94 protein-coding genes (2 of these 94 running past the window's edge) are annotated in these 115,343 nt (G+C 56.1%); 69 read left to right on the plus strand and 25 right to left on the minus strand.

The genetic code is table 11. From position 1 onward, the window contains the following. Positions 1-562: the 5' portion of a DapH/DapD/GlmU-related protein gene (locus ACTRW9_RS10685; protein WP_442429324.1), read on the minus strand. Its footprint begins 44 nt before the window's first position; 562 of the gene's 606 nt are visible here — the first part of the coding sequence; its start codon is at positions 560-562; the stop codon falls past the left edge of the window. Positions 563-748: 186 nt separating this feature from the next. On the opposite strand from ACTRW9_RS10685, the gene ACTRW9_RS10690 reads away from it, so the two are divergent. From ACTRW9_RS10690 to ACTRW9_RS10715, 6 genes are all read left to right on the plus strand, one after another. Beyond that, positions 749-1,597 carry a glycosyltransferase family 2 protein gene (locus ACTRW9_RS10690; RefSeq protein WP_442429325.1) on the plus strand — a complete coding sequence of 283 codons (849 nt, stop codon included), beginning with the start codon at positions 749-751 and terminating at the stop codon, positions 1,595-1,597. Further along, positions 1,597-2,763: a glycosyltransferase family 4 protein gene (locus tag ACTRW9_RS10695; protein WP_442429326.1), complete on the plus strand. Its 1,167-nt coding sequence runs from the start codon at positions 1,597-1,599 to the stop codon at positions 2,761-2,763. Before ACTRW9_RS10690 ends, ACTRW9_RS10695 begins: the two co-directional genes overlap by 1 nt. Before the next feature lie 240 nt (positions 2,764-3,003). Further along, positions 3,004-3,471, plus strand: a complete 468-nt coding sequence (locus ACTRW9_RS10700; protein ID WP_442429327.1) for a terminase small subunit — start codon at positions 3,004-3,006, stop codon at positions 3,469-3,471. A gap of 202 nt (positions 3,472-3,673) precedes the next feature. Next, positions 3,674-4,198 carry a glycine cleavage system protein R gene (locus ACTRW9_RS10705; protein ID WP_442429328.1) on the plus strand — a complete coding sequence of 175 codons (525 nt, stop codon included), beginning with the start codon at positions 3,674-3,676 and terminating at the stop codon, positions 4,196-4,198. 2 nt (positions 4,199-4,200) lie between these two features. Further along, on the plus strand, positions 4,201-4,695 hold the full coding sequence (def, locus tag ACTRW9_RS10710; RefSeq protein WP_442429329.1) for a peptide deformylase: 495 nt from the start codon (positions 4,201-4,203) through the stop codon (positions 4,693-4,695). Positions 4,696-4,989: 294 nt separating this feature from the next. Next, positions 4,990-6,699: a glycosyltransferase gene (locus tag ACTRW9_RS10715; RefSeq protein WP_442429330.1), complete on the plus strand. Its 1,710-nt coding sequence runs from the start codon at positions 4,990-4,992 to the stop codon at positions 6,697-6,699. A 54-nt stretch (positions 6,700-6,753) separates the two neighbouring features. Here the strand turns inward: ACTRW9_RS10715 and ACTRW9_RS10720 are convergent, their stop codons facing one another. After that, on the minus strand, positions 6,754-8,811 hold the full coding sequence (locus ACTRW9_RS10720; RefSeq protein ID WP_442429331.1) for a radical SAM protein: 2,058 nt from the start codon (positions 8,809-8,811) through the stop codon (positions 6,754-6,756). A 413-nt stretch (positions 8,812-9,224) separates the two neighbouring features. Here ACTRW9_RS10720 and ACTRW9_RS10725 point away from each other — a divergent pair, with 413 nt between their 5' ends. The 24 genes from ACTRW9_RS10725 (at position 9,225) to ACTRW9_RS10840 (ending at position 37,636) form a co-directional block, all read left to right on the plus strand. Continuing rightward, positions 9,225-10,046, plus strand: a complete 822-nt coding sequence (locus tag ACTRW9_RS10725) for an ABC transporter permease (RefSeq protein ID WP_442429332.1) — start codon at positions 9,225-9,227, stop codon at positions 10,044-10,046. A 4-nt stretch (positions 10,047-10,050) separates the two neighbouring features. Continuing rightward, positions 10,051-11,451, plus strand: coding sequence for an ABC transporter ATP-binding protein (locus ACTRW9_RS10730; RefSeq protein ID WP_442429333.1), 1,401 nt, complete (start codon positions 10,051-10,053; stop codon positions 11,449-11,451). Further along, positions 11,411-13,402, plus strand: a complete 1,992-nt coding sequence (locus tag ACTRW9_RS10735; protein ID WP_442429334.1) for a hypothetical protein — start codon at positions 11,411-11,413, stop codon at positions 13,400-13,402. The genes ACTRW9_RS10730 and ACTRW9_RS10735 overlap by 41 nt, the downstream gene beginning before the upstream one ends. 293 nt (positions 13,403-13,695) lie before the next feature. Continuing rightward, on the plus strand, positions 13,696-14,460 hold the full coding sequence (locus ACTRW9_RS10740) for a hypothetical protein (RefSeq protein ID WP_442429335.1): 765 nt from the start codon (positions 13,696-13,698) through the stop codon (positions 14,458-14,460). Between the two features lie 60 nt (positions 14,461-14,520). Further along, entirely contained in the window at positions 14,521-15,036 is a 516-nt protein-coding gene (locus tag ACTRW9_RS10745; protein ID WP_442429336.1) for an adenylyl-sulfate kinase, read from the plus strand. Then, positions 15,033-16,103 (plus strand): sulfate adenylyltransferase, encoded by a 1,071-nt coding sequence (gene sat, locus ACTRW9_RS10750; RefSeq protein WP_442429337.1) that lies wholly within the window; start codon positions 15,033-15,035, stop codon positions 16,101-16,103. The genes ACTRW9_RS10745 and sat overlap by 4 nt, the downstream gene beginning before the upstream one ends. 1 nt (position 16,104) lies before the next feature. Beyond that, positions 16,105-17,058, plus strand: coding sequence for a pyruvate kinase (locus ACTRW9_RS10755; protein WP_442429338.1), 954 nt, complete (start codon positions 16,105-16,107; stop codon positions 17,056-17,058). Between the two features lie 73 nt (positions 17,059-17,131). Further along, on the plus strand, positions 17,132-18,268 hold the full coding sequence (locus tag ACTRW9_RS10760; RefSeq protein WP_442429339.1) for a radical SAM/SPASM domain-containing protein: 1,137 nt from the start codon (positions 17,132-17,134) through the stop codon (positions 18,266-18,268). A 226-nt stretch (positions 18,269-18,494) separates the two neighbouring features. Beyond that, positions 18,495-21,197 carry a discoidin domain-containing protein gene (locus ACTRW9_RS10765; RefSeq protein ID WP_442429340.1) on the plus strand — a complete coding sequence of 901 codons (2,703 nt, stop codon included), beginning with the start codon at positions 18,495-18,497 and terminating at the stop codon, positions 21,195-21,197. Positions 21,198-21,457: 260 nt separating this feature from the next. Then, positions 21,458-22,042, plus strand: a complete 585-nt coding sequence (locus ACTRW9_RS10770; protein ID WP_442429341.1) for a TVP38/TMEM64 family protein — start codon at positions 21,458-21,460, stop codon at positions 22,040-22,042. A 9-nt stretch (positions 22,043-22,051) separates the two neighbouring features. Further along, positions 22,052-22,759 carry a glycosyltransferase gene (locus ACTRW9_RS10775; RefSeq protein ID WP_442429342.1) on the plus strand — a complete coding sequence of 236 codons (708 nt, stop codon included), beginning with the start codon at positions 22,052-22,054 and terminating at the stop codon, positions 22,757-22,759. A gap of 161 nt (positions 22,760-22,920) precedes the next feature. Continuing rightward, positions 22,921-24,498: a hypothetical protein gene (locus ACTRW9_RS10780; protein ID WP_442429343.1), complete on the plus strand. Its 1,578-nt coding sequence runs from the start codon at positions 22,921-22,923 to the stop codon at positions 24,496-24,498. A gap of 318 nt (positions 24,499-24,816) precedes the next feature. Continuing rightward, positions 24,817-26,277, plus strand: coding sequence for a glycosyltransferase (locus tag ACTRW9_RS10785; RefSeq protein WP_442429344.1), 1,461 nt, complete (start codon positions 24,817-24,819; stop codon positions 26,275-26,277). Positions 26,278-26,486: 209 nt separating this feature from the next. Next, complete coding sequence (locus tag ACTRW9_RS10790) at positions 26,487-27,980, plus strand: B12-binding domain-containing radical SAM protein (RefSeq protein WP_442429345.1); 1,494 nt, start codon at positions 26,487-26,489, stop codon at positions 27,978-27,980. Between the two features lie 52 nt (positions 27,981-28,032). Next, on the plus strand, positions 28,033-29,058 hold the full coding sequence (locus tag ACTRW9_RS10795) for a thiamine pyrophosphate-dependent dehydrogenase E1 component subunit alpha (RefSeq protein ID WP_442429346.1): 1,026 nt from the start codon (positions 28,033-28,035) through the stop codon (positions 29,056-29,058). Between the two features lie 15 nt (positions 29,059-29,073). Next, positions 29,074-30,114, plus strand: a complete 1,041-nt coding sequence (locus ACTRW9_RS10800) for an alpha-ketoacid dehydrogenase subunit beta (RefSeq protein ID WP_442429347.1) — start codon at positions 29,074-29,076, stop codon at positions 30,112-30,114. Between the two features lie 42 nt (positions 30,115-30,156). After that, positions 30,157-31,089, plus strand: a complete 933-nt coding sequence (locus ACTRW9_RS10805) for an NAD-dependent epimerase/dehydratase family protein (RefSeq protein WP_442429348.1) — start codon at positions 30,157-30,159, stop codon at positions 31,087-31,089. Between the two features lie 47 nt (positions 31,090-31,136). Further along, complete coding sequence (locus ACTRW9_RS10810; protein WP_442429349.1) at positions 31,137-32,153, plus strand: GHMP family kinase ATP-binding protein; 1,017 nt, start codon at positions 31,137-31,139, stop codon at positions 32,151-32,153. After that, positions 32,150-32,869 (plus strand): nucleotidyltransferase family protein, encoded by a 720-nt coding sequence (locus tag ACTRW9_RS10815; protein ID WP_442429350.1) that lies wholly within the window; start codon positions 32,150-32,152, stop codon positions 32,867-32,869. The genes ACTRW9_RS10810 and ACTRW9_RS10815 overlap by 4 nt, the downstream gene beginning before the upstream one ends. A gap of 14 nt (positions 32,870-32,883) precedes the next feature. Continuing rightward, complete coding sequence (locus tag ACTRW9_RS10820) at positions 32,884-34,056, plus strand: DegT/DnrJ/EryC1/StrS family aminotransferase (protein ID WP_442429351.1); 1,173 nt, start codon at positions 32,884-32,886, stop codon at positions 34,054-34,056. Next, the gene (locus ACTRW9_RS10825; RefSeq protein WP_442429352.1) at positions 34,053-34,982 is read left to right on the plus strand and encodes a GDP-L-fucose synthase family protein; all 930 of its coding nucleotides are present in this window, start codon (positions 34,053-34,055) and stop codon (positions 34,980-34,982) included. Before ACTRW9_RS10820 ends, ACTRW9_RS10825 begins: the two co-directional genes overlap by 4 nt. Positions 34,983-35,031: 49 nt before the next feature. After that, complete coding sequence (locus ACTRW9_RS10830) at positions 35,032-35,628, plus strand: NUDIX hydrolase (protein ID WP_442429353.1); 597 nt, start codon at positions 35,032-35,034, stop codon at positions 35,626-35,628. Positions 35,629-35,669: 41 nt separating this feature from the next. Then, positions 35,670-36,647, plus strand: coding sequence for a glycosyltransferase family 2 protein (locus ACTRW9_RS10835; protein WP_442429354.1), 978 nt, complete (start codon positions 35,670-35,672; stop codon positions 36,645-36,647). Next, a complete protein-coding gene (locus ACTRW9_RS10840; protein WP_442429355.1) occupies positions 36,644-37,636 on the plus strand; it encodes a glycosyltransferase family 2 protein in 993 nt (330 codons plus the stop codon). Before ACTRW9_RS10835 ends, ACTRW9_RS10840 begins: the two co-directional genes overlap by 4 nt. 7 nt (positions 37,637-37,643) lie before the next feature. Here ACTRW9_RS10840 and ACTRW9_RS10845 read toward each other — a convergent pair whose 3' ends face one another. Both ACTRW9_RS10845 and ACTRW9_RS10850 read right to left on the minus strand, forming a co-directional pair. Beyond that, complete coding sequence (locus ACTRW9_RS10845; RefSeq protein ID WP_442429356.1) at positions 37,644-40,319, minus strand: sigma 54-interacting transcriptional regulator; 2,676 nt, start codon at positions 40,317-40,319, stop codon at positions 37,644-37,646. 19 nt (positions 40,320-40,338) lie between these two features. Next, the gene (locus ACTRW9_RS10850) at positions 40,339-42,492 is read right to left on the minus strand and encodes a DUF4384 domain-containing protein (protein WP_442426249.1); all 2,154 of its coding nucleotides are present in this window, start codon (positions 42,490-42,492) and stop codon (positions 40,339-40,341) included. A gap of 617 nt (positions 42,493-43,109) precedes the next feature. On the opposite strand from ACTRW9_RS10850, the gene ACTRW9_RS10855 reads away from it, so the two are divergent. From ACTRW9_RS10855 to ACTRW9_RS10885, 7 genes are all read left to right on the plus strand, one after another. Further along, positions 43,110-43,700, plus strand: coding sequence for an LPP20 family lipoprotein (locus ACTRW9_RS10855; RefSeq protein WP_442426250.1), 591 nt, complete (start codon positions 43,110-43,112; stop codon positions 43,698-43,700). A 5-nt stretch (positions 43,701-43,705) separates the two neighbouring features. Beyond that, the gene (locus tag ACTRW9_RS10860) at positions 43,706-44,806 is read left to right on the plus strand and encodes a trypsin-like peptidase domain-containing protein (protein WP_442429357.1); all 1,101 of its coding nucleotides are present in this window, start codon (positions 43,706-43,708) and stop codon (positions 44,804-44,806) included. Between the two features lie 90 nt (positions 44,807-44,896). Further along, a complete protein-coding gene (locus ACTRW9_RS10865) occupies positions 44,897-45,457 on the plus strand; it encodes an MORN repeat-containing protein (RefSeq protein WP_442426252.1) in 561 nt (186 codons plus the stop codon). A 60-nt stretch (positions 45,458-45,517) separates the two neighbouring features. Beyond that, on the plus strand, positions 45,518-46,684 hold the full coding sequence (locus tag ACTRW9_RS10870; protein ID WP_442429358.1) for an MORN repeat-containing protein: 1,167 nt from the start codon (positions 45,518-45,520) through the stop codon (positions 46,682-46,684). A 19-nt stretch (positions 46,685-46,703) separates the two neighbouring features. Continuing rightward, on the plus strand, positions 46,704-48,317 hold the full coding sequence (locus tag ACTRW9_RS10875; protein WP_442429359.1) for a caspase family protein: 1,614 nt from the start codon (positions 46,704-46,706) through the stop codon (positions 48,315-48,317). 9 nt (positions 48,318-48,326) lie between these two features. Continuing rightward, positions 48,327-48,764, plus strand: coding sequence for an MORN repeat-containing protein (locus ACTRW9_RS10880; RefSeq protein WP_442426255.1), 438 nt, complete (start codon positions 48,327-48,329; stop codon positions 48,762-48,764). 84 nt (positions 48,765-48,848) lie between these two features. Next, positions 48,849-51,170 (plus strand): caspase family protein, encoded by a 2,322-nt coding sequence (locus ACTRW9_RS10885; protein WP_442429360.1) that lies wholly within the window; start codon positions 48,849-48,851, stop codon positions 51,168-51,170. A 36-nt stretch (positions 51,171-51,206) separates the two neighbouring features. Here the strand turns inward: ACTRW9_RS10885 and ACTRW9_RS10890 are convergent, their stop codons facing one another. Beyond that, entirely contained in the window at positions 51,207-53,081 is a 1,875-nt protein-coding gene (locus ACTRW9_RS10890; RefSeq protein WP_442429361.1) for a polysaccharide biosynthesis protein, read from the minus strand. Positions 53,082-53,389: 308 nt separating this feature from the next. On the opposite strand from ACTRW9_RS10890, the gene ACTRW9_RS10895 reads away from it, so the two are divergent. The 9 genes from ACTRW9_RS10895 to ACTRW9_RS10935 all read left to right on the plus strand — a co-directional run bounded on the left by ACTRW9_RS10895 (position 53,390) and on the right by ACTRW9_RS10935 (position 70,277). After that, complete coding sequence (locus tag ACTRW9_RS10895) at positions 53,390-54,205, plus strand: aldolase/citrate lyase family protein (protein WP_442426258.1); 816 nt, start codon at positions 53,390-53,392, stop codon at positions 54,203-54,205. 122 nt (positions 54,206-54,327) lie between these two features. Further along, complete coding sequence (gene gcvPA, locus ACTRW9_RS10900; protein WP_442429362.1) at positions 54,328-55,695, plus strand: aminomethyl-transferring glycine dehydrogenase subunit GcvPA; 1,368 nt, start codon at positions 54,328-54,330, stop codon at positions 55,693-55,695. After that, entirely contained in the window at positions 55,692-57,128 is a 1,437-nt protein-coding gene (gcvPB, locus tag ACTRW9_RS10905) for an aminomethyl-transferring glycine dehydrogenase subunit GcvPB (protein ID WP_442429363.1), read from the plus strand. Before gcvPA ends, gcvPB begins: the two co-directional genes overlap by 4 nt. Before the next feature lie 38 nt (positions 57,129-57,166). Then, complete coding sequence (gene asnB, locus ACTRW9_RS10910) at positions 57,167-58,906, plus strand: asparagine synthase (glutamine-hydrolyzing) (protein ID WP_442429364.1); 1,740 nt, start codon at positions 57,167-57,169, stop codon at positions 58,904-58,906. 24 nt (positions 58,907-58,930) lie between these two features. After that, positions 58,931-60,226: a type III glutamate--ammonia ligase gene (gene glnT / locus ACTRW9_RS10915; RefSeq protein ID WP_442429365.1), complete on the plus strand. Its 1,296-nt coding sequence runs from the start codon at positions 58,931-58,933 to the stop codon at positions 60,224-60,226. Between the two features lie 30 nt (positions 60,227-60,256). Then, the gene (locus tag ACTRW9_RS10920) at positions 60,257-60,886 is read left to right on the plus strand and encodes an acetyltransferase (protein WP_442429366.1); all 630 of its coding nucleotides are present in this window, start codon (positions 60,257-60,259) and stop codon (positions 60,884-60,886) included. Continuing rightward, complete coding sequence (locus ACTRW9_RS10925; protein ID WP_442429367.1) at positions 60,883-62,034, plus strand: DegT/DnrJ/EryC1/StrS family aminotransferase; 1,152 nt, start codon at positions 60,883-60,885, stop codon at positions 62,032-62,034. Before ACTRW9_RS10920 ends, ACTRW9_RS10925 begins: the two co-directional genes overlap by 4 nt. Before the next feature lie 130 nt (positions 62,035-62,164). Further along, a complete protein-coding gene (locus ACTRW9_RS10930) occupies positions 62,165-68,050 on the plus strand; it encodes an alpha-2-macroglobulin family protein (RefSeq protein WP_442429368.1) in 5,886 nt (1,961 codons plus the stop codon). A 4-nt stretch (positions 68,051-68,054) separates the two neighbouring features. Further along, complete coding sequence (locus ACTRW9_RS10935; RefSeq protein WP_442429369.1) at positions 68,055-70,277, plus strand: transglycosylase domain-containing protein; 2,223 nt, start codon at positions 68,055-68,057, stop codon at positions 70,275-70,277. 191 nt (positions 70,278-70,468) lie between these two features. Here the strand turns inward: ACTRW9_RS10935 and ACTRW9_RS10940 are convergent, their stop codons facing one another. The 3 genes from ACTRW9_RS10940 to lexA all read right to left on the minus strand — a co-directional run bounded on the left by ACTRW9_RS10940 (position 70,469) and on the right by lexA (position 73,793). After that, positions 70,469-71,602, minus strand: coding sequence for an aminotransferase class V-fold PLP-dependent enzyme (locus ACTRW9_RS10940; protein WP_442429370.1), 1,134 nt, complete (start codon positions 71,600-71,602; stop codon positions 70,469-70,471). A 314-nt stretch (positions 71,603-71,916) separates the two neighbouring features. Continuing rightward, positions 71,917-73,086, minus strand: a complete 1,170-nt coding sequence (gene dinB, locus ACTRW9_RS10945; RefSeq protein ID WP_442429371.1) for a DNA polymerase IV — start codon at positions 73,084-73,086, stop codon at positions 71,917-71,919. A 110-nt stretch (positions 73,087-73,196) separates the two neighbouring features. Continuing rightward, the gene (gene lexA / locus ACTRW9_RS10950; protein ID WP_442429372.1) at positions 73,197-73,793 is read right to left on the minus strand and encodes a transcriptional repressor LexA; all 597 of its coding nucleotides are present in this window, start codon (positions 73,791-73,793) and stop codon (positions 73,197-73,199) included. A 131-nt stretch (positions 73,794-73,924) separates the two neighbouring features. Here lexA and ACTRW9_RS10955 point away from each other — a divergent pair, with 131 nt between their 5' ends. Genes ACTRW9_RS10955 through ACTRW9_RS10965 form a run of 3 tightly spaced genes read left to right on the plus strand, consistent with a single transcriptional unit; the run spans position 73,925 to position 75,786 of the window. Continuing rightward, positions 73,925-74,362, plus strand: coding sequence for an arsenate reductase ArsC (locus tag ACTRW9_RS10955; protein WP_442429373.1), 438 nt, complete (start codon positions 73,925-73,927; stop codon positions 74,360-74,362). After that, positions 74,353-74,655, plus strand: coding sequence for a hypothetical protein (locus tag ACTRW9_RS10960; protein ID WP_442429374.1), 303 nt, complete (start codon positions 74,353-74,355; stop codon positions 74,653-74,655). Before ACTRW9_RS10955 ends, ACTRW9_RS10960 begins: the two co-directional genes overlap by 10 nt. 15 nt (positions 74,656-74,670) lie before the next feature. Beyond that, positions 74,671-75,786: a metallophosphoesterase gene (locus ACTRW9_RS10965; protein WP_442429375.1), complete on the plus strand. Its 1,116-nt coding sequence runs from the start codon at positions 74,671-74,673 to the stop codon at positions 75,784-75,786. Positions 75,787-75,796: 10 nt separating this feature from the next. On the opposite strand, the gene mdh is transcribed toward ACTRW9_RS10965, so the two are convergent. Then, positions 75,797-76,741 (minus strand): malate dehydrogenase, encoded by a 945-nt coding sequence (mdh, locus tag ACTRW9_RS10970; protein ID WP_442426273.1) that lies wholly within the window; start codon positions 76,739-76,741, stop codon positions 75,797-75,799. 609 nt (positions 76,742-77,350) lie between these two features. Between mdh and glnD the strand changes: the two genes are divergently transcribed. Both glnD and ACTRW9_RS10980 read left to right on the plus strand, forming a co-directional pair. Then, positions 77,351-80,128, plus strand: coding sequence for a [protein-PII] uridylyltransferase (gene glnD / locus ACTRW9_RS10975; RefSeq protein WP_442429376.1), 2,778 nt, complete (start codon positions 77,351-77,353; stop codon positions 80,126-80,128). A gap of 23 nt (positions 80,129-80,151) precedes the next feature. Beyond that, a complete protein-coding gene (locus tag ACTRW9_RS10980) occupies positions 80,152-81,000 on the plus strand; it encodes a GNAT family N-acetyltransferase (RefSeq protein ID WP_442429377.1) in 849 nt (282 codons plus the stop codon). A gap of 69 nt (positions 81,001-81,069) precedes the next feature. Here the strand turns inward: ACTRW9_RS10980 and ACTRW9_RS10985 are convergent, their stop codons facing one another. Next, complete coding sequence (locus tag ACTRW9_RS10985) at positions 81,070-81,378, minus strand: MTH1187 family thiamine-binding protein (protein WP_442426276.1); 309 nt, start codon at positions 81,376-81,378, stop codon at positions 81,070-81,072. Positions 81,379-81,501: 123 nt separating this feature from the next. On the opposite strand from ACTRW9_RS10985, the gene pheA reads away from it, so the two are divergent. From pheA to ACTRW9_RS11030, 9 genes are all read left to right on the plus strand, one after another. Then, a complete protein-coding gene (pheA, locus tag ACTRW9_RS10990) occupies positions 81,502-82,575 on the plus strand; it encodes a prephenate dehydratase (protein WP_442426277.1) in 1,074 nt (357 codons plus the stop codon). Positions 82,576-82,580: 5 nt separating this feature from the next. Next, on the plus strand, positions 82,581-83,456 hold the full coding sequence (locus tag ACTRW9_RS10995; RefSeq protein ID WP_442429378.1) for a prephenate dehydrogenase: 876 nt from the start codon (positions 82,581-82,583) through the stop codon (positions 83,454-83,456). Further along, positions 83,453-84,148 carry a (d)CMP kinase gene (gene cmk, locus ACTRW9_RS11000; RefSeq protein ID WP_442429379.1) on the plus strand — a complete coding sequence of 232 codons (696 nt, stop codon included), beginning with the start codon at positions 83,453-83,455 and terminating at the stop codon, positions 84,146-84,148. Before ACTRW9_RS10995 ends, cmk begins: the two co-directional genes overlap by 4 nt. Positions 84,149-84,202: 54 nt before the next feature. Next, positions 84,203-85,894 carry a 30S ribosomal protein S1 gene (locus ACTRW9_RS11005; protein WP_442426280.1) on the plus strand — a complete coding sequence of 564 codons (1,692 nt, stop codon included), beginning with the start codon at positions 84,203-84,205 and terminating at the stop codon, positions 85,892-85,894. Between the two features lie 38 nt (positions 85,895-85,932). Beyond that, positions 85,933-86,847: a signal peptide peptidase SppA gene (gene sppA / locus ACTRW9_RS11010; protein ID WP_442429380.1), complete on the plus strand. Its 915-nt coding sequence runs from the start codon at positions 85,933-85,935 to the stop codon at positions 86,845-86,847. Positions 86,848-87,078: 231 nt separating this feature from the next. Continuing rightward, entirely contained in the window at positions 87,079-87,393 is a 315-nt protein-coding gene (locus ACTRW9_RS11015; protein ID WP_442426282.1) for an integration host factor subunit beta, read from the plus strand. 168 nt (positions 87,394-87,561) lie between these two features. Then, positions 87,562-88,629, plus strand: coding sequence for a chorismate synthase (gene aroC, locus ACTRW9_RS11020; RefSeq protein ID WP_442429381.1), 1,068 nt, complete (start codon positions 87,562-87,564; stop codon positions 88,627-88,629). 62 nt (positions 88,630-88,691) lie between these two features. Next, a complete protein-coding gene (locus tag ACTRW9_RS11025; protein ID WP_442426284.1) occupies positions 88,692-89,498 on the plus strand; it encodes a nitrilase-related carbon-nitrogen hydrolase in 807 nt (268 codons plus the stop codon). An 89-nt stretch (positions 89,499-89,587) separates the two neighbouring features. After that, positions 89,588-90,013 carry a DUF1566 domain-containing protein gene (locus ACTRW9_RS11030; RefSeq protein ID WP_442426285.1) on the plus strand — a complete coding sequence of 142 codons (426 nt, stop codon included), beginning with the start codon at positions 89,588-89,590 and terminating at the stop codon, positions 90,011-90,013. A 21-nt stretch (positions 90,014-90,034) separates the two neighbouring features. Here the strand turns inward: ACTRW9_RS11030 and ACTRW9_RS11035 are convergent, their stop codons facing one another. The 3 genes from ACTRW9_RS11035 to ACTRW9_RS11045 form a co-directional block, all read right to left on the minus strand. Further along, entirely contained in the window at positions 90,035-90,661 is a 627-nt protein-coding gene (locus tag ACTRW9_RS11035) for a hypothetical protein (RefSeq protein ID WP_442426286.1), read from the minus strand. Between the two features lie 128 nt (positions 90,662-90,789). Next, positions 90,790-92,031 (minus strand): cation:proton antiporter, encoded by a 1,242-nt coding sequence (locus ACTRW9_RS11040; RefSeq protein WP_442429382.1) that lies wholly within the window; start codon positions 92,029-92,031, stop codon positions 90,790-90,792. A gap of 29 nt (positions 92,032-92,060) precedes the next feature. Then, positions 92,061-92,591 (minus strand): hypothetical protein, encoded by a 531-nt coding sequence (locus tag ACTRW9_RS11045; RefSeq protein WP_442429383.1) that lies wholly within the window; start codon positions 92,589-92,591, stop codon positions 92,061-92,063. 165 nt (positions 92,592-92,756) lie between these two features. On the opposite strand from ACTRW9_RS11045, the gene ACTRW9_RS11050 reads away from it, so the two are divergent. Next, positions 92,757-93,194: a hypothetical protein gene (locus ACTRW9_RS11050; RefSeq protein WP_442429384.1), complete on the plus strand. Its 438-nt coding sequence runs from the start codon at positions 92,757-92,759 to the stop codon at positions 93,192-93,194. A gap of 199 nt (positions 93,195-93,393) precedes the next feature. On the opposite strand, the gene ACTRW9_RS11055 is transcribed toward ACTRW9_RS11050, so the two are convergent. Continuing rightward, positions 93,394-93,942, minus strand: a complete 549-nt coding sequence (locus ACTRW9_RS11055; protein ID WP_442429385.1) for a hypothetical protein — start codon at positions 93,940-93,942, stop codon at positions 93,394-93,396. A 171-nt stretch (positions 93,943-94,113) separates the two neighbouring features. Continuing rightward, positions 94,114-94,359 (minus strand): YHS domain-containing protein, encoded by a 246-nt coding sequence (locus ACTRW9_RS11060; RefSeq protein ID WP_442429386.1) that lies wholly within the window; start codon positions 94,357-94,359, stop codon positions 94,114-94,116. Positions 94,360-94,563: 204 nt separating this feature from the next. On the opposite strand from ACTRW9_RS11060, the gene ACTRW9_RS11065 reads away from it, so the two are divergent. The 3 genes from ACTRW9_RS11065 (at position 94,564) to ACTRW9_RS11075 (ending at position 97,879) form a co-directional block, all read left to right on the plus strand. After that, the gene (locus ACTRW9_RS11065; protein WP_442429387.1) at positions 94,564-95,580 is read left to right on the plus strand and encodes an RNA polymerase factor sigma-32; all 1,017 of its coding nucleotides are present in this window, start codon (positions 94,564-94,566) and stop codon (positions 95,578-95,580) included. Between the two features lie 73 nt (positions 95,581-95,653). Further along, a complete protein-coding gene (gene fumC, locus ACTRW9_RS11070) occupies positions 95,654-97,042 on the plus strand; it encodes a class II fumarate hydratase (RefSeq protein ID WP_442429388.1) in 1,389 nt (462 codons plus the stop codon). 57 nt (positions 97,043-97,099) lie between these two features. Beyond that, positions 97,100-97,879, plus strand: coding sequence for a hypothetical protein (locus tag ACTRW9_RS11075; protein ID WP_442429389.1), 780 nt, complete (start codon positions 97,100-97,102; stop codon positions 97,877-97,879). Positions 97,880-97,924: 45 nt separating this feature from the next. Here the strand turns inward: ACTRW9_RS11075 and ACTRW9_RS11080 are convergent, their stop codons facing one another. After that, complete coding sequence (locus tag ACTRW9_RS11080) at positions 97,925-98,698, minus strand: ABC transporter permease (RefSeq protein WP_442429390.1); 774 nt, start codon at positions 98,696-98,698, stop codon at positions 97,925-97,927. Then, positions 98,688-99,440 carry an ABC transporter ATP-binding protein gene (locus tag ACTRW9_RS11085; protein WP_442429391.1) on the minus strand — a complete coding sequence of 251 codons (753 nt, stop codon included), beginning with the start codon at positions 99,438-99,440 and terminating at the stop codon, positions 98,688-98,690. The genes ACTRW9_RS11080 and ACTRW9_RS11085 overlap by 11 nt, the downstream gene beginning before the upstream one ends. A gap of 142 nt (positions 99,441-99,582) precedes the next feature. On the opposite strand from ACTRW9_RS11085, the gene ACTRW9_RS11090 reads away from it, so the two are divergent. From ACTRW9_RS11090 to ACTRW9_RS11105, 4 genes are all read left to right on the plus strand, one after another. Beyond that, positions 99,583-100,053, plus strand: a complete 471-nt coding sequence (locus ACTRW9_RS11090) for a hypothetical protein (protein ID WP_442429392.1) — start codon at positions 99,583-99,585, stop codon at positions 100,051-100,053. A 130-nt stretch (positions 100,054-100,183) separates the two neighbouring features. After that, the gene (locus tag ACTRW9_RS11095; protein ID WP_442429393.1) at positions 100,184-101,557 is read left to right on the plus strand and encodes a TolC family protein; all 1,374 of its coding nucleotides are present in this window, start codon (positions 100,184-100,186) and stop codon (positions 101,555-101,557) included. After that, entirely contained in the window at positions 101,554-103,365 is a 1,812-nt protein-coding gene (locus ACTRW9_RS11100; RefSeq protein ID WP_442429394.1) for an efflux RND transporter periplasmic adaptor subunit, read from the plus strand. Before ACTRW9_RS11095 ends, ACTRW9_RS11100 begins: the two co-directional genes overlap by 4 nt. A 16-nt stretch (positions 103,366-103,381) precedes the next feature. Then, positions 103,382-106,597, plus strand: coding sequence for an efflux RND transporter permease subunit (locus ACTRW9_RS11105; protein ID WP_442429395.1), 3,216 nt, complete (start codon positions 103,382-103,384; stop codon positions 106,595-106,597). 97 nt (positions 106,598-106,694) lie between these two features. On the opposite strand, the gene nadA is transcribed toward ACTRW9_RS11105, so the two are convergent. From nadA to ACTRW9_RS11145, 8 genes are all read right to left on the minus strand, one after another. Further along, entirely contained in the window at positions 106,695-107,723 is a 1,029-nt protein-coding gene (gene nadA, locus ACTRW9_RS11110) for a quinolinate synthase NadA (RefSeq protein ID WP_442429396.1), read from the minus strand. Positions 107,724-107,727: 4 nt separating this feature from the next. Beyond that, positions 107,728-108,072, minus strand: a complete 345-nt coding sequence (locus tag ACTRW9_RS11115) for a histidine triad nucleotide-binding protein (RefSeq protein WP_442429397.1) — start codon at positions 108,070-108,072, stop codon at positions 107,728-107,730. 139 nt (positions 108,073-108,211) lie between these two features. Then, the gene (locus tag ACTRW9_RS11120; protein ID WP_442426303.1) at positions 108,212-109,669 is read right to left on the minus strand and encodes a proteasome accessory factor PafA2 family protein; all 1,458 of its coding nucleotides are present in this window, start codon (positions 109,667-109,669) and stop codon (positions 108,212-108,214) included. 3 nt (positions 109,670-109,672) lie between these two features. Next, the gene (locus ACTRW9_RS11125) at positions 109,673-110,419 is read right to left on the minus strand and encodes a proteasome subunit alpha (protein WP_442429398.1); all 747 of its coding nucleotides are present in this window, start codon (positions 110,417-110,419) and stop codon (positions 109,673-109,675) included. Then, entirely contained in the window at positions 110,420-111,223 is an 804-nt protein-coding gene (locus ACTRW9_RS11130; protein WP_442426305.1) for a proteasome subunit alpha, read from the minus strand. After that, positions 111,220-111,399 carry a ubiquitin-like protein UBact gene (locus ACTRW9_RS11135; RefSeq protein WP_005006709.1) on the minus strand — a complete coding sequence of 60 codons (180 nt, stop codon included), beginning with the start codon at positions 111,397-111,399 and terminating at the stop codon, positions 111,220-111,222. The genes ACTRW9_RS11130 and ACTRW9_RS11135 overlap by 4 nt, the downstream gene beginning before the upstream one ends. Then, positions 111,390-112,883, minus strand: a complete 1,494-nt coding sequence (locus ACTRW9_RS11140; RefSeq protein WP_442429399.1) for a proteasome accessory factor PafA2 family protein — start codon at positions 112,881-112,883, stop codon at positions 111,390-111,392. The genes ACTRW9_RS11135 and ACTRW9_RS11140 overlap by 10 nt, the downstream gene beginning before the upstream one ends. Beyond that, positions 112,880-114,502, minus strand: coding sequence for an AAA family ATPase (locus ACTRW9_RS11145; protein ID WP_442429400.1), 1,623 nt, complete (start codon positions 114,500-114,502; stop codon positions 112,880-112,882). Before ACTRW9_RS11145 ends, ACTRW9_RS11140 begins: the two co-directional genes overlap by 4 nt. Positions 114,503-114,807: 305 nt before the next feature. Here ACTRW9_RS11145 and ACTRW9_RS11150 point away from each other — a divergent pair, with 305 nt between their 5' ends. Further along, positions 114,808-115,343, plus strand: partial view of a hypothetical protein gene (locus tag ACTRW9_RS11150; protein WP_442429401.1) — the 5' end (the start) only. The gene runs 751 nt beyond the window's last position; 536 of the gene's 1,287 nt are visible here — the first part of the coding sequence; its start codon is at positions 114,808-114,810; its stop codon lies off the right edge, out of view.

Genomic DNA, 115,343 nt, shown 5'->3' on the forward strand with positions numbered 1-115,343 from the left:
TGAGGGGAAATACCTTGGCCGGTATGCCGGAAGCCATGCATTGCGGAGGAATGTCCTGGGTCAAGGTTGTGTGTTCAAGAATGTAGCAATCGTCCCCGATATTGACTCCAGGATGGATCACCGAATGGGAGCCGATGATCACCCGGTTGCCGATGACCGTGCCGACGTCTCCCATGAACTTGCGGGGAACTTCCTCCGTCCGCCGCCCGAAGCTCAGCACCACCTCCTCGCCCAGCACCACCTGGTTGCCGATGATGACATCGTGGGGGACGTAGGACCGCGCGCCGATTTTCACGCGGTCGCCGATCTGCACGTGGCCTTCGATGATGACCCCATTGTCAAGTTTCACATCATTTCCCAACCGCGTGTTGCCCCGCACCACCACGCCCTTTCCGGCATGGAAGTTGTCGCCAATCACCACGTCCCCGTAAATCAGGCTCATGGAGCGGATCACCGCGTTGTCGCCGATGCGCGCTTTCAGACAATGATCCCGGTACTGGAAACCGAGGCGGACGCGATCCTCGATCAGGCAGTTGCTGCCCAGGGTGGCAAAATGTTCCATATTCGAAAATGAATGTATGGCGCTCTCCGCCGGTACCGGTCCTTCATTCCGGTACGATGCAGACCCTTGCCGGGTGGTTCCGGCAATCCAAATGTCTGTTTACTTGGTTGGGGTTTCCTTTTATGCTGACCGCATGCGGCCCCACGATTCCGCTCCGCCGGTGCGGATACAACTTGCGACGGAAACATGGACCTGACGTTCATCATTGTAACCTACAATCATGGTGACTGTCTGGACAAATGCCTGCAATCGATTCAGGATTCCGTAAAGGACGCGCATCATGAAGTCCTGGTGGTGAACAACGCGCGGCAGGATCGTTTGGACGACTTTGAAACCCGGTTTCCGAATGTCCGTGTGACCACCAACCGGAAAAACATCGGCTTCGCCCGCGCCTGCAACCAGGCCGCACGGGAAGCCCGGGGCGGACTGCTGGTTTTCCTGAACCCGGATGCCCGGCTGCACGAAGGGGCGGTGGACGCATTGCGGAATCAACTGGAATCGGATCCGGGTATCGGGATCGTCGGCCCGAAAGTGCTCAATCCGGATGGAACCGTGCAGGCATCCTGCAGGCGGTTTCCACGACTGTGGACGGGCCTGTTTCATCGACGTTCGTTGCTCAGCCTGTGGTTTCCCGGAAATCGTTTCACGCGCGAATACCTGATGCTGGACTTCGATCATGCGACCACGCGCGACGTCGACTGGGTGTCGGGATGCTGCATGATGATTGCCCGGGATCGATTCCGGGAACTGGGTGGATTTGACGAGCGGTATTTTCTGTTTCACGAAGATGTGGATTTGTGCCGCACGGCATGGCAGGCCGGGTACCGGGTGGTGTACCATCCGGAAGCGGTCGTCACCCACGACATCGGGGCCGGCAACCGCAACCTGCCTGCCCTGGTGATCGTCAGGCGCCACCGCGGCATGGCGCACTACTGGAAAAAACACATGCGGCCCAACCCGGTGGTTTACGGGCTGGTGAGCATGGCGATCGGTCTGCGCTGCCTTCTGCAGCTGATGGGTACAAGGTGGAAGTGATGTCCATCAACTCTCCCATTTCACTGGGAACACACCTGATGGCGTTTGCCGGAACGCTGGGCGCGTCCCTGTTTCTCACCTGGTGGGTGACGCGGTTCTTGAAAGGCACGCATCCCCTCGCAAAGTTCCTCCTCATCCATTCCCGCGCCCACAAAGACAAGGAAGAAGTCAGCCCCTTTGGCGGCCTGGCGGTGATCGCCTCTTTCCTTTTCGTTCTGTGGTCGTGTTTTTATCTCGGGGCCCTGCACAATCACTACATGACTTCGTTTCTCCTGCTGACCGTAGGAGTGCTGGCGATGATTCTCCTGGGGTTTGTGGACGACCTGGTGAACCTCAAAGCGCGGTTCAAACTCTGCGTTCAGGTTCTCATCGCCCTGTTCCTGGTGCTCAACGGGATGGCGGCCAACCAGGTCGGGGTTTTGGACTGGGCCTGGCTGGGTGCCGGGTGGACGCTGTTGTGGATCGCGGGCATCGCCAACGGCTTCAACCTGGTGGACGGACAGGACGGCCTGTCCGGCGGGCTGGCCTTTCTCACCTGCGTGTTTGCGGCGATGGTGTTCTGGGACCGGGGCATATTTGAAGCGTCATTTCTGGCCGCGACACTGGCAGGCAGCGTGCTCGGGTTCCTGTTCTTCAATTTCCCGCCCGCAAAAATTTACCTTGGCAACACCGGCAGCCTTCCCCTCGGCCTTCTGGTATCTCTCGTTTTCGTCAGTGTCTGGATGCGGGGTTTTCAGGACGAAGTGTATTTCATCCTGCCCATTTCCATGCTGGTGGTGCCGATCAGCGATACGGTGTTCGCGTTTTTCCGGCGTATTTTCAAAGGCGAGAGTCCCTTCGCACGCGACGCAGACCACCTGCACCATCGCCTTGTGAAACTGGGCTTCACCGACCGCCAGTCCATCTCCATCCTGTTCGGGGTGACGCTGTATTTCGATCTGATCACCCTGATTTATACCAGCAACATCGACCGCATCCCATTTTTCACGCTTCTTTTCCTGCTGTTTCTGGTATTGAACGTCAGCCTCCTTATCCTGACGCTGATCCATTTTGAATACACCCGGAACGGCGACCGCCTGTTCATGCGGTGGCTGGTGCCCAGTCCCTACCCGTTGATCGGGTGCCTGGTGGCGTTGAACGTCGGGTTCATTTTCGGGACCTGGTGAGGGTTTCTATAAACCGAGATTGACTTGAGGAGGCCATGGCAAACTGGTACATGCTCACCCTGGTGGGACGCGACGGGCCGGGCATCGTCGCCCCCGTAAGCCGGGTTTTGTATGAAATTTGAGGTTAGCCTGTGTCCAGTCCATGGTTACACATGCAAAAAGGATTTTTAAGGAACGTCGTTTCCTAAGCAGTTGACTCACTTCCTAATTTGGCACCTTTCGAATCTGACGGCATAACCAATGAAAACTAAAGGGCTTACACACAAACAAAAACGATTTATTGAAGAATACTTGATAGATTTGAATGCGACTCAGGCAGCCATCAGAGCCGGATATTCCCGGAAAACGGCCAATGTTCAAGGGTCACAAAACTTAACAAAACTTAGTATTCAGGCGGAAATTCAAAGGGGGCTGGATGAGCGCTCTAAACGATTGGAAACGCGCCGCGAACGACTTCTCAATGAGCTTGCCAGCATAGCTTTCACAAACATCTCGGATGTTTGCACTTGGGGACCAGAGGGCATTCACCTAAAACCTATGGAAGAACTGACTCCGGAACAAAAAGTGGGTATTTCTCAAATCACTTTTTCGTTCGATAAAAATGGCAAGGTGATTGGCGTTAAAATGCACAATAAACTTCGGGCTCTACATTTATTGGCAAAACATATGGGTATTTACCCCAAAACCCGAAAGCATCTTAGGCGTTAATTTTTCAATGCATTAACCTGACAACCATCCCGTTTTTCGTCTTTATGTTTTCAGTATCCAAAAGTTGCTTTAAATTCATATTAATTCTTAAATCAGTTATGAAATGGACGCACTCAAAAGGCGTTGATACATTCCGGTCAAGTAAATTTCGAAAACCGCGGGCTTTCTTCATTTACAAAACCCCGGTTGAAGGAGCCTGGCAATGAAAAACTGGTACATGCTCACCCTGGTGGGACGCGACGGACCGGGCATCGTCGCCGCCGTCAGCCGGGTTTTGTGCGAAAACGGCGGCAACATCGGCGAGGCCAGCATGGCGCGGCTCGGCGGCAACTTTTCCATGATGCTCATGGTGCGGTGCCCGCTGGAGCTGAACGAACTGGAAGCGCGCCTTCAACCCGCAGTCGAACCGTGGAACCTGATGGTGCACCTCGATGCCATCGACGCCGACCTGCACCATCACGTCGAGCCGGATGTGAAGATCAGCATATACGGGGCGGATCGTGTGGGGATCGTCGCCGCCGCGACGGGTGCCCTGGCGGAGGCGGGGCTCAACATCCTCAACCTCGAAACCGACGTCGGCGGCACCGAAGCGGAACCCATCTTCATCATGCACATCGAGGGGGTGGCGGAACGCGGCCTGCCGCCGCTGGAGGCCGCCTGCAAAACCTTGTCCCGCGACCAGCAGGTGGAAACGCACCTGTCACCGATCGACACATTGATGGGGTGACGATGGCGGTCCTGCAAGTCCTCACCTATCCCAACCCCCTGCTCAAGCAGATTTCCAATCCGGTGGCGGAAGTGAACGACGAGGTGCGCGCGTTCATCCGCGACCTGGAAGAGACCATGCGCGCCGGTCCTCCCTCGGTGGGCATCGCCGCGCCACAGGTGGGTCGCTTGGAACGCATCGTGCTCATCGACGTGTCGGTGAAACCCGGCATCCGGCACCACGGCCGGGTGGTTCTGATCAATCCGGAGGTCCTGCAGCAATCCGGAAAAACCAAGGGGCGCGAGGGGTGCCTATCGGTTCCCGATTTCATCGGCAACGTGGTGCGCGCCAGGAAGGTCACCATCCGCGCCCTGGACGAGGCGGGAGAAGAGCGGGTGTACGAGATGGAAGGCTACGAGGCCCGCGCAGCACAACACGAGATCGATCACCTTGATGGCAAACTGTTTCTCGACCGCCTCGTCAGCCGCCGCCACGACCTGGCGCAACGTAGATCTTAAAAAAGAAGAAAATTTATTAAAAAAGTGGATCAGCCTAAAATCTAAAAAGTTTGTGGTTGTTACTTTAAATTATCGAATTAACCACAATGACAATTGATTGAGGCTCAAATAATTAGGCTTACACGTTGTCAATCACAATAAAAACATTTAAAATCTCAATTAAATAATAGACTTCTCTTCTTGGGGAATTTAAAACCTTTAACGTTAGTACAACCGTTTGTCAATTTACATTGCGAATTCCCTTTAAATTTGCATTTTGTAAAATTGAGTTAATAAGAGTAGCAAAGGTCCGAAGTGGAAATTGTATTCCAAAATCCCACCATAAATAACCCTTTGGTCAGTTTCATTCTTCTTGATTGGACCTGTCGGGAAAGTTTTCATTTTCTTCATTACATTAACAACCAGACGGTTGCCCGGCCGAAATATGAAGTAATCTGGATCGAATATTACACCCGCCGCCCCCAAGAGCTTAAAAAGCAGTTGGAAAAATCATTGAACGCCAAAAACCATCCCCTGATGGATCAGTGGATTGTGTTGGATATACCTGAAGATGTTTATTATCACAAACACTTGATGTACAACATCGGTATTGCACTAGCTCATGGAGACATCGTCACAATTTGCGATTCCGATGCAATCGTCCAAAACGATTTTGTGGAAACCATCATTGGTGAGTTCGACAAAAATCCCAAAATTGCATTGCATATGGATGAAGTTCGTAATAACGACCGCAAGTTTTACCCATTCAATTATCCACCACTAAAAGAGGTGTTGGGGAAAGGAGCAATCAATTATAAAGACGGCACAACCACTGGCTTGCTCGACAAAAAGGATCCCCTGCACACCCGAAATTATGGCGCGTGCATGTCCGCAAAACGTGAAGATCTTATCGCTATCGGTGGCGCAGATGAACACATCGACTATTTAGGGCATGTATGCGGCCCTTACGAGCTCACCTTCCGACTACAAAATTTCAAACGGAAAGAAATCTGGCACCCCAGTCACCTGCTGTATCATGTCTGGCATCCGGGCCAGGCTGGGGATAATAATTATGTAGGGCCACATGACGGCAAGCATATGTCAACCACCGCTCTGGAAGCTCTGACCTCAGGACGTGTTTTTCCTTATCAAGAGAACCGGGCTATTAAATCAGCGCGGACAGGAGAAATCAAAACCCCAGAGGAATTTCGGAAACTGCTAATTGACCCGCATTATCTTAAAGTATGGTCTCAATCCAACCTGGCTCAATCCGAGAGCTTCACATTCTGGAAGCAAGCTGAATTGCTAGAATCCATTAAAGACTACAACCTAGTTTCTTACGACAATGAGTATTTTGGCATCCCGCAGCGGCTTGGCCCAGTCGATTTCAGTTGTGAGGATCAGAAAATTCAACCAGGTATCATAAAAGGAAAGTCTTTGGATGAGGTCAAAAAGGCCCTCAAGAAAGTGCACATCCAGCGAAGGAAAGAGCAGTTTTGTTTATTAGATTTGTCAAAACATCAACAAAAATTTTGGGAATTTCCGGAGTTGATTGGCCGGTTCCATAATTACAATATCTTCGGTTATCAAAGCGAATTATATGGTCTCCCCCAATATCTCAGGATTCCCCTAAAAGAATTTGTATCTTTTAAAAGTAATAAAGACGCGGTTTCTGCCAACGACTTGAATTCCCTAAAAACCAAAATTCAAAAAGCCAGGGCTTTTCGGGCCACCGTTCGGTATCCCTTCCTATTTAAGCTGCTCGGCCCTGATTTGTATATTCGTCTTTCAGATCTAAAAGCGAAATTGAGGCCCAAAGAATTTCTACCCTCTAGACAAAACCACTTGGTAGAGAGTCATGGTCATCTTAACATTCTAGAGCACGATGGTTTTTATTTCGCTGTCCCGCAATACCTCGGCGCCATTGATTTATGTGATCCCCGGCACCGCAACCATCCTGAAATTTTAATCGGACCTAGCGTTGATCAATTGAAATCGGAAATCAACCGATCCCAAGATAGCTAAAAGTCTCTTCACTAAATTTTAAAAATCCCTACAATTTGGTGGATACAAGAGTATTTAATATAGTCGCCCTGGTGTTAGAAAGGCTTTCCGGAAGAACCAAAAGAACGGATTTTTAATTAAAATTTGTTTGCGATCAATTTTCCGTTTCACTTCATGAACGTTGGGCGCCCATACCAAACCGAGCCAATTGAATCTTTCCCTGCATACCAAATGATAGGTGTTCATCGGACCCAAGCACAGCGGCAAACCGTAATACTGGCCTAACCAGCGAACAATGTTATAGCTTTTGTATTCCTCCAGAACAGCGTCATCCCTCAAATATTTGTGTTCATGTAAAACCATGTCGCTGTAAAAATTTTCATGCTGATCCAGATCCAGCTCTCCCGCTTTAATGCAGAATATAAAATATTCGCAGCCGTGACAAACCTCTGTCCGATGCTGAATGTGTTCTCGAATATTACGCGCCCTCTTGCCAAACCAGATATCCACCAACTGTTCTTCATAAATATTTCCGACAACAAACTGGCTGCATAATTGGACATCGCCGTTGTGCAAAATACGTAAAGCTTTGAAGGGCGACCGACATGCCACAGACATGCCTGGATAGGATCCACTCTGAAAATAATTTCGCACATCGAACGGCAAGCGGGCCCCGGGGTGGACTGAACGCACACAACCACCCTTGAACAATTCCGGATGGTCTCGGCGTAACGAAAAATCGTGATTAAGCGCAGCCCCACTTAATGTTATTCTGTATTTGTTTTTAATGATCATCGCCGCCGCCCTTTCCACCTTCTCGATCACCGTTTCCATATTTGGACTCAACGACTCCCCACGCAGTAACGAATTGTCGTCCCGTAACACCATTGCAATCAGGCCCAGATGATCCATACCCATCCCTTCCCAAAATGCCACTGCCTCTTCCAGCTCATCCAGATTGCTGCGCATCAGCGTGTAATTGACCGCGAAGTACGCGTCGGGATTGGTCACCGCCTGCTTGAACGCGCCAATACGCGCGAGGGTCGTCTCGTAATCCGCGCGGCGGCGAATGCGTTCGTACGTTTCTTTACGGATGCCATCGAAGGAGATCACCACGCTGCGCCAGTCCGCGTCGCAAAGGCGGTCGATCACCCGCGGCGTGAACAGCGTGCCATTGGTGATGAGGTCGAGTTTCATATTGAGCGCACACAGGCCTTCGATGATGTCCGCAAACTGCGGGTGCGCCATCGGTTCGTAATTGTAGCCAAACGACACCCATCGGCCTTCTAGTCCGCGGAGGTTTTTGATAAAATTGGGTTCCAGTCGCGCCTCCGATAACTGTTGGTAACTAACATGGCACTGAATGCAACGAAGATTACAAGTATAGGTCGGTTCGATCTCGATGAACTCCGGCAGGGCGAGCTCGGTAAGTGGGGCGTGAGCAAAAAGTTTGGGACTTTCTGGTGCATCGACAAAATCCATAGAGTTGCCGGAACCCGCCATCCTTGCCGCTAGTTCACGTCCGCGCAGCAATTCCGCTTCAATTTCATTGCGCGACGGACCAGCATCGACCAACTCCAACGCTTTTTCAAAATGCTCGATAGCTCGGGCAGCATTACCCATTTTTTGGTAACACCATCCCAGCAAACGATGGGCCTCCCGATAAGATCCCTCCCGGCTTGGTAAAGCCAGGTCAAAAATTCCCAGAGCTAATTCGATAGCTCGGCCCAATTCGTTAGGATCCTCATCCTGGCAGGCGAAATGGTAGGAACACCATGCAAGACCCCGCAAGATTTCTTGTTCAGAGTAGGGATCTTCTAGATCAGGGTGTTGCAGAGCAAGCTCCCAGTCTTTTTGTGCAGCTTTAAAATCTTGATTTTGAAAGTTTATCCAACCATGAACACGCAAGGATAATGGGTGGTGGGGGTTGCGACCCAAAACCTCTTCCAGTCGTTTATTTGCTTCCCATAGATTGCCAGATAGAAATAAAGCATGGCCTAAATGGCCCAGGACATCAAGGCTTTGAGGAGACTCTTCCGCCGCCAGTTCCAAATTGTTTACTGCTTCTATATAACGACCAAACTTTAAGGCATTTAAACCTAAAGCAAGCGGACTTTGGTCAAAACTGTTCACAACCCACCATCGAAAAATGAAACCACGCTCTACCTTTTTTGGACAAGAATAAAAGTGGACAAATTTAATTATATTTCAATAAGATACTGGAAACCCTTCACCTTTTTTCAAAATACGAATTAAGCCTCCTACTTCTCAATGTTTCTCCAAGATCCAGAGGGCCTAACAGAGCAAGTTATAAAAATAAAAACCCCGATTAAGATTTAAACCCAGAATAATCGAATTCCTATCCACTTTATTTTCCATATGGTTATAGGTTTTGCACCTTGCACTGATCCCTTATGTTTAATACTATTCATATCAAATTCATAAATATAGAGTTTACGAATTATCTAATGTTAACTTTTTTTGACAATTTTACTCCCTTCTAGAGCAAAAGGTCACCATGCCCCCAAATGGAACACTTCTTTAATATGAACGCCTTAATTTCCACATTAACTTCCTTTAGAAATTTATTTATCAAAATCTATACCCATAGGGAAGTTATTAAAAGCATGGTGGGTCAAGAGCTAAAAGATCGGTATATAAATACAATAGGAGGGTTGGTCTGGGCCTTGATTCATCCTTTTCTTGTTGTTTTTACTTACTGGTTTGTATTTTCCGTGGGATTTCGTGTGACGGTCCCAGGAGATGTACCATTTATTGTTGTTTTTTTATGTGGTTTCATCCCGTGGATGATTTTTAGCGAATCCCTCTCAGCAAATACAAATATTTTATTGACCCAGTCCCACCTTATTACAAAAACTGTTTTCCCAACCGAGATCCTTCCACTTATTCCCCTCTTATTATCATTAGTAAGTCATTTTGTCCTTCTACTGTTTTTTCTAATGATCATGATCATATCGGGTATTAATTTTTCCATATACAATTTTCAATTTATTTACTATCTATTTGCATTATCTATTTTTCTAATTGGATTAAGTTGGTTACTTTCGTCTATTAATATTTTTTTTAGAGATTTAGGGCAAATTGTAAAAGCAATTCTTCCATTATGGTTTTGGCTAACTCCAATTGTCTGGATGAAAAGCATGATTCCAGAGAAATACCATTTATTTATCGATCTCAATCCACTTTTTTACATTGTGGAGGGATATAGGCAATCTTTTATTTATCATGCACCCTTTTGGCAAGATTTAAGACTAGGGGCTTATTTTTGGAGCTGCACCTTATTTATTTTCCTCTTAGGGGGACTGATCTTCAAAAAATTAAAGCCTGAATTTCCAGAGGTCTTATAGACAAATGACAGATCAAATTGCCATTTCCGTTAAAAATGTCTCCAAAAAATACCGCCTGTTTAATTCACCTAAAGAAAGATTTTGGGAAGCCCTTCATCCATTTAGGAAAATATACCATCGAGAATTTTGGGCTTTAAAAGAAATCAGCCTAGAGATCCCCAAGGGAGCAACGGTGGGCATAATCGGGCGGAACGGTTCTGGCAAAACCACCCTCCTTCAAATTATTTGCTCAATTTTAAAACCCACAATTGGATCAGTGGAAATACAAGGCTCGATAGGAATGCTTTTATCCTTAGGGGCCGGCCTAAACCCAAATTTTACCGGTCGGGAAAATGTGCGTTTGAAGGGAATGTTATTGGGTCTGTCAATCAAACAGATCAATGAAAAAATCCCAGAAATTGAGGAGTTTGCTGATATCGGGCAATTTTTCGATCAACCACTCAAAACATATTCTGCAGGCATGATGTTACGTTTGGCTTTTTCAATAGTCACTACCATTCACCCTGACATTCTCATTATTGATGAAATCATCGCCGTAGGAGACGCCAAGTTTAAGCAAAAATGTTACCAGAAATTTCGCAATTACCAGGAAGCAGGAAAAACTATCCTTCTGACCACACATGACAACAACGCCATCCTAAAACATTGCAATCATGCATTACTTCTAGATAGCGGCAACCTAATTAGCACAGGTGAACCAAAGGACATTGTTAATCAGTACTTAAATATTCTTGAAGGGAAATCTTCAGGAGATATTTCTACTTCTGCAAAAAACAGTCATTTAAAAGATAGGTCTTATCGGAACACTTCAAGCCCAAACCAAGAAAAAAAGCTACCGGAAATACTTAATCAATTTTTTAGAGAAATTCCCGATCAGGATAATTGCCCAACTCGCAACTCCTACAACAAAAATGAAACACGGAAACCATTCTATAAAGCGGAAATCATAGACTATTTAATTGTCTGCGATAATAACTTCGATCCTCTTAGCATTGCCTCTGGAAAAAAGATAGAGGTATACATCAAAGCTAGGTTCCATGAACTTGTAGAATTCCCACTTATGGGTGTGGCCATTAGAACTGTTGATGGAATATTGATTTATGGATTTAATTCTTTTTACACAAAGGGTGATCTTTCCAAGGCAAACGCTGGTGACGTTAAACTTGGGAAAATTACCTTATCGTTGAAGCTAAATAGCGGCGACTATTTTTTAGATTTAGGAGTTGACCTTAAAGAAAATGAAGGTTCACCGGGCTATATAAATTTAGATCGAAGATCTTATGTGGCTCACTTAAACATCATAGAACGTAATAAATTTTTCGGATTGGCTGATTTGGGCGGCAATTTCCAAGAAATTTCCAAAAATGAGATTTACCCCATTTGCAAACAGGAAAACTCATTTTAAAGCTGTCTCTACATCAAATAAAGCTATTGGATTAGATAAACCAGACTTTAATTTTTTTGCCCCATTTTTTATGCACTTAAATAAAACGGATGCACAATTTATAATTGAAAGGCTGCTTGGGCAAGAACCCATAAATTTCATGCTTCGCTCTTTTTATCAGACAACTCTTAAAAACAGGGATATATCCCAAAAACTCCTTAATATTGCTTTCTCAAAAAACACAAAAGATCACAAGCATATATCCTCACTTTTACTTGAGACCGCCCGTCACCCACAAAACTTAAATTTAATTGAAGAGCCAAAAATTTTCAAAATCCTGGTGGAACTCCAAAAAGAGAAAATCAAGAAGTCTTTAAAACCAAGCCGCAAGATCATTGCGGTATACCATCCCGAATGCGCATACAGGGGACAAACGGGAGACATCATTAAAAAGGCAAAAAGGGCTCAATATAATTCAATTATTTTTGTTGGCACCATTTGCAATGATGCGATCGAAAATGAAAATAATGTTTATTATGGCGGCCACGGGATCATTAAATTTATGGATTTTGTCCATTTATTTATTTGTGCCACCTTCGCACACAATTTACCTAAAACTTCCAAAAGGGTTTATTTCGTACACGACATTCAAGATAGTCTGGTCTCTAAAGAAGAAAAGGTTCTGCAAAATATTTTAAATTATGATTATTATTTTTTACCCTCCCCCCTAGTTCTTAATAGAGTCAAAAATCAAATTGCCACCGCTCATGAAAGAGGCATCTTAAAAGAAGCCAAGACTATTTGCTTAATAAAAGGGGGATATATAAAATTAGATAAAAACCTAGAAAATTTTCAAAAATATAAATGCGAAGAAAAGGTAATTATTCACGCACCAACAGTCATCGACCCTGACATTGAAGACTTTGTTTCTCTCCCCTTGCACAGCCAAAAAATTATCCAAACCCTTCTAAATAAATTTCCAGATTTCAAAATAATTTTTCGACCACACCCTCACACCCTAAACTCCTCACAGGTAAAACAAATTTCAAAGGAATTTAAAAACAACCCTAATTTTATTTTTGACAACCATCCCAGTTCGTACATGATCAATTATTCAAAGTCCGCACTTATGGTTACGGATCTATCAGGGACCGCATTCACTTACGCCTTCACAACCTTAAGGCCCGTAGTATTTTTTTCCCATAACGAAGCAAAACTTTTAGAAAAATTTGGTGGCTTTGGCTACATCCAACATCGAGATGTTATAGGTCAAATCGCCAAGGATTTAGATGAACTTGTTTCAAGCACTAAATACCTTTTACTGAATCATAAAAAGTTACAAACCAAAATAAAAGATTATAGAGACAATCAAATCTATAACCTTGGAAAATCGGAAGACTATTTTATTAATAATTTAGGCTTTTTTTTAGACAACAAACATAATGAGGATTGGGAATATTTAAACCTTCGGCCCTCCCCCCCCTACTTGATTGAGGAAGGATACAAAGAATTCAATATAGTTTCATATCTAGGCAAATATTATGGTTTACCTCAAAGCCTGGGGGATATCGACCTTGAACAATTTGATTTTAACGACCCTAACACTAACAAAAATATTTTTATTGGTGAATCATGTGATGAAATTAAAGGATATATAAACATCCTTCATCAACTTGAATGCAAAAATCCCTCCAAAGAAATTCTTACAGCTATTACCAATGATCTCAAAACTATTTTCCATAAAATTAGTGAGATTACGGACCAGCAAGAAAATCTAAATATGCAACTTCACTCCATTAACCAGGTCCTGAAGGAAGAGGGGCGGGATTTAGTGACTTTGGTGCAACAAATATACCTTCAAAACCAGCAAACCACCCGTCTGGTTGAACAAAGCATAGACAGAGATAGAGCCATTTCCAATATATTGGATAAACTTAAAGAAATAAAAGAACAATTAAAAAACCAAGGCTAAAAATAGGACATAGCCTTAAATTTGTATTCAAACAAAAACGCTTGAATTGGGTTTCAAGAGCAGCTTTTAATCAAAGACTTTGCAAAAAGTAAAACCATAAGTGAGCGAACATCAAATTCTTCTCTATCAAGTTATTCTGTTTTTATCGCTCTTTGTTAAAGCCTTTTTAAAGAGTTGTTTTTTTATTAATTTTTAATAAATAACGCAGAATTTAGCTAGTACTTACCATAATGGAAGGAAGAATTTATCGTAAAACCATAAAACCCAATAATAAATCTTAATTGGTGAGGAAAATGGCTTCTAATCCACGATTAATTAAGGAATGGAGAGGGTTCAATATTGTTAAATTCCAAGATCATTATTGGGGGATACCACAATCGCTGGGAGATGTGGACTTAACCCAAAGTTCTTTCCAGCAGGTACCGTCTCTCCTAAAAGATAACTCCCCAGAAAAGGTGCGACATAAAATAGACGATCTTGTTGATGATCCCAATATTCCACTCTTGATAGAAGAGTGGAAAACTTACAATATCGTCAAATATCAAAAAAAATACTGGGGGATACCACAATCGCTGGGAGATGTGGACTTAACCCAAAGTTCTTTCCAGCAGGTACCGTCTCTCCTAAAAGATAACTCCCCAGAAAAGGTGCGGCATAAAATAGACGACCTTGTTGATGATCCCAATATTCCACTCTTGATAGAAGAGTGGAATACTTACAATATCGTCAAATATCAGAAAAAATACTGGGGGATACCACAATCGTTGGGAGATGTGGACTTAACCCAAAGTTCTTTCCAGCAGGTACCGTCTCTCCTAAAAGATAACTCCCCAGAAAAGGTGCGGCATAAAATAGACGATCTTGTTGATGATCCCAATATTCCACTCTTGATAGAAGAGTGGAATACTTACAATATCGTCAAATACCAGAAAATATACTGGGCGATACCACAATCGCTGGGAGATGTGGATTTAAATAACCTTGAAAATAATTCCCATTCATTAATTATTTCGGAAAAAAATCTGGAAAAACTAAAGGAGAGGATAACTCATACTTAGTTAGAAGCTTCTTAAAATAAAATACTGAAAACAATATTTATTATCGATGTGGGTCTTAAAATGGTCATTTGGCTTTTGGGTATTTCTGGTTCTGGCAAATCCACACTTGGCAAACGCCTAAAATTTTATTGCGATTCTATAGGAATTAATTCCTGGGTCATTGATGGAGATATCGTTAGGAATTTCTTCGACAACGACTTGGGTTTTGAAAAAGCCGACCGCGTTCAAAATATAAAACGGATTTTGTTGGCTGCACATGCACTCTCTGAAAATGGAATTGTGCCCATTGTTTGCAATATCTCCCCCTTTGAAGAATTAAGGTGCTTTGCTCGGAAAAAACTCAAAAATTATATACAGATTTATTTGAAAAAATCAGTAAATACCAGTCGCCAGGAGGATGTAAAAAAAATCTATCAACAACACATTGGTCGAACCCCCGTTGTTGGGGTTGACCTGGAGTTCGATGAACCCGGAAACAATGATTTGATTTTAGATATTGAGAATGAAACCGTTGATCAATCCTTTCAAAAAATTAAATCTTACTTGAAAATAAATCACCCGGGAATCTTCCAATGAAAGTCAGTCAAAATATCTCTACCGAAATTCTACAAGACCTTGTCAATCTTCAAGCCGGCCTGTATTTACCCTTAACGGGATTCATGACCTCGCTGGATTATCGCAATGTTGTGGACAATATGATGTTAAGCGACCATACGATCTGGACGCTCCCCATAACATTGGACGTTGATCACAAAACCTATAAAAAAGCCTTAGATGCCGATAAGGTGTATTTGGTTTACCATAAAGAAGAGGTCGGATATATTGAAGTTTCTGATTGCTTCAAAATTGATACCTACTCAGATGTTAAGAAGATCTTTAAAACTGATGAAACCCGGCATCCTGGCGTTCAGATGGAGTTCAACCGCTCCAAATACAGGGTGGGCGGCAGAATCGTCATCACAAACGAATCAGTTATGGAGGGGGCTCTTCATCCTGAACAAATTCGAAAAATTTTTGCTGAACGAGGGTGGCAAACCATCGTGGGTTTTCAAACCCGAAACCCAATACACAAAGCACACGAACACCTTCAAAGAGTCGGCTTGGAAATGTGCGACGGACTTTTTATAAATCCCCTGGTAGGTTGGAAAAAATCAGGTGATTTTAGTGAGCAAGCAGTTATGCAGGCGTACCAGCTTATGATTAAGAACTTTTATCCCGAAAGCCGTGTTTATCTGGCCGGACTTTATACCTATATGCGTTATGCTGGCCCTAGGGAAGCCATATTCCATGCGCTCATTCGAAAAAACCTAGGTTGCACTCATTTCATTATTGGCAGAGATCAGGCAGGGGTGGGGTCTTATTATGGGAAATATGAAGCCCAGGATTTGGCACGCCGCCTACAAAGCGAGGGGAAACTGGGCATAGATTTATTGTTACTCAAGGGCCCGTATTTTTGCCAAAAATGCAATCAGATCGTAACCGAAAAACATTGCGGTCATGGTGAAAAAAGTATTTTCCCAGTAAGTGGGACCCTTATACGTGAAGCCTTGAATAAAAATGAACGACCAGATGAGAGATTCATGCGACCAGAGATCGCCGATATTTTGATTTCAATGGGTAAAAACAAGTTTATAGGGGATTAGTATGAAAAAAATAATTGTAACCCTGGGTCCATCAATCACAAACAATAACAACTTTATAATTGAGGATGAAAGCAGTTACATTTTCCGAGTTAATGGAGCACATGGAAGTCTCGATGAAATTAGAGAAAATATTATTTATATAAGGGACGTTTTTAAAAATTCCGCTATTTTATTGGATTTACCAGGAAATAAAATTCGAACTTCTGGCCTCTCTAATCCTATACAAGTAAAAAAAAATGAGGCTTTTACCTTGAGAACAAACCAAACCACATACCCTGAATTTCATCGTTTGATTAAAAAAGGGGATGAAATACTTGCCGATGACAGCACCTTGCGGTTTTTGGTCGAGGAGACTAACGAAGAAGAGATAATACTTATCTCTTGCTCCAACGGCCTGTTAAAAAACAATAAGGGGTTGCATGTAAGAGGTATCAATAAAGGTCTCCCCTTTTTATTTGAACGGGATAAGAAATTAATTGAAATAGCAAACGAGCTTAGCATTGATTTTATAGGTTTGTCTTTTGTTCGCACTGCTAAGGATATTGCTGTATCAAAAATTTTGCTTGCAGATTCCATCGAAATAATCGCGAAGGTGGAAACGCGATCGGCCGTCGAAAACCTTAACGAAATTCTACGAAACGTAAATTATATTTTAATTGACCGCGGAGACCTTTCCACGGAAGTTGGCTTAGAAAAGGTACCTGCCTATCAAAAGTTTATTGTTGAACGGGGCTTATTCTATAATAGGAGAGTTTTTTTGGCGACTCAGTTTCTAAAAAATATGGAGGACAAACCCATACCCTCCATAGCTGAGGTTATTGATTTGACAAATACTTTTAAAATGGGGGCCTACGGCATCCAGCTTTCAGAAGAGACTGCGATTGGAAAGTACCCAATGGAATGCCTTGAAGTTATCAAAAGAATCATCCAAGAAATTGATTCAGAAATAAAGTAACTTTTTTAAATTTGGTCGCTAAGGTACTAATTATTTAACCATAAATTATTTGTTGGACACTTCGAGGGTTTAAATGAAAAACCTCACAAAATACGAAGACTTTGGTGGCACATTGGATTTGCCCAAAGTGGTTGAAATTGAACCATTCGGCTCCTGCAACTTACGATGCACCATGTGTCATGTAAGTTACGCCCCTCCAGGCCCTAAACCTCAAATTAATTTTGAGGCAGTAGAGAAATTAAAAAGTTTAGCTGGTAAATATGTGGTTTTTGGCTCTAATTTTGAACCTACAGCACACCCTCGCTTTGCTGACATGATTTCTATGTTCGTTGATTACGGCTTTAAAATGGACATTGTCACGAATGGAACCTTATTGACCGATCCTATAATTGAAACCATGACAAAAGGTGATTTTAACAAAATCACCTTTTCTTTTGATGGGATAAAAAAAGAAACTTATGAGAAGATCCGCCGTAACGCGAATTTTGAAGATGCTCTTGAAAAAATTACAAAACTAAGAAAAGCATTTTGGGAAAAAGATACTTCCTTTGCCGTCAATTATGTCATCATGCAAAGCAATCTTGACGAAATAAGAGAAGCCATTGACTTTTGGGAAGATTTACGAATCGACATGTTAGGGCTTATTTTTATGGTTATTCGTGATGACAATGAATATTTGCGAAACCAAAGCCTTCATCCTATTCTGGAAAAAGTCCATCAAACACTAGATGATGCCGCGGAGTACTTAATTAATAGTGATAAAAAAATTTGCATAAGCTCCCCTCCCTTTACCACTACGCAATTAAGAGAAAAATATCCTCTTAATTTTCCTACCGGAAATGTTGTTAAGTCAATGCATTCTGGAAAAAAGAATTTTCCCAAATTAAGCAAGAACGGATTGCAAACTGGAAAATTCCCAGGAATGCCATTTGAGGCATGCAAATCTGCTTTTACTTTTGCGAGAATTCTTCCAAGCGGCCAAGTTCGATTATGCGACCAAGCCAACATTGGTGATATCAATAATCAAGACTTTAAAGATATTTGGTTCGGCCCCGAAGCGACCGCATTCAGAAAAAGGTTGCTTTCGTCTGCCGACACTTGTCTAGAATGCAACTATTATTTGTTATGCCTTAACCAGCAAAACTTAAATACCAAAGACCCCAAAACTCACTTATCTAAAAATCTTAGAAATAAAAATAGGGAAAGTTAATTAACGCAACTTTGGCTTAATATTTAAAGACATCCCTTATAGTAGATTTAATCAATCAAATCACAATTAGTTCTAACGAAAAGCCTTCCAAGAAAAACCCACAATATGTACTTCAATATGGGGACTGCCTGTTTGATTTATTTTATTAGAAACGAATAACAAAACTTGGGGTCAATTTAACCAAATTTAGGCCCTAATTAATAATTGGCCTAGATAACGAATATACATGTCGTATTTAACCACTTTATTTAATTTATCCCGTACTTGTTATTATTTATTTATAAAAAATTACACATTAGCTTTACCTGTTTTAATTGGATTTTTTTATTTTACTTCAAATCTTTTTTTCAAATACGGACTTGATGACACAACCAATTATTTAAATGCTCTGCACCATATAGGGAGCAATGGCTTTTGGGATATCCTCCAAGGAAGGTTTAAAGCATTTTTTAACCCACCCTCCCCAGATTCTATCGGGTTATTTCGCCCTCTCCGAACCGCCCATACTTTTCTAGCTGTCTACCTTTCTCAATACATTTTCTTTCTGCCTGATTTTATTGCCGCCATAACAGCCAGCTTATTGGCTTATATTTTGATCAAGTTTTTTGAGGTTAATTTTATACCCCCAAACTTGACCATAATTATGACCCTCTGGTTTTTTGGATGTATTCCAGTGGTAGCCATGGGGCACATTGTGCTCGTTTCTCAGTTTTTCGTTATTTTTGGAATTTTTATAACAACTTGGCTTTTTCATATATACATTCAAACTGGAAAATATAAATTTCTAGCTCTTTCGTTAACAACCATTTTTGCCTTAAGTTTTTACGGGGAAGCCATAATCATCGCATCAATAAGTATTGGATTCTATGGTGCCATTGCTTTTTGGAAAAGAAATTTGAACGTTGGGCTTATATCTTTTGGCGTTTCTCTAACAGGGATATTTTTAGTTTTATCCAATGCGTTTTTATTAACATTTGATCCAGAACAAATTACTCGCACTATTACCAGCGTTATTAATAAAAGGGGGCATTCGATTTCCAACAATAATAACCCTGGTGAACTTTCAATAATTTGGGAGCAAATTGCTAATTATTTTCATATTTATCGGCCACAAATTTTTACTGGAATTATTTTTTCCATTTCTCCTTATTTATATTTTTTATCCATTTATGTTTTTTTCATTTTATTAATTTACAAACAAATTTACTTTATTCCATCAATTATTGGAGCTTTGGTAGCGATCAGCATAATAATCCCCAATACTATTCATTATGCTCTGGGAGGCAGCCTGATCATTATTACTCTATATTACGCACGCACCTACTCTCTTCCTGCAAGCGTTCTTTTAGGGTCCCTTACTGTGCTTGGCCCAATATTTGTTATTGATACCCATATATCTTACCTTTTACCTGCACTTTGCTTTTTTCTTTTCCATATCCTCTACGAAGCCTACAAAGAGGTGGCTTGGAAATATTTTCAATACTCGCTTAAGATTGCCATATTTTTATTGCCATTGATTCTTTTTGGTAATTATTTTAACGGCGCCTACTTGTCATATGCAGTCGCAAAGGACAATGAGGCTATAGCAGATGAATTAAAAATTAATCTTAAAAATTCTCCCATTTTGACTAATTCCAGACATGCTTTAGATTTTTATTTTTATGCTGACTTGGGTGGAGATTATAAGAAATTAAAAAATCAATTAATGTTTACAACTAATCCTCCAGGAATGCTTGCCACAAATGAACTTCCAACCAGAGCCGACTTTAAAAAATGGTTAGATTCAAAAATAAATGATTATGATTCCATTTATTCACTATTTGTTGACTGCAAAAGGTTACCTTGCAAAGGCTATTTCAGTGCCCCAAAATATTTGGACTATGAGGCATGCCCTAAAACTATAAAATGGACGCACACCTTTGATATTAAAGTCTTGAACTTTGACTTAGGCTTTTTAACCGTACCCTTTTTTTACCACAAAAATTTATCAACAGGGTTTCTGGCGTATCCTGTTTTTCCGGATATGATCTCTGCAATAGGTATTGAATATAGCCCCTTTCAAAAACGGCTTTTTGCTACCTATCGATTATTTGAATACAGATGCAACCTTAACCTAGCAAATTCAACAGAAATTGATAAAAACAAATGGCGGGTTGAATTAATTAGAGCTGCGGAACGGGGCTTTAATATATGGATGGTAAATGGGGTTTATTATGCAAAACCACAAAACAGGGTTTACTTTTCCTCTAATGATTTAAATAATTATTTTTCTTCATACGATTTTAATGCCGTTATGGGTTTTATTGATATTAATTCAAACAAGGGCAACTTCAAGGTTATCAATGGAAATCATGATAGCTTTACTCTTTTATCCCATAAGAATAAATTCTATGCAATTCCTCGACACCAGTGGGAAATTGAATCAATTCCAATTTCTCAGGTCATATACGGTTGCAGCCCCAATCAACTTAAGGTGCTGATTAACGAATACAATGAGAGCTATAGAATGACCGTAGCTGAAATTACAGCTTCAACACAATTTAATTCTTATGGACCCCAGTATCTATTAGAAAATCATAAAGGAAACCCAAAGCATATTTGGCATTCAGCCAAAAGGCCCCTATACCCTCAATGGATAAAAATTAAATTTAATAGGCCTCGGAAGCTTTCAAGAATCAACATAAGGGCTCAAGGACTCAACAAAAAATTTCCTGAACGCGCGCCAAAAGAATTTATCATTCAAGGGAGCCAGGATGGAAGTATATGGAAAGATCTTCTTGAGATTAAGGATGCAGGGTTCACCGCTCAAAATATGTGGCAAACTTTTCCTTTTAAGAATGCTAACGAGTATCTGCTTTATAGAATATTCATTAAAAAAAATGGTGGCGATCCCTCACTGTTAACAATCCAGCAAATTATATTGAACTAAGAGTACAACCTTATAGTCACGATTAGAAAATCATTTACCTCAGTCATTTTAGTTTTAATCAAATCAAAAAAAATTTTTAATTATGTTGCTTTATATTTAAAAGGTTTTTGGGTGCTTAATAATCATCTTTCTCAGGAGGAATTATTACTCCCCAAAATGAAAGTTTAGATTCTCAGAATAATTTCCAAATTAAACCAAAAATTTTTTTTGTTTATGTGGTTATTATTGCCATTGCATGGGGCCTACGGCAAACAGGAGGGTTGGACCTTAACTATTTTTTTTCCCAAATCGATGAATACCCTTTATTGGGGCCCATTATTTTCGTTCTCTGTTATGCAATTTTGGTGACTCTATTAATTCCAACCCTGCCAGTTAACTTAGCTGCAGGTGTACTTTGGGGTGGATTTTTTGGGGGCGTATTAGCTACTTTTGGGAGTGCAATTGGAGCTATTTTGGCTTTTCTTCTGGCTCGTAACTCATTAGGAAAACCATTAACCCGAAAACTTAATAACCATCTATTCGACTGGATACTTCGTCAAATGGATGAAAGCCCATGGAAAGTAGTTGCCTTTGTCCGCCTTAATCCAGCTTTTCCTTCGGGTCCGGTTAATTTTATTTTCGGCTTAACATCCATTAATTTTAAAACATACTCCTATGCCACGCTCTTTTTTTTATTTCCCCCTTCACTAGGCGTCGCCTTGATTGGAGCGGAGGCTGGAAAGATTATTTTAGATCAAAATTCTTTAAACCTTTTAAAAGTTCTTTCCATGATTCTTTCCGGAATATTGATTCTGTTAATTGGATATTGGGCTGGAAAATCCTTATTAAAGAAAAAAAATACCTAGAGATTTTATATGAAGATAACCCTAATTGTGCTTACTCTTAACGAGATTGATGGTATGCAAGTGGTTATGCCTCAAATTAACCCAAACTGGTATGACCAACTCATTATATTGGATGGAGGGTCCACAGACGGCACCATCGAATACGCTGAAAAGCAGGGTTACTTCGTCTACGTCCAAAAAGAGAGGGGAATTCGATTTGCCTACAGGGAAGTTCTTCCATTCATCAAAGGAGATATTGTTATTACCTTTAGCCCAGACGGGAATTCTATCGCCGAGCTTCTACCTGATTTGATTCAAAAAATGAAGGAAGATTACGACATGGTAATTGTTTCTCGTTATCTGGGGGACGCAAAAAGCGAAGACGATGACCTTATAACGGGTTTTGGAAATTGGCTTTTTACCAACACTGTTAATATACTTTATGGAGGGAATTATACTGATGTCATGGTCCTATATCGAGCGTACAAAACCCAGCTTATTTACGATTTAGATTTGGACAAAGATGAAAGTTTTGCCCTTCCAGAAAAACTTTTTTTCACACGTATCAGCTGGGAACCCTTACTATCAGTTAGGGCGTTAAAGAAAAATTTAAAAATCGGAGAAATTCCTGGTGACGAACCTCCTAGGATCGGTGGTGAAAGAAAACTTCAAGTGTTACGCTGGGGAGCTGCTTATTATTTTCAATTTTTCCGTGAACTATGGTTTTGGCGCAAATAAGATTTAAAATCTAATCTTAGTTTCTATGCACACATAAATTGCCAAATAATTTGCTCTCCCTTGCGATACATCTTATTAAAATCTTTTTTCTGACGCCTTCTTGGTTTATATAACTATCAATTAAAATTGAAATACCAACTTAATTTATACCATAAACTTTTATGAGAAAGTTAGTTCATCTTGGCATACCAGAGAGGCAATTTTTAAAATATGATTTTCTCCTCAAATCTCCATGGCTTCAAAAATTACTAGAAAAATTAACTTTCAATTGCCCCGAGACCTATACTGAGATTTTAAAAATATTAGAAAAAGTGGATAAGAATGAATCTGCTTTTCTTTTATTTCTTTCCGATTATCAAAAACAAAAAATAAAAAACCAAATTAACCTTAATTTAAAAACCTTAGCAATTTATTACCCTACCTCCGCTTATCGCTTAAACCTTGGAAGCGAAGATATGTATCAGGCTATTCGGGACCAGGGCTACAATGTAATTTACCTTTTCGGCGAATTAGCTAACGATGAATTTGAAAAAAGGCCGATGTCCTTTTATGCTGGGCATGACATCGTAGGACATTTAGATTTTGTTGATACATTCATTATTCCCACATTAACTCCTGGCCTACCAAAATGCTCCAAAAAAGTACTATTTGTTCATGATATTTATGACTCTCCACGCGGAATTGCCGAAGCCCCCAGTCCTGCCAAACCCGGTAAGGCACAAAGAGTATCCCCTTTAATCGATGAATTAGATTATACAGTTCTACCTTGTACCGCCTTAATGCCAAAATCCAACAAATCAGAATTAATAAGAAAAAAGCCTTTGTGCCGAATACCCGGGGGATACATAAAGCTAGATGAAAATATTAAACAATTTGAGAACCTCAATACTTCCATAGACTCTATTATCTATGCTCCCACAGTTCACAAAGACCATTTTTACGATTATGTCTCGGTTCCACACTTCGGGTCTCAAATTATCCAAGTGTTGCTTGAAAGTTTTCCTGAATACAAAATAATATTTCGTCCCCATCCGCACACAGTTGATTCTCCTGAAGTTCAAAAAGTCGCAAACAGCTTCGCAAACCAATCCCGATTTGAATTTGACACTACGCCGAGCTTTTATATGAATAATTATGCCCGATCCAAGCTTATGGTTACCGACATGTCTGGCACAGCATTTACATTTGCCTTCACCACCCTAAGACCGGTTATTTTCTTTTCTCATAATGATCATAACGTTGAAAATGTATTTGGCAAAATTTCTTACTTTAAGGATCGAAAAAAAATTGGGCATGTTGTTGCAAACATTTCTTCCTTACGAGAAAAGATTAATTATATTTTAGAAAATTACTCTAAATGGTCCGCAAAAATCCAGAGCTTCAGGGACGGTGTGATCTTTAACATTGGGAAAGCGGAAGACTACTTGGCTAAAAATATACCTTACATCATGGAGGACAAAAAGCATCCAGAATGGCAATACGTTAATTGCCCGATAATCCCACTTGACGATGAAGATGACCCTAATAATAAGGTTAAAACAATTAATCCAGTTTTAATGGAGGAAGGCTATAAAGGTTTTAATATTATTTTTTTTGGAAACAAGTTTTACGGATTGCCACAAGAGGAGGGAGAGTTCAAATTCGAAAAAGTTCGGAATCAAGAATATAGTTATTGTGTAGAAACCGACTCATATTTGGAAGTTAAACAAGTTATTGATGATTATTTACTGAAAAAATAAACGTTTTTAACGCATAAATGGTCCACAATTATTTTTTTAAGTTAATGTTTTGATGCTTTCCATGTTGGAGGCCTTAGTGCGACACTCAGTCCCACCTCGGCCAGTCCCGCCAGCACAGTTTTCCAGTTCATACCTCCGCCTTTCTGCAACGCCGTTGAATATCCGATTCTAATACAGAGATTGTCCGGAAGAAACGGCAATCGCTCAACCGATACAACCCTAATGATTTTGGAATTCCTTACAAGCCTCCGGTATAGTTGTCCCGTTCGCCCCGGGGACGTCTTTGCTTTTCCCCCTTGTTCCATTCACGGTTCGCGCATGGAAATTCTGTTCAAAAACGAACTGGCGGCACCGCCCAAGGTCAGCTTCATCCTGCTCGACTGGTCCTGCCGTGAAAGTTTCCACACGCTGGACTACCTGAACGACCAGGCCCTGCCGCGCAGCGATTACGAAATCCTCTGGATCGAGTTCTACAGCCGGCGTGCCCCGGAGATCGCCCGGTACCTGGAAGCCGACCTGAAGGCGGGCCGCCCGCCCCCGGTGGATCAATGGATCGTGCTCGATTTCCCGGAGGCCCTGTACTACCACAAGCACCTCATGTACAACGTCGGCCTCGCGGCCGCGCGCGGTGGCATCGTGACCTTCTGCGACTCCGATGCAATGGTGCGTCCCACGTTCGTCCAAAGCATCGTCGAAACCTTCGAGAAGGAAACCGCAGCCGCTGATTCCCCCGGCATCGTCCTGCACCACGACGAGGTGCGCACCGCCGACCGGCGTCACTACCCGTTCGATCATCCCGCCTTCGAGGACCTGTTGAGCGGACCCTGCCTCAACTGGAACCCCGGGGCGCAGGCCACCACGGGCCTGCTGGACAACGAAGACCCGCTTCACACGCTCAACTACGGTGCCTGCATGTCCGCACGGCGATCGGACCTCATCGCTCTCGGCGGCGCCGACGAGCACGCGGACTACCTCGGCCACGTTTGCGGTCCCTACGAGATGACGTGGCGCCTGGTCAATGCCGGACAGCGCGAGGTGTGGCATCCATCGGAATTCCTTTACCACACCTGGCACCCGGGAACCGACGGCAGCCACGACCACCGCGGCCCGCACGACGGGCGGAACGTTTCCACCACGGCGCTGGCCCACCGCATCACCGGAAGAACCCGACCCTTTCGCGAAAACGCCGCCATCCGCCTTCTGCGCGAAGGGGAAGAATCGCAGGATAACAGCGCACTCGTTCAACTGGCGGTCGATCAGGCGGACACCACCTGCATGCAGAAGCCGCCCGGTGCCGCCCTGCCCCGGTTGAAGGCGCTGGATGCTTCCTTTTTGCGGAACGCGGCAGGAAGCTTTTTCGAGCGCGCCCGCCGCGCGCTGGCCACCCACCGCACCCCGCGCGATCTCGCCCGCGCGATGTTCATCACCCCGTTTTATTTTTTACGCGAACAAGTGCACCAGAACAGCCAGTTCCACATCAACTGCGAAACTTTTCTCGACAACCTGGACGCAGAGAAAATCCCGTCCATCGCATTGTTCGGAAGTGGCGACGTGGCGGATAAGTTGTCGCGGCTGGCGCCCGGTCACCATGTACGGATCGAGGCGGTGTACGGACCCAACCCGGGAACCGCCGCTCACGGCCTGCACGTCCAGGAGGCGGAGAAGGCCGTTGAATTTGCTGGACCGATCGTGATCGGCTCGCGGCAGGACGCGGAGCGTCTGGCAGGACAACTGCGCACATGGGGCGTGGATGCGGACCGCATTCGGGTGGTGCTATAATCGGGTATCCGAAATAATTTGTCTCCTTCTGCCCATTTCCCTATTGGGAAACTACCAAATTTCAAAGAATCTCGTGCAAACCGGTTGTTATTCCGAATTTTTGTTAATACAATAGGACACCTCAAAAAACACGAAGGGGTGTTTCAATCAAGCAGCGGGGCCCATTCCCAATTTTTGTTTTTTTTCGGATCATCTAACCGGTCGCGATTATGGACGTCCTCCTCGTCACACCGCCCAGCAAGGACCGCGTGTTCCAGCAATTGGGCCAGAGCCTGACCGCCATTGAAGTGCCGGTGTGGTCCATGCTGATGGCGACGTTCCTCGAACGGCACGGCCTGTCGGTGGAGATCCTCGACGCGGAAGCCGAGCAGATCGGGTACGACGCGACCGCGAAACGCATCCTCGACGCCAACGCGGCGCTCACCGTGTTTGTCATCTACGGCCACCAGCCATCGGCCTCGACGCAGTGCATGCCCGCCGGACGCGAAGTGGCCCGGCGCATTCGCGATGCCGCCCCGCACCTGCCGACTCTCGTCATGGGCACGCACGCCTCCGCCCTCCCCGAACGCACACTTCTGGAAGAACCCTATACGTTCGTCTGCCATGGAGAAGGACCCTTTACGGTTTTGCGCCTGGTCGAAGCATTGAATGCGGGAGATCAGGACTGGGCCAAGGTTCCGGGTTTGACCCACCGTCTTGAAAACCGCGCGGCCTCCACCCCGGCGGCGGAAAACATCCGGGACCTCGACGCCGAAATACCCCGGCAGGCGTGGGAGAAGGTGGACATGACGAAGTACCGCGCCCACAACTGGCACTGCTTCGACCACATCCACGCGCGCCAGCCGTACGCCTCGATCCAGACCAGCCTCGGTTGCCCTTACAAATGCTCGTTCTGCTGTATCAACGCGCCCTTCGGCAAACCCAGCATCCGCTACTGGTCGCCCAAAACGGTGCTCGACCAGATCGACCTGCTGGTCAACAGGCACGGCGTGACCAACATAAAAATCCCGGACGAGATGTTCGTGCTGAACGAAGAGCACGTCATCGGCATCTGCGACGGCATCATCGAACGCGGTTACGATCTCAACATCTGGGCCTACGCCCGCGTCGATACGGTGAAAGACCGCTTCCTGGAAAAACTCCGGCGGGCCGGGTTTCGCTGGCTGGCGCTCGGCATCGAGTCGGGAAGCCAGTACGTGCGCGACGGTGTGGAGAAAGGCCGCTTCGGCGACACCGACATCCTGCGCGTCACCAACAAAATCCAGGAACACGGCATTTACATCATCGCCAATTACATCTTCGGCCTGCCGGACGACACACACGCCAGCATGCAGGACACGCTCGACCTCGCGCTGGAGGTCAACGCCGAGTGGGCGAATTTTTACTGCGCCATGGCCTACCCCGGCTCGCCGTTGTACGACCGCGCCAAACAGCTGAAACTGCCGCTGCCGGACGACTCCGACGGCCCGGGCTGGATCGGCTACTCGCAACACGCGTATGAATCGCTTCCCCTGCCGACGGACACGCTGACCGGGCAGGAGGTGCTGGATTTTCGCGACCAGGCATTCGACACCTATTTCACGCATCCACGTTTTCTGGACCGGGTGCGCGAGAAATTCGATGACGATGTCCTCCGGCACATCGAGGACATGGTGAAGATCAAAATTCAACGCAAGCACCGCGACGCCCCGGTGGCGTCGTGACCGCATCAGGCAGTATGAAGTTATGAAATAAGACTGCGGAAGACTTTTCAATATGCTTCGATACAAGTACAGCGATTTCGAATTCACCCCCGTTCCGAACGGCGGGCCCTCGCCGTCCGGAGAATTCCTGCTGGGGCTTTACCGCGACATGCTGCGCATCCGCATCATCGAGGAGGAAATCGAGAAGCGCTATCACGAAGACCAGATGAAAACACCGATCCACCTGGTTATCGGGCAGGAGGCGACGTCCGTCGGCGTCTGCGCCGCATTGCGCCAAACGGACCTGGTGTGGAGCAGCCACCGCACGCACGGCAACTACCTGGCCAAGGGCGGTGACCTCAAGGCCATGATGTCGGAGTTCTTCTGCCGCCAGAACGGCTGCGCCGCCTCGCGCGGCGGCTCCATGCACCTGCTGGACAAGAGCGTCGGCTACGCCGGGTCCTCCGCCATCGTCGCCGGCGCGGTGCCCATCGCCACCGGTTCCGCCTTCAGCGCCCAATACCTGAAAAAAGACCAGGTCAACGTCGTTTTCTTCGGCGATGCGGCGACGGAGGAAGGCGCGCTGTGGGAGGCGGTGAACTTCGCCGTGCTCAAGCAGCTGCCCATCGTCTACATCTGCGAAAACAATTTCTATTCCGTGTGCTCGTCCCTGGAAGTACGCCAGCCGCACATCCGCATCGACAAAAAGGCCGAGGCCTTCGGCATCCAGAGCCGCCGCGTCGATGGCACCAGGGTGCTGGACGTGCACGCGGTGACCCGGGAAGCGGTGGAACGTGCACGGAGCGGCGGCGGGCCGACGTTCATCGAATCGATTGCCTACCGATGGCGCGGCCACGGCGGTGCGGGCGACGACTCCGCCAGCGGGTACCGCGACCCGAAGGAGGTCGAGCACTGGCAGGCGTTCTGCCCCATCGAAAACCTGTCACGCACGCTCAAGGAAAACGGTTTGCTCGACGACGCGAGGGTGGAAACCCTGCGGCAGGAAATCGTGAACGAATTTATGGAAGCCCTGCACCATGCGGAAACCAGCCCGGACCCCGGTCCGGAAGACCTGATGACGCATGTGTACAGCGATTGAGGGAGGAGAAACCGGATGCCCTGGGCGGAAGCGCTGATTGCCAAGAAGACGGTGGACAAGGCCCCCGAAGGGGAAGGCCGGGTTCTGACCTATGTCGATGCCCTGCGCGAAGCATTGGCCATCGCCCTCGACCTCGACCCGAAAGTCTTCGTCCTCGGCCAGGGCGTGAACGACGCGCGCGGCATGTTCGGCGTCACCACCGGCCTCAACAAGGACTTCGGCGAGCACCGCGTGTTCGACACGCCGCTCTCCGAGGAAGGGTTGACGGGCATCTGTACCGGAGCGGCCCTGAACGGCGCGCGTCCGGTGTACCTGCACAACCGCCCCGACTTTTTACTGCTCGCGTTCAACCAGATCGTCACGCACGCGAGCAAGTTCCATTACATCGACCACGGCCAGTCCAAGGTGCCGTGGGTCATCTGGGCGGCGATCGGCCGCGGCTGGGGTTCCGGATCCCAGCACTCGCAGGCCATCCAGGGCATGCTGCTGGGCGTTCCGGGATTGAAGATCATCATGCCCAGCACGGCGTACGATGCGAAGGGACTCATGCTCGCCGCCATCGCCGACAACAATCCCGTGCTCATCTTCGAACACCGCTGGGCGATGAAGACCAAAGGCATCGTGCCGGAAGGCATCTACCGCGTGCCCATCGGCAAAGGCGTGTACCGCGCGCACGGCGAACACCTGACCATCGTCGGCACCTCGCACGCACTCCTGCTGGCGCAGGATGCGCTGGACGATCTCAAATCCGAGGGCATCACCGCCGATGTCATCGACCTGCGCACGCTCAAGCCATTGGATGAGGACATCATCCTCGAGTCGGTGAAGAAAACGGGAAAACTGCTGGTCGTCGATACGGGCTGGTCCACGGGCGGCGTGTGCGCGGAGATCGGTTGCCTCGTGGCCGAGAAAGCCTTCGAACACCTCAAGGCCCCGGTCAAGCGCATCGGCCTGCCGGACGCGCCGACGCCCGCGGGCTACACGCTGGAACAGTATTATTACCCGGACAAGGAACGCATCGCCCAGGCCATCCGCGACCTGGTGAAGCGAGCATAAAACAACACGCACGCCTGCGGGCGTTTTGAAAGAAAGCGATTCATGAACATTCTGGTTACCGGAGGGGCGGGGTACATCGGGTCGGTGCTGGTGCCGATGCTGCTGGAAGCGGGCCACACCGTGACGGTGGTGGACACGCTGATGTACAACCAGACCTCGCTCATCGACTGCTGTCACCACAAAAACTTCACTTTCATCAACGGCGACGCGCGCGACCGCGACCGGCTGAAGGACCTGCTGAAAGACGCGGATGCGGTTTTTCCACTCGCCTGCCTGACCGGCGCCCCTTTGTGTACGCGCGACCCGTACGGCGCGCAGTCGGTGAACTTCGACGCCATCCAGAGCATTCTCGAACTGCGCAGGCCGTCGCAGCGGATCGTCTTCCCCACCACCAACAGCGGTTATGGTGTGGGACAGAACGGCATTCACTGCACGGAGGAAACGCCGCTCAATCCCATCTCGCTCTACGGCAGGCTGAAGGTGGAAATCGAAAAGATATTGCTGGCTTCAGAAAACTGCATCACGCTCCGCTTCGCCACGCTGTTCGGCTTGAGTCCGCGCATGCGGCTGGACCTGCTGGTGAACGATTTCACCTACCGCGCCGTGCACGACCGCTTCATCATCCTGTTCGAGGCGCATTTCAAGCGCAACTACCTGCACGTGCGCGACGCGGCGCGTTCGTTCATGCACAGCCTCGATCACTTCGACGCGATGAAGGGCCAGGCCTACAACGTGGGCCTCAGCGACGCCAACCTGAGCAAGCTGGAGCTGTGCCAGGAAATCAAAAAGCACGTCCCGGAGTTTTATTTCACCGAGGCGGACGTGGGAGAAGACATCGACAAGCGCAACTACATTGTCAGCAATGCAAAAATCGAGGCCACCGGTTTCAAACCGCAACACTCGCTGACCGAAGGCATTGCCGAGTTGGTTAAAGGGTACCGCATTCTGAAAAGGAACCAGTTCGCCAACGTATAGAAGCAGAACATAATATTCGCGGGTAACTTTCAGGGGGAGGAAGGGGCATGATCATCACGCGAACACCGTTCCGCATTTCGTTTTTCGGAGGCGGCACGGACTATCCAGCCTGGTACGAGGAAAACAGCGGTTCGGTCCTGGCCACCACCATCAACAAGTACTGCTACATCAGTTGCCGCTACCTGCCTCCGTTTTTCGAGCACAAGCACCGCATCGTTTATTCCAAGGTCGAAACGGTCAAATGCAACGGGGATATCCAGCATCCCGTGGTGCGCGCCGCTCTCGAGTACATGAACATCGAGGACGGGCTGGAGATCCACCATGACGGCGACCTGCCGTCGCGCACCGGGCTGGGTTCGAGTTCCTCTTTCACCGTCGGCATGCTCAACACCCTTTACGCGCTGAAAGGGGAGATGGTGTCCAAGTGCCGACTCGCTTCCGAAGCCATCCACATGGAACGCGACATCCTGAAGGAAAGCGTCGGCTCGCAGGACCAGGTGCTGGCGGCGCTGGGCGGTTTCAAGAGGATCGACTTTCATCCCGATCACACGATCTCCGAGACACCGGTCATCCTGGTTCCCGAAAAGCAGCAGGAACTGGAAAGCCACATCATGATGTTCTACACCGGAATCTCGCGCATCGCCTCGCAGGTGGCGGAAAAGAAAATCCAGAGCATTCCCAGAAAGGGGAAAGAACTGCGCATCATGCACCAGATGGTCGACGAGGCGATGGACATCCTCACCAATGGTTCGTGCCTGACGGAGTTCGGCAAGCTCCTCCACGAATCGTGGAAACTGAAGCGGTCGCTCGCCGACGGCATCACCACCCCGCTGGTGAACGATATCTACGACACCGCGATGAGCGCCGGGGCGCTGGGCGGCAAACTGCTGGGGGCGGGCGGCGGCGGCTTTGTCATGATCTTCGCCCGGCCCGAGGACCAGCCCTGCATCCGCGAACGGCTGGAAAAACTGCTTTGCATTCCGGTATCCTTCGAAACCCACGGCAGCCAGGTGATCGTTTATCAACCGGAAGGACACCAGATCGAAGCGCCGGCCAGGCTATGATGCTGGGCAACCCGCGCTTCACCGATGTGCTCATTCTTTGCGGCGGACGCGGCACCCGCCTGCAATCGGTGATCGCCGACAAACCCAAACCGATGGTGGAGGTGAACGGCCGTCCGTTCCTCGACCTTTTGATCGAGCATGTTGCCGGCAGGGGGTTCCGCCGTTTCATCCTGTGCGCCGGACACCGTGCGGATTCCATTGAATTCGACCACAGGGGAATTCAGCAGCACGCCAAATCCATTCAGATGTCCGTGGAACCGCAACCGCTTGGCACCGGTGGCGCGGTACGACACGCTCGACCGGTTATCGAAAGCGATCCGTTTCTCGTCATGAACGGAGATTCGTTCTGCCGGGTGGATTTGCAGGCACTGCTCCATTATCATTGCCAGCACGAGAACGCGCTGGCCACCGTCGCCCTGGCTCCGGCAGTGGATGTGGCGGATTACGGCGGGGTGACTGTGGATGAGGCCGGCCGCATTCTGCGCTTCGACGAAAAAAACCCGGATGCCGGGTCGGGCCTCGTCAACGCGGGCATTTACGTTTTCCACCGTGACCTGCTCGACCACATTCCCGCCGGACGGGCGGTGTCTCTCGAAACCGAAGTGTTCCCCGCCCTCGCCGGACAGGGATTGTATGGATTCCCAACCGTCGGCGAGCTTTACGACATCGGCACCCCCGAGCGACTCGACCGCGCGCGGCGGGAATTGAAAATATGAATCAGGAAAATCCCATGACCCTCGACTGGCCGTTGATGCACAACAACATCCCGCGCGAGGACCTCGATGCCGTCATCGAGTTCCTGCAGGGAGACCCCATCCTCACCCAGTCCAAAAACGTGCGCGCGTTCGAAGAGGAGTGGTCACGCTGGCTCGGCGTGCGCTACAGCGTGTTCCTCAATTCCGGCTCATCGGCCAACCTGGTGTCGATGTCGGTGCTGAAACAACTGAAGGGCCAAGGCGAGGTGATCGTTCCCACGCTCACCTGGGTGTCGGACATCGCCTCCGTACTGCAATGCGGTTTCACACCGGTGTTCGTGGACATTCACCCGAAGACGTTGTGCATGGACGAAGATCACGTGATCGCTGCACTGAATGAAAACACCCGCGCCGTGTTCATGACCTACGCGCAGGGATTCAACGGCCTGTCGGACCGGCTCCTCGCCGCACTGCAAGAACACAACGTGCCGCTCATCGAAGATGTGTGCGAATCGCACGGCGCCACGTTTCAGGGGCGGAAGCTCGGATCGTTCGGCCTCATGTCCAACTTTTCGTTTTATTACGCGCACCACATGAGCACCATCGAAGGCGGCATGGTGTGCACCAACGACGAAAGCGTTTACCAGATGTGCCGCATGTTCCGCTCCCACGGCATGGTGCGGGAGATGACCGACGACGCGTTCAAGCAGAAATACATAAAGGAGAACCCGGAACTCAACCCGGAGTTCATCTTTGCCTTTCCAGCGTACAACCTGCGCAACAACGAAATCGGTGCGGTGCTGGGCCGCAATCAATTGAAACGCCTGGACGCCAATAATGAAAATCGGAGACGCAACTTCGAACTGTTTCTCTCCCAACTCGATCCGGAAAAATACCGCACCGACTTCGACCTGGAAGGCGGTTGCAATTACGCCTTCAACCTGGTGCTCAAGCACGCCGATCCCGCGTTCTGCGAGAAAGTGATGTCCACCCTGCGCCAACACAAGGTCGAGTTCCGGCGCGGCAGTGCGGGCGGCGGCAACCAGTTGCGCCAGCCCTACCTGCGCGGCATCGTGGGGCACGACGAATACAAACATTACCCGCAGGTCGAACACGTTCATTTTTACGGATTCTACATCGGCAACTACCCGGACCTGCAGGAAGACAAGATCCGGAAGCTGTGCAACATCCTGAACACCGTCGAATGAAAAAATCCTCGCGCATATACGTGGCCGGGCATACCGGGCTGGTGGGATCGGCCCTCGTTCGCGCACTGCGGGCCCGTTCGTTCACCAACCTTCTCACGCGGACGCACAAGGCGCTGGATCTCACGCAGCAGGGAGCGGTGGAGCGTTTCTTCAAAAGGGAGCGTCCTGAATACGTGTTCGTCGCCGCGGCGAGGGTCGGCGGCATTCATGCCAACAGCGCGTATCCCGCCGAGTTCATCCAGCAGAACCTCGCCATCCAGACCCACGTTCTCGACATGGCGCACAAGTACGGCGTGAAAAAACTGCTCCTGCTGGCCAGTTCCTGCATTTATCCGAAGCAGTGCAAACAGCCGATGCACGAGGACCAGCTGTTCACCGGTCTCATGGAACCGACCAACGAGCCCTACGGCGTGGCGAAGCTCGCCGGCATCAAGATGTGCGAAGCGTACAACCGGCAGTACGGCACGCAGTTCGTGCCCGTCATCCCGGCGAACGCCTACGGTCCTCACGACCACTTCGATGAAAACGGTCACGTGCTGGCGGCGCTGGTCGCCAAATTCCATGACGCCCGGGTGCAGAACAAAAAGAAAGTGACGCTGTGGGGCACGGGCAGGCCCCGGCGGGAATTTTTTTTCGTGGATGATCTCGCCGACGCCTGCCTGTTCCTGATGGACCGCTACCGCGAAACCGGGGTCATCAATTTCGGTCCCGGTGTCGAAACTTCCATCGCGCAGCTGGCGAAACGCATTCAACGGGTGGTCGGATGGAAAGGCAACATCGAATTCGACATCACACGGCCCGACGGCAACCCGCGCCGCCTGCTGGACTCGTCGCGCATCCGCGCGCTGGGCTGGTCCGCCAAAGTTCCGCTGGAAGATGGGCTGCGGATCACCTATGATTGGTACACTCGAACGCAGGTCCGGTGAACGGGCGAATCCGGTCCCGCTATTGAAAACGCACACAGGATGGAGGCTCATGAAATCCACCGGCACCGACAGTCCGCCCTACAAGCTGAAAAAACGCAAACTGGTCGCCGAGAACACCCGGTTCAATATTTATTTCGATCACGTCACCGGTGATGAAGACGTCGATGTGCCGGATTATCTCGTGGTCTCCCCGAAGCGGTTTGTCGCCGATGGATTCAGCGGCGTCGCCATCCTTCCGGTGGTGGAAGACAAAATCGCCCTGCTCAAGATTTACCGGCACGCCATCAAGAACTGGTCGTGGGAGATCCCCCGCGGGTTCATCGAGCCGGGCGAAGACCTGGTGGAATCGGTAGCGCGCGAGTTGTTTGAAGAAACCGGACTGCGCTGCGCCCACGAAAACATCCAACCGCTGGGATCGCTTCACCCCGACGCAGGCACGTTGTCGGCACGGATCCAGCTGTTCGCGGGAACGGAGTGCACCGTGGAGCAGGCTTACCGCGCCAACGAAATCGGCCACGCGCGCATGGAACTGTTCGACCGGGATGCGATCCAGTCGCACATCCACGGCAACGAAATCCAGGACCCGTCCACGCTGGTGGCCATTTTCCGTTTCCTGCACCTGGATGACCCCGCGAAAAGCGAATGAGCGGCGTGCAAGGTTTGCAACTCCGTAATCATCCCGATCTTATGCAGGAATCCAAAACCCGGCTTGCGCGCATCTCGGTCCTGATGCCGACGCGTCACCGCCTAGAACAGGCGGAGCGCTGCATTGCGAGTCTTGTCGAAACCGCGACTCATCCCGAAGCGCTTGAGATCGTGGTGTACGTCGATGACGACGATCCCGAAAGCCACGCGCTCGACCGCAAGGACATCGCCTTTCACAAAATCGTGGGCCCGCGCCTGAACCTCGGCGCTCTCAACACCGCTTGCCTGAGTAGCGCGACGGGCGACATCCTCGGCGCCGTCAACGACGACGTGGTGGTGCGGACGCAGGGCTGGGACGACCGCCTGCGCGCCATCCACGACCGGTTTCCCGACGGCATCTATCTCGCCTACCCCAACGACCTTTTCTTTGGCCCACGCATGGCGAGTTTCCCCTTCATGGCACGCGCCACCTGTGATGCGCTGGGCGATCCGTTTCCCGCCGAATACCCCGGCGACTTCCAGGATCACCACCTGCTCGACCTGTTCCAGCGTCTCAGGCACCACGGGCACGACCGCATCGTTTATATGGAAGATGTGGTGATGGAACACCTGCACGTGCGGTTCGGCAATGAAAAGGACGAGCCGGAGATGTACAACGGCCGGACAATGGGAGAAGGCGACCACGTGTTCCTCGCGCTGCATCCTCATCGCAAACGGCTGACGCGCCGTCTTCAGGCTGTGATCGAACAAAAACCCCTGCCCCCGGTTCCGGCAACGCCGCGCATCCGGCCCCTGCCTGAAAGCAACATCGTCACGGGATGCCGCCTCATGGTCACATTTCTTCTGGACGGCTCCCTGCCCTTTTGCTGGCGCTGGTTTTTGTTCACTTTCTTCGGAAAGTTGTACTGGATCAAAAAATACCGCTATCCCCAACCGCGCTGGCAGTACACCCTGCTGAAACGGCTGGTCGATTCCTGCCGCCCATCGCCGAAACCCAACGCCAGAACCCGTGAGCCATGAGTGGGCTGGATTCCGTTGCGGTCGTCATCGTCAATCACAACAGCGGCGATTACCTGCAGGCCTGCCTCGCAGGCGTGAAGGCCCAGACGCGGAAACCCGACCGCGTGATCGTGGTGGACAACGCCAGCACCGACGGCTCCACAGATGCGGCACGCGATGCGCTGCCGGAGGCGGAGTGGGTGACGTTGGACACCAACACCGGCTTCGCCGCCGCCAACAACCTTGCCGTGAAGCAGGCCCGTGACTGCCGCTGGGTGGCGCTGCTCAATCCCGACGCGGTGCCCGGTCCCGACTGGCTGGAGCGCCTGCTGGAGGCCGCATCCGCCCATTCCGAATTTTCGTTTTTCGGCAGCCATCTTTTGCAGTACGACGACCCGGAACGGCTGGACGGTACGGGCGACGTGTACCATGTGTGCGGGCTGGCGTGGCGGCGCGACCACGGCCGCCGCTCCCAACGGTGCCGCCGCCAGACGGAAGAAGTGTTCTCGCCCTGCGCCGCCGCGGCGCTGTATGATCGCGAAGCCTTTCTCAGTGCGGGCGGTTTCGACGAACGCTTCTTCGCCTACTTCGAGGACACCGACCTCGCCTTCCGCCTGCGGTTGAACGGGCACCGTTGCCTGTATGTCGCGGAGGCCCGGGCGCGCCACGCCGGATGGGGGTCGTCGGAGCCCGGAAGTGCGTTTTCCGTTTACCACGCGCACCGCAACCTGGTGTGGACCTTCGTGCAGAACATGCCCGCGCGGCTGTTCTACAAATACCTCGCAGCGCATCTCGCGCTCAACCTGTTTTCCCTTCTGTGGTTCACACTGAAAGGTAAACCGGGCATCATCCTGAAAGCCAAGTGGGACGCCGTGTGCGGGTTGGGTGACTCCCTGAAGAAACGCAGGATTATTCAAAAGCACATCGCAATCGATGAGGGAGCGCTGGAACGCGTCATGAACCGGGACTGGCTGGAACCGTTCCGCGTGTTTTTGCGGCGACGGCGTTGAATCCGTTTTAAACGGAACCGGCGGGGGGGTGGTTTTTGGTGAAGCGGTCGCGCACCAGTTGAGCGATGGCGGAATGGTAGCCGGTGGGCACGTTGCGTGAACGCCGGAGTGCATCGGCGACGGCCTTCTCGACGTCCATCCAACCCTCACTGCCTTTGACCAGGTTCTGGTAATACTCCACCAGTTTCTGCAACACGAAATCGTAATGGGGAGCCTCGCCTGTGACGGACCGTGCGGCTTCTTCGCAGTCGCCGTTGCTTTCCACCAGCCGCTGAAAGCAGATGCCCTTGAAGCGGCTGGCCACGGTGTTGCGGCTGACTTCCAACTGTTTGGCCGTGGCGTTGATCTCGAAACCATTGGCGCGCAGGGTCTCCAGAAACTCCAAGTCCCGGTCTTTCGCCGCAGAAGGACGCGGGCGGGACGGCGGGTCCATCGCTCCCATCTCCCCTTTCAGTTGCAGGTCTTTTTCCTGAATGACGGTGCCCTCAGCCAGGGTCACGCCGCGTTCGATCACGTTTTCAAACTCGCGCACGTTGCCCGGCCACGCGTGCGCCTTCAATACCTCCATCGCTTTTTTGGAGATGCCGTTGATGTTGCGTCCGTAGCGGTGCTTGTAGCGGTCCATGAAATGCCAGGCGAGGAGTTCGATGTCCTTCGGCCGTTCGCGCAGCGGTTGCAGGGTGAAGGGGATGGTGTTGAGGCGGTAATAAAGGTCACTGCGAAAGCGTCCCGCTTCCATCTCCTCCTTCAAATCCTTGTTGGTGGCGGAGACGATGCGCACGTCCACCTTGTACGAACGGCTACTGCCGACGGGCGTCACCTCCCTCTCCTGCAGAACGCGCAGGAGCTTGACCTGCAGATCCGGTTTGACCTCGCCGATCTCGTCGAGAAACAGCGTGCCGCCGTCCGCATCTCGGAAGCGCCCCGCCTTGTCCGACGTCGCCCCGGTGAATGCCCCCTTCACGTGACCGAACAGTTCGCTCTCCACCAGACCCTCCGGGCAGGCGGCGAGGTTGATGTCCACGAACCGTCCCGTGCGCCCGCTCAACCGGTGCAGGGCGCGGGCGAACAATTCCTTGCCCGTGCCCGATTCGCCCAGAAGCAGGACGCTGGAGGCGTTCGGCGCAACCTGTTTGAGTTCACGGAACGTCTGCACCACGGATTCCTCCAGTGTGACGATGCCGTGCTCGCGGCATTCCTGGAAGGAGGGTTCGGTGAGCCGGCCCAGCGCCGATCCCAGCCCCGTGTGCAGGCGCAGATCGCGGATACGGGCCTCCAACTGCACCTTCTCCTGTTGATACTGACGCTGAAGCGCATCCATCTCCTGCTCCCGCGCCGTGAGGTCGCGCGACAGGTTTTCAATCTCCGCCTCCACCTTCTTCTTTTCGCCGGAGAGCATCTCCGCCGTGTGCTTCATCATATCGGCGGTTTCTTTCTCCGACGACGCGTTGTAGAGCGACACCCACAGCGTGGTGACGGCGATGGCGGCAAGCGGCCCCACCACAGGCAGGACGAGGTTCGACTGAAACAGGAACGCCGCGGCAAAGGCGTAGCCCGCAAACAGGACCGCGACGAAAAACGCCTGCAATGTGTAATAGCGGATGGCCAGCACCTGCGCCGTCGCCAGGCTCAGAAACAAAACGAGGAGAACATGAAACGCAGGAGACGTTTCCCTGAGGAACGATTCGGTAAGCAGGGTGTTGATGATGTTGGCGTGCACGCCGACGCCGGGAAAATCTTTTTCCATCGGCACCGGCTTGGCGTCGTAGCCGGAAATCGTGTTGGCGACGAGCACCAGCTTGTCCTCCAGCGTGACCGACGGACCTTCCACCGACTCACCCGCCTCGGGCCGGTCCAGAACCGCCGACATGGAGGCGTGGAGAAACGTTTCACTCCAGCGTCCGGCGTAGTTGATGAGCATCTGCCCCTGTTCGTCCACCGGGATGGTGATGTCGCGCTTCACCGTACTTCCGGGAAACTGCACGTCCAGGAGCCGGATGGTATTTTTACCCGGCACCACGTTCTGCGGCGGTATTTTCAGGTATTGCAGAACACCCTGGAACGCCAGCGACGGCACCAGTTCCCTGTTGTAGTTCACGAGGAGGGGCACGCGGCGGATGATGCCGTCGGCGTCTCGATTGGTGGCGATGTGGCCGAGCCCGGCCACGTGCCTGGCGAGGGAAGCCAGCGGGAAGATGGCGCGGTTGGCGAGGAAGTAACGTTTCGCTTCCGGCGGCAGGTCGATCCCTTTCCACGGCAGGCCCGTACCGCTGTGGTCGGGCGCATACGGCGCGCGTTTTTCGAGGAGCCGTACCGCCACCGGGAACACCACAGTGCCCGCCGTGTCGATGGCCTGTTGCAGGGCGCGGTCTTCGAGCGGGTCGCCTTTCAGCGCGAACAGGACGTCGTAAACCACGGCGCGCGATTTCTGGTCGGCGAGGAGTTCGATGAGGTGGGCGTGGACCGTGCGCCTCCACGGCCATCGGCCGAAGGTCTGCGCGCTTTCGTCATCCGCTTCGATGAGCACGAGGTTGGGGTCGGTCGCCACCGCGCCCCGCCACTGGAAACGCAGATCGAGGGTTTTCCATTCCCACGACTGCACCAGGTTGGGCAGGGTCCACAGCACGATGCCGGTGAGCGCGGCTCCGATCGCCCCCAGCACAATCTCCCTGAGTCTCAGCATATGCGGTGTCCGGCGTCGGTCAGCGGCTCGGTTCGCGGCCGAAGGTGCCGATCATGTCGATCGGTTTTTCGGGGTCCTCTTTGATGGGAATCTTGCGGATGCCGCGGGTGTAGGAATCGTTGCGATTGAAGATGAACACTTCCGTGTGCGACTCCGCCCAGTTGCGGTCCGATTCGTTGGTGAAGGTGTCGGCGATGATGGAAATGTCGCGCGTGCCTTCCCGTGTGCCGCGCTTGAAGGTGTGGAACCCCTGTCCCAGGTTGAGGTCCACCGGCAGGCCCGGCCGCAGGGTGGCGATGGCCTTCACCCGTTCCAGCCCGGCGGGACCCTCTATGTTGAATTTGAAACCGTATTCCGGCGCGGGAATCTGGTACGTGCGTCCCGCGCGGATGAAATTGTCCTTGTGGAACGCGTTGGGGAAGATCACCGTCGCGTCGCCGCCGGAACCGATGTCGAACAACGTCAGGTAGCTGTCGCGTTCCGCCTTCACGAAGAAAACGATGGTGTCGCCGATCTCGTATTCCTTTTTATTGGTCCAGACCCGCACGCCGAACTCGGCGTTTTTCGGTTGCGCGTAGACCAGCTTGTCGAGCTCCTGCCGGTACTCCTCATCCGCGTCCTTGATGCCGGTGCCGCCGGACTGCGGAGAAGTTTCCAACACCTTCAAATCTTCCGGGCTGATCGCCCCGCGGTCCATCAGCACACTGCCCGAACCGAGGTAGGTGTTGGACTTGACGTCGATCAACTTGGCGATGATCTGCAACCCGCCGCGCTCCATGCGGTAGGACCCGTTCACGTAAAAATCGAGCTGGTTCTCCGTCGCCACCTTTTGCGGATCGATCTCCTCATCCCCGCCCATCGCGATTTCCTTGAGCGCCAGGCTGCCCGCCTGCGCCAGGATGGCCTTGAAATCCTCCACCAGGATTTCCGTGAACGGCGTCACCTTTTTGGTGCGCGTGTCCTCAAACTGGATGACGCCCACGGTGGGCGTGGTGTCCGGTTTCACGTTCTTGATGACCGTTTCCGCCAGCTGGACGAGGCCCTGCCGCCATGCGTGGGATTTGCCGGAGAACCCTTCGATCTTTTCGATGGTGTAATGGAACGTCGCCCCTTTGTGCTGCAGGGGAACAAGCAGGGTTTCCTTGAAACGCGGATTGACCCCCATCGCCAGCCGGTCGTAATCCAGCCGCACGGCGATGCGGTGCTGGTCGGCATCGTAATCATGAATCTTCACCACCGAGGCACGGGCCTGCCCTTCCTGGTTCGTGTTCACACTCTCGTTCAACGTGCCTTTGCCTTTTTCGAACGAGAAACGCACCGGCAGTCCCGAAAGCGGGGTGTTGCCGAAATCGGTTTGAATATACGCCTGCGCCACCAGGGCCTCGCCCGGCAGCTGGAACGACTTGATGGTCTGCTTGTCGCCGGAGACGGCATCCAGCCGCACGTTGCGGATGAGGCTCGTGGCGTGGTCGCGGAACGCACCCTGGCTGAGTTCCATCGCCGCATCGCCGGAAGGCGAGGTGCGGGAGATCACCGCCAGCGTGCTGCGCAGCGGCACCAGTTTCGGCGCGAGTTCGTAGCCCTCAAAATAATGGGACAGCGCTTTCATCAACTCGCCTTTGGCTTCCGCCTCCTTACCCTGGTCGAGATGCTTTTTGAGGATGGACTCCGTCTCCGCGATCCGCTGGTTCAGCTTGCCCGCCTCCAGGGCCCGGTCCATGACCACCAGCGCGTAATACTGGTTGCGGCACTTGTCGAAATAGCCGTCCTTGCGTTCGACCCCTTCCAGCGCCGCATCGACGACGGTTTTGACCGCCGACTCCGCGTAGGTGCCCTCGGTGCTGACGAAATCCTTCATCACGGACTGGATGTTGACCTTGATGTTCTTGGCGAGTTCGGCGGTGGCGGTGTCTTTCGCGCCGGACGGGCTTTCGGCGGAGATGCCGACGCCGATGAGGTATTTGGCGGAGGGGAAGTTGGGGTGGCCCTTGCCCAGCACCCAGCCCGGTTCCGGCGGGCAGGCGGTGCGTTGTTCCATCTGTTCCATTTTCCGCAGTTTCGCCAGGTCTTCGGGGCTGGTCCCCGGACCGCCACCCGGCGTTCCGGTGGTGGCGCACCCGGCCAGGCCGAAGAGAACGAGGAAACTGACTGTGGTTCCGAAATGGTGGCGCATGGGTGTCCCCTTCTCGAATGAGTCGTTGCCGGGAATAAAGCAAAAGCCGTGCCCGGTGCGCCTCCGGCCCTGCGGAGGGACAGGAAGGCGGTGTCGTTTTCCCAAATTTCGGCGGTACCCCGTTTCGCAAACCGCCTTTTATTTTTTTATTTCCTTCAACTCCGAGATCGGCGTTCCTCAGTTTAAACAGTTTGCCCTGCAAAAGGCATTTCTTTTTGCCCACTGCTTCTAATGGACCGGCGGAAGTGAGGTTCTTTTACAAAAAAAACAACGTGTTTCCCGAAAAAGTTGGAATGCGCCGCTGGAGACCCGGTCCCCGGTGTGGTGGCTCTGCATGAATCGTGCATGAATTCATGCACAGTCGGGCGTCCTCATGCCGGAATTTGCCGCGTTTCGGCAGACAACTTACTTTTGCCAAACCCACCCCCTTCCACTACACTAGAAAAATCAATCCTGGATGCCGCCAATCGAAGGGGGAGTTCCGTTTGGCACGCTTTTCGCTATATACACTGCATGGATCACCCGGCCTCCGGGCCCGGGGACGCAGTTGAAGAATCCATCGGTTTATCAGGTTTCCTTTAATTGACATTTCAATTTAATCCGAGGAGGGAGTATCGATGAAAACGATTTCACGATGGAACCTTGTTTTGATGGTGGTGCTGGCGGCGTTTTTGAGTGCGTGCAGCAGCACTCCGGAAAAACCCACCGGCGGTTTCGTGCCGATTCAGGATCTGGGCGCTCCGGACTGGGTGTTGAAGGGCCAGGGCGCTTTTGACGACCGCGCGTTCTATGGCGTCGGTTCCGCCGTGGGCATCCGCAACACCTCCCTGTTGCGCACCGCCTCGGAAAACCGGGCCCGTGCCGCTCTGGCAGACGTGTTCGAAACCTACGTCAAGAAGCTCTATAAAGACTATCAAGAATCCGCCACCACCGGCGACATGAGCGCCACGTCCGAGACGCAGTACGTCGAGCAGGCGCTCAAGAACATCACCAACATGTCGTTGCGCGGTTCGACCATCGTCGATCACTGGCAGAACCCGAACAACGGGGAGATGTTCTCGCTGGCGAAGATCGATCTGGAGCATTTCGAGAAGAACCTGTCGCAGTACAATGACCTGTCCAAGCAGATTCGCGACCAGATCAAGGATCAGGCGGAGAAATCCTTCGACGAGCTGGACGCTGAAATCGACAAAATGGAAGGACGTTGAATATCATGAGAATCTGGATCGCACTGACACTGGCAATCGCACTGCTGGCGGGGTCCGCCTCCGCCAGGGAGTTCGATCCCAAATGGGTGTACCAGAGCGTCTCGCCCCGGGTCGTGCTCATCACCGGGTTTGAACCGGGGCAGAAGTTCCAGGGCATGGGCACGGGGAGCATCATCCGCGAAGACGGGCTGGTGCTCACCAACGCCCATGTGGTGGTCAACGCTTCCGCCGGGCGGCCGTATTCCGAACTGCGGGTGTTTCTGAAACCCCAGCACCTCACCGGCAACCTGAAAAAGGACACGCAGCACCGGTTCAAGGCGCGTCTGTTGATTCACAACCGGGATCTGGACCTGGCGCTGTTGCAGATCGAATCCCCTTCCGGGTCCTATTCCCCGGTGGGATTCCTCAACGCCAACCAGATCGGCATCGGCGACCGCGTGCTGGCCATCGGGCATCCGGAGTCCGGGGGGTTGTGGACGTTGACCACGGGCACCATCAGTTCACACATGCAGGATTTCCAGAACATCCCGGGCAAGAACGTGTTTCAGACCGAAACCAGTCTCAACCGGGGCAATTCCGGCGGGCCGCTCCTCGATGCCAACGGCTTGATGGTGGGCATCAACTCCAACATCGCGCGCAAAAGCAAGGACGGTTTGGCCATCACGGACATCAACTTTTCCATCAAGTCCAACGTGGCGGTGGCCTGGTTGAATGAAAACGGCTACCACTTCGGTTTCACCGCACCGCAGGTGGCCAAGCTGGAGGTGGAGGAGCCGTACGAGCCGACGGGCATCGTGCCCATTCCGAAACCCAAGGCTCCGAAGGGCATGGCGGAACCGGAATCGAACGCCATCACCAATCCGGTGAAGGAAACGGTGCGGCCGAAGCCTGAGGGCGAGATGAAACCGAAGCCGAAACCACCGGTTCAGGAAACCGTACCGGAGCCCGGTCCTCAAAAGGAAGCCGAAATCCTGACCGAGAAGCGTCCGTACAAGATGGACGACCTCTTTGCGGCAACGGAAGAGGAAATGGAAGAAATGATGGACGACATCAAAAAGAAGTTGAAGGGCCGGAACAAGGGCCGGTTCAATTTCGATGACTTTTAAACGGGGCATCCGCTACCCCCGGCGGCAGTCGCCGGGGCGGAGGGAACCTTTCCAACTTCATTCCGGTTTGCATGGAAACGGGAGGCATTCATGAACAAATTGACCCTGATCCAACGCACATCGCGTTTCTGGCTGGCCTGCGGGGTACTCGCCGCCTGCCTGTTGTGGCTCGCTACGCCCGCGGTTGCAGGGTGTATTTCCGGCGATTGCAGCAACGGCTACGGTGAATTCCAGTACGACAACGGGGACCGCTACACCGGCCAGAACCTCAACAACCAGGCCCATGGTTACGGAAAGTATTTCTGGGCCAACGGCGACATTTACGAAGGGTACTGGGCGAACAACAAGAAAAACGGCTACGGCGTGTTCACCTGGATTTCGGGGGAACAGTACATCGGCAAGTGGCAGAACGACGAACGCAACGGCGCCGGGACCAACCTGTGGCCCACCGGGGAAAAATATACCGGCGAATGGATCGGCAACAAGCGCAATGGATACGGCACCAACATCTGGCCCAACCGCGAGATGTACGTCGGTCAATGGAAAGAAAACAGGCGGGACGGTCACGGCATTTACGTGTACCCGGACGGCAAAATCCTGAACGGCACCTGGCAACAGGACTCGCTGGTCAAATCGTACGATCAGGATTGATCCCGTATGGTGGACCGCCACTCTGTCAAAAGCAATTCAACGAATGCATTGGAGGCGCACATGTCTTCCCCTATAAACAGCGAAACCCGGACATCCCGCGCATGGCCTGCCCTGCTGGGGGTCATGACGGCCGGATTGTGGCTCGCCGCAGCCTCTCCCGTTTCGGCCAAATGCCTGAACGGGGAATGCAGTAACGGTTTTGGAACCTTCGAGTTCGATAACCAGGACCGGTACACGGGAGAAAACCGCAACAACAAAATGCACGGTTTCGGCAATTACGACTACAACGTCGGCGACCATTATGCCGGGGAATACAACAACGACAAGCGCAACGGCTATGGCATCTATTACTATTCCAACGGCGACCTGTACGTCGGCAACTGGAACCAGGGTAAGAAACACGGCATGGGCATGTTCCTCTGGAAACAGGGCGACCGGTATACCGGCAACTGGGTGATGGACAAGCGCGAAGGCCAGGGCGCCTACCTTTACGCCAGCGGCGATAAGTACGTCGGAGAATGGAAGCAGGACAAACGCCACGGCCAGGGAACCTATTTCTGGGCCAACGGGGACAAAGAAGTCGGCACATGGGAGAACGGCGAACGTAAAAACGTCAACATGGTGAAAGCCGGAGAAACCGGCTCCTCCAACTCCCGCCAGAAGGAGACCACACCCGAACCGCAGAACCAGAAGGACGTCAAGGCCGGGTGCCTGTCGGGTGACTGCTCCAACGGTTTCGGTACCTATGTCTACAACAACGGCGACAAGTATGTCGGCCAGAACCAGGGCAACCTCCCCAACGGGCAGGGCAAGTATTACTACGCCAACGGCGATGTGTACGATGGCCAGTGGATCCAGAACAAAAAACAGGGCAAGGGCACCTTCCTGTGGTCCAACGGCGAAAAGTACGTCGGCGATTACAAACAGGACCAGCGCGAAGGCTTCGGCAGTTATTATTACGTCAACGGCAACAAGTACATCGGCGAATGGAAAGACGGCCAGAAACACGGACAGGGCACCTTCACCTGGGTGGAAGGCGACAAGTACATCGGCGAGTGGATCAATGACAAACGCAACGGCCAGGGCACCTACCTCTATGCCAACGGGGACAAATACATCGGTGGCTGGAAAGAGGACAAGAAACACGGACAGGGAACGTACATTCACACCGACGGCACCCAGGAAACCGGAAACTGGAGCAATGGAGAACTGGCCGAACGCTTCTGACCTGACATAAGGAAACGCTATGAACCCGCAACGCTACTCATTCATTTCCACCCTGCCGGTTTCCCTGCGGGCGGTTTTACTTCTGGTCCTCCTCACCATGCTGGCGGCGGGATGCGCCACCGGCCGCACCATGACGGTCTGCCCGGACTGCACCTACACCGGCGACACACAGGATGGCCAGATGCACGGGCAGGGCTCGGCCCTTTACCACAACGGCGACAAGTACGAGGGCGCATTCGTCCAGGGCCAGCGCCACGGTCAGGGCACCTACGTCTGGGCCAACGGCGACAAGTATGTCGGCGAATGGGTGGACAACTCGCGGGAAGGCCAGGGCACGATGACCTTCCACACCGGTGACCGGTATGAAGGCGCGTGGAACAACGACACCATGCACGGTCAGGGCACCTTCACCTGGGCCAACGGCGACCAGTACGTCGGTTCCTATGTCAACGGCAAACGCCACGGCGAGGGCACGCTGACCTACGCCGATGGCCGCGTTGAAAAAGGCATGTGGAAGTTCAACAAACTGCCGTCTGAAGAAGAAACCCCGCCCCCCGTCACAGTGGAAGAAAACAGCCGCGACACGCAACCGCCCCACATCCGCATCACCTCACACGAGATGTTCCGCGGCATCGCCATCGTTCCCGTGGTGCCGTACATCCTCGTCACCGGCGTGGCGGAAGATCCCAGCGGCGTGTCGGAGGTGATGGTGAACGGCGAGACGGCGAAGGTGGACGGGTCCGGCCGTTTCTCCATCAAGATCCCGCTGGTCGAAGGGCGCAACGAGGTCACCGTTCTCGCCCGCGATGCATTCCAGAACCAGGCGCAGAAGATGTTCTGGCTGGAAGCGAAGGAAGACACGCGCAGCCTGCAGGATGAAATCCAGGCGGAGATCGCGCCGCAGTTCAAGACCGGCAAGTACCACGCGCTCATCATCGGCATCAACAACTACCGCCACCTGCCGCCACTGGAAACCGCGGTGAACGACGCCAAGGAAGTGGACCGCATCCTGAAACACGAGTACGGCTTTTCCACCACGCTTCTGTTGAACGCGGACCGAGCCGACATCATGAACGGCTTCAACGAAGTGCGCGAGCAGTTGACCTCGGACGACAACCTGCTCATCTACTACGCGGGGCACGGCGAGTTCGACAAGGCGGTCAACAAGGCATACTGGCTGCCCGTCGATGCGCAGCCCGACAACGACACCAACTGGATCATCGTGGACAACATCACCACCAACATCCGGCGCATGTCCACGCGCCATGTGCTGGTGGTGGCGGACAGTTGTTATTCCGGCACACTCACCCGCTCGTCCATCACCAAACTGACCACGGCGGATGAAAAACAGCGCTTCCTCAAGAAAATGATGGAACGCTCGTCGCGCACGCTGATGGCCTCCGGCGGCAACGAGCCGGTGGCGGATGGCGGGGGCGGCGGACACAGCATCTTCGCCAGTGTCTTCCTGCGCGCACTGCGAAGCACCGAGGAGAACACCTTCACCGCCGAACAACTGTTCCACTCCTACATCAAGGAAGCGGTGGCGGGGCAGGCCCAGCAGGTACCGGAATACAACATCATCAAAAACTCCGGCCATGCCGGGGGGGATTTCGTCTTCATCCGCAAACCGTGAGGAAACATCATGCGTCACCGTGTGGCCCGGCCCGAAACTTTTTTCCGGTGGGCCGCGCTGACTCTGTTGATCGGCATGACGGCCACCGCCTGCACCACGTATCCCAAATGCCTGGGTGAATGCGCCAACGGACGCGGCACGCTTTTGCTGGAGTCGGGCGACCACTACGTCGGCGAGTTCCAGGACGGGGCCTTCCACGGTTACGGCACCCTCAACCAGGCCACGGGCGAGCACTATACCGGCGAATGGCGCCATGGACTGCGCCACGGCCAGGGCACCCAGGTGTGGCCGAACGGCGATCGTTACACCGGCGGCTGGAAGCAGGACCGACGGCACGGGCCGGGCATTTTCAACAAAGCGGACGGTACGGGGCAAAGCGGCCGCTGGCAGGACGGCCGGCTGGTGGACCCGGATTCGGAACGCGTGGAATCGGGACGCCGGTTCTGAGCGCACCAAACTCGCTTGCCAACCGCCGCCGTCGGCCTTAACTTAGGAATACACGGCACACCGCGTTTTCGCGAAGGGGACAGTATGAACGGCATGAATAACAACCTCAGTCATTCCGGTAAAGGTGCGTTTCGGCGCGGATTCGCCGCGGCGGCGCTCGCCCTCTGCCTGGTGTGGCCCGCCCTTCCCGCCTTCGCCGACAACTGCCTCTCCGGCGACTGCCAGAACGGGTTCGGCACCCTGGTCCGCGACAACGGCAACAAGTACGTTGGCGAATTCAAAAACGGCAAGTTCCACGGCCACGGCACCTACTCCTTCAACGAGGAAAAGTGGAAGGGCGACCAGTACACGGGCGAATTCAAGAACGGACAGTACCACGGACTCGGCACCTACTCCTGGGCCAACGGCGACAAGTACACCGGCGACTTCAAAAGCGACGCTCCCAACGGGCATGGCACCTACACCTGGGGAAGAGAACCCTGGCTGGGAGACAAGTACGTTGGCGGCTTCGTCAACTGGAAGAAGGAAGGCTTCGGCACCTACTACTGGAAGGAAGGCGACAAATACGTCGGCGAATTTTCAGGCGATGCCTCCAACGGGGAAGGGACCTATTATTACGCCAACGGGGATGTGTACAAGGGCGAGTTCAAGGACTGGAAAAAGGACGGCCAGGGCGAGTTCACCTGGAAACGCAAGCCCTGGACCGGCGACCGTTATGCGGGTTCCTTCCAGGCCGACGAGCTGAGCGGACAGGGCACCAAGTTTTATTCCAGCGGCGACAAATATGAGGGTTCCTGGGAAAACTGGAAACGCCACGGATTCGGCACCTACACCTGGAAGAACGGCAACCGCTACATCGGCAACTGGGTTCACGGAAAAAAGGATGGCCACGGAACGCAGTACTACGCCAGCGGCGACCAGTACGACGGCGAATTCAAGGAAGACCAGTTCCACGGCCAGGGCGTTTACATCTGGGGGCGCGACCCGTGGAAAGGCGACCAGTACAACGGCGAGTTTATAGAAGGCAAGTTGAACGGATTCGGCACCAAGGTGTACGCCAGTGGGGACAAGTACACGGGTGAATGGAAAGACTGGAAAAAACACGGCTACGGCACTTATACCTGGAAAAACGGCGACACCTACACCGGCGAATGGGTGGACAGCAAAATGCACGGCCAGGGGACCTTTTCCTACGCCAACGGCAGTCGTGACGTGGGTACCTGGGAAAACGACAAGCCGTTGAAAGTCATTCACTACGATCCGGGTGAAAAGAAACAGGACAAGCAGCCGCCGATCGTCGTGCAGAAACCGCAGACGGTGAAGCCGATGGACAATTCGCCGCCGGTCATCACCGTCACGTCGCACGAGGTGTCCCGCGGCATCGTGCCCGTACCCACTTCCCCGACCACCCACGTGACAGGGATCGCGCAGGATGAAAGCGGCATCGCCGAGGTCCTGGTCAACGGCCAGCCGGCCCAGGTCCAGTCCAGCGGCGAGTTCGCCGCCACCATCCCGATCAACCCGGGCAAAAGCGAGATCGTCATCCTCGCCCGTGACATCCACCAGAACACCACGCAGAAATCGTTCTGGCTGGAAAGCCGCACGACCACCGAGGAGCAGACCGTCATCGCCAAAAAGCCGGACGTCAAGAAAAGCTTCATGGAAGAGATGGGCAGGCTGGACTCCGGCGACTACCACGCCATCATCATCGGCATCAACGACTACAAACACTTGCCCAAACTGGAAACCGCGGTCAACGACGCGAAAGAGGTGGAGCGGGTCCTCCGCCAGAAATACGGATTCAAGACGAATTTGCTGATCGACGTGTCGCGCACACAGATCATGCGCGCCTTCAACAACGCCCGCAAGATGATGGGGCCGAACGACAACATTCTTATCTATTATGCCGGGCACGGCGAATTCGACAAGACCGTCAACAAGGCCTACTGGCTTCCCGCCGACGCGGAACGCGACAGCGACGCCAACTGGCTGATCGTGGACAACATCACCACCAACATCCGCCGCTTCGCCTCGCGCCACGTTCTGGTGGTGGCGGACAGTTGTTATTCGGGGACGCTCACGCGCTCGGCCATCACCAACCTGTCCACTCCGGACCAGCACAAGCGCTTTCTTGAAAAAATGCACAAGCGGTCATCGCGCACGCTGATGGCCTCCGGCGGCAACGAGCCGGTGGCGGACGGCGGAGGCGGCGGGCACTCGGTGTTCGCGCGCGCCTTCATCGACGCGCTGCACATGGTGGAGGAGGAAATCTTCACGGCCGAACAGTTGTTCTACAAGTACATCAAGGAGCCGGTGGCGGGACGCGCCGAGCAGGTGCCGGAATACAACATCATCAAGAATTCCGGCCATGCGGGCGGCGATTTCGTCTTCGTCAAAAAGCAGTGATTCAATTCGGCACAGGACGCGCCGTTCGGGGACAGGTCAGGGTTTGTTTTGAAAAGGGGACGGCGTGACCGTGCGGGTGCACTCTTCCTGGATGAAGTCCACCAGCCGCTGCCGGTAGAGACCCGGTTCCATGCGCGCGCCATCCGCCACCAGCGCATCCACTTTGTCGGCGAACCCCTCGCCGGGCGCCAGGCCGGAACACAAACGCTTGATCTTCTTATGCAGGGTGTCGATCACCTCTTCGCCGTCGTCCACCAGTTCTTCGGACAGCTTTTCTCCGGGACGCACGCCGGTGATCCTGATTTCCATGTTCTCGCCCGGCGTGTAACCCAGTAGACGGATCATCTTTTCCGCCAGATCCATCAGTTTTACCGGACGGCCCATCTCCAGCATCAGGATCTCGCCGCCACGGCCGATGGTTCCCGCCTGCAGAATCAGCTGCACCGCCTCCGGAATCAGCATGAAAAACCGCTCCATGTCCGGATGCGTCACCGTCACCGGGCCGCCGCGCTCGATTTGCTTCTGGAATAGAGGCACCACACTGCCGTTGCTCCCCAGCACATTACCGAATCGCACGGTCATGAAATCGGTTTGCGACCTCTGCGCCTTGTATTGAATGTACCGCTCGGCGATCTTCTTGGTCATCCCCATCACACTGGTCGGCCGCACCACCTTGTCGGTGGACACGAGGATGAATTTTTCCACTCCATAGCGTTCGGACAAATCCGCGGTGATGCGCGTGCCCTGCACGTTGTTGAGCACTGCCTCGTCCGCATTCTCCTCCATCAGGGGAACGTGCTTGTGCGCGGCCGCGTGAAACACCAGCTGAGGACGGAACCGCTGAAAAAGGGCTTCCAGTTTTTTCTCCTGCGTGACCGACAAAAAGAAATACTTCCGTTCGGCGTTGGTCTTCTCCCCGTTCAACTCCATGTTCAGGTCGTACAGGTAGTTCTCGCACTTGTCGATCATGATGAGCATCGCCGGATCGTATTCCAGCAGCTGGCGGCACAGCTCAGAGCCGATGGACCCGCCCGCGCCGGTCACCATGATTTTCTTGCCCCCGACCATGTTCTGGATCATCGACAGGTCCAGGTACACCGGTTCGCGGCCGAGGAGGTCGGTGATTTCAATGTTGCGGATTTTCGAGATGTGCGGCTGATGGGTAACCAGATCGAAAAAGGAGGAAACGGTTTTGTATTTCACATTGGCGTCGCGGCACACCTTCACCACCGCTTCCATGCGCTCCGCGTCCATGCTGGTGACGGCCACCAGCACCTCCTGGATGCCCAGCGACTCTTTCAACTCGGGCAGGTCCTTGTGCCCGCCCAGCACCTTGACGCCCATGACCTGGTGATGGAGTTTCTTGGGATCGTCGTCGAGGAATCCCCGCACGGAGTAGTGCGGCGAGAAACGGCGCAGGTGTTTGAGCAGGTAGGCGCCCGTGTAGCCCGCACCCAGGATGAGGATCGGCACCCGGCCCTTGCCGCGGATGCCGGCTTCCTGGTTTTCGCGGTCGGTGAGCAGTTTCCAGCCCAGACGCGAAGAGCCGAGCATGAGGACCACGAGGATGAGGTCCATGAACAGCACCGACCGGGAAACGAGGTGCGCGCGGTTATACAGGAACATGAAGACCAGAACCAGCGCCGTGCCCATCGCCGCCGCCTTCAGGATCTGCTGAAGGTCTTCCCAGCTCGCGTACTCCCAGAATCGCGAATAAAAACGGCAAAGGGCGAAGGAAAACGCGCGGCACAACAGGACAATGGGAGCGAGGTCCAGAAAGACCTCCATCTGTTCCCTGGGGAGAGAGCCTTCGAAACGCAACAGAAACGCCAGGTACAGAGCCATCAGGCAGACCGTCAGGTCGAAACCCAGCAGGATGACCTTCCGGAATTTTTTCTTAAAAGCGCGCATGACTGGTGTTCCTTCGTGCGACCCGGTTTTGGATGCCGGCACTTGTAAAAATTGGTAGGGCTCCTCTTCGCCGACTGCTCAGGGGCACAATCTGGAATATCGAGTTTACCATAAACAGTTGTTTTTCATTATGAAAATCCCTTATAGAAAGTGGTGAGGCCAAACTTTCCCCGTCTTTGCGTAATGTGATACAATTCCTTGGTTTTATTGAATTTATTAAATTTGGAGCACGGCAGTCCGGTTTGTTACTGCCGCCATGCCGCCCAACCGGCGGAAATTCAAAATTTTTTTAATTCGAGGGAGCGTGCATGCTCACCCTGATGCTCATCACCAATCACCCGGACCTGGCGAAAAACGCCGTCGCCGCCGGCGTGAACCGCATTTTCGTCGATCTGGAGGTGATCGGCAAAAAGGAGCGGCAGGGGCATCTGGACACGTGGATCAGCGGCCACAACATGGACGACGCCCGCCGCGTGCGCGAAGCCATCCCGGACGCGGAACTGCTCATCCGACTCAACCCGCCGCACGACCGGATCGGTGACGAAATCGAGCAGGCGCTGGCCATCGGCCCCGAGTTGCTGATGCTCCCCATGTTCCGCACCGCGGACGAACTGGCGCGTTTTTCCGAGCAGGTCAACGGTCGTGCCGGGGTGGTGCCGCTGGTGGAAACGCCGGAGGCGGCGGACGCGCTGGAGTCGATCGTCCGGGTACCGGGACTCAAGGAGGTGTACATCGGCCTCAACGACCTGCACCTCGGCCTCAAGCAGAATTTCATCTTCCAGCCTCTGGCCGACGGCATGGTCGATGCGCTGGCCAAGACCGTGCTCAACGCCGGACTGCCCTTCGGCTTCGGCGGCATCGCGCGCATCGGGGAGGGTCAACTGCCGGGCGAGATGGTTCTGGGGGAACACCTTCGGCTGGGATCGTCGTCGGTCATCCTGTCGCGCACCTTCCAGCGCGGCCTCGTGGAGGAGGACGGCCGCGTGGACCACACCAAGTTGAAATACGAAATCGAAAAGCTGCGGGAACACGAGGAATACATGCAGGCACGCACGCCGGAACAAATTGAGCTGGACCGTTCCAAGGTCGTGGAGATCGTCAAACTTCTCAGCAAAGTGCGGTAGGCCCTGACTTTATGCCCACCCGACCAAAATGAGGTCTGCTATAATGGCGCGTCCGTTCCCATCCGCCCGGCCGCGGTATCCGCAACATTCCGGAAACGTCCGGTTGCCTATTCAGCTTTAATATGATCGACACACCCAAATCCTTCACGCCGCACCGACCCGAAGACCGCAGGGCGATGCTGAATTTCATCGGCGTGGATTCTATCGACGACCTGCTCACCGGCATCCCGAAAGACCTCCGGCTGCAACGCACCCTCAACCTGCCCGACCCGCTTCCCGACTGGGAACTGGAAAAGCACCTGCGCGATCTCGCCGGTCGCAATGCCACTGTTCACACGCACCTCAATTTCATCGGCGGCGGCATGTACGATCATCACATCCCGGCGGTGGTCGATGTCTTGGCCGGCCGCGGCGAATTCCTCACCGCCTACACGCCGTATCAGCCGGAGATGAGCCAGGGCCTGCTGCAGATCCTTGCCGAATACCAGGAACAAATGGCGAAGGTGATGGGCCTGCCCATCGTCAACTGCTCATCGTACGACGGGGGCACGGCGCTGTTCGAACTGGGCTGGATGGGCTGTCTCGCCTCCGACCGCGGTGAAGCGGGGGTGCTGTATGCGGATTCCATCTGGCCGCAGTGGCAGGACATCATAAAAAGCCACCTCGCGCCGCGTCGCGTCGCCCTCGATAGGGTGAAACACGAGGCGCAAAGCGGACGGCTCGATTTGAAATCGCTGGAAGACAAACTGAAATCCGAACGCCCCGCCGTGTTCCTGTTCCAGACACCCAACCGCTTCGGCGTGCTGGAAGACATCCCCGCCATCGTGAACCTGTGCCGGGAGCACGGGGTGCGGGTCGGCATGTCGTTCAACCCGTTTCTGAGCGGGCTGTTCCCCACGCCGGGATCGTTCGGTGTCGACTTCGCCAGCTGCGAGGGGCAACCGCTGGGCATCCCGCTGTCGGCGGGCGGTCCCAGCCTGGGCATCCTCGGTTGCAAAAAGGAGTACCGCAAGTTCATGCCCGGGCGGCTGGTGGGCAGGGTGGCGGACATCTACGGCAACCCGGCTTACGCCCTGGTGTACGAAGACCGCGAGCAGCACGTGGCCCGCGAAAAAGCGACCAGCAACATCTGCTCCAACCAGGCGTGGTGCGCGCTCCGTGCCGTGATCTACCTCAGCCTGCTGGGCGAAAGCGGTTACGGCCGCCTGGCAAAAATCATCGCGCACAAGACCGATTACCTGATCAAACAGCTGACCGCCCTTCCCGGTATCGAACGCGCCCACACCGGGCCGGTGTTCAACGAGTTCGCTTTAAAACTTCCCAAACCGGCGGACACAGTGCTGGACGCCCTGCGCGAAGAAAAGATTTTCGGGGGACTCGCCATCGACGACACACCGCACGGCGAATTGTTATTGGTCGCCGTCACGGAAACCAAATCCCGGCAGGATATGGATCGCCTCGCCCAAGCCCTGAAGAAGGTGTGCTCATGATTCCTCATCTGACTGCAAAGAGCCGGCCGGGAATCGGCGGCAGTTGGGTGCACGACCTCGAGTTCGAACAGGAGGACACCGCCTGCCTGTTTCCCGGCATGCCCCTGCGCGACGAACCTCTCGGCCTGCCGGAAGTCTCGGAGATTGAGATCGTACGTCACTTCATGGAACTGAGCGCACACAGCCACGGCGTGGACAACGGTCCCTACCCGCTCGGTTCCTGTACCATGAAGTACAACCCCAAACGCAACGACGCCATGGCCAACCTGGACGGCTTCCGGGGCGTCCACCCCCTGCAACCGGTGGACACCATGCAGGGCATCCTGGAACTGCTGTACAACCTGCAGGGGTTCATCGCGGAGTTGATGGGCGCGGACGCGGTCACACTGCAACCGTCGGCGGGCGCGCAAGGGGAGTTGACGGGCCTGCTCATCATCAGAAAGTATTTCGAGAAGAAAGGCGAGGACCGCCGCGTCATCCTGATCGCCGATTCGGCGCACGGCACCAATCCGTCGTCGGCCGTCATGGCGGGATTCGATTGCGAGATCATCCCGACCAACGACGCGGGCATCATGGACCTGGACGTGGTCCGCGAGAAAATGAACGAACAGGTCGCGGGCATCATGCTGACCAACCCGTCCACGCTCGGCCTGTTCGAGGAGAACATCGCCACCATCGCCGAGATCGTTCACGCCAAGGGCGGGCTGCTGTATTACGACGGGGCGAATCTCAACGCGCTGATGGGCATCGCGCGGCCGGGGGACATGGGATTCGACGTCATGCACCTCAACACGCACAAGACGCTGTCCACGCCGCACGGTGGCGGCGGACCGGGTGCGGGACCCTGCGCAGTGAAGGCGTTTCTCGAGGAGCACCTGCCGGTACCGCGCATCGCAAAGTGTGATGACGGCACGTACGTGTTCGAAAGCGACCGGCCGCATTCCATCGGCCGTCTGAAATCCTTTTACGGTCACGTGGCGGTGATGATCCGCTGCTACTCTTACATCCTGTTCAACGGACCGGAAGGGCTGAAACAGGTATCCGAGGACGCAGTGCTGAACGCCAATTACTTTCAGCAGAAACTGCGCGACATTTTTCCTCCGATTTATCCGAAACCCTGCATGCACGAATGCCTGCTGTCGGGAAAAAACCTGCCGACCACGCCGTACAACTTCGCCAAGCGGCTCATCGACTACGGCGTGCATCCGCCGACGCTGTTCGGCGCGGGGTGCGTGTATTTCCCGAAGGACCTCGATCACGCCATGCTGATCGAACCGACGGAAACGGAAACCAAGGCCAGCCTCGACCAGGTGATCAACGTGTTCCGCAAGGTGTATCACGAATCGTTCGCCGACGCGGAGTATGTCAACACCGCGCCGCATTCCGGGCGCACGCGCAAGATACCGGAAGGCTCGCAGGCTTTGGACGACTGATGTTTTTAAAATTTTCACTGAGGTAACCAGTTTATTTTATGTGTGGACTCGCCGGAACCATAGGCACCAGCAATCCCGATCCGAAACTCGTCGAGAAGATGGTCGAGACCATCATGTACCGCGGCCCGGACGAATGGGGCGTGAAGAAGCACGGACCCGCCGTGCTGGGCCACGCACGGCTCGCGGTCGTCGATCCGGAAAACGGCCACCAGCCGATGTTCAATACCGACGGCACCGTCGGCGTCGTCTTCAACGGCGAGATCTACAACCACGTCGCCCTGCGCGAGGAACTCAAGAAAAAAGGCTACGTATTCAAATCGCGCTGCGACACGGAAGTGCTGGTCCACCTGTGGCGGGAGGAAGGCGAGGCCATGCTGCAACGCCTCATCGGCATGTTCGTGTTTTTCCTGTGGGACGAGAAAGAACAGCGCGGCGTGCTGGTGCGCGACCACACGGGCATCAAGCCGTGTTACGTCACGGAGCACGACGGCGGCTGGGCGTTCTGCAGCGAGATCAAGGGACTGCTCGCGCTTCCCGGGGTGAAAAAGGAAATCAATTACAACGGTCTCGTGCGCATGTTTTCGCTCAACTACTGCCCGCCGCCGGACACCTGCTTCAAGAACATCCACCACCTCGAACCCGGCACTTACTGGCATTTCGACAGCGAACTGAAAATCACCAGGCACCGCTACTGGGAGTGGCCCTTTTTCGACGACCGCCACACGCCCGACTTCGACGAGTTCGCCGCGCTTCTGCGCGACGCAGTGCGCATGCAGAAGGATTTCGACGTGAAAGGCGGGCTGTACCTGAGCGGCGGCATCGATTCCTCCGTCGTCGCCAAATACCTGGTCGAGCAATGGCCGGGCAAACTGGAAGCCATCGGCCTCGACTTTCCCGTCGAGGGCTTTTCCGAATACGCTTACTCGCGACTGGTCGCCGATCAGCTGGGACTGGGATTGAAACCGGCGATGATCGATCACACCCTCATCCCGGAGCTTGCGGAAAAGGTCATCTACCACACCGACCAGCCGCACGGCGACTTCTCGTTTTTCCTGTTTTACCTGCTGGCAAGCAAGGCCCACGGCGAAGACAAGATCGTCATGTTCACCGGCGACGGACCGGACGAGACGCTGTTCGGCTTCAACCACAACGTTGAATTTTTCCAGAACACCACGCGCACCAACTTCGCGCTCCGCGCCTACTACAACGTCATTTGCTACATGGACGATCACCTGCGCAAACGGCTTCTGCGCGACACCGTTCACAAGCACACCCAGGATCCGTTCGATTACTTTGAAAAGAGCATCGAACCGTGGCGCGACCTGCAACCGATCGAACAGATCATCGCCTACGAATGCACGCAGTTGATGCCGGGCAACAACTTGGTGAAGGGCGACCGCATGGGCGCGTGCTGGTCCACCGAGGGCCGCTCGCCGTTCATGGACCACCGCGTCATCGAGCTGTTCACCCGCCTGCCGGTGACCGAGAAGATCGACCGCGGCATCGGCAAAAGCTATCTCAAGAAACACGCGGCGGAAGTGTTTTCCAGGGAATTCGTTTACGGTAAAAAACGGATGCCGACCACGCCCATCGGCAACTGGCTGCAGGACCCGCTTTACAACTGGGCGCGGGAACTGCTGGCGGGCACCAATGACGATCTCATCAACACGCAGGAAGCGGTGAAACTGCTGGAGGAACACCAGGCGGGGAAGGCCAACCACACACGCCCACTACGCACGCTTCTCATGACCGCCCTGTGGCTGAAAACCTTTTTCTAATTTCCATCTAAACCGGACCCTTTCATGCTCAGTGAATCCATCAAGAAACACAAAACCGAATACCTTTTGGTGAGCTTTGTCGACCTGTTCGGCGTGATCCGCTCGAAACTGATTCCCGCTTCCAAGGCGAAAGAGGCCGAGAAAGCCGGTGCGGGGTTTGCCGGGTTTGCGGCGCACCTCAACCTGACCCCCGCGCACCCCGACATCTTCCTCATGCCCGACGCCAAAACGTTCACACCGATGGCCTGGCAGCCGAACGTGGCGTGGATCACCGGAGACCTGTATATGGACGGCGAACTCATCGACCACGCGCCGCGCACGGTCTTGAAGCGGGCGATGGCCGCCGCGGGCAAAAAGCGGGTGACGATGATGACGGGCGTGGAGGCGGAATTTTTCCTGCTGGCCCCCGACGGTTCCCGCATCTCCGATGAATACGATCAACTCAGCAAGCCCTGTTACGACCAGCTCGCGCTCATGCGGCGTTTCGACTTCATCAAGGAAGTGTGCGACGCCATGCAGGGGCTCGGCTGGGAGCCGTACCAGAACGATCACGAGGATGCCAACGGCCAGTACGAGATGAACTGGCATTACAGCAACGCGCTGGAGACGGCCGACCGGCACGTGTTCTTCCGCTTCCTCACCAAATCCGTGGCGGAGAAGCACGGCCTGCGTGTGAGCTTCATGCCCAAACCGTTCAACACGCTCACCGGCAATGGCTGTCACACGCATTGCTCGCTGTGGGACGCATCGGGAAAGAAGAACCTGTTCCTCGACAAAAACAATTCGCACCAGCTCTCGGAAAAAGCATACCAGTTCATTGCCGGTGTCCTGCATCACGCACCCGCCCTGTCGGCGCTGACCAATCCCACGGTCAACAGTTTCAAACGGCTGAACGCCAAGACCACCGACTCCGGCGCCACCTGGTCGCCCAACGGCATCTCCTTCGGCGGCAACAACCGCACGCACATGATCCGCATTCCCGACGCCGGGCGGTTTGAGTTGCGCCTGCCCGACGGCGCGGCGAATCCTTACCTCCTGCAGGCGGGCATCCTGACGGCAGGGCTCGACGGCATCGAAAACAAAATGGACCCCGGCGTGCCGCGCCACGAAAACATGTACGACGTGTTCACCAAACTCAAGGTCAAGAAACTTCCCGCCACCCTTTACGACGCACTGGCGGCACTGGAGAAAAACCGCGTGTTCAAGGCCACGCTGGGCGACGGGTTCGTTGACAGCTACCTGAAACTCAAACGCGAGGACTGGAGCCGCTACATGAGTCAGGTGAGCGAATGGGAGCGGCAGTCCACACTGGATTGTTGAACCAAAACTTATTTAAAAGGGCAGGTATCCGTGGCAGGGTTGCTGATATTCGGAGGCGGTGGACACGGCAGGGTGGTGGCGGCCATCGCAAAGCATGTGCAGAAGTGGGACCGCATCGCCTTCGCCGACGACCGGCATATGGAACTGAAACGCGTTGCCGACTTCGAAGTGCTGGCGGGCTTCGCTGATGCCGCCGGGTGCCTGAAAGAGTTCACGCATTTTTTTGTCGCCATCGGTGACAACACCCGGCGCCTTCAACTGATCAACCAACACCGCGAAACCGGACACACCGCCGCCACGCTGGTGCACCCCAGCGCGTGGGTGTGCGCATCGGCCACCGTCGGCGACGGCACACTGATCGGTCCGCAGGCGGTGGTCCACACCGGGGCGCGCGTCGGCATGGGATGCATCGTCAATACCGCCGCGACGGTCGATCACGACTGCGTGCTGGAAGACGGCGTGCACCTGTCACCGGGGGTGCATCTGGCAGGCGAGGTGAAGGTGGGACGGGAAACCTCCGTCGGCGTCGGTTCCTCCGTGTCCAACCGCATTGACATTGGCCGCAACGTCGTCATCGGTGCCGGATCGGCGGTGGTCGAACCGATTCCCAACAACGTCACGGCGGCAGGCGTGCCTGCACGAATCCTGAAACAAACATGAGCACACAACCTCCACGCATTTATCTGTCGCCGCCGCACCTGGGTGAACATGAACGCCAGTTCGTCGAAGAAGCGTTCCAGTCGAACTGGATCGCGCCGTGCGGCCCCAACCAGGAAGCGTTCGAAAAGGAGATGGCGGAATACGTCGGCGCACCGGGGGCGGTGGCGCTCTCCTCCGGCACCGCAGCGATTCATTTGGCCCTGCGTCTTTGCGACGTGAAACCTGGCGATACCGTGTTCTGTCCGTCGCTCACCTTCATAGGCTCCGCCACGCCGATCAAATTTCTGGGAGCGGACCCGGTGTTCATCGACTCCGACCCCGCAACGTGGAATCTGTCGCCACAGGCGTTGGAGCGCGCGTTGAAGGAAGCGGGGCGACAGGACCGCATACCGAAAGCCGTCATCGCCGTCAACCTTTACGGCCAGAATGCCGACATGACCGCGATTCAGAAAGCCTGCGACAAGTACCGCCTGCCCGTGATCGAGGACGCGGCGGAATCGCTGGGGGCCACCTACCGGGGCAAGGCCAGCGGCACGCTCGGCAAGTTCGGCGTCTATTCGTTCAACGGCAACAAGATCATCACCACATCCGGCGGCGGCATGCTGGTCTCCAAAGACACTGCCGCCCTCGACAAGGCGCGCTACTGGGCGACGCAGGCGCGGGATCCCGTCCTGCATTACGAACACAGCGAACTCGGCTACAACTACCGGATGAGCAACGTGCTCGCCGCCATCGGCCGCGGTCAGTTGAAGGTGCTGGACGAGCGCATCGCCCAGCGCCGCGCGGTGTTCGAACGTTACCGCACTGCACTGGAAGGGGAACACGGGGTGAGCTTCATGCCGGAAGCCGGTTACGGCGCTTCAACACGCTGGCTCACCGTGCTCACTCTCGACCCCGGCGCGCCGGTGAAGCCGCACGACATCATTTCTGCGCTGGACAGGGAAAACATCGAAGCCCGTCCGGTTTGGAAACCCCTGCACCTGCAACCGCTGTTCAAGGGATGCACCTACTACACACACGCCGACGACTGCAATTTTTCGGAAGATGTGTTTTCGCGCGGACTCTGCCTGCCTTCCGGCTCGAGTCTTTCCCCATCCGACCAGGACCGCATCATCGGTATCGTGCAATCCGTCCTGAAACGGGCTTGAGCCCGGCTCCGCTACCGAACACCCTTGCTTCACGCCGTATAGCCCATTGAAATTCGATTTGTGCATCCGCGCAAAACTCTTTAACCTGTCTTCATACCTGCATTCCATAAATTCCAAAAGGAAGGGCCCCATGCGAACATCTTTCGCCTCCGTGCTGGCGTTTCTGGTTTCCTTCATTGCCATCGATTTTGTGGGCTCCCCCACCCCCGTTACCGCACAGGGCAAACCACTGGAGGTGGTGCGCATCACGCCCAGCGGAACGGATGTGCCCTCCGGCCGCCAGATCGTCATCCAGTTCAACCGTCCCGTGGTGCCGCTGGGCCGCATGGAGCGGACGAAGCAGGAAGTGAAGGTCGGCATCCATCCGGAACTCAACTGCCAGTGGCGGTGGCTCAATACCAGCGCACTGGCGTGCCAACTGGGCGAGGAAGACAAACTGCAACCGGCAACGCAGTATGAAATCACCGTGCATCCCGGAATCCAGGCCGAAGACGGCGCGACGATCGATCAACGGTTCATTCACCGCTTCATCACGCACCGCCCGCGCGTGCGCTACGCATGGTTTCAAACCTGGAAAGCGCCCGGCTGGCCGGTACTGCGCATCACTTTCGACCAACCGGTCACGCAAACGTCGGTGGCCGAACACCTGTATCTGCTGGGCGAGGGCAACAAACGGCAGCGGTATCCCTTGACCGTCGAACCGGATCCCAACGACCGCCAGCTTCCGGTGATCGTTCCCATCCCGGGGGACAAGGGATTCCTGCATCTCGACCGCCCGCCCAGCCAGAAAAGCGACGACCAGCCGACGGTGAAAGACGGCGTCGAAGCCCGGCGCGTGTGGCAGGTGCAACCGCAGAAGGAACTGCCCTGGGATGCAGACGTGTTCCTGAACATCGAACCGGGACTGGTCTCGGCCCTCGGACCCGAACCCGGCGCCACCAGGCGCACGGTGAAGACATTCCGCACGTTTCCCGAGTTCCGCTTTATCGGCGTCTCCTGCTGGAACAATGAGAACAGGCAAATCATCATCGATGCCAACACTGCCTTGTTGCCCAGATACAAATGCAATCCGTTGCGTGGCGTCTCCCTCACCTTCAGCGCTCCGGTTATCAACCAGGAAATCAAGCAGCATGTGACGTTCGTTCCCGACCTCGCCGGCGGCCGGACCGATTACGATCCCTGGGCCAACGCTTATGATCACTCGCGCCTGCGCCGCCCGCACCGCAAAGGCCGACACTACGACGTCAACCTGCCAGAGGCCTTGAAAGCGGCGCAGGAGTACCGGATTAGTTCGAAGGGAGCCACGCTGAAGGACGAATTTGGACGCGCTCTTCCGAAGGGATTCGACCTGACGTTCAACACCGATCACCGCAATCCGGATTTTCATCTCGAGCACACCACCGCCACACTGGAAAAACAGGAGCAGACTGAAGTGCCTCTGGTGGTCACCAACCTGAAAGACATCACGCTCAAATACAAACGGCTGACCGCCACCGATCGCAAGGACAACCTGGTTCATAAAGTGAAACCGGACGATGCGGAAGACATCGCCTACGCCCTGTCGCTCGACGTGCGTGGCGCGCTGGACGGCAAGAGCGGCGTGCTGTACGGTCGCCTGGATACAAAACCCGACGTCTCCAAACCGACTTACCAGCGCACCCTGCTGGCGCAGGTCACGCCGTTCGGCGTGCACGTCAAGATGGGTCATTACAATTCTTCCGTGTGGGTGACAGATCTCGCCACCGGCCAGCCGGTGCCCGACGCGCACGTCATGATTTACAAGGACAAGATCGCTGACCTCTTCGCCGACAAACAAATTCTAAGCGACGCGTTGACGGGGGACGATGGACTCGCTCTTCTCGACGGCACCCACAATCTCGATCCCAAACTGAAAGCCATGGGTTACGGCTGGTACGACGACAACCGGGAACGCCTGTTCGTGCGCATCGAACGCGGGGAGGACATGGCACTGGTGCCGCTCGACGACCAGCGTTTCGGTGTGGATTCCGGACGGGTGTCCAATTACGAGGCCTACCCCAGCATGCAGAGGCAGTACGGTCACATCCAGACCTGGGGCACCACCGCGCAGGGCGTGTACCGCGCGGGCGACATCATCCAGTTCAAGCTGTTCGTACGCGACCAGGACAACAAGAAACTGGTCGCACCGCCGCTCAAAGGCTACCGGCTGGAAGTGCGCGACCCGATGGGCAAAAAGGTTTACGAACAGAAGGACATCACACTGTCCAAATTCGGCACGCATGCAGGCGAGTTCACCGTACCCAAATCCGGTGCGGTCGGCTGGTACGAGTTCCGCCTGCAGGCCAAATTTTCCAAATCGCTTTGGACACCGCTGGAGGTGCTGGTCACCGACTTCACGCCCTCGCCCTTCCGTGTCAGCAACTCGCTGAACGGCGAAGCGTTCGAACCGGGAAGTGAAGTGGAAATCACGACGCTGGCGCGCATGCACGCTGGCGGACCCTACGCCGACGCCCCGGCACGGCTGACCGCCACGTTGCGAGAACAGACGTTTTATTCCAGGCATCCGCGCGCTAAAGAATTCCGGTTCACTGCGGAAGGCGGTCATTATTATCAAACGCTGACCCTTTATCAAAAAGAAGGTACGGTGGATGCCAAAGGCGATCTTCTGCGTGCGTTCAAGATCACCGACCAGAACGTGGAGAATATTTTTTACGGCACCCTCAGCGTGGAAAGCGCGGTGAAAGACGACCGCGGCAAGTTCGTGGCGTCGATGACCTCGGCGAAGTTTCATGGACGCGACCGCTTCGTCGGCCTGCACAGCCCGAAGTGGCTCTATAAGGAAGACGAACCGGCCAACATCCAGTACATCGTGGTCGATGGCCACGGCGAACCGGTCAGCGGCACACCGGTTTCGATCAAAATCGAGCGGCACGTCACCAAGGCCAGCCGTGTGAAGGGCGCGGGCAACGCCTACCTCACACAGTACACACATTCGTGGGAACAGGCCGGCACGTGTGAAGGGACCCCGTCGAAAGAAGCGAACGTCTGCACGTTCACGCCGCAGGACCCGGGATCGTACCGGCTGACGGCGACCATCACCGATACCAAAGGCCGCACGCACACGGCGAGCCTGCGCACCTGGGTGGCCGGCAAGGGCCGGGTCGTGTGGGCGGAGGACAACACCAACGCCCTGCAGCTGATCCCCGAAAAAGAAGAATACAAAATCGGCGACACGGCGCGCTTTCTCGTGCAGAACCCGTTTCCCGGCGCGAAGGCGTTGATCTCCGTCGAACGCTACGGCGTCCTCAAACAATGGGTGACGACGTTCGACACGGCGACGCCGGTGGTCGAGTTTGAAGTGGAACCGGATTTCCTGCCCGGATTCTACCTGTCGGTCCTGGTGGTGTCGCCGCGCGTGGAGAAACCTCTGGATGAAACCGGCGTCGACCTCGGCAAGCCGACCTTCCGCATCGGCTACAGCCGCGTTCCCGTCAAGGACCCATACAAGGAACTGGTGGTCACCGCACGGACGGAAAAAGAACGGTACAAACCGCGCGACACCATCAAAGTCGCGCTCAACGTGAAACCGCGATTCGACGCAGGCGACCGGCCTTATGAACTCGCCGTCGCCGTGCTCGATGAAGCGGTGTTCGATCTGTTGCAGGGCGGCCGCGATTACTTCGATCCCTACAAGGGGCTGTACCACCTGGGGGCGCTCGATCTCAAAAACTTCAGCCTGCTGACCCGCATCGTCGGGCGGCAGAAGTTTGAGAAGAAGGGAGCCAATCCCGGCGGCGACGGTGGCGCGGACCTCGCCATGCGGTCGCTGTTCAAATTCGTCAGCTACTGGAATCCGGCACTCACCCCCGACGCCGAAGGCAACGTGTCGATCGAGTTCGAGGCGCCGGACAACCTGACCGGATGGCGCGTGCTGGCGTTCGCGGTGACGCCGGACGACCTCATGGGCCTGGGTGAAGGCACCTTCAAGGTCAACAAGGAAACCGAACTGCGTCCCGTCATGCCCAACCAGGTGACCGAAGGCGACGCCTTCAATGCGGGCTTCAGCGTGATGAACCGCACCGACAAGGGACGCGACATCACGGTGACCATCCAGGCCGAAGGTCACATCGACACAGGAAAAGAAACCCAGACCACACAAACGGTGCGCCTCGAACCGTTCAAACGGCAGACGGTGTTTCTCCCCATCACCACGATTCACCTGCCGCAGACCCGGGACATCGAGAAGGGTGAAGTGCGGTTCCGTGTGACCGCAGGGGATGACACCGACCGCGACGGCCTGATTTACAAAACACCCGTTCTCAAACGGCGCTCGCTGGAAACGGCCGCCAACTACGTCTCCACCATCCTGCCGCATACGGAGGAATCGATCGCGTTCCCGAAAAACATTCACCCGGATGTGGGTTCGGTCGGCGTGGTGCTTTCACCCACCGTCATCGGCAACGTGGCCGGGGCTTTCGAGTACATGCGCAACTATGCCTATATTTGCTGGGAACAGGTGTTGAGCAAGGGCGTCATGGCGTCGCACTACCTGAACCTCAAAGACTACATGCCCGCCGATTTCAAATGGGAGGAAGCGGACGCGGTGGCGCGCGACATGCTGAAGTCGGCGGTCAACTACCAGGCCCCGAACGGCGGTATGGTGTATTACATTCCTCAGGACCGGTACGTGAGTCCGTACCTGAGCGCCTACACGGCGCTGGCGTTCAACTGGATGCGGTCGGCGGGTTATGAAGTTCCGTCGCACGTCGAGGAAGCTCTGCATAAATATTTAAAACGCCTGCTCAAGCGCGACGTGCTTCCCACGTTTTACAGCAAGGGCATGGCCTCCACGGTGCGTGCGGTGGCGCTGGCGGCGTTGTCGAAACACCGCAAGGTGAGGAAGAAGGACATCGAGCGCTTTCGGCCCCACATGCCGTTCATGAGCCTGTTCGGCAAGGCCCACTTCCTGCAGGCGGCATTGAATGTGAAAAAGACGCTGCCCGTCGTGGAGGAGGCTCTCGACGCCATTCTGGCGCATTCGACGCAGAGCGGCGGCAAGTTTGTGTTTTCGGAAACGCTCGACGACAGCTACGCGCGCATCCTGGCTTCACCGCTCCGCACCAACTGCGCCATCCTCTCGACGCTGACGCAGACGGCGGGGCATTCCAACCTGAACAAGAAAATCGGCAACACGCCGTTCAAGCTGGTGCGCTACATCACGCAGACGCGCGGCCAGCGCGACCACTGGGAGAACACCCAGGAGAACATGTTCTGCATGAACGCGCTCATCGACTACAGCCGTGCCTACGAGCAGACCGACCCGAAATACCTGGTCACCGCCCTGATGGACGGCAACAAGCTGGGTGAGCATGAGTTCAGGGACAAACGCGATCCCTCGGCGACGCTGACGCGTCCCATACAGCAGGGCGATCCCGGCCGCAAAACGAAAGTCGTCATCAAGAAGAAAGGCATGGGACGGCTCTACATTTCCACGCGCCTTCAGTACGCACCTCTTGAGGAACACGCCGAGCACATCAACGCCGGCATCGAGATCCGCAAGGAGTACGCGGTGGAGCGGAACGGCGAATGGGTTCTGCTGAACGATGGCGATAAAATCAAACGCGGCGAACTGGTGCGCGTCGATATTTTCCTGTCGATCCCCGCGGCACGCAACTTCGTGGTGGTGGACGATCCGGTGCCCGGCGGACTGGAACCGGTGAACCGTCAGCTCGCCACCGCCTCCACCGTCGATGCCGATAAGGGCACATTCAAGGCGGCGGGCGGTTCGTGGTGGCTTCAGTACTCCGACTGGCGCTCGTACAACTATTCACGCTGGAGCTTTTATCATAAGGAACTGCGCCACAACGCGGTGCGGTTTTACTCGGATTACCTCATGCCCGGCAATTATCACCTGTCCTACGTGGCGCAGGCCATCGCCACCGGGAAATTTCTCAAGATGCCGGTTCATGCGGAAGAGATGTACGATCCCGATGTGTACGGCAAAGGCATCCCGTCGCACCTGATCGTCGAGGAGTGATCTGATGCGCTGGCCTGGTCGATCCGGACGGTTTCGATGGACGATCGGCGGTGCGGCCGTCCTGGTCGTGGGCGCCCTCGCGCTGTTTGCCGCCACGGCGGTTTCGACCACCTACGTTGAGAAAACCTTCCGTTCCGTGCAGGCAAAAACGCAGGAGCGGATGCAAGTGACCGACCGCTTCGGCGCGCCGCTTCGTGTCACTTACCAGACGCGGTGGAATGCGAACGATACCTTACCGCTCCACGCCGTTCCCGAATTTCTGAAACGCGCCTTCGTCGTCTCCGAAGACAAACGGTTTTACCAGCACGGCGGCATCGACTGGCTGGCACGGTTGCATGCCGCATGGCAGAACGTGAAGGCGCTCGACACCGTCCGCGGCGCCAGCACCCTCACCGAACAGGTGGTGCGCATCCTCCATCCCCGCCCGCGCACGGTGTGGTCGCGCTGGCTGGAAGGATTTGAAGCCCGGCGGCTGGAGAAGTCGTTCACCAAATCCGACATCCTCGAACTGTATCTCAACCAGGTGCCGTACGCCTCGCAGCGGCGCGGCGTGGCGCAGGCCGCGCATTATTACTTCAACCGCGACCTCGACACCCTCACCAAAAGAGAAATGCTGGCGCTGGTGGTGCTGGTGCGTGCGCCGTCGCGATTCGATCTCTACCGCGACCCGCAGACGGTGAATGCCGCCATCGGGCGGCTCGCCCGCACATTGCACGAACAGGGCGTGCTGACCGATGCGGAAATCAAACAGATCCACGCGGAGACTTTCAAACTGGAGTCACCGTCACTACCGGTGGAGGCGACGCATTTCGTGCGGCACGTCACAACGCAGTCCGCACAGCAATGGCAACCCAGCCTGCGCACCACGCTGGACGGCGCGTTGCAATCGACCATCCAGACCCTGCTCGACCAGCGGCTTGCGCAACTGAAACGCCGCTCGGTGCGTCACGGCGCGGTGCTGGTGGCCGACCACACCACCGGCGAAATCCTCGCGTGGGCCGTGGCGGGCGAACCGGATGAAATCGTGCCCGGCAGTTTCATCGATGCCGTCACCACGCCGCGCCAGCCGGGGTCATCGCTGAAACCCTTTGTGTACGCGCTGGCGCTGGAGAATGGCTGGACGGCGGCCACGCGAATTCTCGACGCGCCGCTGGCGGAATCGGTGGGCACAGGCCTTCACTCTTACCGCAATTACAGCCGGAATTTTTACGGACCCGTTACGCTGCGCAACGCGCTCGGCAACTCGCTCAACATTCCCGCCGTGCGCGCGGCGAAGTTCGTCGGTGTCGACAACTACCACCGCTTCCTGCAGACGCTCGGTTTCACCACCCTGGACGAGCATCCGGATTTTTACGGCGACGGCCTGGCGCTGGGCAACGGTGAAGTGACGCTGTACGAGATGGTGCAGGCATATGCGGCTTTGGCCCACGGCGGGGTGGGGCGTCCGTTGACTCCGTGGATGGACGACTCTGCGCCGCGTGAAGAGAAGCGCGTGGTGTCGGGTCCGGTGGCGTCGCTCATCGCGAACATCCTTTCCGATCCCGAAGCGCGGCGGCTGGAGTTCGGCGCGGGCAGCGTGCTGAACCTGCCGGTCCAGACGGCGGTGAAGACGGGGACGTCCACCGACTACCGCGACGCATGGGCGGTGGGCTTCAACGACCGCTTTACCGTCGGCGTGTGGATGGGCAACCTCGACCAGAACCCGATGGAAGACGTGACGGGATCGACGGGTCCGGCCCTCCTGCTGCGCTCCGTGTTCGCCGAGCTCAACCGGCATAGAGAAACACGGCCGCTTGCGATGGACCCGCAGCTGGTGCCACGCGACCTGTGCCGCGAACCGGCGGGCGAGGTCATGAAAGTCTCTCTGGATGATCAATCCGCCTGCCGCTGGGTGACGGAATGGTTCGTGCCCGGAACCGAACCGGAGGATGTGGAAGCGCGACCCTACCGCGAGCGCGAGGTGAAATGGATCCAACCGGTGTGGGGGTTGCGGATGGCGATGGATTCGCGCATCCCGGACGAACACGAAGCGTTTGAGTTCGCCATCCAGGGCGTGGACGACACCGACACGGTCGAATGGATGTTGAACAACACGCCACTGGCGGTCACGGAAGGCGGCAAGTATTTATGGAATCTTGAGCGCGGACGGCAGCACCTCACCGCCACCATCCACAAACCCACCCACACCACCCCGCAAACCCTGCAGGTGGTTTTTTACGTGAAGTGAAAAATCAGATTAGCCACAGATGCACACCGACCCGGCCGGGAGCGCCCCGCCACGCGGGGAGGGTACGTGCTGATACCCGATGGGCAAACGATGACCTGTGGGCGCAAGTCGATGGGCTCCCCCTTTTCCGAAGGGGGGACCGATCGATCTTCCGCTCGCGTTTATCCGTGTTCATCTGTGGTTCAAAAGTTTTACTTCTTCAAAAACTGGTCGATGTGCTCGAAGCAGCGGTCGATGTCGGTTTCGTTGTTGTAGAAGTGGGGAGAGAGGCGGATGAGTCCGTCGCGGATGGTGAGCGACACGTTCGTGCCGGCAAGATACGCTTTCAGTTTTTCGAGATCGCAGTTCAAGGTGAACGAAACGATGCCGGAACGTTCGCCGGGTTCGGTGGAGTTGACGATCTTGCCGCCCCGTTGTTTGACGCGTTCCATGATGACGTCGCCCAACCCCTTCACCCGCTGCTCGACATTGTCGATGCCCACCTCCAGCAAAACATCCAGCGCCGCGCCGAAGGCAAAAATGCTCATCACGTTGAAACTGCCTTCCTCGAACCGCCGCGCGCCGGGACGAAACGTGAAGTCGTAATTCAGGTAGTCGTTGGCGTTGACGACGCTGTCCCATCCCACCACCGCCGGATGGATCTCCTCCAGCACTCGCTTCGAGATGTAAAAGCCGCCGAGGCCCTCGACGCTCAACAGCCACTTGTGCCCGTCGGCGGCGAGGAAGTCGATGTGGTCGCGTTTCACGTCCATCGGCAGAACGCCCAGCGACTGGATGGCGTCGACACAGAAGTAGATGCCCTTCTCTTTGCAGAACGCGCCGATTTTACTGAGGTCGTTGCGAAAGCCGCTGTTGCACTCGACGGAAGACACCGACACCACGCGCGTTCTGTTGTTCACCTGCGCCGCGATCTGCTCGAACGGCACGCGGCCGCGCACCGATTTCACCCAGCGCACTTCGACGCCAAGGCGTTTTAAATTCATCCACGGATAGACGTTGGCGGGGAACTCGATGTTGGGGATGACGACGTTGTCGCCTTCTTTCCAGTCGATGCCGTTGGCGACGATGGAGATGCCTTCCGACGTGTTCTTGACGAACGCCACTTCGTCCTCGTCGGCGTTTATGAGCTCGGCAAAGCGGGCGCGCACACGGTCGGTTTCCACCATCCACTGCGGATAATACGCGGTGCCGTTTTCGCTCGCGTCTTTGAGGAAGGCGGCGACGCGGTCCTGCACGCGTTTCGGCAGGGGCGCGACCTTTGCGTGGTCGAGGAAGATGCGGTTCTGCGTGACTGGAAACTCGTCACGCCATTGATCCCAATCCATAACCATCCTTGAAACTGGTTAAACAAATAAAAGAAATTTAAATAACAGTTGCACACACCCGGCCAGGCCGGGAGCGGGCATTAAGGATAACAGAATATTCGAGAGGATACAGGGGAGCTCATAATGACTCTTCTATTTTTTCTTAATGGGTCATCCTTCACTTTATTCAGGATGACGTCTTTAAGGAAAAAGCCCCCCAGCCCCCTTCGGAGAAGGGGGAGCCCATCTGCTTCCAATCACCATCGTTCACCCTAAACACATGAACCCGTGCCTTTCCTCCGCAGTAGTACCCGCTCCCTCCAGGCGTGGCCCGGTCAGTCCTCTTCATGGCTGGTGGCGCGGAGGATGGCGCGGAAGCCGTACTTGGTGCGGATGCGGTCGATGCCTGCATACAGCGTTTCGCGTCCGGCACTGCGCGCAGGCGTGTCGAACAGGTCCATCTGCTGAGGGGCTTCGTGGGTGAGCGACGTCAACCCGACGCCGATCAACCGCACGCGCGTGCGCCGCGTGAACAGTTTGCGAAACAGGTCGACAACGGTCGCAAACAGGATGTGGTCTTCGCAGGCGGGCGCGGTGAGCGTGCGCGAACGCGTCACCGTCTTGAAATCCGAGTAACGCAGTTTGAGCGTCACGCACCGGGCGCGCAGACCCTCGGCGCGCAGTTGCCCCGCGGCTTTTTCCAGCAGGTAACTCAGGATCGATTCCAGATGCCGCGGGTCGGTGGAGTCCTCTTCCAACGTGGTTTCGCGGCTGATCGATTTCGATTCCTCGCGCGGCTGGACGGGCGAGTGGCTGATGCCGCGCGCCTTGTCGTGCAACTGCGCTCCCCATTCGCCGAACACCTCTTCTAAAAATTCAAGAGGCAGCGCTGCGAGGTCGCGCACGGTGCGGACACCCAGGCGGCGGAACTGCTGCACGCTTTTGGGACCGATGCCCGGCAGGGTGCCGACGGGGAACGGCGCGAGGAAGCGCGCCGCCTGGTCCGGCAGGATGCGGAAACAGCCGTTGGGCTTGGCGAAGTCCGAGGCGACCTTCGCCATCAGCTTGTTGGCGGCGATGCCGATGGAGGCGTTGATGCCGACGGTATCGCGGATTTCATCGTGCAGGCGCTGGGCCGTTACCATGACGGGGCCGTGCAGCCGCTCGCACCCGGTGAGGTCGAGGTACGCTTCATCGAGCGACATGGGTTCGACGAGCGGCGTGTAGCGTTCGAGGATGTCGAAGACGCGCGCCGAGAACTCGCTGTAGCGCTTGTGCGCACCGCGCAGGAAGATGGCGTGCGGGCACAGCCGGCGCGCGCGGGCGATGGGCATGGCCGAGTGCACGCCGAACTTGCGCGCCTCGTACGACGCGGCGGCGACGACGCCGCGGCCTTCCGGGTTGCCGCCGACGACCACCGCCTTGCCCTTGAGCGACGGGTCGAGCACCTCTTCGACGGAAACGAAGAAGGCATCCATGTCGATGTGCAGGATGGTGGGGGTCATCACTCATTTACCGCGGACCACGTCCGGAGGAAACGGATTGAATTTGGAACGGGCCTTTCGATCATCGTCCGCTCCCAGCGGTAGTTCCCATTTGCCGCGGGCCACGTCCGCTAGAATTTGCGGAGGACGCCGACGACCACGCCCTGGATCTGGAAGTCGCCGTCCTTGACGAGGATCGGCGGCATGGCGGCGTTGGCCGGTTGCAGGCGGACGTGATCCTGCTCCCGGTAAAACCGTTTCAGCGTCGCCGAGTCGTTGTTCACCAGGGCCACCACCGTCTCGCCGTTCTTCGCCTCACTGCGACGCTCGACGATGACGTAGTCGCCGTCCTGAATGTGGTCGTCGATCATCGACTGCCCCCGCACCTGCAGGACAAACAGGTCCTTCCCCTCCGGGCTGGGCAGGAGCGACATCATCTCCTTCGCCTCGAACACCTCCAGCGGACGGCCCGCGGCGATGGTGCCGAGCAACGGATACTCCGGCGCGCGCGGCGTGAGGTCCTCGACCAGCTCGATGGCGCGGCTCTGGTTCTGCTGGCGGCGGATGAGGCCTTTCGCCTCCAGGTGACTCAGGTGCTTGTGCACCGTCGCCGGCGACGACAACTGGAACTGTTTGGCGATCTCCATGATGCTGGGCGCGTAACCGCGCTGGCGGATGTGATGCTCGATGAACTGATGGATTTCCTTCTGCCGCCGGGTGAGATACATGCAATACCCCCTTACTAGAATCAAACCCATACTAGGCGAAACTAAATCGAAAATCAAGATCGTTGATTAACGCCATATATTCAAAGATTAAGGCTTTCCCGGCGGATCGCCTGTGCTACACTTGGGCCACCATGGGTCAGAAATGCAAAATCCTGTTTTTGTGCACCGGAAACTCGTGCCGGAGCCAGATGGCGGAGGGCTGGGCGCGCCACCTGAAGGGCGACGCCATCGAGGCGCATTCCGCCGGAGTGGACCCCAAAGGCCTGAATCCGCTGGCCGTCAAAGCCATGCGGGAGGCGGGGGTGGACATCTCCGGCCACGCCTCCAAGCACGTCGATGACGTCATGTCCGTGCCCTTCGATTATGTCGTCACCGTGTGCGGTCATGCCGACGCCACCTGCCCGTCGTTTCCCGGCAAGGCACAGGTGGTGCACCGCGGTTTCGACGACCCGCCGCAGCTGGCCGCCGACGCGAAAACCGAAGAGGAAGCGATGGTGCATTACCGCCGCGTGCGCGACGAGATCAAAGCCTGCATCGAAACCCTGCCGGAGAGTTTGCATTGCCCATAATCCCGCACAAGGTGTTTTACTGGACGTGCCCGTTGCCGCTCCTGTTGTTCGGAACGTTCTGGTGGTACGTCAACCAGTTCGAGGGCTGGGGCCAGTGGGCCGCGGCGCCGATGCTCATTCTGCCCATCGCCTTCAGCTTCCTGGTGTCGAGCTGGGGGGTGGTGCTGATCGTGCAGGAACGCCTGCGCGAGCAACCCGTCACCAACCTGGTGCTGGGTACCCTGGTGGGGGGATCGGTGGTCCTGCTCGCCTTCGTCCGCTGGCTGCACATGGAAGTGACACAAAGCTTTTAGATCGAGGAGGCCCCCATGCTCCGCCGATTCCAACCGCACCGACCTTGCCTTCTCCCGTACCTTCTCGCGCTGGTTTTCAGTGTCACCGGCATCCAGCCCGTTGCCGCGCATAAAGAAGAACAGATCAAGATGGTGGTGGTGGGCGACACCGGCATCGGCGAACGCGCCTACCGTCCGGGTTTCGATGCGGTGGTCTCCGCCATGCGAAATGAAGACGCCATGGTCCTTTTGCACCTGGGCGACTTCGTCTACCAGGATCAACTGTTTCCCGATACCTGCCCCGACCGCTACATTCACACCATCAAGCAGACGCTGGCCGCGCCGTTTCCGGTGCGCGTGTTCGTTGCCGGGGACAACGACCTGCCGCCAGTCAAATGGAAACCGAAGGCTTCCGGTTGCTGGGACCAGATCGCGCCGATGGCCACGCCCTTCGACACATTGAAGGACGGGTCCACCGGAGAGCCGTCATCCGGACCCGGTGCGCGCGAGGGCGTCATGAATCTCGAACTGGCCCTGATGGTGGTGCTCGATGCGTACGACTGGAAGGACCCGACCCCGTGGCTGAAGCCGCTGATCGAGAAAGCACGGTCGAAACATCAGTGGGTGATCGTGGCGCTCCACGAACCGGCGCTCACCACCGCGTGGTACGAGGAAAAGCGGCAGACGGTGTTGAAACAGATCAACGCGCTTTCGCCCGACCTCGTCTTCGCCGGCAACCAGCATTCCTACGAGCGGTTTTATCCTCTGGGTGTGCCGGATGACTACGGCAACCTTCCGTTTGTGGAGAAGTCGGATTACCTGCAGGGCGAAGGGGTGACGCACATTGTGGCGGGAGGCGGTGGGGCGACCTTCAAACCGTTCGCCGACCTTTCCGGCAGGGACAAAAACGCGGCCCCGCCGGAGGTGAAGCAGGCCCTGGCCAAACGGGCCCTCATGTTCCATTACCTGACTGTGGAAATGGACGACCACCGGCTGACGGTCCACACCTTCCGCGTGTGCACGCCGGAGTCGGCGGAGGGGAATCCCCGCTGGCGACCCAATATGAAGGTGTGGAAGACAGTGCCCCTGGAATGCGACGGACAGCCGCCGGGGGTGACGCTTTACGATACGGTGACGATCCGCAATCCGTGATCGGGAGCGATCAGACTTTCTTGCCGAGGAACGCGTCCACTTCGTCGATGGTGACCTGCACGTCTCTCGCCGAGGTGTCCAGCATTTCCTTTTCTTCCGCCGTGAGGTCGAGCTCGATGATCTTGGTGATGCCGTTGTAACCCAGTTCCACCGGGACGCCGAAGAAGATGCCCTTCCAGTTGTATTCCCCGTCCAGGTAGGCCGTGCAGGGCAGGATGCGTTTTTTGTCCTGCAGGATGGCTTCCACCATTTTCACGACCGAGGCCCCCGGTGCGAGGAACGCACTGCCGTTTTTAAGCAGGCCCACGATCTCCGCGCCGCCCTTGCGGGTGCGGTTCACCAGGCGCTCGATCTGGTCGGGTTTCATCAGGTTGGTGATGGAGATGCCGGAGACGGTGGTGTAGCGCGGCATCGGCACCATGGAGTCGCCATGCCCGCCCAGCACCATGGCGTCCACGTCCACCATTGAGCAGTTGAGTTCCAAAGCCACAAACGTGCGGAAGCGGGCCGAATCCAGCACTCCCGCCATGCCCATGACACGTTCCCGCGGCAGGCCGGAGATTTCCTTGGCCAGGTACACCATGGCGTCGAGCGGGTTGGAAACGACGATGATGATGGGGTTTTTGGAATACTTCATGATCTGCTCGGTCACGTTCTTGACGATCCCGGCATTGATTTTGAGCAGATCGGCGCGGTCCTGGCCCGGCTTGCGCGGTACGCCGGCGGTGATGACCACGATGTCGGAGTCGGCGGTGTCCTTGTAGTCGTTGGTGCCGACGATGAGGCTGTCGAATACCTGCAGGCAGCCGGACTGTTGCAGGTCCAGCGCCTTGCCCTGCGGCATGCCCTCCACGATGTCGATGAGAACGACATCGCCGAGATTTTTGAAAGCGGTCAACTGGGCGACCGTGGTGCCCACCTGCCCGGCGCCCACAACGGTGATTTTTTTACGCATCGTCCGAAATCCTTATTCTACGGAACCACGGAATCAATAAGGTGGGGACGACTCCTGCGGGCCCCACAGCTGTTGTTTACCTGTAAAACGGTCCGGAACCGGAAGCTGCCCGGTCCCCGTTTCCAATCCAAAGGCCGATCCGTTGAATCCGGAACCGGCAATTCCACACTTCGCGTGTCCTGTTTCCGCCGCCCCGGCCTCCTCCTTCGCTTCGTTTGGCAACAAACGCACCCGGTTTGTTATCTGAACGGAGGGAAGGGTCCAGCGAACTTCTGCAAATCGGCCCCTGGACGAAAGAACGGTATGAACGGACAAGACCTGACGTGTAAGCCTGACACGCTTGAATGAATGGGGTAAACTAAATTATAAGGCCCCCTTTGTCAAGCAAATTTGGCCTTCCGGCCGGGCCCTCGGCACGCAGAATCAACCACTTCCAGCGGGCCCCCGCAGCCCTGAAAATGACCGCGCCGGAAGGCGTGCAAGGCCTCTTGATTTATGACGCACAACGAATCCCGTTTCATGCAACCCGTCCGGCCCCCTTCGCCGGCTCTTTCGGAATCAACGGTTTTCCCTTTTCCCCATGATGCAAATCGTTTATAAATCCAACCTTTGGTACGTGACGCCGCCGCCCCGGGCGGCAACGACCGCGCCGTCCCATCCGAACCGCACGGGTCTTTCATGAACGAGATTTCCATACAATTTGAATTCGGAGCGGATTTCGCCCAACTGGAGGCGATTCCCGAAGACCCCCGTCAGCGCTCGGCGTACTTTCAGCGATTCAAGGCCTTCCTCAATAACAGCCGCGACAAGATCAAAGCCTGGCACCGCTCCGGCGCGGGCGGCCGCGAGGTGATCCAGGCGCACTGTGGCCTGATCGACGAAACCATCAAGCACGTGGTGCTGGCCATCGACGGACTGGGGCCGTTCCGGGACGAAATCCTGGCCGACCGCTTTGCTCTGGTGGCGGTAGGGGGATACGGCCGCGGCGAGCTCAACCCCTGTTCGGACATCGACCTGCTGTTCCTCCTCAACAAGAAGATGGACAGGAAGCTCGATGCCTTCATCCAGGAGGTCATCTCCGTTCTGTGGGGCATCGGCCTGGAGATCGGCCACAGTTGCCGTACCCTCAAGGAATGCCAGTCCCTGGCGCGGGACGATTCCACCGTGCGCACCTCCATGATCGAGACGCGGTTTCTCATCGGCGACCGGGCCCTGTACGGCAGGTTGTGGGACACTGTTTACAAAAACGTGCTCAAAAAGCACGCCCAGGACTACCTGGACACCACGCTCCGCAAATTCTTCTCCCGCTCGGACGGCGGCGAAGGCGTCACCAGCCATCCGGAGCCCGACATCAAAAACGGTCCCGGCGGCCTGCGCGACTACCACGTCGCCATGTGGGCGGTGGCGATGTGCTTCGACGGGGCGTCTTTGAGCGAGATGAACCGCGACGACATCCTCGACGCGGACGAGTTGCAGACGCTCAAGAAGTCGGTCAACTTCCTCCTGCGGGTGCGCAACGAACTGCATTACCTGACGGGCAAGAAAGCCGACGTGCTGACGCGTTCCATCCAGATGGACCTCGCTCATCACCTGGGGTATGAGGGCGGCGGCACGGTGGCGGTGGAGCGGTTCATGCGCGACTACTTCCGTCACGCCACCCACATCCACACCATCTCCGAAGCGGTGTTCCACCGGTGCCTGGAGTCGCGTCCCCTCATCCAGAAAGTGATCACCACCTTCCAGCAGAAAAAATTGGGCCACGGGTTTTTCGCCTACAAATCGCAACTGCGCGTGGCCGACCACACCGACGATATTTTCGAAAAAGACCGCTCGCTTCTCCTCACTGCGTTCACCCTGTGCCGCGACCATAAATTGGAACCTGGAGCGCATCTCAAACGCCTTGTCCGCCTGAACAAACATTTTCTGGACGAGGACTTCATCCGCGGCCGGCAGGCCATCACGTTCCTGTTCGACCTGCTGCGGTCCAACCAGGCGTTTCCCCAGTTGAGGCAACTGCACGAGGCGGGGGTGCTGGGTCAACTGCTTCCGGAATTCGAGGAGTCGCTGTTTGAGGTGCATTACGATTTCTACCACCGTTACACGAGCGACGAACACGCCCTTCGCATGGTGCGGTTTCTGGAAGAACTGAACACCTCAAAGGAGACCAACCTGGAAAAACTCAAACAGGTTTATACCGGGCTTCCCGACCGCAGCATCCTGAAGCTGGCCTGCCTGCTTCAGACCTTCGGCAACCGGCCGGAAGACCTGGATGGAGGCGACCAGAAAAGCCCGCTCACGGAAGTGGCCCAGCGCCTGCAATTGACCCCGAAACAGCAGGGCACGCTGCACTTTCTGGTCAAGAACAAGAACATGATGAACGAGCTCGCGTTCCATCACGACATCCATCATCCCCCCACCATCCGCGAGCTGGGCAGGCTGGCAGGTCAGCCGGAGCGGCTGGACCTCCTTCTTTTGATGAGTTACGCAGACCTGCGGGCGGTAGCGCCAGAGACCTGGACGGAATGGAAAAACATCCTGCTCACCGAGCTTTACCACCGCACCCGCAACTACCTGGTGCGCCCGGAATCCATCGACGAAAAACCCAAGGCCACGCGCAACGCCGTGTACAGCCTGCTGGCGGACGAGTTCGACCGCACCGTCATCAGCGACCATATGGGGACGATGCCGGAAGATTATTTCCTGACCGAGTCCTCGGAGGACATCGCCGACCACATCCGCCTCATCCAGGGCATGGGGGAGCGGCCGTTCAGCCTGAAGGCGACGTATCACGAAAAAGGGGGGTTCTACAACCTGGTGGTGGCCGGGCCGAGCGACATCCACCTGTTTAAAAACCTGGTCGGTACCCTCACCGCAAAGGCAATGAATATCCTGGGGGCGCAGATTTTTGCCGGCAACGGCGGCCTGACCATCCTCATCATCCAGGTCAGCGCGCGCAATATCCAGAACGCGTACGACGACATGCCCGCCGTCTGGCGCGAGGTGGAAGACAACGTGATCCGCATTCTGGAACGCAAGGTCACGCTAAACGAACTCCTGCGAACCCGCACGCGTTTCCACAAACGAAGCGGGGAAAACGAGGGCATCGAGCCCAAAATCCAGATCGAAAACTTCCCGGAAGACCGCTTTACCCGCGTTCGAATCGATGCACGCGACCACCCCGGCATGCTGTACAAGATCGTCTACACGCTGGCGCAGTTCGGCATTGAGCTGCACCGGGCGAAGATCGCCACCCGCGGCGGGCGCGGCATCGACATTTTTTCCGTGTCGCTGCGCGGCGGCAAAATCCTGTTCCAGCCGCTCATCCAGCGCATCAAGGAACAGATCATCCAGAGCCTGCTGGTGGAAAAACTGGAGGAGCTTCCCTGAACCGGATATAATGACGGACCTGTATGGAGGTGTTTTCCAAAGACGATCTCCCCGGCCTGAAAACCCTCTCTGAGGAAGCGGGCTGGGAGCACACGCAAGCCGACTGGGAAGCCATCCTGGAGTCCGGATACGTGTGCGGTGAGCGGGACCAATCCGGCGCTCCCACTGCCTGCGGTGCGCTGTTCGACTACGGCCCGGCCCTGTGCACCCTGGGCATGCTGCTGGTCACTCCGTCCCGGCAGAAACAAGGCGTAGGCCGAAAAATCGTCGAACACCTTCTCGACCGGCGCGAACCGAAAAACAAACCGGCCATGCTGGTGGCCGGAAGCCGCCTGAAAGAATATTACGAAAAGCTTGGGTTTCGTGAAGTGGAGCGCATCCACAAACTGGAGGCGCCGCCCAAAACCCCGCCGCCCGTTTCCACCTTTTCCCTGCAGCAGAGCATCCAGCCTTTGAAGGAACAGGATCTCGTCCCCGTGCTTTCCGTGGATCAGCAGGTGGCGGGCGCGGACCGGTCGCAACTGCTCCGCATCCGCTACCGGCAGACGGAAAAGACGCTCCGCATCACCAACCCGCAGGGAACCCTGCTGGGGTACGCGATGGGCGTGAAGCAGGACAAGCAGTTGCTCATCGGCCCACTCATCGCCTTCAACCGCTTCTCGGCAATCGACCTGCTCTCCGCGCTGATGGCGGACCACAACGGCGGACCGGTGCGCATCGACGTCTCCAGCCGGCGCGAAGACCTGGTGCAGACCCTGCTGGACGCGGGCTTCAAGGAACTCGACACCCAGCCGGTGATGGTGAAAGACGCGCCGTCGCTCCCCGGCAAACGCGATCACCTGTTCGCCCTCGCCTCCCAGGCGTGGGGATAGGGAGGGACCCGGCCCCTTTGAGGCGGGGAAACCTGCTTTTCCTTCGAAATAAAAAGCCGTCCAGGCGTTCTATTTGTTCACTTCGCGGCCGAGCTGTTTTTCGACCGAGGCGATCTTCGAGTCCAGCCGCCCCGATTTGCCCTTGCGGTAGTCGATCTTGATCGAGCAGGTGATGCGGCTGCAGTCGGAGCTCATCTTCTCGTAGCACTGCTTGATGACGCTCATCACCTCGTCCCATTCGCCTTCCAGGCAGGTGCCCATGGGGGTCAGGCGGTAGGGAACCCCGCTTTTCGAAACAATATCCAGAGAACGGCTGACGTAGGGGCTCAGGCTCTCCCCCTTGTCCATCGGCGACATGCTGAATTCCAAAAGGATCATGATGGTTTCTCTCCCTGATTACAATGAATTAACCCGCTAAATAGTGCTTGCATTTTAGGCGGGAAGTGTGGAATCATCAAGGCCTCCCTCAGGGAAATTCCAAGAAAAGGCGGTAACACACGTTTGGGCAAAATTGACGAGATCCGTGACCGGATCGACAAGATCGATGAAAAGCTTCTGGAGCTTTTCAATCGGCGCGCCGATCTGGCCATCAAAATCGGCAAAGAGAAAAGCAAAAGGAACGAGTCGAATCATTTTCACGTCCCGCACCGGGAACGCGAAATTTTCGAGCGCATGAAGCGCCTCAATGCGGGGCCCCTGCCTGCGCATTCCATCGAATCCATCTTCCGCGAAATTTTTTCGGCCACGCTGGCGCTGGAAAAACCCCTGCGCATCGCGTACCTCGGTCCGGAGACCACGTTTTCCCACCAGGCGGCGATCAAGGCGTTCGGTCATTCGTCCGTGTTCGAACCCGCGTCGTCCATCGAATCCATTTTCTCCATGGTGGAACGCGGTCACGTCGATTACGGCATCGTGCCCATCGAAAACTCGACCGAAGGCGTGGTCAACCTGACGCTCGACTGCTTCGTCGATTCCAACCTGCACATCTCGGACGAAGTCCTGCTCGGCATCAACCTGTACCTGCTGTCGAAGACCGGCAACCTCGACGACATCAAGGAAATGTATTCGCACCCGCAGCCCTTCGCACAGTGCCGGAGCTGGCTGAACCGCCACGCGGGCGGCATCGAGCAGATCCCGACTTCCAGCACCGCCGTCGCCGCCGAGATGGCGAGCAAACACAAGCACGCCGCCGCCATTGCGGGCAAGCTGGCCGCCGAATTTTACGATCTTAAAATCATCGCGGAAAAAATCGAAGACCGCGCGCAGAACACGACGCGGTTCCTGGTGATCGGCAAGGAACCCGCGAAGAAGGCGAAACGCAACAAGACCTCGGTCATGTTTTCCATTCAGGACGAGGCCGGGTCCCTGCTCAAAATATTGCAGGTGTTCGGGCGAAACGAAATCAACCTGACCAAGATCCAGTCGCGGCCTTTGCGCAACCGGTCGTGGGAGTACCTGTTCTTCGTCGATTTCGAAGGCCACATCGACGACCCCGGCATCGACAAAGTCATCAGGACCGTCAGCAAGCGGTGCATGTATTTCCGCGTGCTCGGTTCGTATCCGTGGAACGGCTGAACGTTATGCAACCCTTTACCAAAATGACCATCATCGGCGTGGGCCTGCTGGGGGCCTCGCTCGCCAAGGTGTGCAAGAAGCGCCAGCTCACGGAGCGCATTGCCGGGTTCGGCAGGAACGCCGACAACCTGAAGCGCGCCGAGGACCAGGGCGTCATCGACCACGGCACCACCGATCTCAAAGACGCCGTCGCCGGGGCCGACCTGGTGGTCCTGTGCTCGCCGGTGGCCAGCATCGTCGAACGGTTTCGCGAAATGGCGCCGCACCTGGACGCGGGATGCATCGTCACCGATGTCGGTTCCGTCAAGGAGCCGCTGGTGAAAGACATCGAACCGCTGCTTCCTGAAGGCGTGCACTACGTGCCGGCACACCCGATCGCCGGGGCGGAGAAATCGGGCCTGGACGCCTCGACCGCCGACCTGTACGAAGGTGCGCGTTGCATCCTGACGCCGACGGACAACACCGATAAAGCCGCGCTCGAACGGATTCAGCAATTCTGGGAAGCGGTGGGCATGCGCGTGCAGATTCTCACCGCGGACGAGCACGATTTCATTTACGGCGCGGTCAGCCACCTGCCGCACGTGGTGGCCTTCGCCCTCATCAACGCCATCGGCCAGCTCAAGACCTCCGACCAGGAGGACATCCTGAACCTGTCGGCGGGCGGCCTGCGCGACATCACCCGCATCGCGTCGAGCGACCCCGTCATGTGGCGCGACATCTGCCTCGCCAACAAAACGCACGTGCTGGACATGATCGACCGGTTCTCCCGGTCGCTGGAAGACATCCGCAAACAGATTGAACAGGACGACGGCGCAGGCCTGAAAGAATCTTTTAAAAACGCCAACGGACACCGCGGCAAACTGGTAGGACAGAATTCATGATCGTAGCCATCGACGGACCCGCGGGAAGCGGCAAGAGCACGGTCGCGCGCATGGTGGCGCGGCGGCTCAAATTCCGGTACATCGAGACCGGTTCCATGTACCGCGCCGTGGCGTGGAAAGCCGACCAGGTGGGGATCGACCCCACCGACGGCGAGGAAGGCGCGGACGAGGTGGCCGAGGTGGCGCGCAACCTCAACATCGAATTCAAACCGGCGGACGACGGCAGCCAGCGTGTGTTCGTCGAGGGCCGGGAGCTCACCCGCGAACTGAAAAATGAAACCGTCGGGCGCATGGCAGCGGTGGTGGCCGCCAACCCGGAGGTGCGCGAGATCCTCGTTTCCAAGCAACGCGAGATGGGACGCAACCACGACGTGGTGATGGACGGACGCGACATCGGCACCGTCGTTTTTCCCGACGCGCAGAAAAAGTTTTATCTCGACGCCGACCCGGTGGAACGCGCCCGGCGGCGTTACGAAGAGATGAAGGGCACGGACCCGGACCTCGATTTCGAACAGATCGTCGAGCAGGTGCGGCAACGCGACCACGAAGACAAAACACGCGCCGCTTCGCCGCTTCGCAGGGCGGAGGACGCGATGTTGATCGACACCACTTCCCGTTCCATAGACGAGGTGGTGGAGCAGATGGTGCGGGCCATTGAATCCGCACCCGAAGAAATGAAAAGCAAACCGTAACTGGATTATCAACCTTTAACCGCAGTACCTGGTGCATCCTGGAGGACCAACATTGTGAGTAACACAGATTTTGATCTCGACGAAACCGTCGAAGAAATGACCGAAGAAGACAAGCAGATCCGGGCGGAGATGGAAGCCTACCTGGAAAAAAGCATGACCGGATTCCGCGAAGGCGAAATCATCAACGGCCGCGTGCTCAACGTGGGCAACGGCATGGTGACCGTCGATGTGGGCTTCAAATCCGAAGGCGTCATCAACCTCAACGAATTCCCGGAAAGCGAGAAACCGCTCAACGTCGGCGACGAAGTCGAGGTGTACCTCGAGCGGGTGGAGGACCAGGACGGCATCGTCGTCCTGTCCAAGGAAAAGGCGAACAAGATCAAAATCTGGGAGAAGCTCGTCAAGGCCTTCGAAGCGGAAGAGATCATCGAGGGTACCGTGGTCGCCAAGGCGAAGGGCGGCCTGACCGTGGACATCGGCCTGAAAGCCTTCCTGCCGGGCTCGCAGATCGACCTGCGGCCGGTGCGCAACCTGGAAAAGCTGATCGGCGAAAAGTTCAAGATGAAGATCATCAAGATGAACAAGAAGCGCGGCAACATCGTGCTCTCCCGCCGCGTCCTGCTCGAAGAGGAACGCAAGCACGCGCGCGCCGACACCCTCCAGAAAATGGAGGAAGGCAACCAGGTGGACGGCATCGTCAAGAACATCACCGACTACGGTGTGTTCATCGACCTGGGCGGCATCGACGGCCTGCTGCACATCACTGACATGTCCTGGGGCCGCGTCAACCATCCTTCGGAAATGTTCTCCATCGGCGACAAGGTCACCGTCATGGTGCTCAAGTACGATAAAGAAAAAGAACGCGTGTCGCTGGGCCTCAAGCAGATCACCCCGGACCCGTGGGTGGACGTGGACCAGAAGTACCCTGTCAACACCCGCATCAACGGCAAGGTGGTTTCCATCACCGACTACGGCGCGTTCGTCGAGCTGGAGAAAGGCATCGAGGGCCTGGTGCACGTCTCCGAGATGTCGTGGAGCCGTCACGTCAAACACCCGAGCAAGATGGTGAGCATCGGCGACGGCGTGGAAGCGGTGGTGCTGACGCTCGACAAGGAAAAGAAACGCATCTCTCTCGGCATGAAGCAGACCGAGCCCAACCCCTGGGAGAACATCGAAGAGAAGTACCCGATCGGCTCCACCGCCGAGGGCATCGTGCGTAACCTCACCGAGTTCGGCGCGTTCGTGGAACTCGAGGACGGCGTCGACGGGTTGATCCACATCTCCGACATGTCGTGGAACAAGAAGATCAAGCATCCTTCCGAACTGCTCAAGAAAAAAGACAAGGTGCAGGCGGTGGTGCTGAACATCGACAAGGACAACTGCCGCATCTCCCTCGGCATGAAACAGCTGGAAGCCGACCCGTGGGACGACATCCCCGGCCAGTACCCGCTGGGCAAGGAGGTCGCGGGGACCATCGTGAAGGTCACGGGCTTCGGCGCGTTCGCCGAGTTCGACGACGGGCTGGAAGGCCTGATCCACGTGTCGCAGTTGAGTTCGAAAAAAGTCACGCACCCGGAAAAGGTGGTGAAGGTGGGTGACGAGATCAAGGCCAAAGTCATCAAGGTGGACACGGCCAACAAGAAGATCGGCCTCAGCATCAAGGCGTACGAGGAAAACCTCGATCCTTCGGAGATCGAGGACGTGCAACTCGATGACGAGGCGAAAGAAGAAGGGGAATCCTCCTGACCGGAGGGTTCCTTTTTCGCTCACAGAGGAAACGAAACATGGACAATCCGGCGAAAGAATCCGGCAAGAAGGAACGCAGGAGTTTCAGCAAGGGATTCTGGTGGTTCCTGTTCATCCTGCTGGCGTTGTTCGCCGGGTCGTCCGTGCTGGGCCGTTTCCTGGGCGGCGGCGAATTCAACGGGCGCGAGCAGATCGCGCTGGTCGAGGTCACCGGCGTCATCATGGACTCCGGCGACATCGTCCGGCAGTTGTCCAATTACCGGCGCGACAACGAGATCAAGGCCATCGTCCTGCGTGTGGATTCTCCCGGCGGCGGCGTGGCGCCGTCGCAGGAAATCTATGAAGAAGTCCTGCGCATCCGCGCCGACAAGAAACCCATCTACACCTCCATGGGCTCCATGGCGGCGTCCGGCGGCTACTACATCGCCTGCGCCACCGACCGCATATACGCCAACCCCGGCACCCTGACGGGAAGCATCGGCGTCATCATGGCCTTCACCAACGCCACCGAACTGATCGGCAAGATCGGCATCAAGCCGGAAGTCATCAAAAGCGGCAAGTACAAGGACATCGGGTCGCCCACGCGCCCCATGACCAAGTCCGAACGGCGCTACATGCAAAAGGTTTCCGACGACGTGCACGACCAGTTCATCACCGCCGTGGCGGAGGGCCGCGGACTCGATAAAAAAACCGCCCGCAAATTTGCGGACGGACGCGTCTTCACCGGCAGGCAGGCCCAGGACTACAAACTGGTAGACGAAATGGGTGGGCTGGAAGAAACCATCCAGCAGCTGGCAAAGGCGGTCGGCATCGAAGGGCGCCCCCGAATTGTGGTGGAACGGCCGGAAAAAAGCCTTCTGGAGCTACTGCTGGGAGCCAACGTAAGCGAAAGCCTTGAAACCTCCCTGTGGCCCACGCAACTGCCCCGCCTGCTCTATCTGTGGCTTCCCTAACCTTATTAATCAATAAGTTAAACCAATAGCACCGCTTCCCCGGACGCAGTCATCCCTCCCCCCATCTATTTAGTATATCCGATATTTTTCTTTTTAATTCCACCCGTTTCACTCCATTCGGGGGAGTTTCGTTTTTTCGAATCAAATCCCGTAAAGCCTGCAAAACTCTTGACTTCGTTGACCTTAGTGATATACTTTCGGCAAAAATCAATCTTTGATGGGGAGATTTGAATGACCAAGGCGGAGTTGGTTGAAAAAGTTTCGGCACAAATCAATTTGACCAAAAAGCAAACTGAGGTTGTCGTAAACACGGTTTTTCAAAGCATCACCGAATCTTTGGCGGAAGGTAAAAAAGTGGAACTGAGAGGCTTCGGCAGTTTTCGTGTAAGAAGCCGCAATGCCCGCATTGGCAGAAATCCGAAATCCGGAGACCGGGTGGATGTCCCGGCCAAAAGGGTTCCTTTTTTCAAGGCAGGCAAGGAGTTGCGGGAACTGGTGGACGACCAGGCCCTGGGCGACGACAACTCTTCGGGCCACGACACCTAAACCCTTGATTTAACAGTTCTCTCTCCCCCGACCTCAAGTATTTGGCAGATGGAGCAAGCAGGGTTTGCCCTGCTTTTTGTGTTTTGGACCCAGGTTTTCCCCGGGCCGTTCGCATCCCTGCGCCAGCCCGCCTGTACTCACTTGCATTGAAACGGAAACGCACGCCCCATGCCCGGCAATACCTTTGGACAACTGTTTCGTATTTCGACGTGGGGCGAGTCTCACGGCGAGTCCATCGGTGTCGTCATTGACGGCTGTCCGGCCGGACTGCCCATCACCGCCGAAGAGATTCAAAAAGAGCTCGACCGACGCCGCACCGGGCAGAGCAAAGTCACCACCACGCGCAAGGAACCGGACCAGATCCGCATCCTCTCCGGCGTGTTCCAGGGCAAGACCACCGGCACCCCGCTCGCCATGATGGTGGAAAACGCCGACGCCGACTCCTCCAAATACGAACTCATCAAGCACCTGTACCGGCCCGGCCATGCGGATTTCACTTACGATAAAAAATACGGTTTCCGCGACTACCGGGGCGGCGGCCGTTCCAGCGCCCGTGAGACGGTAGGCCGCGTCGCCGCCGGGGCCATCGCCAAAAAACTGCTGGCCCGCCACAAAATCAAAGTGTTCGCCTACACCCGCCAGATCGGGGACCTGGTCATGCAGTCCTTCAGCCAGAGGGAAATCGAGAACAACATCGTGCGCTGTCCCGACAAAAAGATGGCCGAGCGGATGGTCGAGGCCATCCTGCAGGCGCGCAAGGACGGCGACTCGCTGGGCGGCGTCATCGAGGTCGTTGCCAAAGGCGTCCCGGCGGGACTGGGCGAGCCGGTGTTCGACCGGCTGGATGCGGACCTGGCCAAGGGTCTCATGTCCCTCCCCGCCGTCAAGGGCGTCGAGGTGGGCATCGGCTTCGAAGCGGCCCGCCTGCGCGGATCCGAAGCCAACGACGTGTTCATCGCCAAAAATGGCAAAATCACGACGAAGACCAACAACGCCGGCGGCGTGCTGGGCGGCATCTCCAACGGCCACGACATCGTTCTGCGCATGGTGGTCAAGCCGACGTCGTCCATCAACCGCGAGCAGGACACGGTGACGCAGAAAGGCAGGAAAGCCAAGATCCGCGTGGAAGGCCGGCACGACCCCTGCGTCGCGCCACGTGCCGTTCCGATGGCCGAGGCGATGGTCGCTCTGGTGCTCATCGACCACCTCCTGCGGCAGAAACAGGCCCAGTTATAAAGCCGATCCATTCACCCGCACGGACCCCTTGCCCGCGTCCTGGCATCTGATACACTGAAATCATGAAACAACCCCTGAAAGTCGGGTTCCTGCAAACCCTGCCGGTGTTCGGCGACATCGCAACCAATCTCAAACAGGTGGAGCAGCGCCTGAGCGGCATGGATGCCGACCTCGTCGTCCTGCCGGAACTGTTCACCACCGGCTACCAGTTCCGCAACCAGAAAGAAGCGCGCGACCTCGCGGAGCCGGTCCCCGACGGACCCACCACCCGGGCACTGATGAAGCTCTCCCACGACCTGGGCATGCACATCGTGGCCGGGCTGGCGGAAGTGGAAGGAGACACGGTGTACAACTCCGCCGTGCTGACGGGTCCGGAAGGCTACGTCGGCAAATACCGCAAGGCACATATTTTCGACACGGAAAAAAACATCTTTGCCGCGGGCAACCTGCCCCTGCCGGTGTTCGACATCGGCAAGGCGCGCGTCGGCATCATGATCTGTTTCGACTGGCGGTTTCCGGAAACGGCGCGGACGCTGGCGCTCAAGGGCGCGGACGTCATCGCCCACCCTTCCAACCTGGTACTGCTGACCTGCCCGCAGTCGATGATCACGCGCTGCCTGGAAAACCGCGTGTTCGCCGTCACCGCCGACCGCGTCGGTTCCGAATCCCGCATCGAGGGCGAAACCCTTCGGTTCATCGGGCAGAGCCAGGTGGTGGACCCGGACGGCGAGGTCCTCGTGCGCGCCTCCGAAGAAAATGAAGAGGACCACGTGGTGGAAATCGACCTCGCCAACGCGCGCAACAAAAGCATCAACCCGCACAACGACCTGATCGCCGACCGCCGCGAGGACCTTTACAGAATCCCGTGAATTCTGCTATATAGAGTGGAATTCCGACAATCACCGAACTGACTCCGGACCTCTGAACGGCCCGGTTTTTCATTTGCACAGGGAGACCCATGGACAAGCCCAAATCCCGTTTCATCAAAAGCGACAACGGCACCATCTACGACTCGCAGACCAGCCTCACCTGGAAGGCCACCGATTCCTACCTCGATCTGGAAAAAGAAGTGACGTGGGACGAAGCGCAGGAATACGCCAAACAGGTCAACGCGGATAACTTTGGCGGGCACAACGACTGGCGCCTGCCCAGCTTTCAGGAAGCGGCGTCGTTGTATGACGAGGAAAAGCTGAACAAGGACTTCAAGGGCGGGGACATCCGCATGGACTCCATCTTCCCGCCGGGTGCGGGCAACACCACCTGGACGACGGAGGAGCGCGGCAAGGAAGCGCAGATCCTGTTCTACATCAACGGCTGTCCCTACTGGTACGAGAAGAACGACAAGACCATCTCCCACGCCGTCCGCCTGGTCCGTCGCGGGTAAGAGACCGTTTAGAAACCGGATTTACTTTTCGGTCAGGTCGTAGGCGCGTTCGTCGCCGGAAAGGGCGGGTTTTTCGATGCCGGAAATGAAATTTTTCAGCCGGTGGACGTCGTCCATGTTCGGATAGGGTTCGCCGCGGCTGTGGCAGAGGATGGACTCGAACAGCTTGCGGTAGTAGGACCGGTAACTTTTCAATAGAAGCGGTGCGTAACTGTTCTTGATGACCTGGTCATAATAGCGGTCGAGGACGGCCTGAAACAGGGTTTGCAGGGCCGCGGAATACAGTTGGAAATACGCGGTTTTCTGCTTAAACTCGCCAAACGGCACATTGCCCCACGCGTCCTTGAAATACACGTAAATCAACTGCCTCTCGGTGTCCAGCCACCGTTTCTGGAAGAACTCCTCCCACATCACCCGGTTGCGGGCATGCCCCATCAGCACCTCCCTCAACGCACACTTCTGTGCGTAATGATCCTTGCCGGCGCAGATGCGTCCCAACGTGTCCAGAAATTCCCGGCGCACGTCGTCATAGAACTCGGAATTCTCCTGCAGAGCCCGGGCAAAGGCATGCTGGTGGGTTAAAGCCCTGCTGCTGGCATACTGGTGAAACAGGCGTGCACTGTATGCCATGACGGTATCGTAATCCATGGTTCCTTGCGGGGTAGAGCGTGGAAAAACTCACTGCTATATTCATGGTAACGACCAAACCCGGACCGGTAAACTTGAATTTGAATCGCGTTTGGAAATAATTTTTTCTCTATTTGATTTTAAATGAGTTACGGTTTCAGGCTGGAACGCACCAGTTTGCCGATGGTCAGTCCCTGCACCAGCACCGAGAACACGACGACCACGTAGGTCATCATGAGGATGGTGTCGCGTTGCGGCGAGGGCGGTAAGGACAGGGCCAGGGCGATGGAGATGCCGCCGCGCAATCCACCCCAGGTGAGGATGCGGATGGTCTTCGGCGGGAACTCGCGGCGGAATTTGAGCATGTAAACCGGGATGGACACGCCGGTGATCCGCGCCAGCAGAACCAGCGGAATGGCCAGCAGGCCCGCCAGCAGGCTGGAGCCGTCGAACACCAGGATCAGGACCTCCAGGCCCAGCAGGACGAACAGCACGGCATTCAGGATTTCATCGATCAACTCCCAGAACGTGTCCACGTGGACGATGGTGGTCTCGGACATGCCAAACGTGCGGCCGTGGTTGCCGATGAGGAGGCCCGACGCCACCGCCGCAATGGGCGCCGACACGTGGATGGCCTCCGCCGCGGCATAGCCTGCGATGACCAGCGCGACGGTGATCAGCACTTCCACCTGGTAATTGTCGACGGTGCGGATCAGCCGGTAGGCGATATAACCTGTGGCCAGACCGAACAGCGCGCCCCCCACCGCCTCTTCCACAAACAGCAGGGCGATCGATCCAAACGTTGGCTCATTGGCTCCGGTGGCGATGCCCGCGATCACCAGGAACACCACCACGGCGACGCCGTCGTTGAACAGGGATTCCCCGGCAATCTTCGTCTCCAGTTCTTTCGGCGCGTTGGCGGATTTCAGAATCGCGAGCACGGCGATGGGATCGGTCGGCGAAATCAACGCACCAAAAACGAGACAGTATATGAACGGCAGGTCGAGTCCCAGCACCTGCCCCACACCATAAGTGAATCCACCCACGAGGAAGGTCGACAGCACCACACCGACCGTGGCGAGCAGGGTGATGATCCATTTCTGTTTGGCCAGGTCGCCGAGGTCGATGTGCAACGCCCCGGCGAACAGCAGTGCCCCCAGCATGCCGTGCAAAAGGAGGCGTTCGAAATCGACCCCTTCCAGAATGACCCGCGCGGTTTCTTCCAGCGCCGGGATGTGCGCCAGCTCGCCCACCGCAACCAGCAACAGCGAAAACATCAGGGCGATGGCCATGAGGCCGATGCTCGCCGGCATCTTCAAAAACCGGTGGTTCAGGTACGCGAACGTCGCGGTCAGGAACAGCAGGATGGCGATGAGGTCGAAAGTGGGCACAGGTTATCTTGGGAAGGTTTGAAGCGGAATCACTTCATCAGCTTCGGGTTGGGCAGGTCCAGTCCAAAAGCCGGTACTTTAACATCCTGCACGGTGTATTGACGATACAAACTTTGGAATTCGTCGGTGCCCAGGCCCGGATCGAGCAGGCGTTGCAGTTGTTTGAGCGTGATGGGCTGAAACGAGCTTTCCGCGAATAATGAAGTCCCGAGCCCGATCCAGTGGTCGTGAACGAATTTCTGGTGCACCAGGGCCTGCACGCCGCCGAAATGGTACAGGGCCTGCTGCAGGGCATGACGGGCGATGTAGGCCGGAACACAGCGACCGATGGCAACGACTTTCGACGGGTTCTCCGCCGCCGGGTAGGGCCACAATGCCACACGGGTAAACCCCATCAGCGCCATTTCCTTGCGGATGGCGGGAAACTGCGGTTCCAGACGTTTCGCCAGCCAGGCCTCGATCTTCACCGGTCGCTCCTCGATGGACGGACACGGGGCTTCTTCCGCCGCCATTGCGGGGAAGGCGGTCCACCCGGGCAGCAACACAAGCCCAACCACCATCCACCTGAATAGTCCCAACCGTTTCAACCTGCACCTCCTGCGCACATCCTTATTTGATCATTCTCCTCCATTCCGCAGGCAAAACCAAGCGCACTTCTCATAACCACCAAACGGAATCCCAACAGGCTATGAGTAGTCTGGCGCTGACTAAAAAAGGAGAAAAAAATGAAAACGATGAATGGATTGAGCCAGTTCGTGACCCGCAACCTGAACATGCAATTTCTGATCGCTTTATCGCAAAGCCAGGAACAGACCACGCGGTCACACTCGCCCTACGCGCTGGGCTACATCTTCGGTTTCACCAGCGGCGGATTCGACGCCTTCCAGGTTCACAACCAGTCGGACCGGTTCCAGGTGCTGATCGATGTGTACGAACACGTGTTCGAAATGGAAGGGGCGGACTACCTGAACCAGTCACTGCACCTGAATTGGAATGACGCCTTCAAGAAAGGCAACCAGTGCGGCTGGGAGGAGATGAAACGCCTGCTGGTGCGGGAGGAGTCGGCCATCGGGCTGGTGCGTTATCTGATCCACGGGGAAATCACTTCCGCCATGAACCCGGATGTTCCGGTGCCCGGTGTCGCCGCAGCCTGCGCGGGCTAAGTTGATGCGGCTTCCCCAAAAACCGCCTTCTTCCTTCCCCTCCTTTTCAAGGAGGGGTTACATGGGAGGTCACCGAGGGTCCTTCTTTTTCCCGCATTCAAGGGGGAACGGGTCTGTTTTCCAGCGGGCCCTCGTTTCGCCCACGGGGTGAATCACCACACCCCGCTCATTTGCCTCCATTGGCCGGGGGCCTTGCCCCCTAGTCGACTTTTTTGACGTTGGGTTTTTCAAGACCCATGAAGGTGACTGTGTCGTCCTGGATGGAAAACTTGCGGTACAGGGCGTGGAACTCTTCATCGCTCAACTTTGGATCGAGCAGTTGTTCCACCTGTTCTTTCGTCACCGTCTGTTGCGACGGCTCATCGAAAATGGTGACGCCGATGCCGATCCAGTGCGAATGCAGAAACGCCTGGTTGACGAGGCTCTCGATGCCTTCCGTGTATTTGAAACTGGTGTTCAGCACATGGCGCGCGATATAGGCGGGCACGCAGCGTCCCACCGCCACCACCTTGGAGGTCTTGCCCATAGGAAATGGACGGATGCGCGACTGCGTATGGCCGATCTCCACAAACTCCTTGACGATCTGCCGCTTCTCCCGCGTGTGTTCACGGTTGATGTACCCTTCCACCTTGATTTTTTTCGTTTCCACCGGCTCGCAGGGCCTGCCTTCTTCCTCCGCTCCTGCCGGCGAAACCAGCCACGTGAGCAACAGGGCGGCAAGGCCGATCCACTTCCTTAAATCCAACACATCGATTCCTTTCAAAAAACGTTTTCCCCGCAAGGGGGTTTTCTTTTACCCGATGCGGGTATGATACAATGAAAACACGCTAAACTTGGGTCACCTTTGAAATCAATTACTTAACAAGGCGTCCGGGCCCCGTTGAGGACCTCACGGCGGGAAGCCCTGAAAACGGGCACCTCACCGGGCCGATGCCTGTTTGTTCCGGTATTCCTCGGCGCACTTCTCACTGCAAAAGAAAAGTTCGTTGCCCTGGATGGTTTTGCGGATGGCTTCCGGTTTGGGGACATACATGCGGCAGTTGGGGTCTTTCACCATATCCGTCGCGTCCGGGTTTTCCGCCTTCCTGGAAGGCGAAGCGAACGCCCAGCGGAACAGGAAATACAAAATAAGGATGCCCAGCGCAATCAGCGCAAATCGTGCCATGACTGCATTGTACGTGGAATCCCCCGTCCATTCAACGCCAGGCACAGCCTGAAGTCAACGCAGGCAGGCTGAGCGGGTTGTGGTGATTCACCCCGTGGCCGAAACGGGGGTCGGTGTGAAAGCAGGCCGGTGGACAAGGTCCACGGCAAACGGGCAATGCCCTGCGCGGGGACTGCACGTTTCCGGGCACAAAATGGATACATCATGAACGACGACTGGAAACACGAAGACGACAGCGAGCCCGACGAGGCATTGGACGATTCCGATTCGATGCCGCTGGAACCGGACGTGCTCGGCGCCGAAGACGAGGACGCCGGGCAGGCAGAGGACGAGGAGGAACGCCATCTGCCGATGGTGGGCGGCACCAGTGCGCTCGCGCCGCTCGATCCCCTGGCCGCCTACATTCAGGAAATCCGCCAGTACGGCGAACTCAGCCCGGAAGAGGAACACGAGCTCGCCCTCAAGTATCAGGAAACGGGCGACGTGAAAGCGGCATACAAGCTGATCACACACAACCTGATGCTGGTGGTGAAGATCGCCCTCACCTTCCGCCGCGAATGGCAGCACACCATGGACCTCGTGCAGGAGGGCAACGTCGGCCTCATGAAAGCGGTGCAGAATTTCGATCCCTTCCGCGGCGTGCGCCTGCCCGCCTACGCCAGCTGGTGGATCAAGGCCTACATCCTGAAGTTCATCCTCGACAACTGGCGGCTGGTGAAAGTGGGCACCACCAACGCGAGGCGGAAACTGCTGTACAACCTCAGAAAGACCAAGGAAAAGCTGATCGCCGAAGGCGTCGACCCCTCGCCCAAACTGCTGGCCGAGCATTTCGGCGTGGACGAACAGGATGTGATCGACGTCGAGGCCAGCCTGGGTGCGGCGGATGTGTCCATGGAAACGCCGTCGCAACCGGACAGCACCATGACGCCGATGAAAACCCTCACCGACGGCAAGACCCCTGACGAGGAACTGGAGGTCGAGCAGTTTCACCGCCTGGTGCGGGAAAAGATCGAACAGATGTTCGACGAGCTCAAACCCATCGAGCGCGAACTGATCGCCACGCGCATCCTGTCGGAGGATCCGGTATCGCTGAAGGAAATCGGAGAGAACTACGGCATCACCCGCGAGGCCGTGCGCCAGGCGGAACAGCGCCTGTTGAAAAAGCTCAAGTTGTACCTCGCCGAGCAACTCCCCGAAGTCGAGAATTATTTCAACAATTGACCGGTCCGCCAAAATACGTTAATTAATCCCATCACTCAAACATTCCATCATCACCGCAGGGGAGGTCACCACAATGGAAATCCGCAAAGAAACCGACAGCATGGGCGCGATCGACGTGCCGGCGGACCGCTACTACGGCGCACAGACGGCGCGGTCGCTCATCCACTTCGACATCGGCTGGGAAACCATGCCGCGCGAGATCATCCGTGGCATGGGCATCCTCAAAAAAGCCGCGGCGCAGGTGAATGCGGACGTCGGGGTTCTTGCGGCGGACAAGCGCGACCTCATCGTGAAGGCGGCGGACGAGGTGATCGAGGGCAAGCTGGACGACCATTTTCCCCTGCGCGTGTGGCAGACGGGCAGCGGCACGCAGTCGAATATGAACTCGAACGAAGTCATCGCCAACCGCGCCATCGAGATGGCGGGCGGCACGCTGGGAAGCAAGGACCCGGTGCACCCCAACGACGACGTCAACAAGGGCCAGTCCTCCAACGACACCTTCCCCACCGCCATGCACATCGCGGCGGTCGAACAGATTCACGAACGCCTTCTCCCCGCGGTCAAGGGTCTGCGCGACGCGCTCAGGGCCAAGGGGGACGAGTTTCACGACATCATCAAAATCGGCCGCACGCACCTGATGGACGCCACGCCGCTGACCCTCGGGCAGGAGTTTTCGGGCTACGTCCAGCAGATGGACAACGCCGTCAAACGCATCGAAGGCTGCCTGCCCCGGCTGTACGAAATCGCCCTCGGCGGCACGGCGGTGGGAACGGGGCTAAACACTCACAAGGATTTTCCCGTTAAGGTAGCGAAGGCCATTGCGGACATCACCGGCCTGCCGTTCGTCACCGCGCCGAACAAGTTCGAGTCGCTGGCGGCGCACGACGCGGTGGTCGAGGCCAGCGGCGTGATGAAAACCATCGCCTGCTCTTTGATGAAGATCGCCAACGACATCCGCCTGCTGGGCTCCGGGCCCCGTTGCGGGCTGGGCGAGCTCATCCTGCCGGCCAACGAGCCGGGCTCGTCCATCATGCCGGGCAAGGTGAACCCGACGCAGTCGGAGGCGATGACCATGGTGGCGGCGCAGGTGATCGGCAACGACACAGCGGTGAACGTCGGCGGCGCCAGCGGGCATTTCGAACTGAACGTGTTCAAGCCGATGATGATCTACAACCTGCTGCAGTCGATCCGGCTGATCGCCGACTCGTGCCGCTCGTTCACCGAGCACTGCGTGGTCGGCATCCGGCCGAACCGCGACCGCATCCAGCACTTCCTCAACGATTCGCTGATGCTGGTCACGGCGCTCAACCCGCACATCGGCTACGACAACGCAGCCAAAGTGGCGAAAAAAGCGTACGAGGAAAACACCTCTTTAAAGGAGGCCGCCGTGGCGCTGAACCTGCTCACCGCCGAGGAGTTTGACGAGAAGGTTCAGCCGGGGAACATGATCGGCCCGAAATGATCGGTGATATAATAAAAACTGGGGACTCTGTTCAATGCGAACTCCTATGAGGCATCCGTGAAAGCACAGACTCTCGTCAACCAGGCCCTGAAGCAGGGCTTCAAGGAATTCCTGGAAAAGGAAACCGGCACCGGGCGCATCGTGCACCTCAAGACCGAAGCGTTCCTGAAACTGATCAACGACAAGGTCCTCCGCCTGGGTGAGGAAGACTACTTCACCCACTCGGAGATGGACCTCGAGGACAACGACTACTGCTTCGTTTACAGCGACGGCTTCTCCGAAGACCTGTGGAGTTACCAGCCGCCGGACACCCTGGACGACCTGCTCCACCACGCCTATTTCTGCCTTTACAACCAGCGCCCCAAACCCATGCTCACGCTGGCCTCGGTGGACAACGTGTACCTCATCCTGCTGGAATTGATGAAAGGCCTCGCGGGAAAACCCATCGTCCACATGTCGGAACCGAAGTTCCTCAAGTTCGACAAGGTGGACATCGCCAAGATCACGGAGTTGAAAGATTTTTCAGGACGGCTGGGAGGATGCGGCGACAGCTACGCGCCGACCGACGACGCCTGCGGCGAACCGATGTGCCAGTCCACCTTCGCCTGGATCAAGGACCACATCTGCCTCATCTACATGGTGGGCAGTTGTGACGGGTTCCTGGAGATCAAGCTGTTTCCCTTCCGCACCACGGAGCAAAGCGAGGTGATTCCCCTGCAGGAAGAAGCCGGACCGGAGAAAGAAGGGGAAAAGGAAAACGGCCAGGAACCCAAAAAAATCGAAAAAACCTCGGCGGTCCCCAAAACCAAAACCCTGCCCAAACCGTTCCGGAAATAATTTTTTTCTTCAAACAACCCGGAAGCAGGGAACCTTTCCCGTCCCTCACCCCATCTCCGCCTGCGGGCGGAAACGGTCGAGCAGTCGCACGTCCCTGGAAAAACAATGCCGCACCGCGAGCAGGGTGACCAGCATGCCGGTCAAACTCGAGGTGCCCGCGATCATGAACACGATGGCCAGCTGGTACTTCACCGCTTCCAGGGGCGAACCGCCGGCGATGATGAATCCCGTCATGATGCCCGGCAGATGAACCAGGCCGATCACCTTCATCGAGTCGAGGGTGGGGATCATTGCCGCGCGCAGGGTATCGCGCACCGCCCAGCGCGCCGCCTGCGACCCGTTCGCGCCGAGGGCGAGCAGGGTCTCGATGCGTCGTCTCTGGTGGCCCAGTTCCGCGGTCAACCGGTTCAGCGCCAGGGACGCGGTGTTCATGGAATTGCCGATGATCATGCCGCCCAGCGGGATGATGTATTTCGCTTCATGCTCGATCACTCCCGCGAAGGTGAGGATGCCGAAGGTCACGCCGGAGCCGGTGACGATGCCGGCGAACGCCAGCAGGTAGGAATGAGGAACACTCTGCCCGCGTTTGCCGGAAATCGACGCCGCCACGCCGCACATGAAAAGAAGAATCAACAGCAACGCCCAGATTTGGTCGAGGGTGAAGATCGCCTCCAGCAGAAACCCCATGATGACCAGCTGCACCGTCGCCCGGGCCGACGCGTAGAACACGTCCTTTTCCAGGCCCAGCCGGTTGTAATACGAAACCAGAAGCGACACGATGACCAGGCCGTAACACAGCAACAGAGCCTCAACCTGCATGGGCGCCTCCTTCCTGCCTGCCGTCTTCTTTGGAGTGCAGACGTCCTTCAAAAAATTGCCGCAGGCGTTCGTCCTTCCTGTCGTTCATCAGTTCCTGGATGTTGCCGTGGGCAATTATACGACCCTCGATCAGCACCATCGTCATCGCGTCGAAGCGCAGCGCCTGCGGCACGTCGTGCGTCACCCACACGGCCGCGATACCCAGGTCCCGGTTGATGTGCTTGATCAGGTTTTCGATGGTGAGCGCCGCCGTGGGATCGAGCGCCGAGGTCGGTTCGTCCATCAGCAGGAGTTCCGGTCCGTTGGCCAGCATCTGCGCCAGAGCCACACGTTGCTGTTCGCCGCCGGACAACGTTTCCGCCTGCCGCGTGAGATAAGACTTCGACAACCCCACCTGGTTGAGCAGGTGCTCGCACTGCGCGTCTTCCATCACCTCGCCGCGCAGGCCGGGTCCGAGCGCGATGTTGTCGCGCACGCGAAACGGCAACAGTCCCGGCGCCTGGAACACCATGCCCATGCGCCGCCGCAAATCCAGCACGTTCATCCTGGCGGTTTCTTCCCCGTTCAGGCGCACGGTGCCCGAGTCGAACGGTTCGAGGCGGTTGAGGCAACGCAGCAGCATGGATTTGCCGGATCCGGACGGACCCAGCACCACCAGCATCTCGCCCTTTTCGACGTCGAACGACACGCCGTTCAAAATCGGCCTGCCGCGCGCCACGCTCAATTCCCGCACTTGCAACATAAGACCTCGAAACGCTTTTCCCTTATTCCGACACACTTGGGAAAAGGCGTGAAATTACAAAAAATTTGGAGAACCCGGTTCGTTGTGGCTATAATCATGGTATCCGATTTTTCAACCCGTCACACCGATTTTGGGGCGTTTCATGCCAACGCGTAACCGGAAACCCAGATCGCTTGTGGTCCACATGCTCATCCTGTTGTGGACGTTCTACTTCTGCGTCGGGTTCACCTTCCATTACCATCCGGATTATGTACACGCCCATGCGGACGAACTTCAACCGCACGACCACACCGGCCATTTTCATTCGCATGAAGTGGAAGGCTTCGCCGCCGCCATTCATTCCGGATGGGACCACCATGAAGCTGAGGAATCGCACCACCATTCCGAGTCCGCTCCGGGCAGTGATTCCGAAACCGTTCAGCTCGAGCTCAACAAGCACAGCCTGGTACCCGTCAAGCTGAAGGTCGTCGCGCCCTTGGCAGTTCTTCTCGTTCTGCCGCAGCAGGACCATCGCATCAGCTGGCAACCCGTCCAGCACGATGTGCCCCTCAGCGAGGTTCGGCACCTGCCCATTGCGCTTTCCGGCCGCGCGCCGCCCGCCCTCCTTTCCTGATCCTTTTTTTCATTAGTAGTTAAAAACCACATCCGTTTCGCCTTCATGAAACCGGCGTGACGGGGACGCTCTTCTGTTCCTGCAGGTTCTGGACATGGAGAGTGTTCCGGATCCAATTGGGAAAGGAACCATGAACGCTTTTTTTTGGCAGGTGACCGTGGGCGCGATGATTGGAATTCTGTTCGCACCTCCGGCATTCGCCCAGACCACAAAACCCAATTCCCCTGGAAACGGGGAGGGCCGCCTCCTGCTCAAAAAGGATGCCGCCCGCGATGCGCGCGATCTCACCGGCGTGCTCACGCTCCACCAGGTGGCGGCGCACATCCTGCTCCACAATCCCGACCTGCAGGCGTTCCAGCTGGAAATCCGGGCCCGCGAAGCGCGCGCCCTCCAGGAAGGATTGATCCCCAACCCACAGGTGCAGGCGCTGGTGCAGGACGTCCTGGGATCCGGCCAGTTTGCAGGTGCCTCGGATTCTGAAAACCAGGTTTTGTTCCTGCAATGGATCGAGTTGGGCGGCAAACGCATGAAACGGGAAACCGCCGCCAACCTGAACACGGAACTGGCGGAATGGGATTACGAAACCGTGCGCATGAACGTGCTGACCGACACGGCCAAGGCCTACGCCGACGTGCTCGCCCGTCAGGAAGCGCTGAAACTGGTGCGCGAACTGGAAGCGTTGTCCGAACGACTGCACACCGCCGTGGCCGAACGCGTGAAAGCGGGCAAGGTGCCACCCATCGATGAAGTCAAGGCGGCGGTCACGCTGTCCACCACGCGCATGCAGAGACAGCAGGCGAAAAACGAACTCCAGGCCGCACGGCGCCGCCTCGCCGCGCTGTGGGGTCGGCCCCTCGCCGCCTTCGATCACCTTCAGGGCAACCTGTACGGCATTCAGTCCCTTCCCGAACTCGATGAACTGGCAGGGCGGCTGAACCGGAACCCGGACCTCGCCCGCTGGGCCACGGAGATGATCCAGCGCGATGCGGTGATCGACCTGGAGGAATCGCGCGCCGTTCCCAACCTGCAGCTGGGTGTCGGCGCACGCTGGTTGCAGGAGAACCGGGACAACACGGTGATGTTCCAGATCCAGCTTCCGATCCAGCTGTTCGACCGCAACCAGGGTGCCATTGCCGAAGCGCACTACCGCAAGTCCAAGGCCGAAGCACAACAACGCGCCGTGGAGGTTCGACTGCAGACCGTACTGTCCAATCACTACGCGCGCCTGGTGAATGCGCACACCCAGGTGACGTCGCTCAAAAGTCAGGTCCTGCCCGGCGCGCGGATGGCCTTCGACGCGGTGCAGGAAGGCTACCGCTTCGGCAAGTTCGGTTATTTGGAAGTGCTCGACAGCCAGCGAACCTGGTTTGAAGCGCGCAAGCAATACCTGAACGCGCTGGCCGAATACCATTCGGCGGTGGCGGATGTGGAACGGCTCATCGGAGCGCCCCTCAACCAGAAACTCGGCGGCGCCGTGCCAACTGCGGAGGACACGCAACCATGAAGCGCAAACAATTCTTAACGGTGGTCACCATACTTTGTGTCGGCGCTCTTCTGGCATGGGCCATTATGAAACCGGGATCGATACCGTTCCTGCACCTCACGCCGCACGAACACGGCAAAGACACCCACACGCACGACGGCGATGACAGCCATGACGGCGGCAGGCACGACGATCATGGACCCGAAATGCCGCGCGGCCCGCACAACGGCATGCTGTTCGAGCAGGACGAATTGCAACTGGAAGTGGTGCTGTACGAGAAAGGCGTGCCGCCGGAGTTTCGGGTTTATCCGATGAAAGCCGACGGCACCCCCATTCCGCTTTCGGACATCACCGTGCAGATCGACCTCGAGCGCATGGAACGCGTGGACCGGGTTCGATTCCAACCCGCCGGAAATTATCTGCTCGGTGACCGTGAAGTGGTGGAACCGCATTCGTTCGTCATGAACATCCGCGCCGAATGGAAGAAAAACAAATTCCAGTGGACGCACCAGCAGATCGAGTTCCGCGCCACCATCTCCAAAACGCAGGCGGAAAATGCAGGCATCGAATCGGCCACAGCCGGGCCGCGCGCCATCGGCGACGTGGTGACGCTCGACGGAGAAATCGGGCTCGATGAAAAACGCGTGGCCCACATTGTGCCTCGGGTGGAATCGCTGGTGGTCGCCGTGCACAAGGACATGGGCGACCAGGTGAAAGTGGGCGACCTGCTGGCCGTCCTGCAAAGCCGCGAGCTGGCTGACGCGAAAAACGAATACCTGGCCGCGATCAAACGCGCCGAACCGGTGCGGCTGGATCACCAGCGACAGAAACAGATTTACGACAACACGCTGGTCATGCTGGACCTGCTCACCCGGGACATCAGCCTGGACGAGCTGTACCGGAAAATCGACACCCTGTTCCTCGGCAATTCCCGCGCTGAAATCGTACCTGCTTTCGCAAAGGTGGTGCGGACGCAGGCGGTGTACGAACGGGAAAAAACTTTGTACGAAAAGAAAATTTCCTCACGCGCCGAGTACCTGTTGGCGCTTGAGGAATTCCAGTCGGCCAAGGCCCAGTACGAGGCCTTGCGCGAAAAAGTCCATTACCAGGGCAAGCTGTCCCTGCTGGAGAAAAAGCAGGCACTGGAGGTGGCCGAACTCAACATCAAAACCCAGGCGCAGAAACTGAAGACGCTTGGCATGACCGACCGGGACATCCGGCAGTTGACGTCGAAGAACCCGCCGCCATTCACGCATTACCAGTTGCGTTCGGAGATCGACGGCCGCGTCATTGAAAAACACATCGCCGTCGGGGAGGCCATCAAAAAGGATTTTTCCGTGTTCGTTGTCGCCGACCTTTCCGAGGTCTGGGTCAACATCGCCATCCCTTCGCGCGATATGGATCTCGTTGAACTCGGGCAGAACATCCAGGTCCGCGCTGAAAACGCAAATATGAAGGCGATGGGGAAACTTTTTTTCCTTGGTGCGGTACTGGATGAAAAAACACGCACGGTGACAGGCCGCATCGTCATCTCAAACAAGAACCTCAAGTGGCGGCCGGGCATGTACGTGAAGGTGGACCTCATCCGCGACACCCAATCCGTACCGGTTGCAGTGCCGCGCCATGCCGTGCAGACGTTCCGAGACTGGACGGTGGTGTTCATCAAGGTGGGCGACCAGTACGAGCCGCGACCGGTGACGCTGGGCCACTCCGACGGCACATGGGTGGAGATCGTCGACGGCCTGCGCCCCGGCGACACCTACGTCAGGGAAAACAGTTTCATTATCAAGGCGGAGCTGCAGAAGTCCGCCGCCACCCATTCGCATTGATCGGGAGAGACCTGTCGTGCTGAAACGGTTCATCGATTTCGCCATCCGCCAGAGGGTGTTCGTCATACTGGCTACGTTCTTCCTCGCGGTGCTGGGTGTGTACAACTTCCAGAAACTGCCCATCGACGCGATGCCCGACATCACCAACATCCAGGTGCAGATCAACACCGAAGCCCCCGGCTACTCCCCCATCGAAGTTGAACAGCGCGTCACGTATTACGTCGAAACCGCCATGTTCGGCCTGCCGCAATTGAAGGAGACGTGGTCCATCTCGCGCTACGGGCTGTCGCAGGTGACGGTCATTTTCGAAGACGGCACGGACATCTATTTCGCGCGCCAGCTGGTGAACGCACGCCTGCGCGAACTGGGCACCACCCTGCCCGACGGGCTGGAGCCGATCATGGGCCCCATCGCCACGGGCCTGGGCGAAATCTACATGTGGGCGCTCAGCTGGAAGGAGGGTCACGACCACGGCAAAACCAAAAGCAGCGTCGAGCAGATGGCCGAACTGCGCACGGTCCAGGAGTGGACGATCCGGCCGCAGTTGATGACCATTCCCGGTGTGGTGGAAGTGAACAGCATCGGCGGCTACAAAAAGCAGTACCACGTGACACCCGACCCGAAACGACTCACTGCCTACAACCTGACCTTCAATGACATCGTTGACGCCCTGCGCCGGAATAACGACAACGTCGGCGCAGGGTACATTGAACAAAGCGGCGAGCAGTATTTGGTGCGTACGCCCGGACAGGTGAAAAACATCAAGGACATTGGAAACATCGTGGTCGGTGCGCACCGCGGGGTGCCCATTTACATCAGGGACGTGGCGGACGTGTTGATCGGCAAGGAGCTGCGCACCGGCGCCGCCACGCGCAACGGCAAGGAGGTGGTGCTGGGCACCGTGTTCATGCTGAAAGGCGACAACAGCCGCCGCGTCTCCCGCGCCGTCGATGACAAGATGCAGGAAATCGCCCGCACGCTTCCCGAAGGGGTGCAGGTGACCACCACCTACGACCGCACCAAGCTGGTCAACAAAACGCTGACCACCGTGCGCAACAACCTAACCGAAGGCGCCCTGCTGGTGGTCGTGGTCCTGTTTTTACTGCTTGGCAATTTCCGCGCCGCGTTCATCACCGCCCTGGTCATTCCCCTGTCCATGCTCTTTGCGGTGACCGGCATGGTGACGCATGGCGTGAGCGGCAACCTGCTCAGCCTGGGAGCGCTCGATTTCGGCATCATCGTCGACGGCACCGTCATCATCATGGAAAACTGTATTCGCCGCCTGGCGGAGCGGCAAAAGGAAGCCGGACGCCAATTGTCTGAAACCGAACGGCTCGATGTGGCCAGCACCGCGGCGGCGGAGGTGTCGCGTCCCAGCATCTTCGGCGTCATCATCATCATGATCGTTTACATTCCGATCCTCACGCTCACCGGCGTCGAAGGCAAGATGTTCATTCCCATGGCGTTCACCGTGCTGGCGGCATTGACCGGCGCGCTGATCCTGTCGCTCACCTTCATCCCGGCAATGGTGGCGCAGTTCATCAGCGGTCGCGTGCCCGAAAAGAAAACGCGGTTCTTCCAGTGGGCGCAACGGATGTACCGCCCCGTGCTCACTGCGTCGTTGAAGGCACCGGTCGCGGTGCTGACGCTGGCGGGAGTCCTCTTCGTGCTGACCATCATGCTGGCCACGCAACTGGGACGCGAATTCGTGCCGACGCTGAACGAGGAAGACCACGCCATCCATGCCCTGCGCATTCCCGGAACCAGCCTGTCGCAGGCGGTCAGCATGCAGCACAACCTGGAAAAGAAACTCCACCAGTTCCCGGAAGTGGATTACGTGTTTTCCAAAATCGGAACCCCCGACATCGCCACCGATCCCATGCCCCCCAGCGTCGCCGACGTGTTTGTCATCATGAAACCGCGACGCGAGTGGCCGGACCCGAAGCTCACCCGCCCCGGCATCATCAAAAAATTCGAGTCGGTTCTCAACCCGCTTCCCGGAAACAAGTACGAGTTCACGCAACCCATCCAGATGCGGTTCAACGAACTGATTTCCGGCGTGCGCAGCGATGTGGCGGTGAAGGTACATGGTGACGACCTGGAAGTCCTGCTGGCCAAAGCCGAAGAGATCGCCCACGCACTGGAAACCATTCCCGGCGCCGCGGACGTGCGCGTCGAACAGGTGACGGGCCTGCCCATTCTCACCGTGAAGCTGAAACGCGACGAGATGGCACGGCTGGGGTTCAACGTATCGGAAATCCAGTCCATCGTACAAACGGCGGTCGGGGGCAGGAAGGCAGGCGTGGTGTATGAAGGCGACAACCGGTACGACCTCGTCGTGCGCCTGCCGGAAGACATCCGCGAAAAAATCCCGCACCTGCGCCGCATTCCCCTTCCGTTTCCGAAACAACTGGACGACAGGCACGCCCACGCGGTTGGCACCCAGCGCCCGCAGGTGAAATCCCTGCCCACCTTCATTCCACTGGAAGCGGTGGCGGACCTGGAAGTGGTACAGGGTCCCAACCAGATCAGTCGCGAGAACGGCAAGCGCCGCGTGTTTGTGAGCGCCAATGTGCGCGGACGCGACCTGGGAACCTTTGTGGAGGAAGCGCAGTCGTTGATCCGTGAACGCGTGACCGTTCCCTCCGGTTACTGGCTGACGTGGGGCGGGCAGTTCGAGCACCTGATTTCCGCAACGCAACGGTTGTACCTGGTGGTGCCGGTTGCGCTCCTGCTGATTTTCCTGCTTTTGATGGCGGCGTTCGGTTCGTCCAGACAGGCGCTGCTGGTGTTTTCCGGGGTGCCCCTGGCGTTGACGGGCGGTGTGTTCGCCATCTGGGCGCGCGGAATACCGCTTTCCATCTCCGCTGCCGTCGGATTCATCGCGCTCTCCGGGGTGGCGGTGTTGAACGGCGTGGTGCTGGTTTCCTATATCAATTCACTGCGCCAGGACGGAATGCCCCTGGACCGTGCTGTGTATGAAGGATGCCTGACGCGCCTGCGTCCGGTACTGATGACGGCGCTGGTGGCGTCCCTGGGATTCGTGCCGATGGCGACCGCCACCGGCACCGGCGCGGAAGTGCAGCAGCCATTGGCGACGGTGGTCATCGGCGGCATCGTCTCCTCCACCCTGCTCACGCTGGTGGTTTTGCCCGTGCTCTACCGGATGTTCATGAAGGAACCCCTGCCCGCCGCAGAACGCAAGCAACCCGCTTCCACACCAGCCGAGTAACGCGCGTGGTTCGTGGCTAGGCGTCTAACGGTGAAGTGGCCGATTCATGAAGTCATGGGTTCTTCGCAAACGCTCAGAATGACAAAAGAGATAATGATTATTTGGAGGTGGGTTGTTCGGCGTATTCGAACATGGCCTCGACGCAACGCAGTGCGCCCTGCCGGACTTCCGGGGTGAGGGTGATGATCTGGTGCGGTTGGGGATCCTCCAGCACACCCAGCACGTCGCTGAGCGAGTTGGCTTTCATGTAGCGGCACATGGTGCAGGAGCCGACGAATTTTTTCTGCGGGAACTCGGACTGCAGAACGCCCGTCAGGCCGCACTCGGTGAGCAGGAAAAACGTATCCGCGTCCGAGCCGCGCACGTGGTCGAGCATGTTGGTGGTGCTGCCGACGAAGTCCGCCTTTTGCACCACTTCCGGCGCGCATTCCGGATGCACCAGCACATCGACGCCGGGGTTGGCCTTGCGGACGAAGTCCACCGCCTCCGGCTGGTACTCCTCGTGCACGTAGCAGGTGCCGTCCCAGTAGTCGATGGTCTTGTCGATGCCGTTTCGGCGGCAGTGCTCGATGACGTTCTGCGCCATCAGCTTGTCCGGCAGGAAATAAATGCGGTCGTTGTCGATGGCTTCCACAATGCGGTACACGTTCGACGAAGTCACGCACACATCGCACAGCGCCTTCACCTCCGCGGTGGTGTTGATGTAGCAGACGAAGGTGTGATCCGGATACTGCTTGCGCAGTTTACGCACGTCCGCGGGCATGATGCCGTCGGCCAGCGAACAGCCGCCGTTGGGGTTGGGGTCGAGCACCGTTTTTTCCGGATTCAGGATCTTCGCCGTCTCCACCATGAAGCGCACCGCGGCGAACACGATGACATCCGCATCCGACGCTTTGGCTTTCTTGGACAGGCCGTAAGAGTCGCCCGAATAATCCGCCACGCCGTAAAGCACTTCCGGCTCCACGTAGTTGTGGGCGAGGATGATGGCGTTCTTCTCCTTTTTGAGTTCGCGGATGCGCTCGATGGTGGGCCAGATGCGCTCGCAGTGTTCGCGCGTGAACTCGCAGATCGGGTTGCCGACGCGGATGGGTTTCAGTTTTTCGTAAAATTCGTCGAGGGTGATCATGATCTCAACCCGGAGGCCATTGCATGGGCCGTCCGGCCAGTAGATGAAAATGGACGTGGAAGACCGATTGCCCGGCGCCGGAACCACAGTTGAGCACCAGCCGGAAACCGCCTTTCTCCAGGCTCATCTCGGTTGCGATGGAATTGGCAACGGAGAAGATGGAACCGATCATCGGTTCGTCCTCGGAATCCATGTCCATGATGGTACTCATGTGTTTTTTGGGGCAGATGAGGATGTGCGTCGGCGCCTGCGGATTGATGTCCCTGAACGCGAATACGTTGTCGTCCTCATAAACCTTGTCACCGGGGATATCCCCTTTCAAAACCTTACAGAACAGGCAATCGTTCACACCATCTCCATAAAAGAAATGTTGGCTATAAACCCATCTTATAACGTGGGACGAGACAAAGCAACCGCCTCCCGGAAGGGAGACGGCCGTCAAAATGGCAGTGAATAGGAGAAGGCCGCCGAGCCGGCGGCGACGAGGATCAACGGAAAAAGCTGTCGCGGTCGAATGGCTGTTGCAGGTCCATGCGTTCCAGGTAAGCTTTGATGTCTTTTTTGTAGGACACGAACGGGTCCAGCATCAGAAACGGTTCTTCCTTGTTGAGGCGGAAGCCGATCCAGTCGATGAGGTAGCCGGTCTGGCTTTCCACCAGGCGCTTGACCAGCTCGCCGCGTCCGTCCGCCCGCGTGCCGCGCGGCGGATTGTGCTTGGCGTGCTCGACGGCGGCGTCGGTGGTTTTGCGGTTGGCGTCGCCGGTTTCCTCCAGTCCCCAGTACAGCCCGACGTTGCGGTTGAGGTTGTGGTATTCGAGGTCGAGGCTCTTCACCCAGGGGTCTTTCCAGCCCACGTTTTCCGCTTCCATGAACTCGTTGAGGAGCCAGTACTTGGCTGCCCAGTCCACGCGCCCGATCAAATGCTCCGGCCCTTTCGGCAGGTCGGTGAGCACGGACTCCCACGCCTCGATCACCCAGTCGGCGTCGGCGTTGGCCCCGGCGAGGTATTCCTTCGCCGTCTTCAACATTTCCCACTGCAACTCGAGCGCGGTGCTCTGGTTGCCGTCGCGCATTTGAATGCTCCACTTGAAATCCTGGTCGCGCGAGATCGACCGCATGGCGGCGACGGAATCCGCGAGGATCCAGTCCGGGTTGGCGACGCCCAGCTCGATCAATTCCATCATGAGCGACGTCGTGCCCATCTTGAGCGCGGTGGCGAACTCGCTCATGTTCGAATCGCCGACCAGCAGGTGAATGCGGCGGTACTTGCTGGGATCGGACAGCGGTTCGTCGCGCGTGTTGACGATGGCGCGGTTGTACTGCACCCAGCGGTAGAATTCGTTGGGAATGTGGTCGGCGCGTTGCGACAGCTGGAAATTGACTTCCTCCGTATCCTTTTTTGCCTGGTGGATGTCGTCCCAGTCGCGGAACGGTTGCGGATTGCAGGCTCCGGTGCGCCCGGCCCCGGCGTAGATCTGGCGCGTCACCAGGAACGACGCGAGCAGGCGCAGGTTTTCGCGGTTGTCGAACTGGAACGCGCGGCTGACCAGGTAGTTCTCGTGACAGCCGAAGGTGGCGTTGGTTTCCAGATCGACGTTGTTCTTGATGAACGCCACCTGGTCGCCCCAGCCCAGGTCTTCCAGCGCCTCCTGCACCACCATGTCGCCGGCGCGGTCGAAGGTGACGAGGTCGGTGAGGTTGGAACACTCCGGCGAAGCGTATTCGAGGTGACCCATGTCGAGGTACACACGGCCGCCATTAACAAGAAAGCCGCCGTTGCCCGGCGGCTCGTCGTTGGCGCGGTAGTGAAGGTCCAGAACGCCCTGCTTTTTATCGAAGATGTGGTTCTTGACCCGGACCGCCACATCAATCGGGCCGTACTTGAAGTCCTCCTCTTTGATGAGGAGGCCGTATTCCGTTTCAATGCCGTAGATTCGCCGTTTCATAAGTCACACGCAGGTTTTTTTGAGCGTTTCCAATTCACCGGAAGTGACCCACCGGAACAAGGACTTCTTCCGGGTTGTGGTCAACACCGCCGCTTCCAATGTCCAATTCTCGAAGACCTCGGCCAGCGTCAAGGTCGAACCCTTTTCCGCGCCGGATTCTTCGTCGGTCCCCTGCTTTTTGCTCTCCTCCCAAAGACGGCTGACTTCCACCAGTGCCTGTTCCAAGGGTAGCGAAGCGAAATCACGTTTTCCAATTTCTTTTTCGATGAACTCCGATTCCTTGTCGTCGCCCGCGATCACCGTGCCCTTTTTGAACATCTCCCAGTGCCCGTCGTAATTGAGGCGGAAGAACAGGGGCTTGTCCTCGAAGTTCATCTCCATCAACAACAGTTTCACCAGGTAAGGCGCCCGCATGACTTCTTCAAAGTTCTGCTTGAGCGACGGAGCCACGCCGAACTGCAGCAGGCGGGCGATGGTGACGTCTTTCTCCGAACGGTTGAAGCCCTCCAGGTGCGCCATGTCGAGCAGCGTCATGCGCAGGCGTTCCACATCCGCCGGGTGCCCCAGGCTGCCCAGCGCGATGCGATCGTACACTTCAAATATTTTTCCGGGCTGCGGGGTGAACCCCATCATCAATGCGCCTTCCTGAAACGGAACCGCGATGACCGGCTGCCCCTTGCGCAGTTTTTCCTGGACGTAGCTGTGCCGGGTGGAGATCGCCTCCATCCAGCGAAACGGTTCTTCGAACATTCAGGCGTTCCTCTTCATCGATTCCTGGAACAGGATTTCCATTTCGTTGTCTTCGAGGAAGTGGTAACCCTCCCCGGTGATGCTGGCCACAACCGGATAGATCTTGTCGTCGGGCCGGCCCTGCCCTGTGGCGGAATCGAACTGGCCCGCGGTCTGCAACAGGCGTACGGCGAGCATCGATGCTTCCTTGAAGTCGCGCTCGGCGAGCGGACGCGCGCCCCACAGGTCTTCGTGTTCCAGGACGCCGCGGATGACCGGCGAGCCGGAACCCGTGGCGGTGTGCGTGCGGATCTCGAAGTTCGCGCCCAGGAGATCGTAAAAATAAATGTAGGGTTTCTTTTCCTTGAGGTCGTAGGAGGCGAAGATCGGACTCACCGCGCCCACACCCTGGATGGCCATGCCCATGTTGTCCTTGAGCAGTTTGGACAAGGCGCGGATTTTGCCTTCGGTGCTGAGCGACTGCAGCTGCGAACGGCGGTAGTACTCGAAGTTGTGGGAAAGGATGCGGGCCATCTCGAAAGCCGTGGCGGGAACGCCCGCGATGGCCATCAGGGAATAGTCGTCGATGGGGATGACCTTGTCGCAACGGTCGTACATGATGGCGTTGCCGGCGGTGGCGCGCCGGTCTCCCGCGACCACCACCCCGTCTCTGTAATGAAACGCCAGCACCGTGGTGCCGTGCACCAACTGCGACGCGTCCACCGGGTTTCCCTTCTCCGGTGCGGAGGCCCACTGGTACCCCGACCGTTTGAGAAGTTCGTAGAAATCCCCCGGCCCCTGGGAATGAAGAATAGAATCGCTCATTGACCGGTTCGCTGTTTGTATTTCTCCGACTGCTTCGGGTCCACTTTTTTCATGCGCTTCAGCAGGCTGTCACGCCCGGGACGGGACACGTCCGGCCGGGACGGACCGCTTTCTTCCTTGGGATCGGGAGAAGACTCTTTTTTTTCTTCCCTGCGCAGGGGATCGGTCATTTCCATGCGAACAACTCCTTATTGGTTTCCAGGGCCTGCTCGACATCCTCCTGGTGAATGATGTCCGTCAGGTCCAGATAGTCACCGTTCTTGAACTCAATACCCGTCCAGTGAATGGAGCGGATATTGTCCTGCTCCTGATCGACCATGAGGCCGCGGATGCGCGCCCGCGTGCCCACCGGTGCATTGTGCATCGCCCTGGCCACGTCCTCTTCCGGAACGAAGGGAGCGAGCTCACCGGTTTCCAGGAGGCCGTAGTACAGGCCGCGCTCCGGATCCAGATTATGATACTCCAGATCGAGGCTCTGCATCACCGGGTCGTCCCACGAAAGCCCTTCGGTTTCGATGAACTGGTTGAACAGGCTTTCCTTGATGGCCCAGTCGATGCGGTCGCTCAGCTTGTGGGAGCCTTCTTTCAAATCGTTCAGCGTGCGCTCCCATTCCTGAACGATCCATTGCTCTTCTTTCTCGTCACCGAGGCGGCCCGGATTCTTCTTCGCCTGCTCCAGGTACCAGCCCTGGATGTCGAGCGGCGTGACGGTGCGTCCGTTTTCCCGTTTCAACAGCACCGTGCCGGTGCGGTCGCGGGAAGTGCGCTGCACATCGGTTACCGGCTCGGCCAGTTCCGGCGGCATCTCCAGTTTTTCATCGGCAATGAGCGCCAGCACCAGCCGCGTCGTGCCCACCTTGAGCGCCGTTGCATACGGCGACATGTTGGCATCCCCAAGAATCAAATGCAACCGCCGGTACCGGTCGGTGGCCGCGTGCGGTTCGTCGCGCGTGTTGACGATGGGGCGTTGCGTCATCGTCTCGATGCTGAGCAGGCACTCGATGAAATCCGAGCGCTGTCCCAGCTGCAAACCGGTGAACGGCTCGACTTTTTTTCCGTCGGTGCCGACCTTGCCCGAGCCGGCGTACAACTGGCGCGTGACCAGAAACGGCACCAATCCCCGCACCCAGACATCGAAGTCCAGCCGGCGCGGGATCAGGTAATTGTCATGCGTGCCGTAACTGTGACCGCTGTAATCGGTGTTGTTCTTGAACACCTGCACGTGCGGACCGCCCAGTTCTTCGTTCCGGCGGCGCACGCATTCGAGCAGGATGCGGTCGCCCGCCTGATCGTGCGTGACCAGGTCGAACACGCTTTTGCACTCCGGCGTGCTGTATTCCGGATGCGTGTGGTCGTTGTAAAACCGCGCGCCGTTGACCAGCACCCGGTCGCACTTCATTTCCCAGTAGCTGTAGGGCCGCTTGCGGTCCTCCGCACAGAATTCGTCTTCCTCTTCATCCTGTGCCAGGTGGTTCACCGTGAACCCGCGCATGTCGAGGTGCGTGCGCTCCCGGCTGTAAGCCCAGCCGCGAAACACGCTTTTCAGCGGACACTGCTGGAGAAGCGCCATCGACTCTTCAACAGGATCGGAATCCTCCAGGTCTTCGCGGATGATTCCGTATTCGGTTTCCAGTCCCAGCAGGGGAACGGCAACACTCATATAATGGACCGGCTCATGGTTTGGTGCGCGGCCTGATCCGAATCGCGCGGACGACGCACCCGCACGACGTTTTTCGGATCGAAATCGAGAAGCTGGAGCCAGTCTTCCATATTGGAATCCGCAGGCAGTACGTTGTTCTCAACGAACTCGTGTTCCAGCGACTTCAACAGGTCGTCCACTTTGATCATCAGGGGTTCCCCGGCAATCGCACGCTCGATGGCGCGTTCCTTGGCACGGAGCACGATGCTTTCCAGGATCGCGCCGGAGATGAAATCCTTCCAGTACAGTTTCTTAAATTCGCCGTTGCGCAGGGTGAGGAGCAGGGCTTCCTGTTCCGGCTTGGTGCCGAACAGGGTGTCGAGAAACGGCTCGATCAGCGCGTTCATCGAATCGCCCTCGATGGGCAGGTCCTTCTTGAGGTACACCTTCAGGATGTCCTCGCAGTCGCCGCGGTCCGGACGCGATACCTTGATCTTGCGGTCGATGCGCCCCGGCCGCAGGATGGCGGGATCGATCAGGTCCGGCCGGTTCGTCGCCAGGATCACCACCATGTCGCGCACCGACTGGATGCCGTCCATCTCGGCGCAGAACATGGGCACCAGCGTGTTCGAGATGTTGTTGACGCGGAGCGCCTGACGCGTACCGAGTACCGATTCGGCCTCGTCGATGAAGATGAAGGGCAGTTGTCCCTTTTCGCGGTAGTCACGCGCCTTCTTGAAAATCTCGCGCACCTTGCGTTCCGACTCACCCAGCCACATGTTGAGGATCTCCGGACCTTTCACATGAATGAAGCGTCCTTCCAGATCCTTCAGGTCGTGGCTCTGTTCCTTGAGCTTGTTCACGATGTCGGAGAGGATGGCCTTGCCGATGAGCGTCTTGCCGCAACCGGGGGGACCGTAGAACAGGAATCCCTTGGGCATGCGGTATTCCATCTTGTCCAGGATTTCCTGGTGCAGGATGGGGTACTCGATGACCTTGCGCACTTCCTTGATGACGTTTTCCTGCCCGCCGACCTGCTCCCAGGTGACGGTGACGAATTCGTCTTCCACCACCAGCTTCTGTTCGCGCTTGGGCAGGGCTTTCAGGATCACGCGTTGCGTGGGATCGAGGATGATCTCGTCACCTTCGCGGAAGTTTTCTTCTTTCAGTTCATCGCAGACCTGGACCATGAATTCGGTATTGCCGGTGCCGCCGTTGACCATCCAGTGACCGTCCTTGAGGCGGGTGACGACGCGGGCGATGGGGCCCTGCTGGGGCCGGGGCAGTTTGATGATGGCGACAAATCCTTCGTTCACTGCCACCTGGTCGCCCACCAGCAACGGACCGTTCTCCAGGATCTCCGGCGAGACCGCCGCCTGGTATTCCGTGCCGCCGACGTTCAGGCGCACGAGATCGTCGTTGCCCGGACCGAGCACCGTGCCGATGCGGTGCGCGGGCGACTTGAGCTGGCGGATGGTCTCCTCCAGCGTCTTGATCTTGAGATTGTATTGCTGGGCGGACTGCTGGGCCGCCAGGAGCGCGTCGCGCAGATCGAAGATCTTCTGCTGGAGCTCCGGCTGGTCCTCGGTCTCTTCCAGAATCCGGTCAATCAATTCAATGATGTGAGTCGGGTCGCCCATTTCACAAATCCTTATTTCCACGAATGATACTTCAATTGTATGATTAAAAAATCAGATAGACAAGCCCATTTACCCGCACCCCCAAATGACTCAACTTACGGAAATATAAAAGGTCAAGGTTTTTCTTGCCGACCCGGAACTTTGCCTGTGTCCGCTTCCGAACGGGCCGGTTTGCGATTGGTGCGCCGCTTCCGGTTGTGTATAATTAGACCTTTAAAATCAACCCATTGTTTTGAATTTAAGGAAGCCCTCCCGCGTCGGACGCCGCCGGAATAAGGGTCTCTGCCTCCGCACGGTTGTACCGCATGAATCACCCGACCATTGAAAAGTGCATCGTCAGCTTTTCGCACAACGCCTACGAGTCGCGCAAGCTGGCCGACAAGGAAGCCATCGAAAAAGCGCGCCGCGAGATCGCGCAGGGCAAGAAAGGCATCAGCCACCTGATCCTGCGCGCCCGCGACGACGAGATCGACCGCCTCAAGTTCCTGTTCCCCATCTACGGCATCCCGCTCATGTGCTACGCGCTGGGCAACCTGATGGTCTCCGGCCTGAAAGAGATCGTGGTGGTCGGCTCGAAAGAGGTGAAGACGGTGCTCGATGCGTTTCTGGAAGTGATCGGACCGTGCGGCAAGAACGTCCAGTTCGTGCACGAGGACCCGGACAACCTGGTGCTGATCCACACGCTGGTGCTCGGACGCAACGCGCTGGCGCTCGCGCCGAACGAACTGGTGCTGTTCCAGCCCGGCGACCTGCCGTTCCTGTTCGACCTCGACCGCGTGCTCAGGGACAAGGACCTCAAAACGCACAACCTGATATTGTGGCTCAACTCGCGGCAGCAGAT

Origin of the sequence: Nitrospina sp. 32_T5 (assembly GCF_052156635.1) — a bacterium.
Taxonomy (GTDB): Bacteria; Nitrospinota; Nitrospinia; order Nitrospinales; family Nitrospinaceae; genus Nitrospina.

Coding starts and splice junctions, on each gene's coding strand:
- ACTRW9_RS10780 (WP_442429343.1), top strand. CDS start 22,921: ATGAGAAAGTTAGTTCATCTTGGCATACCAGAGAGGCAATTTTTAAAA.
- ACTRW9_RS10800 (WP_442429347.1), top strand. CDS start 29,074: ATGCCCTGGGCGGAAGCGCTGATTGCCAAGAAGACGGTGGACAAGGCC.
- ACTRW9_RS10755 (WP_442429338.1), top strand. CDS start 16,105: ATGAAAAAAATAATTGTAACCCTGGGTCCATCAATCACAAACAATAAC.
- ACTRW9_RS10785 (WP_442429344.1), top strand. CDS start 24,817: ATGGAAATTCTGTTCAAAAACGAACTGGCGGCACCGCCCAAGGTCAGC.
- lexA (WP_442429372.1), bottom strand. CDS start 73,793: ATGTATCTCACCCGGCGGCAGAAGGAAATCCATCAGTTCATCGAGCAT.
- ACTRW9_RS10745 (WP_442429336.1), top strand. CDS start 14,521: ATGGTCATTTGGCTTTTGGGTATTTCTGGTTCTGGCAAATCCACACTT.
- ACTRW9_RS10890 (WP_442429361.1), bottom strand. CDS start 53,081: ATGCGCGCTTTTAAGAAAAAATTCCGGAAGGTCATCCTGCTGGGTTTC.
- ACTRW9_RS10690 (WP_442429325.1), top strand. CDS start 749: ATGGACCTGACGTTCATCATTGTAACCTACAATCATGGTGACTGTCTG.
- ACTRW9_RS10875 (WP_442429359.1), top strand. CDS start 46,704: ATGAACCCGCAACGCTACTCATTCATTTCCACCCTGCCGGTTTCCCTG.
- nadA (WP_442429396.1), bottom strand. CDS start 107,723: ATGATCACCCTCGACGAATTTTACGAAAAACTGAAACCCATCCGCGTC.
- ACTRW9_RS11125 (WP_442429398.1), bottom strand. CDS start 110,419: ATGTTCGAAGAACCGTTTCGCTGGATGGAGGCGATCTCCACCCGGCAC.
- ACTRW9_RS10885 (WP_442429360.1), top strand. CDS start 48,849: ATGAACGGCATGAATAACAACCTCAGTCATTCCGGTAAAGGTGCGTTT.
- ACTRW9_RS11085 (WP_442429391.1), bottom strand. CDS start 99,440: ATGTTGCAAGTGCGGGAATTGAGCGTGGCGCGCGGCAGGCCGATTTTG.
- ACTRW9_RS10860 (WP_442429357.1), top strand. CDS start 43,706: ATGAGAATCTGGATCGCACTGACACTGGCAATCGCACTGCTGGCGGGG.
- ACTRW9_RS10845 (WP_442429356.1), bottom strand. CDS start 40,319: ATGCTGAGACTCAGGGAGATTGTGCTGGGGGCGATCGGAGCCGCGCTC.
- ACTRW9_RS10995 (WP_442429378.1), top strand. CDS start 82,581: ATGCAACCCTTTACCAAAATGACCATCATCGGCGTGGGCCTGCTGGGG.
- ACTRW9_RS10695 (WP_442429326.1), top strand. CDS start 1,597: ATGTCCATCAACTCTCCCATTTCACTGGGAACACACCTGATGGCGTTT.
- mdh (WP_442426273.1), bottom strand. CDS start 76,741: ATGCGTAAAAAAATCACCGTTGTGGGCGCCGGGCAGGTGGGCACCACG.
- ACTRW9_RS10815 (WP_442429350.1), top strand. CDS start 32,150: ATGATGCTGGGCAACCCGCGCTTCACCGATGTGCTCATTCTTTGCGGC.
- ACTRW9_RS10700 (WP_442429327.1), top strand. CDS start 3,004: ATGAAAACTAAAGGGCTTACACACAAACAAAAACGATTTATTGAAGAA.
- ACTRW9_RS11100 (WP_442429394.1), top strand. CDS start 101,554: ATGAAGCGCAAACAATTCTTAACGGTGGTCACCATACTTTGTGTCGGC.
- sat (WP_442429337.1), top strand. CDS start 15,033: ATGAAAGTCAGTCAAAATATCTCTACCGAAATTCTACAAGACCTTGTC.
- ACTRW9_RS10805 (WP_442429348.1), top strand. CDS start 30,157: ATGAACATTCTGGTTACCGGAGGGGCGGGGTACATCGGGTCGGTGCTG.
- ACTRW9_RS11035 (WP_442426286.1), bottom strand. CDS start 90,661: ATGGATTACGATACCGTCATGGCATACAGTGCACGCCTGTTTCACCAG.
- ACTRW9_RS10705 (WP_442429328.1), top strand. CDS start 3,674: ATGAAAAACTGGTACATGCTCACCCTGGTGGGACGCGACGGACCGGGC.
- ACTRW9_RS10925 (WP_442429367.1), top strand. CDS start 60,883: ATGAGCACACAACCTCCACGCATTTATCTGTCGCCGCCGCACCTGGGT.
- gcvPB (WP_442429363.1), top strand. CDS start 55,692: ATGATTCCTCATCTGACTGCAAAGAGCCGGCCGGGAATCGGCGGCAGT.
- aroC (WP_442429381.1), top strand. CDS start 87,562: ATGCCCGGCAATACCTTTGGACAACTGTTTCGTATTTCGACGTGGGGC.
- ACTRW9_RS10985 (WP_442426276.1), bottom strand. CDS start 81,378: ATGATCCTTTTGGAATTCAGCATGTCGCCGATGGACAAGGGGGAGAGC.
- ACTRW9_RS10775 (WP_442429342.1), top strand. CDS start 22,052: ATGAAGATAACCCTAATTGTGCTTACTCTTAACGAGATTGATGGTATG.
- ACTRW9_RS11080 (WP_442429390.1), bottom strand. CDS start 98,698: ATGCAGGTTGAGGCTCTGTTGCTGTGTTACGGCCTGGTCATCGTGTCG.
- ACTRW9_RS10835 (WP_442429354.1), top strand. CDS start 35,670: ATGCAGGAATCCAAAACCCGGCTTGCGCGCATCTCGGTCCTGATGCCG.
- ACTRW9_RS10940 (WP_442429370.1), bottom strand. CDS start 71,602: ATGGATTGGGATCAATGGCGTGACGAGTTTCCAGTCACGCAGAACCGC.
- ACTRW9_RS11090 (WP_442429392.1), top strand. CDS start 99,583: ATGCCAACGCGTAACCGGAAACCCAGATCGCTTGTGGTCCACATGCTC.
- ACTRW9_RS10725 (WP_442429332.1), top strand. CDS start 9,225: ATGAACGCCTTAATTTCCACATTAACTTCCTTTAGAAATTTATTTATC.
- ACTRW9_RS10935 (WP_442429369.1), top strand. CDS start 68,055: ATGCGCTGGCCTGGTCGATCCGGACGGTTTCGATGGACGATCGGCGGT.
- ACTRW9_RS11030 (WP_442426285.1), top strand. CDS start 89,588: ATGGACAAGCCCAAATCCCGTTTCATCAAAAGCGACAACGGCACCATC.
- ACTRW9_RS10820 (WP_442429351.1), top strand. CDS start 32,884: ATGACCCTCGACTGGCCGTTGATGCACAACAACATCCCGCGCGAGGAC.
- ACTRW9_RS10930 (WP_442429368.1), top strand. CDS start 62,165: ATGCGAACATCTTTCGCCTCCGTGCTGGCGTTTCTGGTTTCCTTCATT.
- ACTRW9_RS11050 (WP_442429384.1), top strand. CDS start 92,757: ATGAAAACGATGAATGGATTGAGCCAGTTCGTGACCCGCAACCTGAAC.
- ACTRW9_RS11060 (WP_442429386.1), bottom strand. CDS start 94,359: ATGGCACGATTTGCGCTGATTGCGCTGGGCATCCTTATTTTGTATTTC.
- ACTRW9_RS11045 (WP_442429383.1), bottom strand. CDS start 92,591: ATGGTGGTTGGGCTTGTGTTGCTGCCCGGGTGGACCGCCTTCCCCGCA.
- ACTRW9_RS11025 (WP_442426284.1), top strand. CDS start 88,692: ATGAAACAACCCCTGAAAGTCGGGTTCCTGCAAACCCTGCCGGTGTTC.
- ACTRW9_RS10980 (WP_442429377.1), top strand. CDS start 80,152: ATGGAGGTGTTTTCCAAAGACGATCTCCCCGGCCTGAAAACCCTCTCT.
- ACTRW9_RS10870 (WP_442429358.1), top strand. CDS start 45,518: ATGTCTTCCCCTATAAACAGCGAAACCCGGACATCCCGCGCATGGCCT.
- ACTRW9_RS11135 (WP_005006709.1), bottom strand. CDS start 111,399: ATGGAAATGACCGATCCCCTGCGCAGGGAAGAAAAAAAAGAGTCTTCT.
- ACTRW9_RS10955 (WP_442429373.1), top strand. CDS start 73,925: ATGGGTCAGAAATGCAAAATCCTGTTTTTGTGCACCGGAAACTCGTGC.
- ACTRW9_RS10760 (WP_442429339.1), top strand. CDS start 17,132: ATGAAAAACCTCACAAAATACGAAGACTTTGGTGGCACATTGGATTTG.
- ACTRW9_RS10825 (WP_442429352.1), top strand. CDS start 34,053: ATGAAAAAATCCTCGCGCATATACGTGGCCGGGCATACCGGGCTGGTG.
- def (WP_442429329.1), top strand. CDS start 4,201: ATGGCGGTCCTGCAAGTCCTCACCTATCCCAACCCCCTGCTCAAGCAG.
- ACTRW9_RS11095 (WP_442429393.1), top strand. CDS start 100,184: ATGAACGCTTTTTTTTGGCAGGTGACCGTGGGCGCGATGATTGGAATT.
- ACTRW9_RS10830 (WP_442429353.1), top strand. CDS start 35,032: ATGAAATCCACCGGCACCGACAGTCCGCCCTACAAGCTGAAAAAACGC.
- gcvPA (WP_442429362.1), top strand. CDS start 54,328: ATGATCGACACACCCAAATCCTTCACGCCGCACCGACCCGAAGACCGC.
- glnT (WP_442429365.1), top strand. CDS start 58,931: ATGCTCAGTGAATCCATCAAGAAACACAAAACCGAATACCTTTTGGTG.
- ACTRW9_RS10895 (WP_442426258.1), top strand. CDS start 53,390: ATGCTCACCCTGATGCTCATCACCAATCACCCGGACCTGGCGAAAAAC.
- ACTRW9_RS10850 (WP_442426249.1), bottom strand. CDS start 42,492: ATGCGCCACCATTTCGGAACCACAGTCAGTTTCCTCGTTCTCTTCGGC.
- asnB (WP_442429364.1), top strand. CDS start 57,167: ATGTGTGGACTCGCCGGAACCATAGGCACCAGCAATCCCGATCCGAAA.
- ACTRW9_RS11140 (WP_442429399.1), bottom strand. CDS start 112,883: ATGAGTGTTGCCGTTCCCCTGCTGGGACTGGAAACCGAATACGGAATC.
- ACTRW9_RS10965 (WP_442429375.1), top strand. CDS start 74,671: ATGCTCCGCCGATTCCAACCGCACCGACCTTGCCTTCTCCCGTACCTT.
- ACTRW9_RS11065 (WP_442429387.1), top strand. CDS start 94,564: ATGAACGACGACTGGAAACACGAAGACGACAGCGAGCCCGACGAGGCA.
- fumC (WP_442429388.1), top strand. CDS start 95,654: ATGGAAATCCGCAAAGAAACCGACAGCATGGGCGCGATCGACGTGCCG.
- ACTRW9_RS10810 (WP_442429349.1), top strand. CDS start 31,137: ATGATCATCACGCGAACACCGTTCCGCATTTCGTTTTTCGGAGGCGGC.
- ACTRW9_RS10790 (WP_442429345.1), top strand. CDS start 26,487: ATGGACGTCCTCCTCGTCACACCGCCCAGCAAGGACCGCGTGTTCCAG.
- ACTRW9_RS11145 (WP_442429400.1), bottom strand. CDS start 114,502: ATGGGCGACCCGACTCACATCATTGAATTGATTGACCGGATTCTGGAA.
- sppA (WP_442429380.1), top strand. CDS start 85,933: ATGGACAATCCGGCGAAAGAATCCGGCAAGAAGGAACGCAGGAGTTTC.
- ACTRW9_RS10865 (WP_442426252.1), top strand. CDS start 44,897: ATGAACAAATTGACCCTGATCCAACGCACATCGCGTTTCTGGCTGGCC.
- ACTRW9_RS10740 (WP_442429335.1), top strand. CDS start 13,696: ATGGCTTCTAATCCACGATTAATTAAGGAATGGAGAGGGTTCAATATT.
- ACTRW9_RS10795 (WP_442429346.1), top strand. CDS start 28,033: ATGCTTCGATACAAGTACAGCGATTTCGAATTCACCCCCGTTCCGAAC.
- ACTRW9_RS10855 (WP_442426250.1), top strand. CDS start 43,110: ATGAAAACGATTTCACGATGGAACCTTGTTTTGATGGTGGTGCTGGCG.
- cmk (WP_442429379.1), top strand. CDS start 83,453: ATGATCGTAGCCATCGACGGACCCGCGGGAAGCGGCAAGAGCACGGTC.
- ACTRW9_RS10840 (WP_442429355.1), top strand. CDS start 36,644: ATGAGTGGGCTGGATTCCGTTGCGGTCGTCATCGTCAATCACAACAGC.
- ACTRW9_RS11130 (WP_442426305.1), bottom strand. CDS start 111,223: ATGAGCGATTCTATTCTTCATTCCCAGGGGCCGGGGGATTTCTACGAA.
- ACTRW9_RS10765 (WP_442429340.1), top strand. CDS start 18,495: ATGTCGTATTTAACCACTTTATTTAATTTATCCCGTACTTGTTATTAT.
- ACTRW9_RS10730 (WP_442429333.1), top strand. CDS start 10,051: ATGACAGATCAAATTGCCATTTCCGTTAAAAATGTCTCCAAAAAATAC.
- ACTRW9_RS10880 (WP_442426255.1), top strand. CDS start 48,327: ATGCGTCACCGTGTGGCCCGGCCCGAAACTTTTTTCCGGTGGGCCGCG.
- dinB (WP_442429371.1), bottom strand. CDS start 73,086: ATGACCCCCACCATCCTGCACATCGACATGGATGCCTTCTTCGTTTCC.
- ACTRW9_RS11120 (WP_442426303.1), bottom strand. CDS start 109,669: ATGAAACGGCGAATCTACGGCATTGAAACGGAATACGGCCTCCTCATC.
- ACTRW9_RS11015 (WP_442426282.1), top strand. CDS start 87,079: ATGACCAAGGCGGAGTTGGTTGAAAAAGTTTCGGCACAAATCAATTTG.
- ACTRW9_RS10735 (WP_442429334.1), top strand. CDS start 11,411: ATGAGATTTACCCCATTTGCAAACAGGAAAACTCATTTTAAAGCTGTC.